This is a genomic window from Thalassospira profundimaris (genome assembly GCF_003326795.1).
In the GTDB taxonomy this organism is placed as follows: domain Bacteria; phylum Pseudomonadota; class Alphaproteobacteria; order Rhodospirillales; family Thalassospiraceae; genus Thalassospira; species Thalassospira profundimaris_C.
Genome location: NZ_JPWI01000009.1, coordinates 57,672 through 173,014 on the forward strand (window position 1 = coordinate 57,672; position 115,343 = coordinate 173,014).

111 protein-coding genes and 1 pseudogene (2 of these 112 cut by a window edge) are annotated in these 115,343 nt (G+C 54.2%); 63 read left to right on the forward strand and 49 right to left on the reverse strand.

What is annotated here, in order from left to right:
- The 5 genes from TH30_RS14090 to TH30_RS14110 all read left to right on the forward strand — a co-directional run.
- Positions 1 to 454, forward strand: the 3' portion of a protein-coding gene (locus TH30_RS14090) for a universal stress protein (RefSeq protein WP_114098743.1). It extends 389 nt beyond the left edge of the window; only the last 454 of its 843 coding nucleotides appear in the window; the start codon falls outside the window, past its left edge; its stop codon occupies positions 452 to 454.
- Positions 455 to 652: 198 nt separating this feature from the next.
- Positions 653 to 2,044: an aspartate aminotransferase family protein gene (locus TH30_RS14095; protein ID WP_114098744.1), complete on the forward strand. Its 1,392-nt coding sequence runs from the start codon at positions 653 to 655 to the stop codon at positions 2,042 to 2,044.
- Positions 2,045 to 2,569: 525 nt separating this feature from the next.
- A complete protein-coding gene (hemA, locus tag TH30_RS14100; protein ID WP_114098745.1) occupies positions 2,570 to 3,787 on the forward strand; it encodes a 5-aminolevulinate synthase in 1,218 nt (405 codons plus the stop codon).
- 238 nt (positions 3,788 to 4,025) lie between these two features.
- Positions 4,026 to 4,565 (forward strand): hypothetical protein, encoded by a 540-nt coding sequence (locus tag TH30_RS14105; RefSeq protein ID WP_114098746.1) that lies wholly within the window; start codon positions 4,026 to 4,028, stop codon positions 4,563 to 4,565.
- 72 nt (positions 4,566 to 4,637) lie between these two features.
- Positions 4,638 to 5,144, forward strand: coding sequence for a GNAT family N-acetyltransferase (locus TH30_RS14110; RefSeq protein WP_114098747.1), 507 nt, complete (start codon positions 4,638 to 4,640; stop codon positions 5,142 to 5,144).
- 51 nt (positions 5,145 to 5,195) lie between these two features.
- Here TH30_RS14110 and TH30_RS14115 read toward each other — a convergent pair whose 3' ends face one another.
- Positions 5,196 to 5,939: an SDR family NAD(P)-dependent oxidoreductase gene (locus TH30_RS14115; RefSeq protein ID WP_114098748.1), complete on the reverse strand. Its 744-nt coding sequence runs from the start codon at positions 5,937 to 5,939 to the stop codon at positions 5,196 to 5,198.
- A gap of 201 nt (positions 5,940 to 6,140) precedes the next feature.
- Between TH30_RS14115 and TH30_RS14120 the strand changes: the two genes are divergently transcribed.
- Positions 6,141 to 6,827: an SOS response-associated peptidase gene (locus TH30_RS14120; protein WP_114098749.1), complete on the forward strand. Its 687-nt coding sequence runs from the start codon at positions 6,141 to 6,143 to the stop codon at positions 6,825 to 6,827.
- Between the two features lie 42 nt (positions 6,828 to 6,869).
- Here TH30_RS14120 and TH30_RS14125 read toward each other — a convergent pair whose 3' ends face one another.
- Positions 6,870 to 7,055 carry a hypothetical protein gene (locus TH30_RS14125; RefSeq protein ID WP_114098750.1) on the reverse strand — a complete coding sequence of 62 codons (186 nt, stop codon included), beginning with the start codon at positions 7,053 to 7,055 and terminating at the stop codon, positions 6,870 to 6,872.
- Between the two features lie 206 nt (positions 7,056 to 7,261).
- On the reverse strand, positions 7,262 to 8,119 hold the full coding sequence (locus TH30_RS14130; RefSeq protein ID WP_114098751.1) for a universal stress protein: 858 nt from the start codon (positions 8,117 to 8,119) through the stop codon (positions 7,262 to 7,264).
- A 326-nt stretch (positions 8,120 to 8,445) separates the two neighbouring features.
- Between TH30_RS14130 and TH30_RS14135 the strand changes: the two genes are divergently transcribed.
- Positions 8,446 to 8,754 (forward strand): ArsR/SmtB family transcription factor, encoded by a 309-nt coding sequence (locus TH30_RS14135; protein ID WP_114098878.1) that lies wholly within the window; start codon positions 8,446 to 8,448, stop codon positions 8,752 to 8,754.
- Between the two features lie 89 nt (positions 8,755 to 8,843).
- Here TH30_RS14135 and pdxH read toward each other — a convergent pair whose 3' ends face one another.
- Positions 8,844 to 9,464 carry a pyridoxamine 5'-phosphate oxidase gene (pdxH, locus tag TH30_RS14140; RefSeq protein WP_114098752.1) on the reverse strand — a complete coding sequence of 207 codons (621 nt, stop codon included), beginning with the start codon at positions 9,462 to 9,464 and terminating at the stop codon, positions 8,844 to 8,846.
- Between the two features lie 149 nt (positions 9,465 to 9,613).
- On the opposite strand from pdxH, the gene TH30_RS14145 reads away from it, so the two are divergent.
- From TH30_RS14145 to TH30_RS14185, 9 genes are all read left to right on the forward strand, one after another.
- Positions 9,614 to 10,090, forward strand: coding sequence for an RT0821/Lpp0805 family surface protein (locus tag TH30_RS14145; protein WP_114098879.1), 477 nt, complete (start codon positions 9,614 to 9,616; stop codon positions 10,088 to 10,090).
- Positions 10,091 to 10,285: 195 nt separating this feature from the next.
- Positions 10,286 to 11,212 carry a DnaJ C-terminal domain-containing protein gene (locus tag TH30_RS14150; RefSeq protein WP_114098753.1) on the forward strand — a complete coding sequence of 309 codons (927 nt, stop codon included), beginning with the start codon at positions 10,286 to 10,288 and terminating at the stop codon, positions 11,210 to 11,212.
- Between the two features lie 98 nt (positions 11,213 to 11,310).
- Positions 11,311 to 11,724 carry a DUF411 domain-containing protein gene (locus TH30_RS14155; RefSeq protein ID WP_114098754.1) on the forward strand — a complete coding sequence of 138 codons (414 nt, stop codon included), beginning with the start codon at positions 11,311 to 11,313 and terminating at the stop codon, positions 11,722 to 11,724.
- Complete coding sequence (locus tag TH30_RS14160; protein ID WP_114098755.1) at positions 11,724 to 11,975, forward strand: hypothetical protein; 252 nt, start codon at positions 11,724 to 11,726, stop codon at positions 11,973 to 11,975. The genes TH30_RS14155 and TH30_RS14160 overlap by 1 nt, the downstream gene beginning before the upstream one ends.
- Positions 11,976 to 12,063: 88 nt before the next feature.
- Positions 12,064 to 13,392, forward strand: a complete 1,329-nt coding sequence (locus tag TH30_RS14165) for a mechanosensitive ion channel family protein (protein WP_114098756.1) — start codon at positions 12,064 to 12,066, stop codon at positions 13,390 to 13,392.
- Between the two features lie 105 nt (positions 13,393 to 13,497).
- The gene (locus tag TH30_RS14170; RefSeq protein ID WP_114098757.1) at positions 13,498 to 14,196 is read left to right on the forward strand and encodes a thermostable hemolysin; all 699 of its coding nucleotides are present in this window, start codon (positions 13,498 to 13,500) and stop codon (positions 14,194 to 14,196) included.
- Positions 14,197 to 14,198: 2 nt separating this feature from the next.
- Complete coding sequence (locus tag TH30_RS14175) at positions 14,199 to 16,235, forward strand: AMP-binding protein (RefSeq protein ID WP_114098758.1); 2,037 nt, start codon at positions 14,199 to 14,201, stop codon at positions 16,233 to 16,235.
- Positions 16,225 to 17,013: an SDR family NAD(P)-dependent oxidoreductase gene (locus TH30_RS14180; protein WP_114098759.1), complete on the forward strand. Its 789-nt coding sequence runs from the start codon at positions 16,225 to 16,227 to the stop codon at positions 17,011 to 17,013. Before TH30_RS14175 ends, TH30_RS14180 begins: the two co-directional genes overlap by 11 nt.
- Positions 17,010 to 17,675, forward strand: a complete 666-nt coding sequence (locus TH30_RS14185) for a tetratricopeptide repeat protein (protein WP_114098760.1) — start codon at positions 17,010 to 17,012, stop codon at positions 17,673 to 17,675. Before TH30_RS14180 ends, TH30_RS14185 begins: the two co-directional genes overlap by 4 nt.
- Positions 17,676 to 17,758: 83 nt before the next feature.
- On the opposite strand, the gene TH30_RS14190 is transcribed toward TH30_RS14185, so the two are convergent.
- Positions 17,759 to 19,117, reverse strand: a complete 1,359-nt coding sequence (locus TH30_RS14190) for a YihY family inner membrane protein (protein ID WP_114098761.1) — start codon at positions 19,115 to 19,117, stop codon at positions 17,759 to 17,761.
- 204 nt (positions 19,118 to 19,321) lie between these two features.
- Between TH30_RS14190 and fabI the strand changes: the two genes are divergently transcribed.
- The 5 genes from fabI (at position 19,322) to TH30_RS14215 (ending at position 23,884) form a co-directional block, all read left to right on the forward strand.
- The gene (fabI, locus tag TH30_RS14195) at positions 19,322 to 20,152 is read left to right on the forward strand and encodes an enoyl-ACP reductase FabI (protein WP_114098762.1); all 831 of its coding nucleotides are present in this window, start codon (positions 19,322 to 19,324) and stop codon (positions 20,150 to 20,152) included.
- 82 nt (positions 20,153 to 20,234) lie between these two features.
- Positions 20,235 to 21,338, forward strand: a complete 1,104-nt coding sequence (gene aroC / locus TH30_RS14200) for a chorismate synthase (RefSeq protein WP_114098763.1) — start codon at positions 20,235 to 20,237, stop codon at positions 21,336 to 21,338.
- Positions 21,339 to 21,374: 36 nt separating this feature from the next.
- Positions 21,375 to 22,571 (forward strand): RodZ family helix-turn-helix domain-containing protein, encoded by a 1,197-nt coding sequence (locus tag TH30_RS14205; RefSeq protein WP_114098764.1) that lies wholly within the window; start codon positions 21,375 to 21,377, stop codon positions 22,569 to 22,571.
- A gap of 197 nt (positions 22,572 to 22,768) precedes the next feature.
- Positions 22,769 to 23,374: a TetR/AcrR family transcriptional regulator gene (locus TH30_RS14210; protein ID WP_114098765.1), complete on the forward strand. Its 606-nt coding sequence runs from the start codon at positions 22,769 to 22,771 to the stop codon at positions 23,372 to 23,374.
- Positions 23,375 to 23,416: 42 nt separating this feature from the next.
- Positions 23,417 to 23,884, forward strand: a complete 468-nt coding sequence (locus tag TH30_RS14215; protein ID WP_114098766.1) for a DUF2269 family protein — start codon at positions 23,417 to 23,419, stop codon at positions 23,882 to 23,884.
- Positions 23,885 to 23,897: 13 nt separating this feature from the next.
- Here TH30_RS14215 and TH30_RS14220 read toward each other — a convergent pair whose 3' ends face one another.
- On the reverse strand, positions 23,898 to 24,875 hold the full coding sequence (locus tag TH30_RS14220) for a DMT family transporter (RefSeq protein ID WP_114098767.1): 978 nt from the start codon (positions 24,873 to 24,875) through the stop codon (positions 23,898 to 23,900).
- A 145-nt stretch (positions 24,876 to 25,020) separates the two neighbouring features.
- On the opposite strand from TH30_RS14220, the gene TH30_RS14225 reads away from it, so the two are divergent.
- Entirely contained in the window at positions 25,021 to 25,896 is an 876-nt protein-coding gene (locus TH30_RS14225; RefSeq protein ID WP_114098768.1) for a LysR family transcriptional regulator, read from the forward strand.
- 111 nt (positions 25,897 to 26,007) lie between these two features.
- Entirely contained in the window at positions 26,008 to 26,436 is a 429-nt protein-coding gene (locus tag TH30_RS14230; protein ID WP_008891292.1) for a GlcG/HbpS family heme-binding protein, read from the forward strand.
- A gap of 32 nt (positions 26,437 to 26,468) precedes the next feature.
- Here TH30_RS14230 and TH30_RS14235 read toward each other — a convergent pair whose 3' ends face one another.
- Together TH30_RS14235 and TH30_RS14240 are read right to left on the reverse strand one after the other, a co-directional pair.
- The gene (locus TH30_RS14235) at positions 26,469 to 27,209 is read right to left on the reverse strand and encodes a TlyA family RNA methyltransferase (RefSeq protein WP_114098769.1); all 741 of its coding nucleotides are present in this window, start codon (positions 27,207 to 27,209) and stop codon (positions 26,469 to 26,471) included.
- A gap of 75 nt (positions 27,210 to 27,284) precedes the next feature.
- A complete protein-coding gene (locus TH30_RS14240) occupies positions 27,285 to 27,962 on the reverse strand; it encodes a GntR family transcriptional regulator (protein WP_114098770.1) in 678 nt (225 codons plus the stop codon).
- A gap of 318 nt (positions 27,963 to 28,280) precedes the next feature.
- Between TH30_RS14240 and dctP the strand changes: the two genes are divergently transcribed.
- From dctP to TH30_RS14275, 7 genes are all read left to right on the forward strand, one after another.
- The gene (gene dctP / locus TH30_RS14245; RefSeq protein ID WP_114098771.1) at positions 28,281 to 29,288 is read left to right on the forward strand and encodes a TRAP transporter substrate-binding protein DctP; all 1,008 of its coding nucleotides are present in this window, start codon (positions 28,281 to 28,283) and stop codon (positions 29,286 to 29,288) included.
- Between the two features lie 103 nt (positions 29,289 to 29,391).
- Positions 29,392 to 30,081, forward strand: coding sequence for a TRAP transporter small permease (locus TH30_RS14250; RefSeq protein WP_114098772.1), 690 nt, complete (start codon positions 29,392 to 29,394; stop codon positions 30,079 to 30,081).
- 12 nt (positions 30,082 to 30,093) lie between these two features.
- Positions 30,094 to 31,410, forward strand: a complete 1,317-nt coding sequence (locus TH30_RS14255) for a TRAP transporter large permease (protein WP_114098773.1) — start codon at positions 30,094 to 30,096, stop codon at positions 31,408 to 31,410.
- Positions 31,410 to 32,726, forward strand: coding sequence for a malonyl-CoA decarboxylase (locus TH30_RS14260; protein ID WP_114098774.1), 1,317 nt, complete (start codon positions 31,410 to 31,412; stop codon positions 32,724 to 32,726). The genes TH30_RS14255 and TH30_RS14260 overlap by 1 nt, the downstream gene beginning before the upstream one ends.
- Before the next feature lie 12 nt (positions 32,727 to 32,738).
- Positions 32,739 to 34,265 (forward strand): malonate--CoA ligase, encoded by a 1,527-nt coding sequence (locus TH30_RS14265; RefSeq protein ID WP_181850296.1) that lies wholly within the window; start codon positions 32,739 to 32,741, stop codon positions 34,263 to 34,265.
- Between the two features lie 254 nt (positions 34,266 to 34,519).
- The gene (locus TH30_RS14270; protein WP_114098776.1) at positions 34,520 to 35,233 is read left to right on the forward strand and encodes a YkgJ family cysteine cluster protein; all 714 of its coding nucleotides are present in this window, start codon (positions 34,520 to 34,522) and stop codon (positions 35,231 to 35,233) included.
- Positions 35,234 to 35,346: 113 nt separating this feature from the next.
- Positions 35,347 to 36,129 carry a glucose 1-dehydrogenase gene (locus TH30_RS14275; RefSeq protein ID WP_114098777.1) on the forward strand — a complete coding sequence of 261 codons (783 nt, stop codon included), beginning with the start codon at positions 35,347 to 35,349 and terminating at the stop codon, positions 36,127 to 36,129.
- 85 nt (positions 36,130 to 36,214) lie between these two features.
- Here the strand turns inward: TH30_RS14275 and dxs are convergent, their stop codons facing one another.
- From dxs to TH30_RS14300, 5 genes are all read right to left on the reverse strand, one after another.
- Positions 36,215 to 38,134: a 1-deoxy-D-xylulose-5-phosphate synthase gene (gene dxs, locus TH30_RS14280; RefSeq protein ID WP_114098778.1), complete on the reverse strand. Its 1,920-nt coding sequence runs from the start codon at positions 38,132 to 38,134 to the stop codon at positions 36,215 to 36,217.
- Between the two features lie 101 nt (positions 38,135 to 38,235).
- Positions 38,236 to 39,204 (reverse strand): alpha/beta hydrolase family protein, encoded by a 969-nt coding sequence (locus TH30_RS14285; RefSeq protein WP_114098779.1) that lies wholly within the window; start codon positions 39,202 to 39,204, stop codon positions 38,236 to 38,238.
- A gap of 23 nt (positions 39,205 to 39,227) precedes the next feature.
- Positions 39,228 to 40,124 carry a polyprenyl synthetase family protein gene (locus TH30_RS14290; RefSeq protein WP_114098780.1) on the reverse strand — a complete coding sequence of 299 codons (897 nt, stop codon included), beginning with the start codon at positions 40,122 to 40,124 and terminating at the stop codon, positions 39,228 to 39,230.
- A 27-nt stretch (positions 40,125 to 40,151) separates the two neighbouring features.
- Positions 40,152 to 40,415 (reverse strand): exodeoxyribonuclease VII small subunit, encoded by a 264-nt coding sequence (locus TH30_RS14295; protein WP_114098781.1) that lies wholly within the window; start codon positions 40,413 to 40,415, stop codon positions 40,152 to 40,154.
- Between the two features lie 112 nt (positions 40,416 to 40,527).
- A complete protein-coding gene (locus tag TH30_RS14300; RefSeq protein ID WP_114098782.1) occupies positions 40,528 to 41,457 on the reverse strand; it encodes a histone deacetylase family protein in 930 nt (309 codons plus the stop codon).
- Positions 41,458 to 42,139: 682 nt separating this feature from the next.
- On the opposite strand from TH30_RS14300, the gene TH30_RS14305 reads away from it, so the two are divergent.
- The gene (locus tag TH30_RS14305; protein ID WP_068518198.1) at positions 42,140 to 42,457 is read left to right on the forward strand and encodes an ArsR/SmtB family transcription factor; all 318 of its coding nucleotides are present in this window, start codon (positions 42,140 to 42,142) and stop codon (positions 42,455 to 42,457) included.
- A 101-nt stretch (positions 42,458 to 42,558) separates the two neighbouring features.
- Here the strand turns inward: TH30_RS14305 and TH30_RS14310 are convergent, their stop codons facing one another.
- From TH30_RS14310 to TH30_RS14325, 4 genes are all read right to left on the reverse strand, one after another.
- Positions 42,559 to 43,413, reverse strand: a complete 855-nt coding sequence (locus TH30_RS14310) for a cell envelope integrity EipB family protein (RefSeq protein ID WP_258548732.1) — start codon at positions 43,411 to 43,413, stop codon at positions 42,559 to 42,561.
- Positions 43,410 to 44,360, reverse strand: coding sequence for an SPOR domain-containing protein (locus TH30_RS14315; protein WP_114098783.1), 951 nt, complete (start codon positions 44,358 to 44,360; stop codon positions 43,410 to 43,412). Before TH30_RS14315 ends, TH30_RS14310 begins: the two co-directional genes overlap by 4 nt.
- Positions 44,361 to 44,516: 156 nt before the next feature.
- On the reverse strand, positions 44,517 to 46,304 hold the full coding sequence (aspS, locus tag TH30_RS14320; protein ID WP_114098881.1) for an aspartate--tRNA ligase: 1,788 nt from the start codon (positions 46,302 to 46,304) through the stop codon (positions 44,517 to 44,519).
- 244 nt (positions 46,305 to 46,548) lie between these two features.
- Positions 46,549 to 47,103 carry a SixA phosphatase family protein gene (locus TH30_RS14325; protein ID WP_258548733.1) on the reverse strand — a complete coding sequence of 185 codons (555 nt, stop codon included), beginning with the start codon at positions 47,101 to 47,103 and terminating at the stop codon, positions 46,549 to 46,551.
- Between the two features lie 178 nt (positions 47,104 to 47,281).
- Here TH30_RS14325 and TH30_RS14330 point away from each other — a divergent pair, with 178 nt between their 5' ends.
- From TH30_RS14330 to TH30_RS14340, 3 genes are all read left to right on the forward strand, one after another.
- Complete coding sequence (locus TH30_RS14330) at positions 47,282 to 49,429, forward strand: RNA degradosome polyphosphate kinase (RefSeq protein ID WP_114098784.1); 2,148 nt, start codon at positions 47,282 to 47,284, stop codon at positions 49,427 to 49,429.
- Positions 49,430 to 49,474: 45 nt separating this feature from the next.
- A complete protein-coding gene (locus tag TH30_RS14335) occupies positions 49,475 to 50,953 on the forward strand; it encodes a Ppx/GppA family phosphatase (RefSeq protein WP_114098785.1) in 1,479 nt (492 codons plus the stop codon).
- A 158-nt stretch (positions 50,954 to 51,111) separates the two neighbouring features.
- Positions 51,112 to 52,389 carry a DUF1835 domain-containing protein gene (locus TH30_RS14340; RefSeq protein WP_114098786.1) on the forward strand — a complete coding sequence of 426 codons (1,278 nt, stop codon included), beginning with the start codon at positions 51,112 to 51,114 and terminating at the stop codon, positions 52,387 to 52,389.
- Between the two features lie 54 nt (positions 52,390 to 52,443).
- On the opposite strand, the gene TH30_RS14345 is transcribed toward TH30_RS14340, so the two are convergent.
- Positions 52,444 to 53,472 (reverse strand): NAD-dependent epimerase/dehydratase family protein, encoded by a 1,029-nt coding sequence (locus tag TH30_RS14345; RefSeq protein WP_114098787.1) that lies wholly within the window; start codon positions 53,470 to 53,472, stop codon positions 52,444 to 52,446.
- A gap of 293 nt (positions 53,473 to 53,765) precedes the next feature.
- Between TH30_RS14345 and TH30_RS14350 the strand changes: the two genes are divergently transcribed.
- The 6 genes from TH30_RS14350 to TH30_RS14375 all read left to right on the forward strand — a co-directional run bounded on the left by TH30_RS14350 (position 53,766) and on the right by TH30_RS14375 (position 58,799).
- Positions 53,766 to 54,647: a glycosyltransferase family 2 protein gene (locus TH30_RS14350; protein WP_114098788.1), complete on the forward strand. Its 882-nt coding sequence runs from the start codon at positions 53,766 to 53,768 to the stop codon at positions 54,645 to 54,647.
- Between the two features lie 55 nt (positions 54,648 to 54,702).
- Positions 54,703 to 55,473 carry a glucose-1-phosphate cytidylyltransferase gene (gene rfbF / locus TH30_RS14355; protein WP_114098789.1) on the forward strand — a complete coding sequence of 257 codons (771 nt, stop codon included), beginning with the start codon at positions 54,703 to 54,705 and terminating at the stop codon, positions 55,471 to 55,473.
- A 99-nt stretch (positions 55,474 to 55,572) separates the two neighbouring features.
- On the forward strand, positions 55,573 to 56,805 hold the full coding sequence (locus tag TH30_RS14360; RefSeq protein ID WP_114098790.1) for a class I SAM-dependent methyltransferase: 1,233 nt from the start codon (positions 55,573 to 55,575) through the stop codon (positions 56,803 to 56,805).
- Complete coding sequence (gene rfbC / locus TH30_RS14365; RefSeq protein ID WP_114098791.1) at positions 56,802 to 57,338, forward strand: dTDP-4-dehydrorhamnose 3,5-epimerase; 537 nt, start codon at positions 56,802 to 56,804, stop codon at positions 57,336 to 57,338. Before TH30_RS14360 ends, rfbC begins: the two co-directional genes overlap by 4 nt.
- Positions 57,335 to 58,228, forward strand: coding sequence for an NAD-dependent epimerase/dehydratase family protein (locus TH30_RS14370; protein WP_114098792.1), 894 nt, complete (start codon positions 57,335 to 57,337; stop codon positions 58,226 to 58,228). Before rfbC ends, TH30_RS14370 begins: the two co-directional genes overlap by 4 nt.
- Positions 58,218 to 58,799 (forward strand): CatB-related O-acetyltransferase, encoded by a 582-nt coding sequence (locus TH30_RS14375; protein ID WP_181850299.1) that lies wholly within the window; start codon positions 58,218 to 58,220, stop codon positions 58,797 to 58,799. Before TH30_RS14370 ends, TH30_RS14375 begins: the two co-directional genes overlap by 11 nt.
- 28 nt (positions 58,800 to 58,827) lie before the next feature.
- Here TH30_RS14375 and TH30_RS14380 read toward each other — a convergent pair whose 3' ends face one another.
- Complete coding sequence (locus tag TH30_RS14380) at positions 58,828 to 59,742, reverse strand: LysR family transcriptional regulator (RefSeq protein WP_114098794.1); 915 nt, start codon at positions 59,740 to 59,742, stop codon at positions 58,828 to 58,830.
- Positions 59,743 to 59,844: 102 nt separating this feature from the next.
- Between TH30_RS14380 and TH30_RS14385 the strand changes: the two genes are divergently transcribed.
- Together TH30_RS14385 and TH30_RS14390 are read left to right on the forward strand one after the other, a co-directional pair.
- Positions 59,845 to 60,708: an SDR family oxidoreductase gene (locus tag TH30_RS14385; RefSeq protein WP_114098795.1), complete on the forward strand. Its 864-nt coding sequence runs from the start codon at positions 59,845 to 59,847 to the stop codon at positions 60,706 to 60,708.
- Complete coding sequence (locus TH30_RS14390) at positions 60,705 to 61,160, forward strand: nuclear transport factor 2 family protein (protein ID WP_114098796.1); 456 nt, start codon at positions 60,705 to 60,707, stop codon at positions 61,158 to 61,160. The genes TH30_RS14385 and TH30_RS14390 overlap by 4 nt, the downstream gene beginning before the upstream one ends.
- A 342-nt stretch (positions 61,161 to 61,502) precedes the next feature.
- Here TH30_RS14390 and TH30_RS14395 read toward each other — a convergent pair whose 3' ends face one another.
- On the reverse strand, positions 61,503 to 61,967 hold the full coding sequence (locus TH30_RS14395) for a nuclear transport factor 2 family protein (protein ID WP_114098883.1): 465 nt from the start codon (positions 61,965 to 61,967) through the stop codon (positions 61,503 to 61,505).
- A gap of 95 nt (positions 61,968 to 62,062) precedes the next feature.
- The gene (locus TH30_RS14400) at positions 62,063 to 62,611 is read right to left on the reverse strand and encodes a carboxymuconolactone decarboxylase family protein (RefSeq protein ID WP_114098797.1); all 549 of its coding nucleotides are present in this window, start codon (positions 62,609 to 62,611) and stop codon (positions 62,063 to 62,065) included.
- Positions 62,612 to 62,789: 178 nt separating this feature from the next.
- Between TH30_RS14400 and TH30_RS14405 the strand changes: the two genes are divergently transcribed.
- Positions 62,790 to 63,368, forward strand: a complete 579-nt coding sequence (locus TH30_RS14405; protein WP_114098798.1) for a TetR/AcrR family transcriptional regulator — start codon at positions 62,790 to 62,792, stop codon at positions 63,366 to 63,368.
- 69 nt (positions 63,369 to 63,437) lie between these two features.
- On the opposite strand, the gene rnd is transcribed toward TH30_RS14405, so the two are convergent.
- The 7 genes from rnd to TH30_RS14440 form a co-directional block, all read right to left on the reverse strand.
- Positions 63,438 to 64,601: a ribonuclease D gene (gene rnd / locus TH30_RS14410; RefSeq protein WP_114098799.1), complete on the reverse strand. Its 1,164-nt coding sequence runs from the start codon at positions 64,599 to 64,601 to the stop codon at positions 63,438 to 63,440.
- A gap of 130 nt (positions 64,602 to 64,731) precedes the next feature.
- Positions 64,732 to 65,811: a succinylglutamate desuccinylase/aspartoacylase family protein gene (locus TH30_RS14415; protein ID WP_114098800.1), complete on the reverse strand. Its 1,080-nt coding sequence runs from the start codon at positions 65,809 to 65,811 to the stop codon at positions 64,732 to 64,734.
- 4 nt (positions 65,812 to 65,815) lie between these two features.
- On the reverse strand, positions 65,816 to 66,721 hold the full coding sequence (gene rimK / locus TH30_RS14420) for a 30S ribosomal protein S6--L-glutamate ligase (protein ID WP_114098801.1): 906 nt from the start codon (positions 66,719 to 66,721) through the stop codon (positions 65,816 to 65,818).
- Between the two features lie 137 nt (positions 66,722 to 66,858).
- Entirely contained in the window at positions 66,859 to 67,359 is a 501-nt protein-coding gene (locus TH30_RS14425) for an ATP-dependent zinc protease family protein (protein WP_114098802.1), read from the reverse strand.
- Positions 67,360 to 67,442: 83 nt separating this feature from the next.
- Positions 67,443 to 68,228, reverse strand: coding sequence for an HdaA/DnaA family protein (locus TH30_RS14430; RefSeq protein WP_309471224.1), 786 nt, complete (start codon positions 68,226 to 68,228; stop codon positions 67,443 to 67,445).
- Positions 68,229 to 68,235: 7 nt separating this feature from the next.
- Positions 68,236 to 69,333, reverse strand: coding sequence for an AI-2E family transporter (locus tag TH30_RS14435; protein ID WP_114098804.1), 1,098 nt, complete (start codon positions 69,331 to 69,333; stop codon positions 68,236 to 68,238).
- Positions 69,334 to 69,431: 98 nt separating this feature from the next.
- On the reverse strand, positions 69,432 to 70,556 hold the full coding sequence (locus TH30_RS14440; protein ID WP_258548734.1) for a DUF2066 domain-containing protein: 1,125 nt from the start codon (positions 70,554 to 70,556) through the stop codon (positions 69,432 to 69,434).
- Positions 70,557 to 70,919: 363 nt separating this feature from the next.
- Between TH30_RS14440 and purM the strand changes: the two genes are divergently transcribed.
- From purM to TH30_RS14460, 4 genes are all read left to right on the forward strand, one after another.
- Positions 70,920 to 71,993 (forward strand): phosphoribosylformylglycinamidine cyclo-ligase, encoded by a 1,074-nt coding sequence (gene purM / locus TH30_RS14445; RefSeq protein WP_114098884.1) that lies wholly within the window; start codon positions 70,920 to 70,922, stop codon positions 71,991 to 71,993.
- Positions 71,981 to 72,655, forward strand: coding sequence for a phosphoribosylglycinamide formyltransferase (gene purN, locus TH30_RS14450; RefSeq protein ID WP_114098806.1), 675 nt, complete (start codon positions 71,981 to 71,983; stop codon positions 72,653 to 72,655). The genes purM and purN overlap by 13 nt, the downstream gene beginning before the upstream one ends.
- A gap of 177 nt (positions 72,656 to 72,832) precedes the next feature.
- Entirely contained in the window at positions 72,833 to 73,216 is a 384-nt protein-coding gene (locus TH30_RS14455; RefSeq protein WP_147252008.1) for a hypothetical protein, read from the forward strand.
- A 107-nt stretch (positions 73,217 to 73,323) separates the two neighbouring features.
- Positions 73,324 to 73,452 carry an aa3-type cytochrome c oxidase subunit IV gene (locus tag TH30_RS14460; RefSeq protein ID WP_220150325.1) on the forward strand — a complete coding sequence of 43 codons (129 nt, stop codon included), beginning with the start codon at positions 73,324 to 73,326 and terminating at the stop codon, positions 73,450 to 73,452.
- Between the two features lie 76 nt (positions 73,453 to 73,528).
- On the opposite strand, the gene TH30_RS14465 is transcribed toward TH30_RS14460, so the two are convergent.
- A complete protein-coding gene (locus TH30_RS14465) occupies positions 73,529 to 74,002 on the reverse strand; it encodes a P-loop nucleotide/nucleoside kinase family protein (RefSeq protein ID WP_258548740.1) in 474 nt (157 codons plus the stop codon).
- Positions 74,003 to 74,421: 419 nt separating this feature from the next.
- Here TH30_RS14465 and TH30_RS22005 point away from each other — a divergent pair, with 419 nt between their 5' ends.
- The gene (locus tag TH30_RS22005) at positions 74,422 to 74,559 is read left to right on the forward strand and encodes an aa3-type cytochrome c oxidase subunit IV (protein WP_147252010.1); all 138 of its coding nucleotides are present in this window, start codon (positions 74,422 to 74,424) and stop codon (positions 74,557 to 74,559) included.
- A gap of 91 nt (positions 74,560 to 74,650) precedes the next feature.
- Here TH30_RS22005 and ndk read toward each other — a convergent pair whose 3' ends face one another.
- Positions 74,651 to 75,073 (reverse strand): nucleoside-diphosphate kinase, encoded by a 423-nt coding sequence (gene ndk, locus TH30_RS14475; RefSeq protein ID WP_068518216.1) that lies wholly within the window; start codon positions 75,071 to 75,073, stop codon positions 74,651 to 74,653.
- Between the two features lie 423 nt (positions 75,074 to 75,496).
- On the opposite strand from ndk, the gene TH30_RS14480 reads away from it, so the two are divergent.
- Entirely contained in the window at positions 75,497 to 77,404 is a 1,908-nt protein-coding gene (locus tag TH30_RS14480; protein WP_114098811.1) for an ABC-F family ATP-binding cassette domain-containing protein, read from the forward strand.
- Positions 77,405 to 77,584: 180 nt separating this feature from the next.
- On the forward strand, positions 77,585 to 78,631 hold the full coding sequence (locus TH30_RS14485; protein WP_114098812.1) for a helix-turn-helix domain-containing protein: 1,047 nt from the start codon (positions 77,585 to 77,587) through the stop codon (positions 78,629 to 78,631).
- A gap of 12 nt (positions 78,632 to 78,643) precedes the next feature.
- On the opposite strand, the gene TH30_RS14490 is transcribed toward TH30_RS14485, so the two are convergent.
- Positions 78,644 to 80,551, reverse strand: a complete 1,908-nt coding sequence (locus tag TH30_RS14490) for an autotransporter family protein (RefSeq protein ID WP_258548735.1) — start codon at positions 80,549 to 80,551, stop codon at positions 78,644 to 78,646.
- Positions 80,552 to 80,776: 225 nt separating this feature from the next.
- Positions 80,777 to 82,738 (reverse strand): diguanylate cyclase domain-containing protein, encoded by a 1,962-nt coding sequence (locus TH30_RS14495; protein ID WP_114098814.1) that lies wholly within the window; start codon positions 82,736 to 82,738, stop codon positions 80,777 to 80,779.
- 311 nt (positions 82,739 to 83,049) lie between these two features.
- Here TH30_RS14495 and TH30_RS14500 point away from each other — a divergent pair, with 311 nt between their 5' ends.
- Positions 83,050 to 83,688: a LysE family translocator gene (locus TH30_RS14500; RefSeq protein WP_114098815.1), complete on the forward strand. Its 639-nt coding sequence runs from the start codon at positions 83,050 to 83,052 to the stop codon at positions 83,686 to 83,688.
- Positions 83,689 to 83,815: 127 nt separating this feature from the next.
- Here the strand turns inward: TH30_RS14500 and TH30_RS14505 are convergent, their stop codons facing one another.
- The 3 genes and pseudogenes from TH30_RS14505 to TH30_RS14515 all read right to left on the reverse strand — a co-directional run.
- On the reverse strand, positions 83,816 to 84,616 hold the full coding sequence (locus TH30_RS14505) for a MetQ/NlpA family ABC transporter substrate-binding protein (protein WP_114098816.1): 801 nt from the start codon (positions 84,614 to 84,616) through the stop codon (positions 83,816 to 83,818).
- A gap of 57 nt (positions 84,617 to 84,673) precedes the next feature.
- Positions 84,674 to 85,333, reverse strand: coding sequence for a methionine ABC transporter permease (locus tag TH30_RS14510; RefSeq protein ID WP_114098817.1), 660 nt, complete (start codon positions 85,331 to 85,333; stop codon positions 84,674 to 84,676).
- A gap of 81 nt (positions 85,334 to 85,414) precedes the next feature.
- Positions 85,415 to 86,143, reverse strand: a pseudogene (locus tag TH30_RS14515) (methionine ABC transporter ATP-binding protein); the annotation flags it as partial.
- A 323-nt stretch (positions 86,144 to 86,466) separates the two neighbouring features.
- Here TH30_RS14515 and TH30_RS22135 point away from each other — a divergent pair.
- Genes TH30_RS22135 through TH30_RS14535 form a run of 3 tightly spaced genes read left to right on the forward strand, consistent with a single transcriptional unit; the run spans position 86,467 to position 90,355 of the window.
- Positions 86,467 to 87,357 (forward strand): hypothetical protein, encoded by an 891-nt coding sequence (locus tag TH30_RS22135; protein WP_181850301.1) that lies wholly within the window; start codon positions 86,467 to 86,469, stop codon positions 87,355 to 87,357.
- A gap of 7 nt (positions 87,358 to 87,364) precedes the next feature.
- Positions 87,365 to 89,695 (forward strand): protein-arginine deiminase family protein, encoded by a 2,331-nt coding sequence (locus TH30_RS14530; protein WP_181850303.1) that lies wholly within the window; start codon positions 87,365 to 87,367, stop codon positions 89,693 to 89,695.
- Between the two features lie 30 nt (positions 89,696 to 89,725).
- Complete coding sequence (locus TH30_RS14535) at positions 89,726 to 90,355, forward strand: hypothetical protein (RefSeq protein ID WP_114098822.1); 630 nt, start codon at positions 89,726 to 89,728, stop codon at positions 90,353 to 90,355.
- A gap of 26 nt (positions 90,356 to 90,381) precedes the next feature.
- Here the strand turns inward: TH30_RS14535 and TH30_RS14540 are convergent, their stop codons facing one another.
- Positions 90,382 to 91,032, reverse strand: a complete 651-nt coding sequence (locus TH30_RS14540; protein ID WP_114098823.1) for a TetR/AcrR family transcriptional regulator — start codon at positions 91,030 to 91,032, stop codon at positions 90,382 to 90,384.
- Between the two features lie 235 nt (positions 91,033 to 91,267).
- Here TH30_RS14540 and TH30_RS14545 point away from each other — a divergent pair, with 235 nt between their 5' ends.
- Both TH30_RS14545 and TH30_RS14550 read left to right on the forward strand, forming a co-directional pair.
- Positions 91,268 to 92,230 carry a homocysteine S-methyltransferase family protein gene (locus TH30_RS14545; protein ID WP_114098824.1) on the forward strand — a complete coding sequence of 321 codons (963 nt, stop codon included), beginning with the start codon at positions 91,268 to 91,270 and terminating at the stop codon, positions 92,228 to 92,230.
- A gap of 40 nt (positions 92,231 to 92,270) precedes the next feature.
- A complete protein-coding gene (locus TH30_RS14550) occupies positions 92,271 to 92,918 on the forward strand; it encodes a GNAT family N-acetyltransferase (protein ID WP_181850305.1) in 648 nt (215 codons plus the stop codon).
- A 33-nt stretch (positions 92,919 to 92,951) separates the two neighbouring features.
- Here the strand turns inward: TH30_RS14550 and TH30_RS14555 are convergent, their stop codons facing one another.
- The gene (locus tag TH30_RS14555) at positions 92,952 to 93,407 is read right to left on the reverse strand and encodes a DNA polymerase III subunit chi (protein ID WP_114098826.1); all 456 of its coding nucleotides are present in this window, start codon (positions 93,405 to 93,407) and stop codon (positions 92,952 to 92,954) included.
- An 82-nt stretch (positions 93,408 to 93,489) separates the two neighbouring features.
- Positions 93,490 to 94,959, reverse strand: coding sequence for a leucyl aminopeptidase (locus TH30_RS14560; RefSeq protein WP_114098885.1), 1,470 nt, complete (start codon positions 94,957 to 94,959; stop codon positions 93,490 to 93,492).
- 242 nt (positions 94,960 to 95,201) lie between these two features.
- On the opposite strand from TH30_RS14560, the gene TH30_RS14565 reads away from it, so the two are divergent.
- The gene (locus TH30_RS14565; protein WP_114098827.1) at positions 95,202 to 96,434 is read left to right on the forward strand and encodes an NnrS family protein; all 1,233 of its coding nucleotides are present in this window, start codon (positions 95,202 to 95,204) and stop codon (positions 96,432 to 96,434) included.
- 12 nt (positions 96,435 to 96,446) lie between these two features.
- Here the strand turns inward: TH30_RS14565 and TH30_RS14570 are convergent, their stop codons facing one another.
- The 3 genes from TH30_RS14570 to amrS form a co-directional block, all read right to left on the reverse strand.
- Positions 96,447 to 96,908, reverse strand: coding sequence for a GNAT family N-acetyltransferase (locus TH30_RS14570; protein WP_147252012.1), 462 nt, complete (start codon positions 96,906 to 96,908; stop codon positions 96,447 to 96,449).
- Between the two features lie 234 nt (positions 96,909 to 97,142).
- The gene (locus TH30_RS14575; RefSeq protein ID WP_114098829.1) at positions 97,143 to 97,541 is read right to left on the reverse strand and encodes a (R)-mandelonitrile lyase; all 399 of its coding nucleotides are present in this window, start codon (positions 97,539 to 97,541) and stop codon (positions 97,143 to 97,145) included.
- Positions 97,542 to 97,562: 21 nt separating this feature from the next.
- Positions 97,563 to 98,660 carry an AmmeMemoRadiSam system radical SAM enzyme gene (amrS, locus tag TH30_RS14580; protein ID WP_114098830.1) on the reverse strand — a complete coding sequence of 366 codons (1,098 nt, stop codon included), beginning with the start codon at positions 98,658 to 98,660 and terminating at the stop codon, positions 97,563 to 97,565.
- Positions 98,661 to 99,283: 623 nt separating this feature from the next.
- Between amrS and amrB the strand changes: the two genes are divergently transcribed.
- The 6 genes from amrB to TH30_RS14615 all read left to right on the forward strand — a co-directional run bounded on the left by amrB (position 99,284) and on the right by TH30_RS14615 (position 105,682).
- Positions 99,284 to 100,753 carry an AmmeMemoRadiSam system protein B gene (gene amrB, locus TH30_RS14590; RefSeq protein WP_114098832.1) on the forward strand — a complete coding sequence of 490 codons (1,470 nt, stop codon included), beginning with the start codon at positions 99,284 to 99,286 and terminating at the stop codon, positions 100,751 to 100,753.
- The gene (locus TH30_RS14595; RefSeq protein WP_114098833.1) at positions 100,746 to 101,135 is read left to right on the forward strand and encodes a DUF2750 domain-containing protein; all 390 of its coding nucleotides are present in this window, start codon (positions 100,746 to 100,748) and stop codon (positions 101,133 to 101,135) included. The genes amrB and TH30_RS14595 overlap by 8 nt, the downstream gene beginning before the upstream one ends.
- A gap of 93 nt (positions 101,136 to 101,228) precedes the next feature.
- Positions 101,229 to 102,044 carry a 3'(2'),5'-bisphosphate nucleotidase CysQ gene (cysQ, locus tag TH30_RS14600; protein ID WP_114098834.1) on the forward strand — a complete coding sequence of 272 codons (816 nt, stop codon included), beginning with the start codon at positions 101,229 to 101,231 and terminating at the stop codon, positions 102,042 to 102,044.
- A 427-nt stretch (positions 102,045 to 102,471) separates the two neighbouring features.
- The gene (locus TH30_RS14605; RefSeq protein WP_114098835.1) at positions 102,472 to 103,467 is read left to right on the forward strand and encodes an L-threonylcarbamoyladenylate synthase; all 996 of its coding nucleotides are present in this window, start codon (positions 102,472 to 102,474) and stop codon (positions 103,465 to 103,467) included.
- 13 nt (positions 103,468 to 103,480) lie between these two features.
- Positions 103,481 to 104,893 carry an FAD-binding oxidoreductase gene (locus TH30_RS14610; protein WP_114098836.1) on the forward strand — a complete coding sequence of 471 codons (1,413 nt, stop codon included), beginning with the start codon at positions 103,481 to 103,483 and terminating at the stop codon, positions 104,891 to 104,893.
- Positions 104,894 to 104,932: 39 nt separating this feature from the next.
- Positions 104,933 to 105,682 carry a DUF4336 domain-containing protein gene (locus tag TH30_RS14615; protein ID WP_114098837.1) on the forward strand — a complete coding sequence of 250 codons (750 nt, stop codon included), beginning with the start codon at positions 104,933 to 104,935 and terminating at the stop codon, positions 105,680 to 105,682.
- Between the two features lie 63 nt (positions 105,683 to 105,745).
- Here the strand turns inward: TH30_RS14615 and TH30_RS14620 are convergent, their stop codons facing one another.
- The 8 genes from TH30_RS14620 to TH30_RS14655 all read right to left on the reverse strand — a co-directional run.
- Positions 105,746 to 106,600, reverse strand: coding sequence for a 5'-nucleotidase, lipoprotein e(P4) family (locus TH30_RS14620; protein ID WP_114098886.1), 855 nt, complete (start codon positions 106,598 to 106,600; stop codon positions 105,746 to 105,748).
- A gap of 177 nt (positions 106,601 to 106,777) precedes the next feature.
- The gene (locus TH30_RS14625; protein ID WP_114098838.1) at positions 106,778 to 107,092 is read right to left on the reverse strand and encodes an acylphosphatase; all 315 of its coding nucleotides are present in this window, start codon (positions 107,090 to 107,092) and stop codon (positions 106,778 to 106,780) included.
- A gap of 30 nt (positions 107,093 to 107,122) precedes the next feature.
- Entirely contained in the window at positions 107,123 to 107,506 is a 384-nt protein-coding gene (locus TH30_RS14630; protein ID WP_220150326.1) for a DUF1244 domain-containing protein, read from the reverse strand.
- Positions 107,499 to 108,233, reverse strand: a complete 735-nt coding sequence (locus tag TH30_RS14635) for an HAD family hydrolase (protein WP_114098839.1) — start codon at positions 108,231 to 108,233, stop codon at positions 107,499 to 107,501. Before TH30_RS14635 ends, TH30_RS14630 begins: the two co-directional genes overlap by 8 nt.
- Before the next feature lie 215 nt (positions 108,234 to 108,448).
- Positions 108,449 to 110,197, reverse strand: coding sequence for an ATP-dependent nuclease (locus tag TH30_RS14640; RefSeq protein ID WP_181850306.1), 1,749 nt, complete (start codon positions 110,195 to 110,197; stop codon positions 108,449 to 108,451).
- A 147-nt stretch (positions 110,198 to 110,344) separates the two neighbouring features.
- Positions 110,345 to 112,345 carry an acetyl-CoA carboxylase biotin carboxylase subunit gene (gene accC / locus TH30_RS14645; protein WP_114098841.1) on the reverse strand — a complete coding sequence of 667 codons (2,001 nt, stop codon included), beginning with the start codon at positions 112,343 to 112,345 and terminating at the stop codon, positions 110,345 to 110,347.
- 27 nt (positions 112,346 to 112,372) lie between these two features.
- The gene (locus TH30_RS14650) at positions 112,373 to 113,905 is read right to left on the reverse strand and encodes an acyl-CoA carboxylase subunit beta (RefSeq protein WP_114098842.1); all 1,533 of its coding nucleotides are present in this window, start codon (positions 113,903 to 113,905) and stop codon (positions 112,373 to 112,375) included.
- 309 nt (positions 113,906 to 114,214) lie between these two features.
- Positions 114,215 to 115,343: the 3' portion of a sensor domain-containing protein gene (locus tag TH30_RS14655; protein ID WP_181850308.1), read on the reverse strand. Its footprint extends 713 nt past the window's final position; only the last 1,129 of its 1,842 coding nucleotides appear in the window; the start codon falls outside the window, past its right edge; it ends in the stop codon at positions 114,215 to 114,217.

The following is a 115,343-nucleotide window of genomic DNA, read 5'->3' on the forward strand; positions in this document are numbered from 1 at the left end:
GCCTGACAAGGTTATCCTCACATCTGGCGCACCGGTGCTTGTCGTTCCCTATGTCGGACGTTTTGACGCCATTGGCGAACGCGTCATGGTCGCATGGAAGCCTTATCGCGAGGCCGTTCGTGCGGTAAATGACGGTATGCCGTTCCTTGAGAATGCCAAATCTGCGCTGGTGCTGTGTGCGGATCCGAACAAGGGTGCGCGCGATACCATGCCGGTGCCGGGCACCAATGTAACCGCACGCCTTGAACGCCATGGCATCAAGGTTCGCCGTGAAACCATGAACGCAACCGGAATCAGCGTTGGGGATCTGCTGCTGTCGCGTGCGGCGGATGAAAGCATCGATCTGATCATTTGTGGTGCCTATGGCCGCCCCCGTCTGCGCGAACTGATGATGGGTGGTGTCACCCAGCATCTGCTGCGCCACATGACGGTTCCCGTTCTGATGTCTCATTGATCCCTTTTGATCAGTCTGCCCAATCGCAAAGCTGTAAAACCGGTCAGGAAACTGGCCGGTTTTATGCTTTTAAAGTCGATTTCCGGATCAAAGATCAGACACGGCACAGGAAAGAGTTGCGCCGCAAAACGGTAGGCTTAAAGTGCAATAAACTGCTTTCGGGTTTCAGGGACCCATATCAAAATACAGAGGTTCGAAATGACCATCGACGCCACCAACGTCAATCCGACCATCCCGGGCAATTCCGATGCCAGCCGCGATGTCGCAAGCTATCTGCATCCCTATACCAATCTGGTCACGCACGAAAAAACCGGCCCGCATATCATCACGGGCGGGAATGGTATCTATGTGACCGATGACAGTGGTCGCAACCTGATCGAAGGCATGGCCGGCCTGTGGTGTGCGTCCCTTGGCTTTAGCGAAAAGCGTCTGGTTGACGCCGCGACCAAGCAGCTCAGCACCCTGCCCTATTACCATACCTTTGCGTCCAAAAGCACAAACCCGGCGATTGATCTGGCAGAGAAGCTGCTTGAACTGGTTCCGGTCCCGATGTCGAAGGTCTTCTTTGCCAATAGTGGCTCGGAAGCAACGGATTCTGCGGTCAAGATGGTTTGGTACTATCACAACGCCATCGGTCAGCCTGAAAAGAAAAAGATCATTTCGCGCAAGAAAGGCTATCACGGTGTCACCGTTGCAGCTGCGTCAATGACCGGTCTTCCGGGCAACCACAAACTGTTTGATCTGCCGATTGATCGTATCCTTCATACCGACACCCCGCATTACTGGCGCGAAGCGCAGCCGGGCGAAGAGGAAGAAGATTTCGCAACCCGCCTTGCCGAACAGCTTGAAGACCTTATTCAGGCCGAAGGCCCCGAAACCGTCGGTGCCTTTATTGCCGAACCGATCATGGGGGCCGGTGGCGTGATTGTTCCGCCACGCACCTATTTCGAGAAAATCCAGGAAGTCCTCAAACGCTATGACATCCTGTTCATTGCCGATGAAGTGATTTGCGGCTTTGGCCGTACCGGACGGATGTTTGCGACCGAGACCTTTAACCTCAAACCGGACATGATCACGGTCGCCAAACAGCTGTCATCGGCTTATCAGCCGATTTCAGCCCTGTTCATCAATGACACGATTTATCAGGCGGTCAAAAAAGGCTCCAACGAGGTTGGCACCTTTGGCCATGGCTTTACCTATTCCGGCCATCCAGTTGCGGCGGCAGTTGCTCTTGAGACTCTTAAAATCTATGAAGAAGACGGCATTATCGAGCATGTCCGCAATGTCATGTCGCCGTTCCAGAAACGCCTGAAAGACCTGAACAAGTTTGATCATGTTGGCGAAACCCGTGGTCGCGGCCTGATCGGGGCGTTTGAACTGGTTGCAGACAAATGCGCAAAAACCCCGTTCGAGCCTTATGGCGCTGCGGGCAAGGCCGTTGCCGAGGCCTGCCTTGAACAGGGCGTGATCCTGCGTGCACTGGGTGACACGGTCGCCTTCTGCCCGCCGCTGATCATTACCGAAGACCAGATCAATGACATGTTTGATAAGGTCGAAGCCGGTCTGACGGCTTGGCATGCAACCCGGTAGGCAATCACTTTTTCCGGTGTGAGTCACACTTGACGCTTACATCCCGTGCAATCAAACCGGTTGCACGGGATTTTCCATTTTATGTCATTTGCAATGAAGATCGCCGAAAAATAGAAAACACGACACCAAGAACCAACAGTCAATTGATTTTTCCTATAACTAAAATCAATATAATTGTGACGGCAAAGGCGTTCAAATCCTTGCCAAATGAAGCCAATAGGCCCAAATTGAAAACTGTATTGAGATGGGGCGAGCCCGCATATCCCGCGATGGCGCGCCTCTTGGGAAAAGATCGACAAACGAGAGACGGAACACCTTCTCTGTTCGAACGGTTCCAAACTAAACTGGAATCGCTTTAATTTTTGACAAGGGTCAATGCCGGATCGGTCGCCATGTCCGATAAGGGAATAATCAAGCCCCGGTCAAAACAGACAGATATGTTCTGATCAGGTTCCTGATCCGGGCGCTGACAGAGCTTTGTGACCAACCAGTCTGGTCACACAGAGACAGGCGAAAGAACCAAAGATGAATTATAACAACTTCTTCAAAGACGCATTGTCCGGCCTGAAAGCAGAGGGCCGCTATCGCGTGTTCGCCAACCTTGAACGTATTGTCGGCAAATTCCCGAAGGCCATGTATCATCCCGGCAACGGCGAAGCCCCGCGTGAAATTACTGTTTGGTGTTCCAATGACTATCTTGGCATGGGACAGCATCCGAAAGTAATTGAAGCGATGCAGAATGCCATTACCGGCCAGGGTGGTGGCGCAGGTGGTACGCGCAATATTTCCGGTTCCAACCATCTGCATGTCGCGCTTGAGCAAGAGCTCGCCGATCTGCATGGCAAGGAAGCCGCCCTTTTGATGACGTCGGGCTATGTCGCAAACTGGACGACGCTTTCGACCCTTGGCGCCAAACTTCCTGATTGTGTGATTATCTCGGACTCGCAGAACCATAATTCCATGATCGAAGGCATGCGTCATTCCAAGGCCGAACGCCGTATCTGGGAACATAATGACGTCGAAAATCTTGAAGCGATCCTTAAGGATATCGGGCCCGAGCGCGCCAAGATTGTCGCATTTGAATCCGTTTATTCGATGGATGGCGATATCGCCCCGATCGGTCAAATCCTTGATCTTTGCGAAAAGTACAATGCGATTTCATATCTGGACGAAGTCCATGCGGTCGGTATGTATGGTCCGCACGGCGGCGGTGTTGCCGAACGTGACGGTGTCATGGACCGCGTTGACATCATTCAGGGTACCCTTGCCAAGGCATTCGGTGTGATTGGTGGCTATATCGCGGCCAAACCGGAAATCGTCGATTTCGTTCGCAGCTTTGGCAACGGCTTCATCTTTACCAGTTCCCACCCGCCAAGCATTGCGGCTGGTGCATTGGCATCCGTCCGTCATCTCAAGAAAAGCAACGAAGAACGCCTTGCCCAGAAGGAACGCGCAGAAACCCTGCGTGAACGCATGCGGGCTGCGGGTCTTCCGGTAATGGATGCGCCAAGCCATATCGTGCCCTTGATGGTTGGCGATGCCGCCATGTGCAAGGAAGCAAGTGACCGGCTTCTGTTCGAACATGATATCTATGTTCAGCCCATCAACTATCCGACGGTGCCGCGTGGCACGGAACGTCTGCGCTTTACCCCCGGCCCGCTTCATGACGACGCGCTGATTGATCACCTGATCGACTCGCTTCTGACCGTTTGGGGACAGCTGGGAATTTCCAAGGCAGCCTGACGCCAAAAGCTAATGACAGATCAAAGGCCGGTGGCATACGCCCCGGCCTTTTTTCGTGATCCGGGTAAATTGCGACACCGTAAGTCAGATCATTGACGTCTGACATTTGCTTTCGCGACGGGGCGCTCTATATTGAGGGTCCGCAAACCGATCACCCGGCCATAACTGGCAAGATCGAACTTGCAATTAAGAACCGTTCGCGTTAACGTCGGACCTGTGATCAATCAGGGACCGCATCATGTATTCGGATAGAACCTTGCTTCCCAAAGAATGTCTGCGACTTTGTGCGCTTGGCACCCTTGCCCTTTCCGACAAACCGATCAGCTATGCTGATCTGGCCAATTCGGTGCGCCATTTCATGTCCCACATCATGGGACCATCGCTTGATATGATGGGAAGCTCCCTTCAGCTTCTGAAACTTGAAGGTCTGGTCAAGGAAGACACATCCAACGGATCCTTTTCCGATGCACAACTGAGCCTGACACCGGCTGGCCATGAGAAATTCATCGAACTGATGCAAGGTAACCTGCGTGACACGTCGGGTGAACTTTCGCGTCTGATCATGGCGCTTAAAATGCGGTTCCTGCATCTGCTTGATGATGACATTCGCGCCGAACAGGTCGAGATCCTCCATGATGTCTGCGAGCTTGATCTGGACCGTGTTCTTGCCCTGCGCGAAGAACATGCCAGCGAAGCCGGAAACTTTGCCGGTTGGCTCGAAATGGAAGTAAAACGTCTCGAACAAAAGCGCGACTGGCTTAAAAGCCTGTTGGCCTGACGCATTTTCCCGTTATAGTCGTGATTGAAGGCCAGCAGGAAGCCGGTCTAACGTCACAGGCAGGGACGGAAAATGTTGATACGTGAAGAAACCGAAGACGACTTCGCGGCAATTAATGCGCTGTTGGCCAGTGCATTTGAAACGGCCCCTCACAGCCAGCAAACCGAACATCTGATTGTGGATGCTCTCAGACAAAGCGGTAAATTGACGCTTTCGCTAATTGCCGAAGAAGACAATGAGCTTGTCGGTTGCATTGCCTTTTCACCTGTCCTGATCAATGGCAAGAAATCCGACTGGTACGGGCTTGGCCCGGTTGCAGTCACCCCGGATCGTCAGGGTATGGGCATCGGATCGGAACTGATCCAAAGTGGCATTCGCCATCTGCGCGCCAATGACGCGCGTGGCTGTGTGGTCCTTGGAGAGCCGAACTACTACAGCCGGTTCGGCTTTGCCACCCTGCCCGATCTGAAACTTGAAGGCGTGCCCGATGAATATTTCATGGCGCGACCACTGGTCGATGAGATCCCCCAAGGGATGGTGGAGTACGACCCGGCATTTGCAATTGCCCCCAAAACATAAGGCAGCCACACCGGGCTGCCTTTCGCATTTGGCCGGATATCGGTGACATCATCAGTAAAGATGCTGCCCGCCAGTCACAAAAATCTCGGTCCCGGTGACATAGCTGCTGTCATCGCCGACCAGATAATGAACCGCTGCTGCCACATCTTCGGGCGTGCCCATGCGGTTCATCGGGATACGTGGCACCAGTGCCTCATATTCCGGGGAAATCATATCGGTCTTGATCTCGCCCGGTGCCACCGCGTTGACGCGCACCCCAAGCTCGGCAAATTCCACAGCCATTTCGCGCGTAAGCCCGGAAAGTGCCGCCTTTGATGTTGAATAGGCAGAGCCGGCAAACGGATGCACATAATGGCCTGCGATCGATGTGATGTTGCAAATCGCCCCTTTGCCGCGATGAAGTGCTGCGGCAAATCCACGCGACAGGGTCAGCGGGGTAAAGAAGTTCAGCTCAAACACATCGCGCCATGCTGCAATATCACCATTCAAACAGCCCAGTCGTTCCTTGTAGGGTGTTTTGGGTGACACGCCGGCATTATTGACCAGTGCATGCAGCGGATCGTCACCAAGCACTTCATTGGCCTGCGCAATAAAAGTTTCGACATCTTCAGGTTTGGAAAGATCGGCACGGATATGAATACCCTGTGCCGGATCACGCGGACAGCTGGGCGGCGGCGCTTCGCGTGAACAACAAATCACCCGCCAGCCACGTTTGGCAAAATATCCAACAGTGACATGGCCGATGCCACGGCTGGCACCAGTCAGAACGACAGTTTTCGGGGCGCTAGTGGTCATTTATCCTGCTCACTTCCAAGCTTGGGCATGCATCCATGCTTTTGATTGCCCTCTTATAGCATTCCGTTGCCAAACCCTTGAAGAAAAAGCCCGAAATCCGTCATTTTTTTGGCTGCATCAATTGCAAACCGAAACCATGCCTGTTTGGCATGTCTGGTGAAAATCGCTATGATCCGGGGACAATGCGAACAAGGGACTCAAATGTGCAGCCGATTTGATCTCAACAGTGATATCCGGGCATTTCAGGCTCAGCTTGCGCTGGATATGGAAAATATCCAGCGCATGGCAATGGACGAGAATAATAACGCACTCTATGAGCAGGACAACGCATCAGACGATCTTGAAACCGCGTTCGACAGCCTGACCGGCACAAGACGACCAACCGACCCGATTGCGGTTATCCTGCCAGATCGCACGATAGCCATTCGGTCATGGGGGTTAAGTGTACCCGGTCTGAAGGCGCCGATGATCAATGCCCGATCTGAAACACTTGCCGAAAAACCGACTTTCCGCCCTCTTCTGGAACGGCGGTGCCTGATTCCGGCAACCAGCTGGTATGAATGGCGCAAGGACGGCTCATCAAAACACAGGAACCGGATCACCCTGCCCGATCATCAGCCGTTTTTGTTTGCCGGGCTGGAAAACGGACATGAGGCCACCATCATCACCTGCGCCCCGTCTGCATCAATTGCGCATATTCATAACCGCATGCCTGCGGTTATTGGCCCCAGCCACCTTGCCCATTGGCTTGATCCGGCGATTGCATTTCGCGACCTGCACCACATGCTGGCCCCGTTGCCAGATCATGTCTTGTCCTGGCACGAAGAAACAGCGCGTCCCGACAATGCCGATCAGGATCAGAACCAGATTGATCTGTTTTCAAAATAGGATGGACTGAATCAGTTCGAGCGATCCGGTCGACGAAAGGTTTTAGTCCAGATCGACATCGTTGGCGGCACAGGGTGTTGCACCGCATCCACGAACAGTGCTGCCATATCCCGTGTTCCCGGCAACGACCGCGCCAAGATCAGGAAGCCCGATTTTGGGGTTATTGAGCTCTTGCGCCAGATCCTCGGACATGGCTGCGAAATCAATGATATCGCGCAATGACAACATGGGAGTTCCCCTGCCAGACGTTTCTTTTCCTCAGTGCGAAACGCCTCGTTTATCGGGGTTCCGTCTTTGTAAGATTTCCGTAACCCTGTCGTGAATTGTTCGCGAGTGCAACAAAAAAAGGCGCATTTTCATGCGCCTTTCCCTGTTTGCCTGTGCAAACCGATAATTTAAATTTGTGATTTCAGGCAGTTATCATCACCAAAACGTCAGTGCATTATCCAAAGGGGCAATGTGCATTTTCCCAGCATATCCTGCGTAACACCGCCAAGAATCATCTCCTTGAAACGCGAATGGCTGTAGGCACCAAGAACAATGGTATCTGCTCCGCATTTTTCCGCCTCGGAAATCAAGGCATTAGCAACGTTCGACGTTTCAGTGTTATCGACAACCACGGCTTCGACTCCGTGCCAGCGGAACTGTTCGGCCAGTGCCTTGCCACAAGCCCGGCCATAGGGCACATCCCCGACGCTGACAATCGTGACTTCCTTGGCACTGCGCAGAAGCGGCATCGCCGAGGTGACGGCACGCGCGGCCTCTACCCCGCCATTCCAGGCAATCATGACCTTCTCGCCAACCGTCGCAGGCGACTTTTCCGGCGCAACAAGGATCGGGCGGCCCGTTTCCATAAGTGCGGCATCAAAGGTCAGGGATGCAGACGCTTCCTTGGGATCGCGTCCGATCACGACAAGATCAAACAGCCGACCTCGACGGGCAACAGTTTCATCCTCGCGACCGCTATCCTTGCGCCATGCACAGGTTGGTTTGGCATCGCTGGACGGCACGTCGGTCGCTTCAACCCCCGAGGCTTTCACAGCGGCCTCAAAGGATGCCTTGCCACTGATTTCGCGCTTTTCGGTTTCGTTTTCGGCCGCACGGATCATTTCTTCGATGATCAGTCCGGACATTCCTTCGCCAACAATCGGAATTGCGTCCTGCGGTTCGGCTGCGACGAACAACGCTTCAAGGTGGGCGTCAAACCGTTTGGCCATCCGAAAAGCCGTTTCCATTACTCTTTCATCAATGGCCGTCCCTGCCACTGGAGCCAGAATTGTTCGTATTGCCATTTCTCACACTCCCGCCAATCCGTTTGATAACCGCGTGGCCCGGAAACCGGGTCGGGTTCATTTCAAGCCAGTGTTAAGTCTGCAATTTTTCAGTGCCATTTTCTTTGTTCAAGATCAAATCCCGGCAAACATCATGAACATTCATTCAAATACCGTACATTTGATCAGATTTAGTGAAGCCTAACACACAAAATGATTGTATCATCTATGGTTGTGATTACGATGGCGGTTTCAATATCAAACCAAAATTTTCGCCCTTCAAAAAACCGCAAATTTATGACAATGGGCGAAGTGAAACATTGAACTTAGAATGGGTCGTCTGCCGAATGGATTATGAAGCACTCCATGAGAATGCCCGCGAAGCAGCGGAATTTCTCAAAACCTTGGGCAATGAGTGGCGCCTGATGATCCTGTGTTCGCTCGGGGATCTGGAAAAGTCTGTCGGCACGCTGGAAAACGAGCTGGGCATCAAACAGTCTGCCCTGTCCCAGCATCTGGCACGGTTGCGCCGCGAAGGACTGGTCAAAACACGCCGTGATGCTCAGACAATCTATTACTCCCTTGCCAATCCCGACATCATGAGGATCATTGCCGTCTTGCAGGAAACCTTCTGCCCGCCGGAAGAAAACGCTTAGAGGCTGTTTCCCCTCTGACAAAAACAAAAACGCACAAAGTCCCCCGACCTTGTGCGTTTTGTTTTTTTCAGCTACCGACCGTTTCGAACTCACGGGAACAATTTATCGATGTTCCACCCGGCGTCATCAGAATCGCGGGTATAGAGTTTTCGGTCATGCAGGCGGAATTTTCCCTCGGACCAGAATTCGATACGATCAGGTACTAAACGGAACCCGCCCCAGTGATCCGGCCTTGGCACTTTGCCAAGACCAAACTTTGCGGTGAACTCGGCAACACGTTTTTCCAGATCAAACCGGCCACTCATCGGGCGGGACTGGATTGAAGCCCATGCGCCAAGCTGACTGCCACGCGGGCGCGTTGCGAAATATTCATCTGACTCAGCGGCGTCGACCTTTGATACCTTGCCTTCGATACGGACGCATTTTTCCAACGTTTTCCAGTGGAAGCAAAGGGCGGCATAGCCATTCTCGCCAAGCTGCTCACCCTTGCGGCTTTCATAGTTGGTATAGAAAACGAAGCCCCGCGGATCAAATTCCTTAAGAAGAACAATCCTGGCCGACGGGCGACCTTGCGCATCGGCAGTCGCCAGTGTCATTGCGTCCGGATAGGCCTTTTCGGCAGCTTTGGCTTCATCAAACCATTTCTGGAACATTTCGTAAGGGGCGTCGTGGGGTTCGTGCCCAAATTTTGGCGTATTTTTTTCGTCCATTGGGAAAAGATTTCCTTTGGCTGATTGAAATTAGTCGCCGTGCGGTTCAACTAATTTGGAACATTGGTGGCAGACACGTCGTTTGCTTCTCATATATATACGCAAAGAATATCGGTTGGGACTGTAAAGACAAGATGGGCAAAACAAACATGAAATTCCGTCATATCGTAATTCCGGTCATCATGACCGCCTTCATCGCTGGCTGCGCCCAGGATCAGGGTCAGAAACAAACCGCTGGCACCTTGCTTGGTGCGGTTGGTGGTGCTGTTGCTGGCGCACAATTTGGTAAAGGCAGCGGCCAGCTCGTTGGCGTAGCGCTTGGCACGCTCGCCGGTGCCTTTATCGGTAGCGAAGTCGGACGTTCGCTGGACAATGCAGACCGTGCAATCATGGCGCAAAGCACCCAGCGCACGCTTGAAGCGACCCCGACAGGTCAGACATCCACCTGGCAGAACCCGGATACCGGTGTTCAGGGTACGGTTACACCGACCCGCACCTATCAGGAACCCAAGACCCAGGAATATTGCCGCGAGTACCAGCAGACCGTCATGATCGGTGGTCAGGAAGAAACCGCCTATGGTACTGCGTGCCGCAAGCCTGATGGCAGTTGGCAGGTCGTTAATTGATCAATAACAGCCAACACAGGCTGTGAAAACTATCAAGGGCGGTGCAATCCATGTGGTTGTCACCGCCTTTTCATTATCGCGACCAGACAAGATGGTCGTTCTCCCACCTTGCTGATCGCAATTAAGGTTCATATTTGACCGATCATGCTCTAATAATGAACCTACGTGCTTTTAGTTTTTACAACCGGTCAGTACATGCAGGATCCCTATAAGATACTTGGTGTTTCCAAGGGTGCCAGTCAGGAAGAAATCAAGAAAGCCTATCGTAAACTGGCGCGTGAACTCCATCCCGACGTAAATCCCGGCGACGCGAAAATCGAGGAACGCTTCAAGAAGGTTTCAAGCGCCTATCACCTGCTTGGTGATGCCGAACGCCGCAAGAAATTCGACAATGGCGAAATCGATGCCGACGGCCGTGAAACCAGCCCCTTTGCGCGTGGTAGCGGACGCGCGGGCGGGTTTGGTGGCGGCAATGGTGATCCCTTTGGATTCTCGGGGGCGAATGCCGAAGACATCTTTGACGAGATTTTCGGCAAGGGGCGTGGCCGGTCCGGTGGTGGCTTTGGCGGTTTTGGCGGTGAACGCAAACCGCAAAAAGTCAAAGGCCCGAATATCTCCTATGAGCTGAGCCTTGATTTCAGCGAGGCGATCCTTGGCGCGACCAAACGTATCAATCTTGCCAGCGGCAAAAGCCTTGAAGTCCGTATCCCGCCCGGAAGCGAAAATGAACAGACCCTTCGCCTGAAGGGGCAGGGCATGGCGGGCATGAATGGCGGCGAAGCCGGAGATGCACTGATCAAGCTTCATGTTCATCCCGACAAGACATTCCGTCGCGAAGGCAATGATATCCATTGCGATCTTGCGATCAGCCTGCCCGAGGCCCTTCTTGGTGGGTCGATCGAAGTACCGATCGTCGATGGCAAGGTGAATATGAAGATCCCGGCCAATGCCAATAGCGGCACCAAATTGCGCCTGCGCGGTAAGGGTGCCCCCTATGATCGCGGCACCAAACGTGGTGACCAGTATGTTCACCTGACGGTCAAGCTTCCTGATGAACGCGATGATGAACTGATCGACTTCATCAAGGAATGGTCTGAAAAACATCCCTACAAAACGCGCTAGGCCACGGCCCTGCCCGTGGCTTGACAGGACTCAAGACTCGGTCGGGCGCAAACACGTATTTTCCCTTTGGAGTATTTCACCGCACAAAGGGAAAAACCATGCGCCCGATTTCATTTGTTCCCATTCTCGCTGGCATTGCCCTTTTGGGGCTGACTGCATTTGTCGGCACTGCACGCCCGACAATTGAACTATCCTATTCTGCCAACTGCAAGAATGTCGACGGCTGGAAAGAAAGCCTTATGGCAGAAGGGTTTGACATTGAACTTTCCCCTGTCAACGAGCTTACTCTTTCCGAGCAACAGGCAATGATGTCGCTTCCCGAACCAATGCGTGACTGCAAGATTGCAAGCGTTGCCGGCTATCACGTGATTGGTGATGTGGCCTCTGGTGATATCGTAACCCTTCTTCGGCGCAAACCGCTTGATGTTGTCGCCCTTGCTCAAGACAAAACAACCCTTGAAACTGTTGCCCTTCACTATGACGGCACAGTCGAACGCCGGAAGGCCCAGTGATGAAATTCGTATCGCCCTTGCGACTGGCCTTTACCGCAATAGGGATTGGAGCCATCGGCCTTCTTTGGGGAAGTGCTGCAATCGTCTGGTTGTTGCTGCCCGGAGGATCTCCGAATTTCCTACCACCTGACAGCCTGTTTCCGGCCCTGATCCTGAGCCTGGTTATTTTCGGCGGATTGGGCTTTGGCGCTGCCATTCTCACTGAAAGCTGGGAAGACGAAGCCCGCCAGAGACGCCACCAGATCAAATAAAGTCAGTCCTATCTGACTTTATGGCACCTGAAAAAACCGGTTCTTGTTCCCATATGGTGTGAAGGGCAAAACAGACCATCAGGGGATAATGGAACAATTTACCAATCCGGATCAGTACGTTCTGTGGGTTGAACAGGCGATAGACTGGCTTTCGGCCAATGTGTTGCTGATCCCGATCCTGATACAAATTCTGGTCTGTGTGGTTGTTGCTATTACCGCGTTCCTGTTGCGCGGCAGACTTGAAACATTGCTGTCGCGTCTGCAAAACTGGAAGCCGCTTTTGCAATATGCCGGGTTCCGTCGCTTTGCCACGGTCCTGCCCGGTTTGGCCTTCCCGCTTCTTCTTGTCATCCTTGTCTGGCTGCTTGATGCCGTCGCTGTTCAGGCGGGGTATCGCCACAATGTCATTCGACTGGTTGCAAGCCTTTTGAATGCATGGATCGTCATTCGGCTGGCAGCAGCCATCGTCAACGACCCGGTATGGTCACGTACGATTGCAACCGTGGCCTGGGGGCTTGCCGCCCTTAATATTGTTGGCTGGCTTGAACCAACCATCGAGATCCTTGACAGCCTTGCCATGCAGGTCGGCGATTTCCGGGTGTCGGTCTATGGCATTCTCAAAGCCGTATTATCACTTGCGGTTTTGTTGTGGGTTGCATCCTTTGCTTCCCGCCTGTTTGAACAACGCATTCAAAAGGTCCACCGCCTGACCCCGTCGGTTCAGGTCCTGATGGCAAAGCTTTTGAAACTTGTCCTGCTGTCGGTTGCAGTTCTGTTTGCGCTATCGACGATTGGCGTTGATCTGACGGCCCTTGCGGTATTTGGTGGCGCGGTTGGCGTTGGTATCGGCCTTGGCTTGCAACGGATCGTCGCCAACCTGATCAGCGGAGTCATTCTGCTTCTGGATCGGTCGATCAAACCCGGTGACGTCATTGCCATCGGCGAGACATTTGGCTGGATCCAGTCTCTAGGGGCACGATATACCGCCGTTCGCACCCGTGACGGCACCGAATTCCTGATCCCGAACGAAGACCTTATTACCACGCAGGTCGAAAACTGGAGCCATTCGGACGTCAAACTGCGCCTGAAAATTCCGGTCGGCATTGCCTATAGCTGTGATCCGCATTTTGCGATCAAGCTTTGCAACGAAGCCGCAGCAAAATGCCAAAGGGTTCTGGAAAATCCCGGCCCAAATACATTGCTGCGCGGATTTGGGGACAACTCTGTTGATCTTGAAATCCGTTTCTGGATTGATGATCCGCAGAACGGGCGCGGCAATATCATCAGCGAAATTCTGCTCAATGTCTGGGATGCCTTCAAGGAACACAATATTGAAATTCCGTTCCCGCAACGCGACCTGCACCTGCGTAGCGGCGATGCGCCCATTCGCGTCGAGATGACCTCGCCAACAAACTAGGCAGCCAAACAGCATCAAACCTTTTTGTGATCTGGATCACATATTCAGGTTGCTGTCAGGTAGGCGCGCCAAACTGCGACCTTAACGCAGTCAAAGGCGCCCGAAATGCTTCTGTTGAATTACAATGAGAATGGAAATCCTGCGGCACGATTAAGCCTGCAGAAGAATGGTTTTCTGGCTCGCGTGCAAATGCGCGCCTGTGCGATCTCCATTCTGACCAGCCTTGCGACCGAACGGGCCGAGGTGGAGGATTTCATCGCCGCGACCTACGCCAACGCCTATGACGCGTCGATCCGGGTGCAATATGACACGCTGATGAGTGTGCGTGATGACAGCGGCAAGATTGTCGCAGCCCTTGGCTTTCGCTCTGCCGGTCACGGACCACTTTTCCTTGAACAATATCTGCCCTGCCCGATTGACAACATCCTTGGCATTTCTCGCCATCAGATTGTCGAAATCGGCAATCTGGCTTCGTCCGGTGGTGGCGGAACGTCGTTCCTGTTCACCGCCCTTTCGGCCTATCTGTATCACAATGCCTATAAGCAGGCAGTCGTCACCGGTACCGACAATATCGAAAAGCGTCTGCGCAAGATGGGTTTGAACCCGGTGCGTCACGCCATGGCCGATCCATCGCGTCTGGCCGAAAAGGACACCGATTGGGGCCGCTATTACGAGCGCTGCCCGCATGTTCTGTCCGGATCGGTCGCATATGGCTACCGACAGCTGCAATCGCTGTATGGCGCTGAATATCTGCATATGCGCCCGCGTCTTTATCCCCACTTCCAGCATAATGGCGAGATTTGATCATGCTGTTTGAACGTATCCGCAATCATCCTGGTCATCGTCCTGCCCTGCGCACAGGCACCGCCGAAATTAACTATGGCGACCTGATCCGTCATGTTGAGGAACGCAGCATCCAGTTGCAGGATGTTGATGTTCTGGGCATCGCACTTGATAACGGCATTGACTGGCTGCTCTGGGATCTTGCGGCCCTGCATACCGGGATCATCTGCATCCCGTTACCACCCTTTTTCACCAAGGATCAGATTGACCACAGCATTGCGACTGGCGGGATCACACACATGGTCACACCGGGCGGGCTTGTTGCAACCGGCTTTGACCGTTCGCCATTGATCCCCGAAGGAACGGCAAAAATCACCTTCACCTCTGGCTCGACAGGCACCCCAAAGGGTGTTTGTCTGTCGGAGACCGCGATGTTCAATGTCGCACATGCCATCCACGCGGTTCTCGGCGATGATTTTGTCGGAACACATGCCTGTGTCCTTCCACTTGCCGTTCTTCTGGAAAATGTCGCCGGGGTCTATGCCGGTCTGATAGCCGGATGCACAATCCATCTGACAGGGCTGCAGGAATTCGGATCGCAATATCATAATCTGTACGATGTCCTGAAACAGGCCCGCGCAAATTCGGTCATTCTGGTCCCGGAAATCTTGCGTGCCCTGATGATGCAGGTCCACGCCAAAGGCCCGCTTCCTGATTTGAAATTCATCGCTGTTGGTGGTGCACGCGTTGCCCCGCGCCTGATCGCCACGGCGCGCCAGCTTGGTCTTCCTGTCTATGAGGGCTATGGCCTGTCGGAATGTGCGTCGGTTCTTTCGATGAATATCCCGGGCAAGGACAAACCTGGCACGGCTGGCACATTGCTTCCCCACGTAAAGGCAGAAATTCGGGATGGCGAAATCTATGTCCACCGCCCGGGTTTCCTTGGCTATATCGGAGCAACAGACCAGTCGGACGGCACCGTTGCCCAGTGGTTTGCCACTGGCGATATCGGCGACATCGATGCGGACGGATTTGTTCACGTTACCGGCCGCAAGAAGAATGTGCTGATAACCTCGCATGGCCGCAACATATCGCCTGAATGGCCGGAGTCCGTTCTGTTGGCGCAACCGGAAATCTATCAGGCAATCGTCTATGGCGATGACCAGCCACATCTGAGCGCCCTGATCGTTCCAAGCAATGCGACCGCCAATATCGCAGCCGCGATTGAGACGACCAACACCGTTCTCCCCGACTATGCGCAGATACGCGATTTCCAGATCGTCCCGCCTTTTAGCGTCGAAAATGGCTGCCTGACCGGCAATGGTCGGCCCAAACGCGACGCAATTTCAGCCCGCTACCTTTCTCCTCAACTTACCCCGGAGCCTTCCATGAACTTTTATGATCGTCTTGTTGCAGAAACCGCAGAAGCACGTGCAAGCCTTTATCATGTCCCGCAGCTGGTGGACGGACTGCAGGGTAATATTTCGCGCTCGACCTATGTTGCCTATCTGACCGAGGCCTATCACCACGTCAAACACACCGTCCCGTTCCTGATGGCGATGGGATCGCGCCTGCCTGAGGACAAACGCTGGTTGCACAAGGCGATCATTGAATATCTTGAAGAAGAAGAAGGCCACGAAGAATGGATTCTCAATGACATCGAGGCCGCTGGCGGCAATCGCGAAAAAGCGCGCAACGCAACGCCGAACCTCGAAACCCAGGTCATGGTTGCCTATAACTATGACTATATCGCGCGCAAAAACCCGGTCGGGTTCTTTGGCATGGTCTTTATGCTTGAAAGCACCTCTACCCAGATCGCAAGTCAGGGTGCTGATGCCGTCATGAACGGCCTTGATCTTCCGAAATCGGCATTCAGCTATCTGTTCTCGCACGGGTCGCTTGATATCGAGCATATGAAATTCTTCGAACAGACCGTCAACAAGATCACCGATCCCGATGATCAGGCAGCGATCATTGAAGTGGCCCAAAACACCTTCCGTCTGTTTGCAAACCTGTTTGCTGCCATTCCGCATGAAGGACAGAGAAAACATGTTGCTTGATGGAAAAAGCGTCTTTCTGACCGGGGCGACGGGCGGCATTGGCAGGCCGCTTGCCGCCCTGCTCAGGGGACGCGGTGCTCATGTCACAACCTATGACCGGGCCCAGCAGGGTAATCTGATGGAAAATATCGATACCACCTGCAAGGTCCTGCGCGAAAACACGCCCGACATTCTGGTCAATCTGGCCGGGATCAACGAGTTCGACCTTGCCGAAAAGCAGGATTACGACGCGCTTCTGACCTTGAACCTGCTGGTGCCGATGCGCTTGTGTCAGGCGGTCTTGCCGACCATGCGCGCACGCCGTTCCGGACAGATCGTCAATATCGGATCGATGGCGGGATTGATCCCCCTGCCGCACATGACCGGTTACGTCGCGGCCAAATCCGGGCTTAAGGGATTTAGCGACGCCCTTCGACGCGAAATGGCAGATTGCGGCGTCAAGGTTTCCCACATTGCACCACGTGCTGTTCACACCGAAATGAATGCTGGCAAACTTGGTTTGCTGAACAAGCGGACCCATACGACCGAAGACCGCCCGCGTGACGTGGCAAACCGTATCATCAACGCCATTGAACGCAGTGAATCCGATGTTCGGATCGGCTGGCCCGAACGCCTGTTTGCGCAACTTAACGCCCTGTGCCCTTCCCTGATCGACAAGGGTCTTCGCAAGAACACGGCCATTGGCGTTGATATCCTCAATTCCGAACAGGAGGATAGCGCCGAGCCACAACCTCTTGCCGCCCCAAACTGTGACACCCAGCGGAGGAACATCGCATGAAGCTCAACCCCCTTATTCTTTTCTGTGCCCTTGCGGTATTGCTGCCCATGATTGGGCATGCAGAAACCACCAACGGTGCGGTGATGGATGGCGTATCACATCTTCAGACCGAATGGGCGCGGATCAAATACGACCTGTCGGACAAGGACCAGCAAGTAGAAGCCCTTCATCAGCTTGAAGCTGATGGCGCAGAACTGCTTGTCCGGTTCCCCGAAAGCCCGGAACTGCAGATCTGGCAGGGAATTTTGCTATCGACCGATGCCGGAATTGATCGCGGTATTTCCGCACTTGGCAAGGTCCGTGATGCCCGCGAGCTGTTTGAAAAGGCGATCAAAACCAATCCCGATGCACTTGACGGTTCAGCCTATACCTCGCTTGGGTCATTATACTATCAGGTCCCGTCATGGCCGCTTGCCTTTGGTAGCAACACCAAGGCCGAGGAATTCCTGAAAAAGGCGCTGGCCGTTAACCCTGACGGCATCGACCCGAACTACTTTTACGGTGACTTCCTGCTGCAGCAGGATCGCAGCAGCGAAGCTCGCACCTATTTCGAAAAGGCCCTGAAGGCACCGGACCGTCCCAGCCGTCCACGGGCGGACGCCGGACGTCGTGCAGAAATCGCCAGGGCCCTGAATGAGATTGCCCGCAAGTCCGCCAAATAGCGGATTGAACCATTCGCAGCAGCACATATGAAAAGGCCGGAACAGCTGTCCCGGCCTTTTTGGTTCATGTCTCGGGTCGCGATCTAGCTGATGATATCGGTCATGTCTTTTTGTTCGACCTGGTTGGCCTTGAGATGATGAGGATCAGCTTCGACCTGTTCGGGTATTTTGTTTTCCGGTCTTGGCGTATCGAGCAATGCTCCTACCTGCACAGCAAGAACAGACTGGCGCTTTTTCTCAAGCTCGACCAGACGTTCGCGCATGACAATCGGCCAGCCACCATCGGTTTGCACCAGCAGCAACCGGTCATAATCAAGAAACAGCCCCATCCGCGTCATCAGTTCCGTCAGGGTAATGCGCGACAGGTCCCCGGAAAGCAACCAGCGATGATCTTCGGACCGATCAATCAGTTTCTCGCGGCGAAGAGCGGCCAGCGCCCAGTTGAGATCACGTCCGCCAAGTTTGAGCTCACGCATCATCTTGCGATAGGTCGGCGGTTTTGCCGCATCATGGAACCGCGCCTGCAGATATTCCAGCACCCGCAGCACGGCAATAATCCGCTCCATATGCCCGGGCACGGCACCGCGTGGGTCGGGAATAAGACCCGCAGCTCGTGCAGCACGCCATTCCGATTGTGCGGCGGCCACCTGAGCGCCGAGCAAGATCACAATCCATGTCAGGTACATCCACAACAGGAAGATCGGAACAATCGCCACCGCACCATAAATGGTCTGATAGGTCGGAAAGTTGGTGACATAGAACCCGAAACCCTTTTTCAGGGCTTCGAACAGCATGGCGGCAACAAAACCGCCAACGAGTCCGTCAATGATTGCAACCGAACGGTTGGGCATTCCGATGAACAACAGCGAAAATGCGGCTGTAGACAACAGGAACGGTGCAATGAATGTCAATTGACCTATCTGCTGGCCAAGCGCCTCGCCCCCAACCAGATGACGCATTGCAAAGATATAGGATGCAAGCGACAGGCTTAACCCCAGCAACATCGGACCGACAGTCAGAAGTGTCCAGAACACGACAAGTCGTGCCAATAACTTGCGCGGACTCGTAACGCGAAAGACATCATTCATCGCCCCTTCTATCGCGCCAAGCAGCATGACAGCAGTCAACCCCAGTACCATGGTACCGATCGCCGTCATCTGTCCGGTATTTTGCAGGAAGTTGCCTAGATAGTCGCTTACCTGCTCCCCGGTTTCGGGCAGAAAGTTGTTCAGAACGACATCCATGATCTGATCTTTGAACTGATCAAATACGGGAAAGGCAGACAAAACTGTCAGGGCCACAGCCAGAAACGGCACCATTGCCAGAAGCGTCGTATAGGAGAGTCCCGCTGCACGCTGGACCGATTTATCGTGAATAAACCGCATAATTGCATAGCGCCAAAATGCCGTTCGGTCCGCGATCATTTTCTGAATTTCGACCATTAAACGCTTATCCCCACGCATTTTCCGGTTATACTGCATGTGATCAACAAGATAGCGCGCCGATACATGATATGACAGGCCAGATTGACCTTGGCCTAGCTTTGTGTAGGATGCGCCGAATGTCTAATGCCTTCTGTGCCGGTCGCGGCTTTATTTGAATGCTTCTACCTGCCAGAAAATGAGATCGTGGGAACGAGAGGAAAAATGAGCCTGTCCACCGAAAACATTTCGGGCCTGATGGCCGGTAAGCGCGGCCTGATTATGGGCGTCGCCAACGATAAATCCATCGCATGGGGTATCGCACGCGCCGCTGCTGCCGCGGGTGCCGAGGTTGCTTTTACTTTCCAGGGCGAGGCACTTGAAAAGCGCGTACGCCCGCTTGCGGAGTCTGTCGGCAGCGATATCGTCTTGCCATGTGACGTCACCGATGCCGCAAGCATCGACGCTGTTTTTGACACGCTCAAGGAAAAATGGGGCAAGCTGGACTTTGTCGTCCATGCCATCGGTTTTTCCGACAAGAACGAACTGCGCGGTCGCTATGTCGACACCTCGCCGGAAAACTTCGCGCTTTCAATGAACATCTCGGTCTATTCTTTCACCGCTGTTGCCCAGCGCGCGGAAAAACTGATGACCGATGGTGGCTCGCTTCTGACCCTGTCCTATTACGGTGCAGAAAAAGTCATGCCGCACTACAACGTCATGGGCGTTGCCAAGGCAGCACTGGAAGCAAGCGTGAAATATCTGGCCAATGACCTTGGCCCGGACCGCATCCGTGTCAACGCAATTTCGGCCGGTCCGATGAAAACCCTTGCCGCTTCAGGTATCGGCGACTTCCGCTATATCCTGAAATGGAACGAATACAACTCGCCGATGCGCCGTAACGTCACGCTTGATGACGTTGGCGGTTCGGGGCTGTACTTCCTGTCGGATCTTTCGACCGGTGTCACGGGTGAAACCCATCATGTCGATTGCGGTTACCATACCGTTGGCATGAAGCAGGCAGACGCACCTGACATCAATGTTCAGAAATCCTGATCTGAACATGATATGATTTTGCGGGCTGCCCTTATGGGCGGCCCGTTTTGTCTCTTTAATATTTGAATTCTGGAATTCGGTTATGGCTGGCAACAGTTTTGGAACGCTCTTTCGCTTCACCACCTTTGGCGAAAGCCACGGCCCGGCAATCGGCTGTGTTGTAGATGGTGTGCCCCCTCTTCTTGAGCTGACCGAGGCCGATATCCAGGAATTCCTCGAGAAACGCAAACCCGGTCAATCGCGCTTTACCACCCAGCGTCGCGAACCTGATCAGGTCAAAATTCTTTCGGGCGTGTTCGAAGGCAAAACCACCGGCACCCCGATTGGGCTTCTGATCGAAAATGTCGATCAGCGATCCAAGGATTATGGCGAGATTAAAAACCAGTTCCGCCCGGGCCATGCCGATTACACCTATTGGGAAAAATACGGCACGCGCGATTATCGCGGCGGCGGCCGTTCATCGGCCCGCGAAACAGCAATGCGTGTTGCGGCCGGTGCCATTGCCCGCAAGGTTCTTGGCGATGACATCAAAATCCGTGGCGCACTGGTCAAGATGGGCACCAAGGAAATCAATCGCGATAACTGGGACTGGAACGAAGTTGATAACAACCCGTTCTTCTGCCCCGATCCCGAAGCCGTTCCGGTATTCGAGGAATATCTCGACGGCCTGCGCAAGGACGGATCATCGGTTGGTGCTGTGATCGAAATTGTCTGTTCGGGCGTTCCGGTTGGTCTTGGCGATCCGGTTTATGACAAGCTTGATGCCGATCTGGCCAAGGCGATGATGACCATCAACGCGGTCAAGGGGGTCGAAATCGGCAACGGCTTTGAAGCCGCCGAACTGACCGGCATCGAGAATGCCGATGAAATGCACTTGGGCAACGACGGCAAACCCGTCTTTGGTTCGAACCATGCCGGTGGCATTCTGGGTGGTATTTCGTCCGGTCAGGATGTTGTCGTTCGCTTTGCGGTCAAACCGACCAGCTCAATCCTGACCCCGCGCAAAAGCATCGATATTTATGGCAAGGAAGTCGACGTTGTCACCAAGGGCCGTCACGACCCGTGCGTTGGCATTCGCGGCGTTCCGGTCGGCGAAGCCATGGCGGCCATTGTGCTTGCCGACCACCTTCTGCGCCATCGCGCGCAATGCGAAGGCTGGAACACCAACAAGCATTTCCCGAGCTGATCCCTTAAGCAGATAATTCCTGTCACAATCGGGTTGATGCCACGTCTTGATGGCATGAACCCGATATTGCTCAAAACCCTGATCTCGCTTGCTGCATCAAACAACAAATCCGCCAAAGGCGGATCGCTTGGCACTGATGCACAATTGCGCAACCGCACGATCCTTTACCCGGACGAGGCGCTTGACCTGCCGGAATGGGGAATTGCCGGAATGCCCGGCATGATCCTGGGAGCGGCCCCGCAAACCTGCCTGTTTGTCAGCGATCTTGAAATGTCTGGCTCAGATAACGCCAGTACAGGTGAAAGTTCCGACACGGATCAGGATACCGAGGCCGAGCCTACCAAAACCTCAGACGGATCAGCCGCCGGGATTGTCTCCTTCAGTCTGACCCTGAAATGCAATCCCGATCCCCAAAGCAATTTGAAGTCCTGCACCATTGTCTGGAAGCTCTCGCTTCCGATTGCCGGATATCGGGATATTCAAACCAGCAGCAGCAGCGAAAGCGTGCGCGCCCCAGTCATCCATACCCGTATGAAAATTCGTGGTATCGAACGCGACGTTGAAATCGGGCTTCTGGAAATGACCGGTCTCGAACAACCGCTTCTGATCGGGCAGGATACGCTGGGCGACAAGTTCCTGATCCGCCCGGATCGCGACAAAAAAGACTTACAAACACCAACGCCTTCCGTTGACCTGAACCCCACAGAATCGTCTGACCCGTCTGAGATGCCTGCGCCGTCAGAGCCGGGCGCCGCGCAGACCAAAACAGACACTATGCCCGAACAAACCAGTTCGCCCGAACAGACCAAGTCTGATGATCTCCCCCATAAAGACGCGGACACGACGGGCACGAAGGACACAACACCGGAAACTCCGCTGGAGTCAGCCTCAAATAACCAGGACATTTCAAACGACGCCGCAATGCCTGCAACACCGAATGCAGATGCGTCAAATCCTTCAAATACAGTGAGCCCTGAGGATCAATCAGCAGACAGCCAAAATCCTGCAGTGCCGGTGCCACCACCACAAAACGAGCAATCCCGAACAGACGCAGCAAACACACCATCAGAAGACGTACAGCCAGAACAGCCCAAAGCGGATGCCGCTGAAACCAATCCGGCAAGCGCACCACAAGCCCCGGCAACCGGGGATGACAGCACCAATACGGCACAGGCACAGACACAAACGCCGGGACCATCGGATGATCCAAAACCGGCAACTGATCCTGCCTGATCCCCTCAGTTCTTCAGATAACCTCCTGAACGTACTGCACCGCTTCTTCCAGAAGCGGTGCTTTTTTAAGTTCTAACAAAGGACAGCCTTGTTTTAGTGGCATATTTTGTCGGTTCGAGATCAGTTTAGCCTTGAAATACCAGATATCATTCGATAATGTTAACTCAGTTAACATAAGAAAATCGAGATGCGAGCTAATGGGGAAATACCATCACGGTGACGTCCGCAATGTTCTTTTGCAAAAAGCCGAAACCATCCTGACCGAAGAAGGCCCGACCGGTCTTTCGCTGCGACGTCTGGCGCGCATGACCGGTGTTTCAGAAGCCGCTCCCTATCGTCATTTTGACGGAAAGGATGGCATTTTGGCGGCAGTGGCCATATCGGCCTTTGAACGTTTTGCCGAACAACTCGAAGCCGTTGCCGCAAATGTTGAACATCACGAAGAGCGCATCATGCATCTTGGCGCGGCCTATGTCGGGTTTGCGGTTGAGAACCCGCAGCATTTCCGCCTGATCTTTGGCCGGGAACGCCCGCCGCTTGATCAATATCCGGAACTGCGCGAAGCCGCCGACAATGCCTTTGATGTTTTGCAGCGCGCTGTCACGTCCGTTGATCGCAAGGCCGAAATGACCCTGACCGAGGCCGCCACGGCCTATAACCGTGCCCTTGCCGCCTGGAGCCGGGCACACGGGATCGCGATGCTGGTGATTGACGGCATGATTGTTCCACCTGCTGATCAGAACCTTGGCAGCTTTGTACTTGGCCTTCTGGCCGAAGATTTAAACGCCCCGACAGGCATGTAACGCGCATTCCCGCCCATTGTCCCCTGCCAACCGGATTCTCCGATGGAATATTTCACCGTTAAATTCATCCACGTGCTTGGTGTCGTGCTTTTTCTGGGCAACATCATTGTCTCTGCCCTTTGGAAAACGCAGGCTGACCGGACACAGAACCCGGTCGTCATCGCCTTTGCCTGTCGGCTGGTGAATATGACCGACCTGTTCTTTACCGCGTTCGGGGCTGCCTTGATTACGATTGGCGGGATCGGATTGTTTCACGCAACAGGCATCGCAATTTCCGATGCCCCGCACCTGACGATTGGCATCGGCCTGTTTGGAATGGCTGCGATGCTCTGGCTGACAGGGTTGCTGCCTCTTCAGATCTACATGTCAAAGATTGCCGCCAAAACCGTTCAGGCCGGGGAAAGCACCATGCCAGCGGCCTATGAAAAAAGCCGCAAGCTTTGGAACATCATTGGCGGGATTGCTGTCTTGCTGCCGCTGGGCACGCTTTACTTCATGATTTTCCGCTAAAACCTGATTGTCCTTACGCGGGTCTGCGACGGGCCCGCGTGGCAATCAGCAAGGCAAATACCACCGCAATATTGCCCAGCATGTGCCAGCCATTCAAAACTTCGCCAAGCACCAATGCACCAAGCAAGGTCGCGACAAACGGCTGGACCAGAAGGACCATCGACCCCGTCGCCTCATCGACCGATTTAAGCCCGACAGACACCATCCCCTGTCCAAGGGCATGAACCAGTATGCCAAGGGCGGCCAGCGCCAACCAGCCCGTCATATCTGTTGGCGCAACCAGATCACCCTTGATCGCGGCAAATACGCCAATGACAATCGCAGTGACAACGGTCGTGCCGCTCATGGTAACAGCGGCACCGATATGCCGCCGCAATCTTCCGATCACGATCAGATAGCCCGCATAGAAAACAGCGGCCAATAGTCCAAAGGCATCCCCGGCCATGCTCCCGGTTCCGGCATCGCTTGCCCGAAACAGGCACCAGGCCCCAAAACCGGCAAATGGCAATCCGAACCAGAACATCCTGCCCGGACGTCGCGCAAGCCCGACAAGTCCAAGCAGACCGATGATAACCGGGGCCAGATTGGCAAGCAGGATCGCATTTCCTGCGGTCGTGAGCTCAATCGCGACATGGCATGCAATCAGGTCTGCAGCAAAAAAGACACCGGCCAGAACCATCCAGCCCGCAATCACGGCTTTCCCGACACTTGTCGGGCTCGCCGGATCGGGGCGTGCCGGTCTGGCCGGTACAAGGAATGCGGTTGCGCATAACAAAGGGGCGGCAAGCGCAACGCGCCAGAACGCAGACGCATCAGCCGAAACACCACTGAATCGCACAAGAATTGGCGACATTCCAAGCAACCCGCCCGCAAACAGCAACAAGCCGAATGCCCAAAGCGGATTGAGATGACTATCACCAGCCTTAATCGCGCCTGCATCCACGCATTTGGTGGCGGAGGGAGTACAAACAGAACTTCCGGCATGGGACATGGCGCTTGCTTTCAGGTGGCATCGCAGTTGGTTGTGCAAATGACCGGTGAAAGATCATCTGATGCGTCTGCGGCTGGACACAGGATGGTTGATTGCGCTATCGAAGTGAAATTGCTTCGGCTTATAGTGCAAATAACGGGCGCTTATGACCCTTCTCAATGTTGACATCGATCTGTTGCGAACTTTCCTGACGGTGCTTGAAACGCAAAGTTTCACCCGCACTGCAGAACGGCTATTGCGCACACAACCGGCCATCAGCCAGCAGATCAGAAAGCTTGAGGAAACCGTCGGCACGCCCCTGATCACCCGGGACCGCAAGGCCATCACACCAACCACCACGGGTCTGGTCGTCAAATCCTATGCCGAGGGGATTATAGGCCTTAATGACCGTATGCTGGCCGATCTTGTCGATGCCGCACCGTCGAGAATTCGCGTCGGTGTGCCAGATGATTACGCCGCAGTCTATCTGCCCCAACTTTTTCGGGTTGCGGCACGGCGGCTTCCCGACACCGAAATCACCTGTCACGCCGATCTTTCACGCAATCTTTCAAAGCGTGTGGCAAATGGCGACCTTGATCTCGCGATTCTGACGGCCGATCCTGATACACCATCCCTGCATGTGGTTTCCGAACCGTTGGTCTGGGTTGCGCATTCTGATTTCGATCTGTCACAGCGCCCCTTGCCGCTGGTGTTGTTTGAAGACGGGTGTGTCATCCGTGATGCGGCAACATCCGCACTTAAGAAGGCGGGCACTCCCCATCGCATCAGCCACAGCAGCGATGCCAATACCATGATCATTACCGTCATTAATGGTGGTCACGCGGTAGGGGCAATGCCGCGTTGTACGGCGGAACATGCGGGATTGCACCAGCTTTCTGATGATGTTCTGCCACCCTTGCCGTCGGTTGATATCAGCCTGATGGTGCGTGATCGTGCCAACCCGGCAGTGCGCGAGCTTGCCCTTGGTGCGATTGCAGCCCTTTCCCCCGATGACGTAGCACCGGACGCAGTTCCAGACTGATTGGCGGGCCCCATTCTTCCACCATGTGAAAAGACGTTTTATGTGATTGATCGGCTTTTGCCCGACCACATAAGATGCGCCAGCTTATATCCAGAACACCGGAGACATCCCATGCTGACCATCAAACGCCTGTCAATCGAAGACGCCTATATCCTGATTGAAGGCGCGCGCAACCGTGCCAATGAAATTGGTGTTCCGATGTGCATTGCCATCACCGATGAATCCGGTGTTCTCATCGCCTTTGAACGCATGGATGGCGGCAAGGTCACCAGTACCACGATTGCCCAGGATAAATCATTCACTGCCTCGGGCGCGCGCAAAGGCACCCACGAATACGCCGCCGCCGCTCAGCCAGGCAAACCGGCCTATGGCATTGATTCCGAAATCGGCGGGCGCCTGTCGATTGTTGCGGGTGGTCTTCCGGTCTTTGTCGATGGCGAATGCGTTGGCGGCATCGGTGTGAGTTCCGGCACGCCCCCGCAGGATCAGGACTGCGCCCAAGCCGGGATTGATTTCTTCATGAAGAAAATCGGCAAGTAATCAAAATTCGCGCGATGGAAATCGGCCTGTGATCAGGCTGATTTCCGCCCACAGATCAAAAACTCGACATTACCTTCGGGCCCGGTGATCGGACTTGTGGTAATGCCCAGAACTTCCCAGCCCGGCAAATTCGACAGCCAGTCGGAAATGGTGTCACACACTTCCTGATGCAGCTCGGGTTCGCGCACGACGCCCTTTTTACCGACGCGCTCCTTGCCGACTTCAAATTGCGGCTTGATCAGTGCAATCAGATGCCCGCCCGGTTTAAGGCGCTCCATGCTGGCCGGAAGAACGGTGCGCAGGCCAATGAAGCTGGCATCACACACGACGATATCGACCAGATCGGGAATCTGTTCTTCAGTGATGTGGCGCGCATTGGTTTTTTCCATGACAACCACCCGGTCGTCATTGCGTAATTTCCAGTCAAGCTGCCCCTGCCCGACATCCACGGCATAGACCTTTGCCGCACCGTTTTGCAGCAAAACATCGGTAAAGCCGCCTGTGGACGCCCCAACATCAATTCCGATAAAGCCGGTCACATCAATGTTGAATTCGGCAAGCCCCTTTTCCAGCTTTAACCCGCCGCGCGAAACCCAAGGATGGGGCTGTCCGCGCAAGGTGATCGCCATATCTTCCTTGCACTGCATGCCCGGTTTATCAAGGCGCTGCTCGCCACTAAAGACGTTGCCCGCCATAATGAAAGCCTGCGCCTTGGACCGGCTTTCCACCAACCCGCGTTCGACAAGCATCTGATCTAAACGTTTCTTTGCCATAAGCGCGTTTTAGCGCACCCATGAAAAAAGGTCACGCCCAATAACGGTAATTTCACTGTGATCGGAACAGATCGCCTAACTCGCCAGCGGTTCAAGATATCCGCGCGGGACAATGGCGAGAAGGTCGTTAAGGGCTTCGCCCTGAACAGCGACATGTTGCTGCATCAGCTTGCCGGCGACATCGGCCTCGCCGTTTGAAATGGCGCTCAGGATTTCGGCATGTTCATTGTTTGATTTTTTAACACGGCCCGGACGATGAAGCTGCAACCGACGATAGGGCGCCAGACGATTGCGGACATTTTTGGTCTGGCGTTCCAGAAAACTGTTCCGGCAACCGGCATAGATTGCTTCGTGGAAACGCACATTGGCCTCATAATAGGCATCTGCATCCGCATGCCCCTGAAGCGCGCTGCACTCTTCAGACAGTGCAATCAGGTTTTCAATATCAGCACGCGGCATCCGGCGGGCGGCGAGACGTGCGCACATGGCCTCAAGCTCGGCCATGACTTCAAACATCTCGATCAGTTCGGCGACTGTGATTGACGCAACAATCGTTCCGCGGCGGGGCATGGTTGCCACAAGACCGGAACCGGCAAGAGTCTGCAGAGCCTCCCGGACCGGTGTACGCGAAACGCCGAACCGTTCGCTCAGCGAACGTTCGTCAAGCTTGTCGCCGGGCTTAAGAATGCCGGTCACAATATCGCGTTCAAGTTTCTGTACCAGATCCGCAGCAAGCTTACCGTTTTGCGCCATAAAACGCCCTCATCCATATTCGGTTACTGGTATACCAGAACACATAAAATGGTACTAATCAAAGCCTTTTCTCTGCTGCTTTGCAGAGTTTCAATATTGCATCGCAAAAGTTACATGCCGATTTCCGCCAGTTTGCAGGCAAATACTCAAGCGCGGGTTTGTGGCACTGCAAAACGCATTTCTGGTATACAAAATTGCATAGACAGAATGCCAGAAATCTGTAACGCTTTCGACTAATGCGAAAACCGCATCAATAATAAGACGCGCAAAAAGCCGTCAAAATGCATCCAGAACGCATGCTTCATCCGGGAGGAAAAGATGAAGATTTTCAAGAAGACCCTTTCGGCGTCTGTCGCCGCCATTACTCTGTCTGTTGCCGCTTTTGGCATGTCCGCATCCGCCAATGCAGAAACGCTGAAACTGTCACATCAGTGGTCGACCAGCGATATCCGCCACAAGGTTGCCGAAATCATTGCCAACGAAGTCAAAGCCGCCAATGTTGATCTGGAAATCCAGATCTTCCCGTCCGGTTCCCTGTTCAAGGCAAAGGAGCAGTGGACTCCGATGACGCGTGGCCAGCTTGACATGATTGTTTATCCGCTGGCCTATGCCGGTGGTCGTGTCCCTGCTGCCAACCTGACCCTGATGCCTGCACTGGTCAAAAACCATGACCACGCAAACCGCATCAACACCTCCCCGTTCATGGACAAGATTGAAGGTCTGCTGAACGAAGATGGTGTTGTTACGGTTGCCAAGGGCTGGCTTGCCGGTGGCTTTGCATCGACCAAGGGCTGCATCCAAAAGCCGGAAGACGTAAAAGGCCTGCAGATTCGTGCAGCTGGTAAATCGTTCGAGCAGATGCTTGAAGGTGCCGGTGCTTCAATCGCTGCGATGCCAAGCTCGGAAATCTATCCGGCGATGCAGACCGGCGTTCTTGACGCCACCAACACCAGCTCGTCGAGCTTCGTTTCCTATCGCATCTATGAGCAGGTCAAATGCTATACCCCGGCAGCAGGCAATGCGCTGTGGTTCATGTATCAACCGGTTCTGATGTCGAAGAAAAGCTATGACAAGCTGAATGATGCTCAGAAAGATGCCCTTGCCGCTGCGGCAAAGAAAGCGGAAGAATATTACACCACCGAAGGCCGCAAGCAGGATTCTGACAGCATCGATGTCTTCAAGAATGCCGGTGTGGAAATCGCAGAACTCACCGATGAGGATTTCGCAGAATGGCAGAAACTTGCCATGGAAACCTCTTACAAGAAGTTCGTCGAAGAGACCCCGAACGGTCAGGAACTTCTTGATATGGCACTTGCTGTAAAGTGATCCATTGATGATGCGCTGGTGGTGCCGAGGCGTTCGGCACCACCCCATTTCCCGAATAATATAAAAATACAGAACAATCAGGTTCCGTCAGAGGAGTACGCGCGTGTCCAACGCCATGTCCCCGCACCCACTTCCAATTGATCTGCCCGATGATTTCGCGCAGACCCCAAGTGCGTCGCATTCCGTTAAATCCGATATGCCGCCCCCGCCTGATGTCGAGCCCATCGACGATCAAAATGTCAATGCCACCAATCGTGCGGCTCCGCCCAAAGGGCCGCTTGATGCATTCATTGCCGTCATTCATACGGCATCGCGCATTTGCGGAATCGCGTCGGCATCCATGTTCGGCATTTCAATGCTGATCATCTGCCAGCTGGTTTTCATGCGCTATGTGCTTAATGAATCGACTGTCTGGCAAACCGAAGCTGTGATTTTCCTGATGATCGGCGCAACCCTGATCGGCCTGCCCTATGTCCAGCTGTTGCGTGGCCATGTGAATGTCGACTTGCTGCCGCTTTATCTCAAACACGGCGCACGCATGACGCTTGCCGTTCTCACCCTTCTATGTGGAATGGCCATCAGCGCCATGTTCGGCTTTTACGGACTTGAGCTTGTGATTGAGGCATTTGAAGGCGGATGGCTGTCTGAAACGATCTGGGCTGTTCCGCTTTGGAAACCATATACCGCCCTGCCAATCGGTTTTGGCCTGCTGTTCTTGCAGTTCCTTGCCGACTTCCTGTCCCTTGTCACTCGCCGGTCGACCCCGTTCGATCTGCGCGATGACGCATTCTAAGGAGGCCGCATTATGGATCCTTTGCTTCTTGCGGCCATTGTTGGCATCGCAACCACCGTTGTCCTTTTTTCCGGCATTCCTGTCGGCATCGGCCTGCTTCTGGTCAGTGTCGGGTTCATCATCATCTTCGATGGCACCGGTTCCCTGCCTTTGCTGCCTGAAATCCTGTTTGGAAAACTTGAAAGCTTTGAAGTTCTTGCCATCCCGATGTTTATCCTGATGGGGGCGGTTGTGGCCTCGTCCCGTGCCGGTGGCGACCTTTATTCCGTTCTTGATCGCTGGTTGACGCGCGTGCCAGGAGGATTGGTTATTTCCAACCTGGGGGCATGTGCGATCTTTTCGGCTCTTTCGGGTTCTTCACCTGCAACCTGTGCTGCCATCGGCAAGATGGGCATTCCTGCAATGCGTGAACGCGGTTTTCCCGACACCGTGGCCGCCGGCTCCATCGCAGCGGGCGGCACCCTTGGCATTCTGATCCCGCCAAGTGTGACCATGATCGTGTATGGTATTTCGACCGAGACCTCGATTGGTCGACTTTTCCTTGCAGGCCTTCTGCCGGGTCTTCTGGTTACAGCCCTTTTCATGACCTGGTCGCTTTATTCGACCTGGCGTCAGGGCAATGCCCAGGCTGCGCTTGGCGTGGTCAAATACAGCTGGAAGGAAAAGTTTGAAATCCTTCCGCGTGTTCTGCCCTTCCTTGTCATCATCGGCGCGGTTCTGTTTGCTCTTTACGGCGGCGTTGCGACCCCGTCGGAAACGGCCGGTGTGGGTGCGCTGTTCTGCCTGATCACCGCAATGATCATTTACAAGATGTGGAAGCCCGGCCAGCTGTGGCACGTCATGCGTGACACCACCAAAGAGTCGGTGATGATTCTTCTGATCATCGGGGCTGCAGGCCTGTTCAGCTATATGCTGTCATCCCTGTTCATCACCCAGTCGATCGCACAATGGATTTCAGCACTTGAAGTAAACCGCTGGGTCCTGATGGGCTTCATCAACCTGTTCCTGCTGATCAGCGGCTTCTTCCTGCCGCCGGTTGCAGTGATCCTGATGAGTGCGCCGATCCTGCTTCCGGTGATTATCAATGCCGGCTTTGACCCCTACTGGTTTGCCGTCATCCTGACCATCAACATGGAAATCGGCCTGATCACCCCGCCGGTCGGTTTGAACCTGTATGTCATCAATGGCATTGCACCAGATATTCGCCTGCAGACGATCCTCAAAGGTGCCATGCCTTATGTGCTGTGCATGGTTGTTGCGATCATCATTCTTTGCTTCTTCCCGCAAATCGCCACCTGGCTTCCAGAAACGGTTATTGGAGGACGCTAATGTCAGGGATTTCTGTCAGAAGCTGGATTTCAAGCATCGCCGACCGTGGTCGGGAATTGCTTGATCTGCCAATTTCCACCCCGCAGGACCCGTTTGCGCAGCTTCGCGCCATGTGCAAGGACCTCGTCTCGCAAAAAGGCGAGGCCCGTGGCACCGCCGTTGCCCGCGAAGTGGTCCGGCTTTGGGAAAATCTGCCAGAGGAGGATCATCTTCGGTTCTTCCAGATGATGCAGAACGACTTTAGTGCAGATCGCGCCAAGGTCACCAAGGCCGCCGATGCCTTTGCCAAGGACCCGTCAGAAACCAATCTGGCGGCCCTGACCCAGGCATCAGAACCTGCACGTCAGGAATTGCTACGCCGGATCAATATGGCGCCGGGTGGAACCCGGGCTATTGTTGACATGCGTGAAATCCTGATCGGGCTTTTAAAAACCAACCGCGATCTCGAACCGCTGAATGCCGATATGCAGCATCTGCTGACCAGCTGGTTTAACCGTGGTTTTCTTGAACTGCGTCACATTGACTGGGATACCTCGGCTGCGATCCTTGAAAAGCTGATCCGCTATGAAGCAGTCCATGAAATTCAGGGCTGGGATGATTTGCGCCGCCGTCTGGCAACAGACCGGAAATGCTTTGCCTTCTTCCATCCCGCCATTCCCGATGATCCGCTGATCTTTGTCGAAGTCGCACTCGTTCATGGGCTGGCCGATAGTGTTCAGGCCCTTCTCGCACCCGAGATTGATGAAAAGGCTCCTGATACAGCCAATACCGCAATCTTCTATTCAATCAGTAACTGTCAGGCCGGGCTTAAGGGCATTTCGTTTGGCAACTTCCTGATCAAACAGGTTGTCGAGGAACTCAAACGCGAGTTCCCGCAACTTAAACAGTTTGCGACCCTGTCGCCCATTCCGGGCTTTATGGGCTGGCTGCGGACCCGCCAGAAAAGCAAGGCCGATGACGCCGGTCTTGCCAGTCAGGTTCTTGAAGGGCTTAGTGATGATCACTGGATTGATGATCCGGAAAAGGTCGAAGCCCTGCGCAAACCGACGATTGCCCTTTGTGCGACATATCTTGCGACTTGCAAACGCGGGAAATCACCGCTTGATCCCACCGCACGTTTCCATCTTGGCAATGGCGCACAGCTTGAACGGCTGAACTGGCTGGGAGACACATCAATCAAGGGACTGCGCCAAGCGGGCGGCATGATGGTCAATTATGCCTACCACCTTGACAGCATTGAGAAAAATCACGAAGCGCTGATGAATGACGGAAAGATCGCAACATCGAAATCCGTCGCACAGCTTGCCGGCATTTAAGTAGGTATGACCATGTCTGATAATCTTTTTCAAACCTTCCTCGACCGTTTCCCGGCAGACAAGTCGCGCACGTTTCTGATCGAACGTGACGGCACGGAACGCAGCTTTGCATGGTTGCTTGATCGAACCGGTCGCTATGCCGCTGTTCTTGCTTCCCACGGGGTGGTCAAGGGTGACCGCGTCGCAGCCCAGGTCGACAAGTCATCTGACGTGATTGCGCTTTATCTTGCCTGCTTGCAGCTTGGTGCCATTCACCTGCCGCTCAATACCGCCTATACCGGTGACGAAATTGCCTATTTCCTTGGCGATGCCGCACCGCGCGTTTTTGTGTGCCGACCTGCCCATATTGATGCTGCCACGGCCCTTGGCGATCAGAACAATGTTGCTGCTGTTCTTTCCCTTGGCTCCAATGGCGATGGCAGCCTCAACGATCAGGCCGCCAGTGCAACACCGATGACCGACATTGTAAGTGCCGACAAGGATGATGTTGCAGCAATCCTTTATACCTCGGGCACGACGGGGCGGTCCAAGGGCGCGATGCTGACCCATAACAATCTGGGTTCAAACGCCAGGACGCTTCATTCGGCGTGGGGTTTCAAACCGGGCGATACGCTTTTGCATGCGCTGCCGCTGTTTCACACCCACGGTCTGTTTGTGGCAATCAACATCATGCTGATGAATGGTGGCAAGGTCATCCTGCTTCCGAAATTCGATGCTGATGACGTTATTGAACGTCTGCCACAATCTACCGTCTTGATGGGCGTTCCGACCTTCTATACCCGCCTGCTGTCTCATCCGCAGTTCAATAAGGATGTTACCGCCAACATCCGGCTGTTTGTGTCGGGGTCCGCACCGCTTCTGGCCGAAACCCATGATGCGTTCTTTGAACGTACCGGTCATAAAATTCTTGAGCGTTACGGCATGACCGAAACCTGCATGAACACGTCGAACCCGCTGGACGGTGAACGTCGTCCTGGTGCGGTTGGCCCGACCCTTCCGGGGATCGAGGCACGGGTTTGTGACAAGGATGGCAATGTTCTGGGCGCTGGCGAAATAGGCGTTCTCGAAGTGCGCGGGCCGAACGTGTTCAAAGGCTACTGGCAGATGCCGGAAAAGACCGCCTCGGAATTCCGCACCGACGGCTTCTTTATCACGGGTGATCTCGCAACCATCGGTGAAGACGGCTATGTCACGATTGTCGGTCGCGACAAGGACCTGATCATTTCGGGTGGTTTCAACGTCTATCCAAAAGAAGTCGAGGAAGTCATCGCCGAATATGACGAGGTCGAGGAAGTTGCCATCTTCGGCCTGCCCCACCCAGATTTCGGCGAAGCCGTTGCCGGTGTCATTGTTGCCGCCAAGGGCGAAACAGCCGACACCGATACCATCATCAAACGCACCCAGGACAAGCTTGCAAAATTCAAGGTTCCCAAGCGCATCTGGGTGATCAAGGAATTGCCGCGCAACACCATGGGCAAAATTCAAAAGGCCGAACTGCGCAAGCAATATGCCGACACCTTTACCTCCCCTGCTGCATGATGTGATGTAGCCAATATCTCCCGCTGTCCTGACAGACAGCACCCAAAGGGTCATAGACCCAACCTTCCGGTCAGAGCCGATCTGGCCGGAATTTTTTTTGTCTGAATGCAGGCCATCGACCCGACGTTTCCCCTTCCGTTCCCCGCTGTTATGTCCTTGTTAGGATTTGGAACGCCAAGATGCTAAATTAGAAAACAAACAACAACCAAGGCGCTGGTAACCTTAATGCGCCCATCAGGAAGACGCTGGGATATATGGCCGAACTTGACGACGCCATTGACAAGATATCGCAAAGTATTGCCAACACAGGTGCGCTCACCTGCGAGGCATCGCGTCGCTATGACGAGATGTTCCAGACCTTCCGGCGCGAACTTGAACATGCCCTTGATGCCCAGCCAACCATGGCCGATGCCGCACGCCTGGCAATGTCCATGGTCGACACGGCCTCTACGGCCATCGCATCAAGTTTCCCAAATCCGCAGCATCACGATTGCTGCGATCAATGCAGCGCTTGCTGCAATCTGTTTGTCAGTGTTCCACCCGGTGTCACAAGCCTGATTGCCGATCACATACGCAAGACATTTGATCACCGCGAACAGACAGACCTTCTTGCCCGTTTAAAAAATGCCGCAGCGATCATCGAACAGTCGAAAACAACGGCCGAGGTTCGCGTGCGCTGCCCGCTTCTGGGCGAAGATAACCGCTGTAGCATCTATGATGTCCGTCCGCTGTCCTGCCGTGCCTTTACCTCATCGGATGCAGGACGCTGTCACAGGATGGTCTTTGGGGATGACAGCGAACGTGCAACAACAATTGATCAGGACCCGGGCCATTACCGCCTGCATATCGAGGCGACCGACGCCCTGCAACAGACAGCCTCGCGGCGAAACCTGAATCCGCGGCAAAAGGGCTTTGTGCATGCGCTGCTTGATCAGCTTGATCCCGCGATCAAGTCGCCATCTGTCTGAGCAATCTGCACTTCCGCGCCACCAGCCATTGCAATCCCTGAAAAACAGGACCATTTTCCGCAAGTCGGCTGTTCTGGCCGATCCTATTTTCCACACTCGAACACGGGGCAAATATGAGCAACGCGTCTGATCAACTGGTCGCTTTTGTCACAGGTGCGGCACAGGGTCTGGGTCTTGGCATTTCAAAACACCTTCTTGATGCCGGTTGGCGGGTAACGCTGTTTGATCGCGATGAAGACGCCGGCAAAGAGGCCTTTGACGCCCTTGCCCCCGAACAGCAGGACCGCGCCCTGTTTATCGCTGGTGACGTCGCAAACGAAAGCGACATCAAACTTGCTGTTCAGCAAACCGTTGACCGGTTCGGGCGCATTGATGGTCTGGTCAATAATGCCGGCATTGCAAATCCGCGTTCGGGTGGTATTGAGCACCTTGAATGGGATCAGTGGCAGCGTGTGATCAATGTCAATCTGGGTGGTGTGTTCCTTGCGACCAAACATGCAACACAACATCTGCGCCACACCAAGGGTGCGATTGTAAACATCGCATCGACCCGCGCGTTTCAATCCGAAGCCAATACAGAATCCTATGCCGCATCCAAGGGTGGTGTCGTTGCCCTGACCCACGCCCTTGCGGTCAGCCTTGCGGGCGACGTTCGCGTCAATGCCATTGCCCCGGGCTGGATCGAAGTCGGCGACTGGCAGAAATCATCCAACCGATCCCGACCCGAACATAGTGAAACCGACAAATCCCAACATCCGGTCGGGCGCGTCGGCACCCCAGAAGACATCGCACAGGCGGTAAGCTTCCTTCTGGAAGCAACGAAATCGGGCTTTATGACGGGGGAAACCATCCGCATTGATGGCGGCATGACGCACAAGATGATTTACGTCGACTAAGGTCCGCCAGTCTCCGAAATGAAAACAGCGCAGATATCGCTATCTGCGCTGTTTGTATTTCAACAGACCCGATGATCAATCCGGTTTAGGCCCGCGCCTTGCTCTCGCTCAGACCAAGCGCACCAAGGGCCGTCTTGACAATAGCTGCGGCATCCAGACCGGCTTTCTGATACTGGATTTCCGGCTTGTCGTGATCAATCAGGCTATCGGGCAATGCCATGGTACGGATTTTAAGACCGTTATCCAAAAGCCCCTGCCCTGCCATGTGCTGAAGGACCATCGCGCCAAAGCCGTTGATCGAGCCTTCTTCGATGGTGATCAGGACTTCATGATTGCGGGCAAGATCGGCGATCAACTGGTGATCAAGCGGCTTGGCAAAGCGTGCATCGGCAACCGTTGCCGGAAGACCGCGCGCAGCCAGATCCTCTGCCGCCAGAAGTGCTTCTGCCAACCGCGTGCCATAGGACAGAATGGCAATCTTTCCACCTTCGCGCAGAATACGGCCCTTGCCGATTTCAAGAACCTGTCCCTCGGTCGGCATTTCAACACCAACACCCTCGCCACGCGGATAGCGGAACGCACTCGGCCGGTCATCAATCGCCCATGCGGTCGTGGTCATGTGAACCAGTTCCGCCTCATCAGCAGCAGCCATCAGAACAAAGTTCGGCAAACAGCCAAGATAGGCAATGTCATAGGCCCCTGCATGGGTTGCACCATCCGCGCCGACCAGACCGGCACGGTCCATTGCAAAACGCACCGGAAGGTTCTGGATGGCAACATCATGAACAACCTGATCATAGCCACGCTGCAGGAAGGTCGAATAAAGCGTGCAAAACGGCTTGTAGCCCTCGCACGCCATACCGGCGGCAAAGGTCACCGCGTGCTGTTCAGCAATACCAACGTCAAAGGCACGATCCGGGAAACGGTCGGCAAAGATATTCACACCGGTGCCCGATGGCATGGCGGCGGTAATTGCCGTGACTTTTTCGTCCTTTTCACCAAGCTTGACCAGCGTTTCGCCATACACCTTGGTGTAGCTTGGCGCATTCGGGGTCGGCTTGGCCTGTTTCCCGGTCACCACATCAAACTTGGCAACGCCATGATATTTGTCTGCGGCACTTTCGGCCGGGCCATAACCCTTGCCCTTTTGCGTGACCGCATGGATCAGGATCGGACCATCAACATCGGCATCACGTACATTTTTAAGTACCGGCAACAGATGATCCATGTTGTGACCATCAATCGGACCGACATAGAAGAATCCCATTTCTTCAAACAGGGTCCCGCCCGTGACCATGCCACGGGTATATTCTTCAAGCTTGCGCGCAGCTTCTTCGATCTGGCGCGGCAGATGCTTTGTCAGGCCCTTCGCAGCGTTGCGCAGCCCCTGATAGCCCTTGCCGGAAATCAGGCGTGACAGATAACCCGACATGGAGCCCACCGGCGGGGCAATCGACATGTCGTTATCGTTCAGGATGACAATCAAACGCTGGTCGGTGGCCGCAGCATTGTTCATGGCTTCATAGGCCATGCCCGCACTCATCGACCCGTCGCCGATCACGGCAATGACATTCTTGCGCTTGTCATCGGAAAGCTGGTTGGCCACCGCCATGCCAAGACCGGCCGAGATCGAGGTGGAGCTGTGGCCCGCCCCGAACGGATCATACTCGGACTCGGATCGCTTGGTGAAACCCGAAAGACCACCGCCCTGGCGTAGCGTGCGAATACGGTCACGACGCCCGGTCAGGATTTTATGCGGATAGCACTGATGGCCGACATCCCAGATCACGCGGTCATACGGCGTATCAAACAGGTAATGGATCGCAACCGTCAGCTCAACCACACCAAGGCCTGCACCAAGATGTCCGCCCGTGACAGATACGGCATCAATCACCTCGGCGCGCAATTCGTCTGCCACCTGTCGCATCTGCGCAGGCTGCAATTTGCGCAGCTCGTCAGGAGTGTTAATCGTATCCAACAGCGGGGTCTTGGAGGTCGTGCTCATACCGATCTCGATTTTCAATTTTTTATATGGCGTAGATTACAACAGGGTGACGTTTCCATGTCCAAGTTGCAAGCTGCGTAAAATAGCGAGGTTCAACTGAATTAGCGACCCTGAATTTCACCTGATTTCACACGTTCGAGAAAGCCGTAAACAACTTGTTCGACAGTGCGGTGAATGGCATCGCGTTCACGACCGAAATCACGGCATAAATAGCCAAAGTTTTCAGCAATATACGGGGTACATTGGGGTAAGAATGAATAGTGCCCGGCCCCTTTGACCCGGACAAACTTTGCCCGACCGCGCAGAAGCTTTCGGAAATGCGCGGCATTGACGTGATCATGCAGGATTTCGTCTCTATCGGCCTCGACAAACAGCATCGGCACGGAAACATCCGACAGGCCATCATCAGTGGCCGCCACACCAAATGCCGGTGTCACTGCAATGATTGCCGCAATCCTCGGATCATATTCCGAAACCACCGGCCCGCCATTGGCGGCATGAAGCTGGTCAATGTGATCATCCGTTGGCGCAAACTGGCAAATCACCCTGTCACTTTCGGCATTGAGCGCACAGTAACTTTGCCAGGCCTTGGCATCAAAATCCCAGCCAGCCAGCTTAAGGACCGTCGCCCCGCCAGCCGAATGGCCCAGCGCGTAAATGCGACCCGGGTCGATGTGATCGGCGATTTCCCCATGATCAAGCAACAGATCAAGCGCCAGACGCATTTCGCGCGGGCGTCGTTCAATGATCGTCAATTGCCTTGCATCGGACGCATCAAGGTAATTATCCCCTTCATGCTGCGGGGCGGCCACGATATAGCCGCGCCGTGCCAGATATTCGGCCAACCAGAACTGGTTAAACCGATGGCCTTCCGATCCATGCGAAAACATCACAATCGGAAACGGCCCGTTACCGGCAAAGGGCACATTGCGCGCCGCACTGGATGCCACCCCCATATGACGCACCGGTTTTTCCGGCATTTCTGCCGGATACCAGATCGCAAGCGGGAACGGGTCCTTGTCAAACAGCCGGTCACGAAAACCGGCTGTATATTTTGGCTGATCAGTCATGGTGGGGCGCGTGACTGTCTGGCTTACCGGCCGCGTTCAACAACGAACCGCGCCACTGCACGCAGCGGTTCGGCTTCATCGTCAAAGCAGCTCAGATGGTTGATCGCCTGGTCACACAGCATCTTTGCCTGATCGCGAGCCTGTTCCAGCCCCAGCAATTTGACAAAGGTCGACTTGTCCTGATCGATATCCTTGCCTGCAGTCTTGCCAAGTTCTTCGGAACTTGCTTCGACATCAAGCAGGTCATCCTTGATCTGGAACGCCAGCCCCATGTCATGGGCATAGGAACGCAATGCCATGCGAATGCTTTTCGGCGCCTTGCCAAGAATGGCACCGGCTTCGCAGGCAAAGGCAAACATGCGACCGGTTTTCAGCAGATGCAGGTGAGTTACCTGTGCCTGATCAAGGGACTGGCCTTCGCCCGCCAGATCGATCATCTGGCCCCCCACCATACCATGCGGCCCCGCCGCACGGGCAAGTGCACGCACAAGATCGGTACAGACACGCGGATCAGGATGGGTGTCTTCGTCTGCCAGAACTTCGAATGCCTGGGTCAGAAGCGCATCACCGGCAAGGATTGCGGTCGCCTCGTCAAACTGCTTGTGGCAGCTTGGCTTGCCGCGCCGCAGATCATCATCATCCATCGCGGGCAGATCATCATGGATCAGCGAATAGCTGTGAACCATCTCGACCGCCGCAGCAACGCGCAAAGCAGAATGGCGTGACACCTTGAACAAAGATGCCGAGCTCAGCACCAGAAACGGGCGCAGGCGTTTGCCCTCGCCCAAGGTGGAATAACGCATCGCCTGAAACAGGCGCTGCTCAATCTGGCCATTGGCACGCGGTAAAATTTTGTCGAGTGTCTCACCAAGATCGGCAGACGCTGCACTCAGTCCGGCAAGCAGGTCGTAACTCACCACGGTCTCCGAAGTTAAGGGGCAATCGCCCTATTCAATTTCAATTGGGGTTGCCGACGGGCGGCCATCCGCATTCAGGGTGATTTTTTCAATGCGCTCTTCGGCCGCACGTAACTTGTCCGCACAATGACGTTTCAGGGCCGCACCACGTTCATATGATGCAATCGCGTCATCCAGTCCAACCTGGCCCTGCTCAAGCTGGCGGACAAGGGTCTCTAGCTGACCCAATGCCTCTTCAAAGCTGAGTTTTGCGATATCATCAGGGATGGCGGAAGATGAAGTAGCCTCGGACATGTAAGCTCCATTTCTTTGAGTGCGCCGGAGTTTACGCGTAAGTCCTGATCAGGGCAACCAGACAGAGTGGAATTTCGTCTTGTCTAAACATTAGGATAACAGTCGCCATCCCTTAGCCCGTCATAAGGGTTCGTACATGCTGCAGCACACTTTCGGCAAGCGACGGCAAATCATATCCGCCCTCAAGAAGCGACACCAGACGCCCCTCGCATTGCGCATCGGCAAGCGCCATTAATTGCCGGGTGATCCAGACGAAATCGTCGGTCTCGAAGCACAGGCCTGCCAGCGGATCGTTCTTGTGGGCGTCAAACCCCGCCGAAACGATCAGAAGTTCCGGCTTGAAAGCTGAAATGCCCGGAATCACGGTTTCATTAAAGGCCGCCTGAAGTTCGGCTGTTCCGGCACCCGCAGGCAATCCGACATTAAGGATATTGTTGGCACAGCCCCGTTCGGTCTCGGCACCGGTGCCGGGATAAAGCGGCCATTGATGGGTCGAACAATAAAACAGATCCGGATCGTTAAAGAACAAATCCTGCGTACCATTGCCGTGATGAACATCAAAATCCATCACTGCGATGCGTTTCAAACCGTAACGCTTGCGCGCGTAATGGGCGGCAATCGCGGCATTGTTAAACAGACAGAATCCCATCGCCCGGTCATATTCGGCATGGTGCCCGGGCGGGCGCGTGGCAACAAAGGCATTATGTTCATGACCATCCACGACCGCGTCAACGGCAACGCATGCCCCGCCGACAGCACGCAGCGCCGCCTTGCCCGATTTTGGCGAAATATAGGTATCGCCATCAAGTGACTTGATGCCGCTTTCCGGAATAGACGCCATCACCTTGTCGACATAGGCCGGATCATGCACAGCCTTGATCAGGTCCATATCGCCCAGCGGGGCTTCTTCACGGTGCAGAAACATGAATTCCTCGGCCTCGAAAACACGCTGAATGACGCGCAATCGGTCCGAGCTTTCCGGGTGGCCCGGGCCGGTATCATGTTCAATGCAATCGTGATGCGTAACGAACAGTGTCGCCATCTCTTTTGGTCGCCTTCCTGATTGGATCAGCAATATGATCGGGTCTTGCAGGATTATGCTGCGCATCTCCTGCTTATATGCGTGATTTTGGTATCATAATCGCGACGCCGGGCGCGCCGCTTTGTTCTAAATCAGCATATCCCCCATGGGCGCTGCAAGTTCTTTGGTTGTTTTTTAAACCAAACCGGGCGACCTCTGACCGTTAAAATTGTAATCACTTTCACAGTTTCGCCTTTTTCTCGATGTTAGATTTGCGTAATCGACGAAGTTCCTGAAAGCGACGCAAAAGACACCTTTAGACGATAAATTGCCCGTAATTCGGCGCATTTTTGCCTTTAAGCCTTGCAAAAGTCAGGGGGTGGATCAAGAAACGCTTATCAGTGAACTTTCTGATATCAACGCGGAAATCCGGTGTATCGCGAGGTATTCCAACCGAGTAACAATCAAATGATGTCCTGTTGAGAATAAACTGCATCTTGACAGAACCGGCATATACTTGAGAATAAGAACGAGCCAAACATTAGTGTTTGGTGGGTTCAAGAGCCACAACCTTTCAGGTTGTATAAGGAATGGAAACTCCGGTCGCATGATCTTCATCTGCTTTGATGGGATCAAATGACAAAAAAAATCGGATTTTCATTGGGACAATGGCCGCTTGCGGCCAGGCTTATAAGGAAGCCAAATGGAACTAAACCATTTAGAACAAAAGGCCCAACAGGCGAGCACCCTGTTAAAGGCCATGAGCAATCAGAGCAGACTGCTTATTCTTTGCCAACTTAACGAAGGCGAAAAGTCCGTTGGCGAACTCGAACGTATCGTCGGGCTAAGCCAGTCCGCCCTGTCGCAGCACCTTGCACGCCTGCGTCGTGACAAACTTGTTAAAACCCGTCGCGAGGCACAGACCATTTTCTACTCGTTGCATGGTGACGAAGCTCTGCGTGTCATCAAGACACTCTATGGGCTTTATTGCGATACCAGCAGCAATGCCGCTGCTGCGTGAAAATGATCAGGGTAATCCCCCACAAAAAAAAGCCTGCCATTTGTGGCAGGCTTTTTTTTGTGGCTTAACACCATATCACACGCAACAGCATGCCCGTCGGGTCATGACCCGCAATCAGGCTGCGGCAGCAACGATACCTTATCAAGCGTTCCCAGCACCTCGAACTCGCCATAGTCGAACCGCATGGCATGGGCGACCCCATTCAGCCCGAAATCCACCGCCATCTCGGTCGAAGGACCATTTTCCGCAGCACCCAGCGGATAGAATGCCAAATTCATGCGATGGAACAGCGTCGTTGCGATCTTGTCAGGATCATCAGCATTATGGTCCGGCTTCTTTTGATCTGAAATGACCACGGCAATCCGGTTGGTCGGTGTTTCACCACTGCCATCAAAGACAAGATCATTGCCAAATTTCTCACCGGCCGCTGCGCGCTCAAGCAACATTGCTGAGTGCTGCGTCGGGAACATCGTATCTGCCGGAAGCTCCTCGGTCACTTCAACCGGGACCTGATAGGTCACCTTGACAGCGTCGCTTTCACGGACGGCCGATCCGACGATTTCATCAACCTTGGTACCATCAAGATAGTCGCTCATCCGGAAACGATAATGCGCGCCTGCAAAGTCTTCCCACTGGGTCATGGAATAGGCTGAATTGATTGCGGTTCCTTCCGCGCCTTGCAGAATCATGATCTGCTGCATTTCAGTGACCCAGCCATCACACATTTTTTCAAAGCGATAACCAAGGACACCCGATGCATCAACCACCGAACTCCCCTGATCAGAACGGGTCATCTTGAAATGATATTCCGCGACATGCGGGATCATTGCACTTTCGACACTGGAAACACTTCCAGCCTGTGCCGCACATCCTGCAAGCCCCAAACACAAGATCAGCGTTCCTGCGAAGGAACGCCGACTTTCTTCAAACTTCGAAAACAAAACCGACAATATCACTCTCCGGTGGCGCCAATCCCGACAATCCAGGGATCTTTAACACCCTTTTTGACAGCAAGAAGGCGTAAATCATTTGCATGTTCTGCCGAAAGCGGACCGACTGCAACCCGCATATAATTGCGACCATTCACAAGCGCAGTCAAAAGCCGGGGCTGATATTCGTTGTAAATCTCAAGGGCCTTCTGCGCACGGGCTTCATTGGCAAAACTTGCCAAGATCACATAATCACCCGGCAGAGGTGCTGCAAGTACATCACCAGCCAATCCCTTGCCATCGACCGCTGCATCAATCCCGGTTGCATTGGCCACAGGCGCATTGTCATCAGTCATAACCGCGGCATCAACCAGGGCAGCTGTCATTGTTTCGGGCTGCGCGGTTTCTGCCGGTTTGGCGTCGGAAACATAACCGGCAATCGCGGCATCGGCTTCGGCCTGCGGATCAAGCACATTGCCTTCATTGCCATAGGACACAACATCACCGGCATCGAACTGCTCGGATGCCGAGGCAACTTCGACCGGCTTTTCATTTGCGGGCGCGCCAAGTTCGGTTTGGGCAATTGTTGCACGCGGCGGAAGATCGGTCTTGATAATCGGCGTTGCATTCATATCAACCGGGCGTGACCAGTTCTCAGCGGGCGCATTGACCGCATAAATCTCGGGTCGGGCGGTACGGATTTCCTGTTTGATTTCCGGCTCGCCCAGTGGGGCGAGTGCTGCGGCTTCTTCGGCAAGAACGATTTCGTCGTCCTTGCAGATATCCTGATCAAACAGCGGACGATGCAGCGCGCAATCCTGTTCGGCAACGATGGACACGGCATGATCTGTCGTGCTTTTTCCTGTGGTGACATAGCTGATCAAATCACCTGCCAGCTTGGCAACGGTAAGCTCAATCGGCCCACCGCACGCACCGAGTGCCAATGGTGCAGCCACAACGAGTATCTTTTTCACAGGCCATCCCCCGAAGGATCAAATTTGTTATCTTCGCGGTACTTTGGCGCATCGGCAGTTAATATTAGGTAACCAGTTGGCACAAAAGAAAACGGCCCGGACAAAACCGGGCCGTTCATCACATGATATATCCGGGCCCGAAGCCCCGAAACATAATCAGTCTTTTTTCGCCTTCGGCGGCAGCTGAACACGCAGATGCAGTTCTTTAAGCTGCTTGTCTTCGACATTCGAAGGCGCGTTCATCATAAGATCCTGTGCCTGCTGATTCAGCGGGAAGGCAATGACTTCGCGAATGTTCGGCTCGTCAGCAAGCAGCATGACGATACGGTCAACACCCGGGGCAGAACCACCGTGCGGCGGTGCGCCGAATTTGAACGCGTTAAGCATGCCGCCAAACTGTTCTTCGACCACGTCCTGACCGTAACCGGCAATCTCGAACGCCTTGTACATGATGTCCGGACGGTGGTTACGAATGGCACCCGACGACAGCTCGATACCGTTACACACGATGTCATACTGCCAGGCCTTGATATCAAGCGGGTTCATGTTTTCAAGCGACTCAAGACCGCCCTGCGGCATCGAGAACGGGTTGTGGCTGAATTCGATCTTGCCGTCGTCATCTTCCTCATACATCGGGAAGTCAACAATCCAGCAGAACTTGAACATACCTTCTTCGCGCAGTTCAAGTTCGTCACAGACCTTGTCACGGACCTTGCCAGCAAACTTGGCCGCAGCCAGGGCCTTGTCACACACGAAGAACACAGCATCGCCGTTCGATACGCCTGCGATTTCCTTGATCTGCGCAATACGATCGGCATCAAGGTTCTTGGCAATCGGGCCTTTTGCTTCGCCGTCTTCGCCATAAACGATATAGCCAAGACCAGCCGCACCCTCGTCACGTGCCCATGAGTTCAGCTTGTCAAAGAAGCTGCGCGGACGTGAAGCGGCACCAGTTGCCTGAATGGCGCGAACGACCGAACCTTTTTCGATGTTCGAGGCAAAGATACCAAAGCTCGAACCACGGAACGGCTCGGTTACATCGGAAATCAGAAGCGGGTTACGCAGATCCGGCTTGTCCGAACCGTATTTCGCCATCGATTCATCGAACGGAATACGCGGGAACGGGAACGGGGTAACATCACGACCACCGCCGAACTCGACAAAGATCTCATAGAGAACCGGCTCGATCGCGGCGAATACGTCTTCCTGGGTGGCAAAGGCCATCTCGAAGTCGAGCTGATAGAATTCACCCGGCGAACGGTCAGCACGTGCATCTTCATCGCGGAAGCACGGTGCAATCTGGAAGTAACGGTCAAAGCCCGAAACCATCAGAAGCTGTTTGAACTGCTGCGGAGCCTGCGGCAGCGCATAGAACTTGCCCGGATGCATACGCGACGGAACCAGGAAGTCACGTGCGCCTTCCGGCGAGCTTGCCGTCAGGATCGGGGTCTGGATTTCAAGGAAGCCCTGTGCAGTCATTTTCTGACGCATGGCCGAAATGACCTTCGAACGCAGAACGATGTTCGAATGAACACTTTCGCGACGCAGATCAAGGTAACGGTGACGCAGGCGGATTTCCTCGCCATATTCAACGTCGCCAAAGACCGGCATCGGCAGAACTTCAGCCGCGGACTGAACTTCGATATTCGATGCATAAACCTCGATCTCGCCGGTCGGCAGATTCGGATTGATGGTTTCCGCAGTACGTTTGACAACCTTGCCATCGACCGTGATCACGCTTTCGGCGCGCGCTTTATCAAGCGTTTCAAACAGCGGGCTGGAAATGTCGATCACGACCTGGGTGATGCCGTAATGGTCGCGCAGGTCAACAAACAGAAGGTTGCCGTGGTCACGCTTACGGTGAATCCAGCCAGACAGACGAACTTCCGCATCTGCGTCAGTCGCGCGCAGCGCATTACAATTATGTGAGCGATAAGGATGCATTGTCATTCCAGGTTGCTTTATATTTTGGGCCGCAAATTTGGCCGCAAAGGTGCATGCCAGACCCGCGCTGTCAAACAAAAAACGCACCACAACAGACCCGTTCCGACAATTTCGAAACGTTTCGCGGTGATGTGTTCACTGCCGTTCATACGCGGCGTCAAAATTTCCGCGGTATAAAACGCTCTCGAAGGCGGCGCGTCAAGTGCCCGTCTTGCATATCACCGTCTTGCAGATCGCCAGTTCGTCACGATCCGACCTTGATTGCCTGCAAATCCTTGACCTTGGTAAAGCCGATCAGGGTGCCGGAGCCAAAGGTGATATCCGTCCAGTTTTCCACATCAAATTTGAAATGCGCCAGCGCGCATGTCGGATATTTGCGCGCCATTGCATCTCGGGCCTCTGCGTCCCCGGCCCCGAACAGTGCCTGCGCAAACATCTCGATACCGGGATTATGGCCGATAAACATCACGGACGTCGCGTCTTCATGGGTGTGATGAAGGCTTTCAAGCAACACGCTTTCACCGGCCATATAAAGATCTTCGCTATAGATCACATCGGCATGGGTGGCAAAATCGCGCCCCAGAAGACCAAGTGTCTGCACCGTACGAGCCGCCGTCGAACACCAGACAAGATCAGGTATCAGGGCCTGCTCACGCAGGAAACGCCCCATAAATGGTGCCGCCTTTTCGCCACGACGGTTGAGTTCACGGTCATGGTCGGCCCGACCGGGGTCGGACCAGCTTGATTTTGCATGCCTGAGCAACAGCAACGTCTTCATGTCTTCGGTCTTTACAGCCATGAATGATGATCAAACGGTGTTCTTCCATGCCATATAGAAGCCTGTAGCGCCATCAGAAAAACTGACACATAAATTTAAGAAAATTGCACGGGCGCAAACAGTTATCCTATACTCCATTTGCAACCGGGAACTGTCGCATAAATTCAAAGACATTCCCTCAATCCGCAGGAGGCATAGCGTGACACACGCCGCTGCAGTTCAATCAAGCGCGATCACCATTGATTCGGAAAGCCGTTTCATAAACCGCGAACTTTCGTGGCTGGCTTTCAACAATCGCGTTCTTGAAGAAGCCCAGAATAGCGGGCACCCGCTGCTTGAACGCTTGCGCTTTCTGTCGATCTCGGCCAGCAACCTTGATGAATTTTACATGGTGCGCGTCGCAGGTCTTGTCGGTCAGTTGCGCGCAGGCATGACCAAGGTCAGTCAGGATGGTATGAGCCCGTCCGAGCAGCTGCGCGCCATTACCTTTGATGCCAACCAGCTGATGCAGGATCAGCAACGCATCTGGCGACAGCTTAGCCGTGAAATGGAACAGCAGGGCATTTCGGTCATTGATCAGTCCGACCTGACCCAGACGGACCGCAAATGGCTTGATGGCTATTTCATGCGCGAAATCTTCCCGACCCTGACACCGCTTGCCATTGATCCGTCACACCCCTTCCCGTTCATTCCCAACCTTGGCTTTGCCATTGTGATGCAGCTGTTTGATCCGGCTGACGGGCACAATATGCGCGGCCTGATCCCGGTCCCGCAAAAGATCGGGCGCTTCCTGCGTCTGCCGGGTCGCAATGAACGCTATCTTCCGGTCGAACAGGCGATCTTGCTGTATCTTGGCAAGCTGTTCCCGGGCTTTGACATGATCGAACATGGCTTCTTCCGTGTCATCCGTGACTCGGATGTCGAGATCGAGGAAGAAGCAGAAGATCTGGTGCGTGTTTTCAAAACCGCCCTGAAACGTCGCCGTCGCGGCAGCATCATCCGCCTTAAGGTCAATGCGGCAATCCCCGAAGACCTTCTGGACTTTGTCATTGATGAACTTGATGTCGCCCTTGAAGAAGTCGTCAAGGTTGACGGCCTTCTGGGGGTCGTCGATGTCAAACAGCTGATCGATTCCGATCTGCATCATGACCTTTTGTTTGCCCCCTATGCGGCGCGTTACCCGGAACGTGTGCGTGACTTTGGCGGTGATTGCTTTGCTGCCATCAGCAAAAAGGACCTTGTGGTTCACCACCCGTTCGAAGATTTCGACGTAGTGGTGCAGTTCCTGCTTCAGGCTGCACGCGACCCGGATGTCGTCACCATCAAGCAGACCCTTTATCGTACCTCGGAAAACAGCCCGATCGTCAAAGCCCTGATTGCGGCTGCCGAGGCCGGTAAATCCGTCACCGCCATGGTCGAACTCAAGGCCCGCTTTGACGAGGAAGCCAACCTGCGCTGGGCGGCCGACCTTGAACGTGCCGGCTGTCAGGTGGTTTATGGCTTCCTTGACTGGAAAACCCATGCCAAGGTGTCGCTGGTTGTCCGCCGCGAAACCCACGGCCTCAAGACCTATGTCCATTTCGGGACCGGGAACTATCACCCGATCACCGCAAAGTTCTATACCGACATTTCATTCTTCTCCTGCGATCCGGCTTTGGGGCGCGATGCGGCAAGCATCTTTAACTTCATGACCGGTTATGCGACCCCGCGTTCCCTTGAAAAGATCGCGATTGCCCCGCATACACTCCGCCCGACACTTTTGACCCATATCGATCAGGAAATCGAAAACTGCAAGGCTGGCAAGCCATGTGGCATCTGGGCCAAGATGAACAGTCTGGTCGATCCGGTGGTGATTGATGCGCTCTATCGGGCAAGCCAGGCCGGTGTGCATGTTGAACTGGTGGTGCGCGGGATTTGCTGTTTGCGTCCGGGTGTGCCGGGGCTTTCGGAAAATATCCGGGTCAAATCAATTGTCGGTCGCTTCCTTGAACATTCGCGTATTGTGGTCTTTGCCAATGGGGCAAAGCTTCCGTCGCGCAAGGCCAAGGCCTTTATCTCGTCTGCGGACTGGATGCCGCGTAATTTGAACCGTCGTGTTGAAACCCTTGTTCCGGTTGAAAATCCGACCTGTCAGCGCCAGATTGTTGAACAGATCATGATTGCCAACCTCAAAGACACGGCACAGGCCTGGTACCTGCAAGCTGACGGTTCCTATGAACGCTGCGAAGCCGGTGAAAAGGCGTTTTCGTCACACCAGTATTTCATGACCAACCCGTCCCTGTCAGGCCGCGGTAGCGCCCTGAATGAAGAGGACCCGAATGTCCCCGTTCTGCAGCTTGATGATTGATCCTTCCAAGATGCAGACACACGACCAACAGGTGCCATCAACAGTATGCTAACTGACCAACGGGCTTCCAACCGCATCGCGATTATTGATGTTGGCTCAAACTCTGTGCGCCTTGTCATTTTCGATGGCATGACACGTGCCCCAGTCCCGATTTTCAACGAGAAAGTCATGTGCGGACTGGGACGCGACCCCGAAGACACCGGCAAGCTCAATCCCGAGGGGGTCGAGCTTGCCGTGGTCGCCATGCAGCGGTTTGCAACGCTTTTGCGTGCCATGAAGGTCGCTCGTGTAGATGTTCTTGCCACCGCTGCTGTGCGCGCGGCAAGTGATGGCAAACTGTTTTGTGATCGCATTGCCAGGGAAACCGGACTGACGGTCAAGGTAATTGACGGCCTTGAAGAAGCGCGGCTTTCTGCCCTTGGCATTATTTCCGGTGACCCGGTTGCAAGTGGCATTATGGGCGATATTGGTGGTGGGTCGCTTGAACTCGTCCTGCTTGATCGGGGCGAGATTAAAAAGCGCGTCAGCCTTCCCCTCGGGGCCATGCGTCTTCATGCCGTATTCGGTTCGAACCGTGCGCGCCTGACCGCCGAAATCACCCGTTATCTTGACAGTGTCGACTGGCTCTCCGAAGCAAGCGGGCAGCAGCTTTTTGCGGTTGGCGGATCATGGCGTTCGATTGCCAAACTGTTCATCGCCCAGGAAAACTATCCGATTTCTGTGGTGCATAACCTAGCAATGCCGCGATCCGAAATGGATGAACTGACCCACATTATTTCGCAGCAAAGCCGTATCTCGCTTGAAAAGATTGGCGGTGTCTCCAAACGCCGTGTCGACAGCCTGCCCCATGCCGCCCTTGTCATGAACATGCTGTTGGCGCGCATGTGCCCGAACGAGGTCGTCTTTTCCGGCCATGGCCTGCGTGAAGGCTGGATGTATGAAGTCCTGCCAGAAGACTTGCGTCAGCGCGACCCGCTTCTTGATGCCTGCCTCAGCTTCGCCGAAGACGGTGAACGCTTCCATCAGCATGGCGAGGAAGTCGCACGCTGGTGTGCGCCCATCTTCTCCGAACTGCCTGACAATATCGAACGCTTGCGCCTTGCAGCCTGTATCATTGGCGATGTCGGCTGGAACGAACATCCTGATTATCGCGCAATACAGAGCTATAACCGCATTCTGCGTCACCCCTATCTTGATCTGAACCATCATGACCGGGTGTTTCTCGCCTACACAATCGGGTCGCGCTATACCGGCAATTTCAAGGGTGATGAAGCCAGCGACCGGATCCTTGATGATGATGCCCGTCTGACCGGCCGCCTGTTTGGTCATGTCATTCGACTTGGGCATACGCTTTCGGGCGGGGTTGAGGGCATTTTGCAACAAACCCGGCTTCTGCTTGAAGGTGACAAGCTAATCCTTGAGTTCGATGAAAAGGTCTCGACACTCTATGGCGAGGTTGTTGAACAACGGCTTTCAAAGCTTGCCAAACTGATGAACCGCGAAAGCGAAGTCCGTCTGAAATAATTCAGGAACGGTTTGCTTTCGCATACAAAACCGCTATCTTGGGGTTGCCTTTCGGCACCCCGTCCGCGGAAAGGGCTGCGCCCACTCTAGAACGCATATGAAACAAACGGTTTCCTTGCCTGTCAGGCGGACACAGGCCCCATCATCAGGGGAATCGTATGTCCGCGTCACGTACATACAAATCCGACAAAACCTCTTCTGCACCATCACGTCTTGTCTTTGACGGGCGCTTGAGCCTTGAACAGCAACGCAAACGTGCCAAGGAACTTTTGCGTGCCCTGCACGCTTCTGATCCCGATGCAATCGAACGCTTTGCGCAAAACGGCCAAACGATCCCGGATACAGAAATTTCAGAGACCAAGCTCGCCGATGCTCAGATGGTGATCGCGCGCGAGAACGGCTTTGCCAGTTGGCCAAAACTCAAACATCACATTGACCGTATCACCGAACACACCCGCCAGATCGCAACCGGCATGCAGCCGATGCTTGACACCGGGAACACCCTTCATCTGCGATGTGGTTCGGATATCCGCAACGGACTTCAGATTGCCGGTTTCCAGGGAGACTTTCTGGAATTTGCCGACCCGTTCTGTCAGGGGCCGGTGCCAAACCTGCCGCTTGATGAATTTGTATCGGTCAGGGCCGATTTCATTGCCAGTAGCTATCAGATTACCCCCAAAGATGCTCTTGCACGATGCCAACGGGAATATGGCGCTTTAACAACCCTTGGCGATTACGAACATGTTGTTCTCTGGTTCGAACATGACAGTTACGATCAGCTGATTTTGGCATTTCTGATGGATTTCATCGCCGCCACCCGACCGAACACACTCCTTGAACTGATATCGGTTGGACAGGTCCCCGGCGTTGAACGCTTCATCGGTCTGGGGCAGCTCTCCCCGGAACTTCTGATCTGGTGCTGGGAGAACCATCGGCTACCTGTGTCCGAAGCCATGCTGCGTGCCGGACAGTCGGCTTGGCAGGCCGTTCGATCATCCAGCCCTGACGCCCTGCAATCCGTCATTGAAAAAGGCGACACATCCTTGCCCCATATGATTGCGGCATTGAAACGCCATCACGCCGAACGCCCCGATCCGCAAACCGGGCTTGGCCTGACCCAGAAACTGATCCTTCAAATCATTGCCAACCATGGGCAGCTGACAGTCGGGAAGGTCTTTGGTCATCTGATGCGAAGTTACGACCCGCTTCCCTATCTTGGCGACCTGATGTTCTGGACCGAAATTCAGACAATGATGAAATCCACGACGCCACTTTTCACCCTGTCAGGCGACAACAATCAGGATTGGCCAACCCGCACCATCTCGCTGACGCCGGAAGGTATCGAAACCCTGTCGGGAAAACGCAACTTCCTGAAAAGCTTCACCGGCACACGGTGGGTCGGCGGGATCGCGATCCGCCCGAAGCAGTTTGACTGACGCGATCCAGCCAAGGCAAGTTTACTTTGTCTTGCCAGATTGTGATTCTGGCGGTCAGGCGTTCCAGAAAAGATCGGCGTTCACGTTCTTATTTTCAACCAGATACTTCAACTGCTCCAGACGAATGTGTTTTCTGCCGAACAGGTCTTCAGCCCTCGCCTTCTCTGCCCTTAGGCGGTTGGCAACTTGGATCGCACCTTTTTCTGCATTCCACTTGAACCCAATATTGGGCAATACACTGTGGAGTTTATCAAATGACACGCGGTAGCTGCGAGCATCCGCCTGCGCATCATCAGAATAGGTCAAATCGCAACCCGGGATGACTTTTTGAACTGTCCTTGCAATATCGATCACTTGGTAGTTCTGCTCGTTCGTACCCACGTTAAAGGCTTCACCACTGACCAGCTTGGCCGGAGCAGTCATCACCGCCTCGAAACTCGCGCTCATATCTTCGACATGCAGAAGTGGACGCCACGCCGAACCATCGGACAGAAGCTTCACCTCACCGGTAACGATAGCACGTGCGGTAAGGTTGTTGAGAACCACGTCAATACGAATGCGCGGAGAGTCACCATAACAGGTCGCATTACGCATAAAGACCGGCTCGAAATTCTCGTCCTTCATGGTTAGCAACGCGTTTTCGCAGTCGATTTTGCTTTTGGCATACGGCGTCAGAGGAAGCGTCGGCGAAGTTTCATCCACCGGCTTTGAAACGTCTGCAGCACCATACAGCGAACAAGATGAAGCAAACACGAAACGCTTGATACCGTGTTTCTTTGACATCTCTGCCAGCTTCATTGTTGCCTTGAAATTGATCGCGTCTGTAAGTTCTGGCGCAAAGTCCCCCAGCGGATCATTGCTCAGCGCCGCCAGATGAATAACCGCGTCAACACCCTCTACATCTTTTTCCTCGATGTTTCGCATATCCACAGTTCTAACCTCGTCGACGGACGGTGGCGCCCAAAGGTCCAGACCGTTGAAATATCCCGTATCGAGGCCAATAACTGAATGTCCACGAGACTTCAGGAACGCGGACATAACACTTCCGACGTACCCCTGATAACCGGTCAATAATACTCTCATGAATGGTCTTTCTGTTGATATGCTTGGGAAGGTGTCCGTTTTACCGCACAACGACACAATTTAGCAAAGCGAACAAACTTTCTTTCTCTTCGAGCATTTTCTAGTTCTTCGTAGAAATGCTTTCAACAGCAAATACCGCAACCAACGGTGAAGCGTCACAGGAATCAGATAGTTTTCCTGCTCTCAAAAGCCCCGGACATAATTCATCTTGGCAAGAATCTGTCGTTGGACATTAAGTCAGGATTGAGTATGTTCAGCCGCACATAAAAATCGACACTTTGCAGGGAACCTAAATGACGGCGAGAACAACAGTTATTACAATCACCCACAACGGGGGGCTCGTCATTGGCGGGCTGTTGGAATCGCTACCTGCAGACCTTCCTCTGATTGTCATTGATAACGCTTCCGAGGATGATACTCTTGATATCGTTACCAAACTGCGCCCCGATGCGAAAATCATTCGCAACCGTGTTGGGCTTGGTTATGGAACGGCGGCAAGTCAGGGACTTGACATTGTCGAGACGGAATTCGCCCTGCTCGCCAACCCTGACTCTTTGATTTCAGCCAATGCCATCGACGCATTGGTCGGCGCAGCGGATCAGTATCCCGAGGCCGCGATGTTTGGCCCGCTCCACAAGGATGGAAACGGCGAGATCGAACCCAGCCACGATGTCGAACTCTGGAAACGCCGCGAGTTTGGCAGACTTGCCTATGATTGCGTCCCTGAAGGTCCAATCTGTGTCGAGTTTCTCTCTGGTGCGGTCAATCTGGTGCGTATGGATATCATGCGCCAAGTCGGTTTTTATGATCCCGAGATCTTTCTGTATTATGACGACGATGACATGTGCGCACGCATGCTGCGCGCTGGTCACAGTATGATACTGGTTGCCGACTCAGTCGTTATGCACCTCAATGGTGGATCTGTAAGACCTAACCGGGCCTATTACTGGGAAAAATTCTGGCACCTTGCGTGGTCACGAATTTACTTTGAACGCAAATACAAGGGTCGCTTAGCTGCAGCCTGTCTTGGCATTCGACATTCCTTGCGATTTGGCTGGAAAGCCGTTCTGTACGGAGTATCCCTGCAGCGCAAGAAGGGCTGGCGCGATCTCGCAAGATGTGCCGGATCGCTTGCAGCGATCATGGGTTTTAGGGCGGCAAAACGTCCGCACTGAAGTGACAGTCTGTAGAAACTGACACATTAATCTGGACAAATGGGTAACTATTCTGATGAAGGCAGTAATTCTCGCGGGCGGTTATGGCAGCCGATTGAGTGAAGAGACATCGGTGAAGCCAAAGCCGATGGTCGAAATTGGTGGTAAACCGATCCTTTGGCACCTGATGAAAATCTATTCGGCTCATGGCGTGAATGAATTTGTCATCTGCCTTGGCTACAAGGGATATGTGATCAAGGAATATTTTGCCAATTACTTCCTCCATCATGCTGATGTTACCATCGACATGTCGTCAAACCAGCTTGAATATCACAATGCCAATGCCGAACCCTGGAAGATCACTCTGGTAGATACTGGCTTAAACAGCATGACAGGCGGACGCATCAAACGCGTTTCAGACCATCTTGATGACCACGAGCCGTTCTGCCTGACCTATGGAGACGGGCTTGGCAACGTGGACATTACAGCCAGCATTGACTTCCACAAAAAGCAGGGGCGAAAGGCAACCATGACGGTTGTTTCCCCCCCCGGCAGATTTGGTGCAACTGTGCTCGACGGAGACCGTGTTTCCGCTTTCCAGGAAAAGCCACTTGGCGATGGTGCGCGTATCAATGCCGGGTTCTTTGTCTGCGAAAAGTCTGTTCTGGCCGAAATCAACGATGATCAAACCGTATGGGAAGCAGAACCACTGCGTAACTTGACAGATCAGGATCAACTTTCTGCATGGCGACACGACGGTTTCTGGCAGCCGATGGATACCCTCAGAGAAAAGCATATGCTTGAAAATCTCTGGTCAGAAGGCAAAGCTCCTTGGAAAGTCTGGTGACCGGCTGCAAACTGCAATAGACATCGACATTGATAACCTGAAGTGCACCAATATTTCCGAGGCACGGCGTGCTTCGACAGTTTTGATGATGGACACGAAATGACAACGCCAACTTGCCGTGCTTGCGGCACCGATCTTGAACATACTCTTGTTGATCTGGGTCTCAGCCCGCTTGCGAACTCCTATGTTCCACTTGATCACAAGACCGATACCGACCCGGCTTACCCGCTGCACGCGCGTGTCTGCAGCAAATGCTTCCTCGTTCAGGTCGACGACGTTGTCCCGCCATCCGATATCTTTAGTCACTACGCCTATTTCTCAAGCTATTCGAGCAGTTGGGTCGAGCATGCTCGCAAATATTGCGAGAGCGCCACGGAACGACTTGGCCTGAACGAAAACTCATTCGTTGTCGAGGTAGCGTCCAACGATGGTTATCTGTTGCAGCATTTCGTTGCCAACGGCGTGCCGGTTCTTGGCGTAGAACCGGCAGTCAATGTCGCAGCCGAAGCCGAGAAGAAAGGCGTCCGTAGTCTGGTCGCCTTCTTTGGCAAGGAAACGGCTGAGAAAGTTGTTGCTGAACACGGGCATGCCAGTTTAACAGCAGCAAACAACGTTCTGGCACACGTACCCGATATCAACGATTTTGTGTCTGGCTTTGCGACCATCCTCAAGGATGACGGCGTATCGACCTTTGAGTTTCCCCATCTGTTGAACCTGTTGGAGGAAACGCAGTTCGACACAATCTATCATGAACATTTTTCTTACCTGTCATTGTACGCGGTTGAAAAATGCTTTGCGGCAAACGGGCTTAAGGTCTTTGACGTCGAAGAACTGCCAACCCACGGCGGCAGCCTGCGCGTCTGGGCTCAGAAGATGATCGGGACGCGTCCGGAAAGCGATCGTCTGATTGCGTTGCGCTCCAAAGAAGCAGACGCGGGCATTTCAACACTTGCCTGCTACGAAGGTTTTGAAACCAAAGTTCAGAAAATCCGCGACGACCTGCTTGCCTTCCTCAAAAAAGCGAAGGCAGAAAACAAGACGGTCGCCGGTTACGGCGCAGCAGCAAAGGGTAATACCCTTTTGAATTACTGTGGAATTGGGACTGACCTGATTGACTTTGTTGTCGACGCAAATCCGCACAAGCAACAGACGCTTCTGCCCGGAAGCCGCATTCCGGTCCACGCCCCCGACACCCTCAAAGAACGCAAACCTGATTACGTGCTTATTCTGCCATGGAATTTACAGAACGAGATCATGAATGATGTCGCATACGTAAAGCAGTGGGATGGAAAGTTTGTGGTCGCGGTACCTGAAGTTGCAGTCGTGGGATGAAACTAACAAAGACAGATATTGCGGGTGTCGATCTGATCGAGCTTGAAAGGCACGAAGACGACCGCGGTTTTTTTGCACGATCCTTTTGTGTCGAAGAACTGGGTCAACATGGTCATGATTTTACAATCCATCAGGCCAATCTGTCCTTCAATCATCATGTCGGCACATTGCGTGGAATGCATTACCAACAAGAACCCGTTGGAGATCCCAAGATCGTGCGATGCATTGCCGGACGCATATTTGACGTCGTTATTGATCTGCGCGCGGGCTCTCCCACTTACTGCCAATGGACCTCAGCCGAACTTTCATCCCGCAATCGTAAATCATTGATCATTCCGGCCGGTTGTGCTCACGGGTTCCTGACACTCGAGGACAACTCAGAAGTCATGTACCTGATGGGTGCGCCATTCAAAGCAGATCTCGCCGGCGGCGTTCGATGGGATGATCCCGCATTTGCAATTGAATGGCCAATGGCACCGACCATCATCAATGATCGAGATGCAAACTATCCCGACTATGAGCGACTGAAATGAAAGTCCTTGTAACTGGCGCCAATGGCCTGATCGGTTCACATGTTTACGCATCACTGCGTGCGTCGGGACATGATGTTCTGAGCTGCGGGCGTTCCGGTTCGCAGTCATGCACCCATCTGGTGGGTGATCTGCTAGATGTCGAATTTCGATCCCGCATCATTCATGACGAGAAACCTGACGGCTTGATCCATCTGGCATGGCAAACCAGACATGGGCATTTCTGGAATGCACCGGATAATCCCGACTGGATGGCTGCATCCATCGATTTGCTAAGCCGGTTTCTGGATCACGGTGGCAAGCGCGCAGTTCTTGCCGGAAGTTGTGCCGAATATGACTGGACGACCACAAAGCCGGGCCAGAAGACACGCGAAACTGATGCGTGCAACCCAGCAACACTTTACGGTCAGGAAAAGCTCAAACTGGCTGATCACTGCCTGCGTTTGAACGATCAGGGTGCTTCAATCGCATGGGGTCGATTGTTCCTGCTCTGCGGGCCGGGCGAATATCCTGCCCGCTTCGTCCCTGCTGTTACCAGTGCATTACTTGCCAACGATGTTGCAAAGATGAGTTCCGGCACGCAAGTTCGGGACTTCATGCATGTCGAGGATGCAGGTTCGGCCTTCTCGAAGATATTCGATAGTCAATTCACCGGTATTGTCAACGTAGCCAGTGGCGAAGGACACTCACTTCTGTCTGTTGCAAACATGCTGCAAAACGTGATCGGACAGGGACAGATATCTGCGGGTAGCCTGCCTGACCGGCCAGATGATCCTCCCTACCTGGTTGCTGATACATCTGTTCTTGCAGAAACAATCGGCTTCAAGCCGAAATTTGACCTCGCGTCAGCTTTGGAAAGCTGTGTCGAATGGTGGCGAAATCATGAAACTTAAAGATCGCTTGCGCAAACTGCTGGGCATTAAACCCAAGAGGAAACAGCTACCTTCCTATGTAACCATCGGAAAGCACTCCTATGGTTTGAACAAGAATATGATCGCAGGAGTTTCTTCTGACGCATCCCTGACAGTAGGTAGTTACTGTTCGATTGGGCCTGATGTTCTTTTTCTGTGCAAGGTAGATCACCCTCTTGATCACCCAAGCACTTATCCCTTCAAGACCCGCCTGTGGGACACTGAAAATGGTAACCAGGACGCAATTACCAAAGGTCCGATAAGTCTGGAACATGATGTCTGGATCGGCGCGCGTGCAATCATTTTGTCGGGTGTAAAAATCGGAACAGGTGCAGTGGTCGCCGCCGGAGCAGTTGTAACAAAAGACGTCCCCCCATACGCAATTGTCGGGGGAAATCCCGCCAGGATCATTCGAAAGCGGTTCGACGATGAGGTAATCGAACAGCTTCTTGAAACATGCTGGTGGGAGCTTTCTGATGCAAAGCTCAAGGAACTGTCACCATTGCTGTACGGTACACCCAAGGAATTTATAGAAGCAGTTCGCCGCCAATGAGCGAGCTCGCAATAACGGTGATGTTCCGTTAAACCAATCCGCGTGCAATCCTGAAAATCTCGCTGCGGAGCCATTTATGTGCAGCATTCGCCGCATTCCGGACATGCCAGTATTGAGCAAATCCATATCCGGGAAACGCCAGCGGAAACTCGCAGGTCGCAAAGCCCCCCATCATGTTTTCCGACAGCCGTGACGGTAATGTCGCGATGATCTTGGTCCCGCGGATCAGGTTTGGAATACTGGCAAAGGTTGAAACTTGTAGTGCCGTGCGGCGAGATCGGCCAGCTGCACGAAGCATATCATCAATCGCCGACACATCATTCGCCCCGATAATCACGCGCGCATGATCTGCTGCGCAATAACGATCCAACGTATCGGGTGGCCCATCGTGAAAAGCCGGATCATAAAAGCAACGCATCCGTTCGCGAAACAGGGCCTGCATCGCGATATCAGCATGTTTGCCCGCTGACTGAATACTTATGGCATGGTCAATTTTGCCGTTGCGGAGCAAGCTGACAAAATGGTCCTCGCCACTAATCGACAGAATCTTGAGCCGGATATCCGCCTTGCACGCCTGTAAACGTTGCATCAAGGCCGGCAGGACCACCGCGACTTCATAGTCATTGGCACCAAGAGTAAAGCGCGCAAAGTGATCCGGATTATCGGGATCAAATGTTACCACGCGGGTCAGATCCCGCATGCCTTGCAGCAGCACGCGAATTTGCGGCGCAATTTCATCAGCATGTGCGGTTGGCGAGATCGACCGTCCCGATCTTACAAACAACGGATCACCTACGATCTGGCGCAACCGGTCAAGCCCGTGACTGACGGTTGGCTGACCGACACCAAGGCGATTGGCCGCAGCTGTTACCGACCCTTCGTCATAGATGGTCAGGAACAGACGCAGCAAACGATAATCAAGATCCAATTCATCGATATTCATGCATATTAATTATCATATTCATCGAATTGATCATATAACTTATTGCCGTCAAACTCCATGTTATTCACAGGCGCCGCCTGCCCCTTATCCGGAGAATTTGACATGAAAACACTGATTACCGGCGCAACCGGCCAACTCGGAAGCCTCGTTGTAAAACATCTTCTGGATCACCTTCCCGCCAATCAGATCGCCGTAAGCGTTCGGACACCTGCAAAGGCCGATCAGCTTGCCACCCAGGGCATTGATGTGCGCCATGGCGATTTTGACGACCTTGCTTTGATGACGACCGCGTTCAAGGGCATTGATACCGTCCTGATCATTTCGGCAGAGGCCGATAACGCCACGCGCATTGCACAGCATCGCACCGCTGTTGATGCAGCCAAGGCTGCCGGGGTTAGACATCTGGTCTATACCAGCATTGTCAATCCGCGTGCGGATGCCGATTTCACCTATTCGGCCATCCATCTTGATACCGAGAATTACATCAAGGCAAGCGGCCTGGACTATACCCTGCTGCGCAACAGCTTCTATGCCGACCTGCTGCTGGCCGGTGTGCCGCATGCTCTTGAAACCGGCGCTTATGGCGCACCGGCTGGGGATGCCAAAATCACCTATATCCCGCGCAATGATCTGGCCGAAGCAGCAGCAACCGTACTTGCCAATCCGGCCGCACATATCAACAAAATCTATGATCTGACCGGCGGCAAGGCCGTCACCCATACCGAGATCGCAGGTTACATCGCCAAGGCCACCGGCAAGGATATTCAGTTTGCCGACCTGCCCGCTGATGTCCATGTCGGCATCCTCAATGGCATCGGGCTGCCGGGCCATCTGGTCGAAGCCCTTGCCGGTCTTTATGTTGGCGCCAAGAAAGGTGACTACGAAACCGTCAGTAAAGATTTCGAAAAACTTGTCGGACGCAAACCGCAATCTGTTGAGGACTTTATTGCCGGAGCGCTCAAATGATCGGATCAAAATCCATTCTGCGGTCAGCGTTACTCATGGCCTTGCTCACTATCACGCACCCGCTTCACGCAGGCGAGATAGAGGATCGCAATACCGCCAATACCGTCGCATTCTATGAGATGGTCTTTAACCAGCATAATGTCGATGGCGCGATTACCAAGTTTATGGGCGATGAATATATTCAGCATAACCCCTTTGCGCCTGACGGCATTGAAGGGTTCCGCTCAGCCATCACAGGCTGGTTGAAGGCCGATCCTTCGATCCATGCCGACATCGTCCGGACAATTGCCCAGGATGATCTGGTCACACTTCATGTTCGCTCCACGTCCGCACAGGGCGAAAGTGCAGTGATAGATATCTTCCGGCTTGATGCAGATGGCAAGATTGTCGAGCATTGGGATGTTTCCCAGCCTGTTCCTGACCAACAGGCTCACGACAACACCATGTTCTAGACCACTGGCACCGCAACAAACAAACAGCCGCCCGACATTCCGGGCGGCTGTTTGTCTAGATAAGAAAACGGGGCCCAAACGGGCTCCGGCAAGTTTACAGGGAGACATCCTGGAACTGACATTACGGAGCAAACGCCAGCAGGGAAGAAACGAAAAGCACGGCGGTCGATGTGATCGAAAAGACGACATATTTGACAATCATGTTCAGGTTCCTTTGCGGGGAGGCAGGCAAGTCGGCACCGGGGACGCACCACCTTGCCTGCCGGGTAGAACTTGCTTCCGCCGAACTTTCCTATCCGTTTAAGGAACCGGAACATGGCGGGGTAATCGGTTTGGGTTGTTTCAAAGTCCGAGTTCGGACAATTCCGGATGATCATCGGGACGGCGGCCAAGCGGCCAGTGGAACAGCCGTTCCTGTTCAGTAATCGGCTTGTCATTGATCGAGGCAACGCGATGGCGCATCAGGCCGTGTTCATCAAATTCCCAGTTTTCATTGCCATAGGCACGAAACCAGTTACCGCTGTCATCGCGATATTCATAGGCAAAACGCACCGCAATTCGATTTTCCCGGAATGCCCAAAGTTCCTTGATCAGACGATATTCCCGCTCCTTCTCCCACTTGCGGGTCAGGAAGGCGACGATGTTTTCACGTCCTTCAAAGATCTCGGCACGGTTACGCCAACGGCTGTCCTCGGTATAGGCCAGTGCAACTTTACTCGGGTCTTGCCCGTTCCAGCCGTCTTCGGCCAAGCGAACCTTTTGCGTAGCGGTTTCAAGATCAAAGGGCGGAAGTGGTGGACGTGACATGGTTTTCATCCTTGGACTGTCATCAGGAAAAAGACCCCGGTCGACGCGGGCAGATATGCGGAGGGGGGACCGTCGACCGGGGGCGCACCGGAATGTTACGCAGCCGCAGCGCGCACTACCGGGAAGTCAATCGGGGTGCCAAATGCCTCGTTGAGGTAATTGGTGAGGGTGTTCAGCGCGACATGCGCAACAATTTCGACAAGCTCGGCTTCGCTGTAACCAGCTGACTTGACGGCATTGACGTCTTCCTCGCTGACCTGCCCGCGCTGGTGAACCAGTGCAACCGCGAAACGCACGGCAGCATTGGCCTTCTGATCGCTCGACTTGCCATTACGGTTGGCTGCGATTTCGGCATCATCAAGCTTGGCAAGGTTTTTACCAAGATAGCTATGCGCTGACAGGCAATAGTCACAACCATTGATCTGGGCAACAGCAAGCGCGATGCGTTCGCGGGTCTGGGCGTCAAGTGCGCCCTTTGCCAGGGCACCATTCAAACCAAGATAGCCTTCAAGGGCAGCCGGGCTGTTTGCGGTCAGACGGAAAAGGTTCGGCACGACACCGAGCTGTTTGTTGACGGCCTCAAGAAGCGGCTGGGCAGCTGCAGGTGCGGCGTCAATCGACGCAGGAAGTGTAATTCTGGTCATAGGGTTTTCTCCTCAATAGCGAAATGTTCGTGTTCAAGTATCAATATGAATACAGACAGGTCTGTCTACTTGTCAAATATATTTTTAAAACGATCATTCTGAAATTTTGAATCTATTGCTTTTCTGCGACTTTCAGGGCAAAAGAATACAGACCGGTCTGACTATTGGAGATATAAAAGTGCGATCAAAACGCGACGATCTTGTCGATACTGCCTTGCGCCTGTTCTACACACAGGGCTTCAACGCCACTGGAATTGACAAAATTCTGGCCGAGTCCGGCGTCGCCAAAATGACCATGTACAAGCACTTCAAATCCAAGGATGAATTGATCCTTGCCGCGCTGCAACGCCGGGATGAACAGTTTCGTGAATGGCTTGCCGGCGAGATGACAAAGGCATCTGATCAGCCGCGCGAACAGCTCCTTGCGATGTTTGATGCCCTGGAACAATGGTTCCGGGGACGTGCCTTTAAGGGACTCGGCTTTGCGGGCTGTGCCTTTATCAATGCATCGGGCGAGTTTTCACAATCCGATCATCCCGCCCACCGCCTTGCAGCTGAACACAAACAATCGGTTCTCGACTACATCGCCGGCCTTTGCGCGGATGCAGGTGCCAAGGATCCGGTCACACTTGCCGAACAACTCGCCCTACTCAAGGAAGGCGCAATTGTGACCGCTCAGGTACGCGGCCTTCCTGATGCCGCCCAAACGGCAAAATCGATTGCCAAGGGATTGCTTGACGCGGCCCTGCCCGCTTAGGACCCACCCCACAAAACAAAACGGGGCCCGTTACGGCCCCGTTTTTGTATATCCGGTCGTCAGATTTACCTAGTCGTTCAGGTCAACAAGAACAACTTCGCCATTCTGAAGTTTCAGACCAAGCTGCCCGTGTTTAAGGCGCAAGGCATACTGACCAAAAAGATCACGACGCCAGCCATGCATGGCCGGAACATCGGCATTATCATCAGCCGCAATGTTCTGAAGATCATCGCCAGATGCCACCAGACGCTGGGCAACACCCTTTTCCTCGGCGCAAAGCTTTAGCAGCACCTTAAGCAGTTCTACCGTCGGGCCAATCCCGGCCGGAAGTTCGATGCGCTGCTTGGGCTTCGGCCACAGGTCCTGCGGACTGTCCAGGGCTGCCTTGATGGCCTCGATGATCGCCTGACCGGGTTTGGAGCTTCCGAAATTACGGCCAACACCCCGGGTCTTGTCGAGATCTTCTTCACTCATCGGCTGACGCGCGGCGATATCAAGAAGCGTGTCATCGCGCAGAATGCGATTCCGTGGAAGGTTCTTGCGCTGGGCCTCGGTTTCACGCCATTCGCCAAGCGCACGAGCAACTGCCAGAAACTTCGGGCTGTTGGACCGTGTCTTGAGACGCAACCATGCTTCCGCCGGATCAATCGAATAGATCGACGGATCGGTCAGACGTTCCATTTCCTCATTGAGCCATACGGCACGGCCATTGGCCTCAAGACGATCATGGAAGTCTTCAAAGATCACCCGCAGATGGGTGACATCCGAAAGCGCGTAGCTGATCTGTTTCGATGAAAGCGGACGGCGCGACCAGTCGGTAAAGCGCATCGATTTATCAATGCTTTTGCGCGCCACCTTGTTGACCAGCGTTTCATATCCAACCTGATCACCATAGCCCAGCACCATGGCAGCCACCTGGGTGTCAAACACCGGATGGGGCACCTTGCCAGACAGATGAACAAAGATTTCGATATCCTGACGGGCGGCGTGAAACACCTTGATCACGCTTTCATCCTGCATCAGGTCAAACAGCGGAGTCAGGTCAATGCCCTCGGCAAGCGGATCGACCGCAGCACCGTTGTCGGAATGTTCAGGGCTTGCAAGCTGCACAAGACACAGTTGCGGCCAATAGGTCGAATCCCGCATGAATTCGGTATCGACAGTGACATATTCGAACTTGCGCAAGCTTTCACACAGTGTGCGCAGTTCTTCTGTAGTTGTAATAGGTTCCATGAGGATTGCTATAGCATTGCCCGGATCAATTCGCCAGTAGCTTCGATGCAGGTCTGGTCATCAATATATTCAGACAACAGCAGATACCCAGACATCGCCGCAGCCCACTCAAGTCCCTCGGATAATCTCGTCAGATAATCTCGTCTTCATCCAGCAACGGATCAGATTGCAGATGGGTTTCGATGGCATCCATGCGTTCCTGCACTTCGGATGGTCGCTTGATCGAGGCCACATGAAACAGCGCGTCCCCCTGATTGACAATCGGAAGGTTGGTACGCCCGATAATAAGGCCATCCTCACGCGCAAAGACTTCTTCATCGGTTTGCCCGAACGGGTCGGCCACGGCGGCCACCACGTCGCCTGCATGGACAAACTCGCCGGCAATCTTGAATGTCCGCAAGATGCCGCCGACAGGCGCGCGCAGCCAGTGACTGTTCGATGACTTGAACGACTTCACGCGCGGTTCGCGTATGGTCCGTTGCGATATCATGCCCAGTTTGCGCATCACGCGCAAAACACCCGACACCCCTGCCCGGATCGACATTTCATCAAAGCGAAGCCCCTCGCCTGCTTCATAAAGCAGGATCGGCACCCCCAGCTCGCGTGCGGCCTGACGAAGCGATCCTTCGCGCAGCGGGCTGGTCAGAATGATCGGCGCGCCAAAGGCCTCGGCATATTCCATGATGTCAGGATCGTCTTCATTGACCCTGATCTGGGGCAAGTTAACGCGGTTAACAGCCGCGGAATGAAGATCAATTCCGAAGTCCGACCTTTCAACAATTTCATGGAGGAAAAGATGGGCAAGCTGGGCGGCCAGCGATCCACGCGCATGCCCCGGAAAACTGCGGTTAAGGTCGCGGCGGTCAGGCAAATAGCGCGTATGGTTCAAAAAACCGAAGGCATTGACCAGCGGCACCGCAAGCAAGGTTCCGCGCATCCCGCGCAGTCCTGCTGATTTCAGAACGCGGCGGATGACTTCCACGCCGACAATCTCGTCACCATGCACCGCCCCGCTGACAAACAGAACAGGACCGGGGCGTTTCCCGTGAACGACATTGACCGTCAGATTGACCGGCGTGTGATTGGAAAGAAGCGAGATCGGAATATCGACAATCTTGCGTGTCCCCGGAGCAACCTTTTTCCCGCCAATTTCAAAATCAGGGGTCTTGGGAGTTTTGTTTTTTCCCTTGGCCGTTCCGGTTTCGCTCATGCCGTCATCCTTTGCCTTTGGTCCGGACCTTGCCCGGACGGTAATCTTTCTCAAGGAATTCGATAATCATGCTGGCAATATCCTTGCCGGTAGCACCTTCGATCCCCTCAAGGCCCGGTGACGAGTTGACTTCCATCACGACAGGCCCGTGGTTCGAACGCAAAATATCGACACCACAGACATTTAGCCCCATTGCCTTGGCGGCTTCAACTGCTGTTGATCGCTCCTGCGGAGTAATACGGACAGAGCGCGCCGAACCACCGCGATGGATGTTCGACCGGAAATCGCCCTCGGCCCCCTTGCGTTCCATGCTGGCAACGACCTTGCCACCAATCACAAAGCAACGGATGTCAGTATTGCCTGCTTCCTTGATGAACTCCTGGACCATGATGTCCACGCTGGCACCACGGAAAGCCTCGATAACCGATTTCGCCGACTTTTCGGTTTCGCCAAGAACCACACCGATCCCTTGCGTTCCTTCAAGCAGCTTGATCACCACCGGCGCACCACCAACAATCGACAGAACCTCGTCGGTTTTCTTCGGATCGTGTGCAAAGGCCGTCACCGGCAGACCAACACCACGGCGCGCAAGGATCTGCAGCGACCGCAGCTTGTCGCGCGAACGGCCAATCGCAACCGATTCATTGAGCGGATAAACACCCATCATCTCGAACTGGCGAAGAACAGCCAGACCGAAGGACGTAACCGAAACGCCAATGCGTGGAATGACAGCTTCGTACCCCAGAAGCTTTTTGCCGCCATAATAGATTTCGGGTTTCATCGACGTGATATTCATCGAAACACGCAAGGTGCTGATGATGTCGATCTCATGCCCACGCGCCTCGGCAGCCTCGACCAACCGTTTGTGGGAGTAAAGATTCGGATTCCGCGCAAGCATCGCGATTTTCATACAATGAACTCCCGTGGTCGGCATCAAAAGGCGCGCGAACGATCCAGACGTCGTTTGCGGGGCTTTGAAATACTGTCAGAAAGAAAAAACGATCCTGCCGGGAATTTGTTCCGTCACACGATCGTTCTTCTGCGCATCTAACTCTGTTCGGGCTTCCCTGCAAGATAAGATTTCGATGGCAGCACCAAAAATCTTCCTGCCTTCATCGCCGTGCGCCCCAAAAGCATGGGAAACCCCATGATTGAGCGGTTGGCAAGCGACACTTCAACTTTCAATTTGTGATGCCCGACGACGATATGGGTCGACACAATGAACCGTTCTTCGGCATTTCCGTTCGACGAACGAATCTCGCGAAGTTCGACCAGCGGGGCACAACACTGGATGCGCCCGTGACCATCACCGCGATAATGGGGCAAGACGAACTGAACATAATCGCGTCCGTCCAGGGTAATCTGTTTGGGATTAAGCGCGTGCAGCGACGACGTCCTTGCCCCTGTATCGACCTTGGCCTTGATCTGCGGAACATTAAGGTCGGGGAGTCCGATCCATTCCCGCCAGCCCAGAATATGTCCATCAGCAATCAGGGCTTCGGTCTGGGATTTCAATGACGGTTTTGCTTTAACGCGTTGCGGGCTCACATGCACAGTCCGGTAATTGATAATGCCTTGAATATAGACTGCAAATGGCTGAATGGCATACGGATTTAACGCATCCGGACGATTTAGTCCGCGCGATTACCCTGCCCTGTGGCCATCTGGATATCTTCCATCACGCTGCGCACCAGCGGCAAGGTTACGGCACGCTTTTCAGCAAGCGCACGGCGATCAATTGCCGCCACCAGATCGGTCAGTGCCACAAAGGACCGTTCGATCCGGGGCAGGATATAGCTGATGGTTTGCGGGCCTGCCTGAATTTGCCGATCCGCAAAAAGCTTAAGCAGCAATCCGACCATAAGGTCATCATCGGGCGGCGATATCTCGCAGACCAGTGCCGCCCCAAGACGCGATTTCAAATCGGGCAAGGTCACTTTCCAGCGCGCAGGCGGCAAGGTTGCCGTCAAAAGCAAATGCCCGCCCCGTTCCTTGAGCATATTGTAAAGATGAAAACAGACCGTCTCGTCGAGACCGCCATCGGCATCCTCGATGACAAGCCCCTGCGCATCACCAAGAAGCGCGTCGGGATCAACACCGCCAAGATCGCCTGCAGCAACGCTAAGGGCTGCGGACCGAGCCCGCCACACTTCGGCCAGATGGCTTTTGCCACATCCCTTGGGCCCATAAAGACACAATGCCGGCACCGGCCAGTTCGGCCACTGGTCAATCCAGGCCACCGCTTCGCGGTTACATTGGGCAACCATGAAATCATCACGTCCAAGAGCCGGGCGCAATTCAAGAGCCAGTGGCAATTGTTGCGGGGCGACTTCGGGCGTGATTGCCGCGCGGTCATCCTGCACATCCGCCACCGGATTGTCTGTTTCATTGGCCGGATTGTTTGTTGCCCGGGTCACGATGGTCTCAATTCTCGCCGTCTGTAACCGCATCACCGCGTGGATGATCCGGTCCGTGGTCATATAGATGACTACTGAGATACTGCCTTAAACCGTAACGCACAAGTACGCCGATCACCGCCGCAACCGGAACCGCCAGCATCACCCCAAGCAAACCGAACACCGCACCACCGGCAAGCAAGGCAAACATCACCCAGACCGCATGAAGACCGACTTTGTCGCCAACCAGTTTGGGGGTCAGGAAGTTGCCTTCCAAAATCTGTCCGATCCCGAACACCAGCGCGACAAGACCAAGATCAACACCAAATCCGAACTGGGCAATCGCAACCCCCATCCCGACCGCAAAGCCTGCGATCATGCCAAAATACGGCACAAAGGATACCAAGCCGGTCATAAGCCCGATCACAAAGCCGAATTCAAGTCCGGCAAGCGTCAGGCCCAATCCGTAAAACAGGCCAAGCAAGACGCAAACGGTTGCCTGCCCGCGCACGAACCCGGCAAGGGTTTCATCGATCTCGCTGGCACATTGGCGGATATCCTCGGCCGAACGACGCGGCAGATAGCTATCGATCTTGGCAACAATCTTGTCCCAGTCGCGCAACAGATAGAACGACACAACCGGGGTAATAAACAGCAAACTCAGGAAGTTCAGAAGCGCCAGACCACCGGAAAGCACATTGGTCAGAACATTGCCAACCCACTTGAGCGCATTGGCACTTTGGCCCTTAACAGCATCGGAAACACTTTGCAGGGTCTCGGGCGCAACGCGGTCAAGGATATGCTGCAAATACGGTGCAACATTGGTGCGCAACGCATCGACATAGCCCGGCAACCGTTCAAGGAACCCGGCAAGCTGGCTTCCGATCATTGGGACGATCAAAAGCAGCACCAGAATAAAGACAAGGAAGAACAACACCGTAATGATGCTTGTCGCGATGGTTCGGCTAGCACCGCGCGCTTCAAGCTTGTCTGCCAGCGGATCAAGGAAATAGGCAATCGCCATCCCGGCAACAAACGGCAACAGGATGCCCGAAAACAGCCAGACCAGAAAGAAGAAGGCGACAGTGAATAAAAGCCAGAAACGTGCCTTTTGCCGTAACGTCATGTCTGGGTACCCCTTTTTGCCAGACGCCCGAAACCTGTGGCGAAAACTCAGGGGGCGTTAACCGCACCCCTGTTAGGCTTTATGGCGCGCCGCTTGGCTTATCCGCCAATCGACAGGCCCTGCAAACGGTCCGAACCGGTCGGCTGGATGAACCAGAGCTCGCCCATGCGACTCAGATTAAGGTTCTGCTGGTTAAGGGCCGTCTGCAGCTGACTGGTCGAACCGACGAAATCCAGCGACAGCTGAACTTCGCGGCGTGACATCGCCACCACGCGCGAATTGCGCACAACCGGAAGACCGATCAGCTTGTCCTCGATCTTGGCCCAGTCCTGCAAACCGGTAATCGGGATAAACACCATCAGGCTGCCACCCGTACTGTAATTGATCAGGTTCGCACGCTTCCAGCCATCGGCAAGCTGGTCCTGTACCGACTTCGCGGCACGCACCAGCGTCTCGTTCAGCGTTTCACCAGGAAGCGTATTTTCCTGAACACCAAACACCTGCGGGCCGCTGTTGGGATCATAGCGGGTCACGGTCACATTGACACTTTCCCCGCCGGTCGGTCCGGCAACATCTGCACTTGCCACCACGGCGACCCCCGCCCCATAGCGATTTGCTAGTGTCGTAAGGCGTTCCATCGACCCATTTTCCGCCTGTTCGGCTGAAATGGTGCCAATATCGGTCAGATCACCAATCGGTGCCTTGACCGGAACAAGTCCCGATGTCGCGATATTGCGTGACCAGACATCGCGCCAAGGATTGGGATCATCCCACAGGCTGACATAGCCCGATGTGCGATAGACCGGGACGATCATCACCGGTTTTGATTGCAGCTCGGCAAAGGAGATATCGCGGAACCGCAAGAAACGGCGCAATTCATCATCCTTGAAGCGCACGGTCATGTCCGCGATATATCGTACCGACGACGTTTTTTCGTTCGACAGGCCGAAATCGCGCACCATATTGGTAATTTCCGAGGTCGCAGGAATCTGCAATCCGGCGCGATCTTCGGGCAGCGTCAGGCGCGCAACCACTTCTTCAAATGCTTTGCGCTGTCCGATTTCCAGTGCCTTTTCGCGCGCAGCTGCGGCGGTTTCCGCACTTTCATCGACATGAACGCCCGTTACGGTGAAAATGTCCTGTGCGAAAGCCGGAAATGCCATCAGCGCAGAAACGGTAACGGCGCCAGCCAACATCTTGATGTTTTTCAATGAAGTAAGCACGTATGCCTCGTTGCCCTAATCGTGTCTTGTCGAATTCTTGTGCAATGCTCTTTGTGGCATGTTGCACGCATTCTGCAAAGAAAACTCTGTCATGCGCAGGTGATCATTGCATATTGTCCGCGTTTGAGTATTTTCGGCCCAGCGGAAATTATCAAGCCCGCGTTTTTTATCAGTAGGACTGACGAATATTCCTGCATCTGATTAAAGGCGTCAGTAAGGCGGATTGGTCAAACAGCAGCATATCCGCTGCGACCCGGCCCGCAAATGCCCGGTGAACGTCGATTGGAAGTCGGTACGTATTGATGAAAAACGCGGGTTATGCCGCCCTTTTTTCATGCATGCTTGATGCCAAGGATCACCAAAATGACCGCCTCCAAAGGCCTTACCTATAAGGACTCCGGTGTCGATATCGATGCCGGTAACGCCCTTGTCGATCGAATCAAACCGTTGGCCAAGGCCACCTCGCGCTCCGGTGTTTCCGGCGGGCTTGGCGGTTTCGGTGCACTTTTTGACCTGAAGGCTGCCGGTTACAACGACCCGGTTCTGGTTTCCTGCACCGACGGTGTCGGCACCAAGCTCAAGGTCGCCTTCCTTGCCGACAAGCACGACACCGTCGGTATCGACCTTGTCGCCATGAGCGTCAATGACCTTGTCGTTCAGGGCGCTGAACCGCTTCTTTTCCTTGATTACTTCGCAACCGGCAAACTGTCGGTCGATAATGCCGCCGACGTGGTTGCGGGCATCGCCGAGGGCTGCAAACAGGCTGGCTGTGCACTGATCGGTGGTGAAACCGCTGAAATGCCGGGCATGTATTCGGATGGCGAATATGATCTGGCCGGTTTTGCCGTGGGTGCCGCCGAACGTGGTGAACTTCTTGATGGCAGCAACGTTGCCGAAGGTGACGTGATCCTTGGTCTGGCATCGAGTGGCGTTCACTCGAACGGTTATTCGCTGGTCCGCAAGGTTGTCGACAAGGCGGGCCTTGGTTACAGCGACGAAGCCCCGTTTGCACCGGGCAAAACCGTTGGCGAAGCCCTTCTTGAACCGACCAAAATTTACGTCAAAAGTTGTCTGGCAGCCCACAAGGCCGGTCTGGTCAAGGCCCTTGCCCACATCACCGGTGGCGGCCTGACGGAAAACGTTCCGCGCGTTCTGCCAGAAAACATGACGGCTGTCTTTGATGCCAGCACTTGGGAATTCCTTCCGATCTTCAAATGGCTCGCCAAAGAAGGCGGCATTCCCGCCGTCGAGATGGCACGCACCTTTAACTGCGGCATTGGCATGTGCGTTGTGGTTCCGGCTGACAAGGCAGACGAGGCCGAAGCCATCCTGCGTGAACATGGCGAAACCGTCAGCCAGATCGGTGTGATCGGCCCGCGTGCCGGTGACGGCCCGCAGGTCGTTATCAAGAACATGGGCCCCGCATGGGAAAAGTAAGCAAGCTTAAACTCGCCGTTCTGATTTCAGGCGGCGGGTCCAATTTGCAGGCCATCATTGATGCCTGCAATGCAGCTGACTACCCTGCCGAAATCGTTCTGGTTTTCTCAAACCAGCTTGACGCAGGCGGGCTTGAACGCGGCCGCAAGGCAGGCATCCGCGCCGAAGCCATCCCGCACAAGGGCTATCCCGGCGGGCGCGAAGCCTATGACGCGGCGGTCAGCACCCTGATCGAGGAAAGCGGTGCGGATCTCGTGGTGCTTGCCGGATATCTGCGACTGGTCAGTGAAAGCTTTGTCACCCGCTGGAAAGACAGGCTGATCAATATTCACCCGTCGCTTCTGCCAAGCTTCAAGGGCCTGCATGTTCATCAGGCTGCCCTTGATGCCGGGGTCAAATTTGCCGGATGCACCGTGCATTATGTTGTCCCCGAAGTCGATAGCGGCCCGATCATCGCCCAGGCAGTCGTCCCTGTTCTTCCCGGCGATGATGCGGGCAAACTCGCCCAGCGCATCCTGCGTCAGGAGCACCGCATTTATCCGCAAGTGATCCGCTGGATCGCCGAGGGCCGGGTATCGGTCGATGCCAAGGGCATCGTGACGGTTGCCGACGCCCCGCAGGCCGATTTTGCTGAAATCAACCCAGCACTCGAGCCCGGATGAAAGAACCTTTGGCGCTGGCTGCGCAGGTTTCTGAACGCATAAAAGGCGGGACATACCATATGTCCCGCCTTTTTCTTGGCCTGCTGCCAGATCCGCAAACCGGGGTCATAATCTTTGCGCATTCTGATGCTGTTATGGGATCAACGAATACCACCACCGCCACGGAAAACCGATACCATGATGCGCAAGCTCTCCGGACTGATCATCCCCTTCGCCCTTTTGGCCATGCTCACCAGTCCTGCGATGGCCGATTCCGATCCAGATCTGGACTCCTACAAGGCCGATATGCAAACGGGTGAAAAATCCTGGCGGGCACAAAAATGCGCTGTCTATCAGGAAACCCGGGATGAAATGCTTGATGAAATTCCGCGCGGCGCACTCAGCCCCGAATTTGCCAAGGCCGAGGAAGACTATATCGAAAATGGCTGTGCCGGGCGAGCCTATGCCTGCCCGAAATCCAAGACAGAGCTCGACTACGCCAACGAGATGTCACTTGCGATGATGAGCCACGGGCTCACCGGTACCTTCCTGCCTTATGGTTGTCGCAACGATGGTCAATGAGCGAGTGTGACCTTGGTCAAAGGGATGATATTTATGGTTAATCTTGGACTTGCCTCACCTCAACCCAGCAGATATAAATTTGAAAAATTCAAACCTAGGAGGCAATCTTGCAGGGTAACGACTACGAACTTACCGACACCCATGTCGCGATTTATGACGGTTTCACCAGCTTCGTGAAATGGTCGACCATTTCGGTTATCGCCATTCTGGTCCTGATGGCCATTTTCCTGCTGTGATCTGCCTTTGGCATTGATCTGATTGCATCAAGCCGGAATTTAAAAAGCTGCCATTCTCTGGCAGCTTTTTTTGTTTTCAGATCGTATCTGTCACATAAGTGACGACATCAAAGCCCTCGTGAATGGCTGGTGGTTGAAAAGCCGCACAAATCTGGTGGAACTGGGTGTCACTGGCCGCAAACTGATGCGTTCCCGTCCGGTTGCGTGCGCGCAGGCGCTGCTTGCAGACATCTTCATCCAGATCAAGAAAATGCAACTTGTGACCGGCTCCGGCATCTTCGTATATCTGCCGCATCCAGCCGCGCAAGGTCACGGTATTGGCCGGAAAATCAAGCACCACGGAAATCCCCGACATCAGCAACATGCTGACATGCGGGCCCATGACGGTGCGAAGTTTCCCTGAAACACGGATATAATCGGCAACAGAGGTCATCTGATCGCCAAACAAGACCGAAAGCCATTCATCCTCGGCAATCAGAACTGTTCGGGGTTTTCGCGCCAGTTCTGCGGCAAGCGTGGATTTTCCGGCGGCGATCTTTCCGCATAACATATGCAGCACGGGGGCCGCTTGGGCTGGTTCGGCTGGTTGACGTCGATCTTGATGCGATGGCGCAGGCTGCATTTAAATCTCCCTTGTTCAAAAATACCGGGAGACAGCCACAAAAAACCCGCCTCGCCGGCGGGTGGGTTTCATTTGGTCAAAACGTCGCTACCCCGCCATCCTGTGAATGGCGGTAAAAATTCGTGCAGATGCATTGGTTACAACATTTTCCATACCGGCATCATTGCATGGAGACCCTGCCTTGTCCACAACGTTGCGGCGCACAAAACGATCCGAGAACAAAAGATATTCACCCACAGGTTAAATATCGCTAAGATTTGTCTGTTGTCTTGATTGATAGCCGGGGTACCCCCGAAATCCGAAACAATCGGACCCAGAAATTGGGCCCAGAAATTGGGGAGGAAACAATGCAAGGAAGCGACTACGACGTCGAACTGGTCAAGGTCCATGAAACGGGCTGGCACAACTGGACCAAGTTCGTTCTCTGGAGCATTATCTCCATTGCTGTTTTGCTGCTTTTGATGGCGGCTTTCCTGATAGATTGATCTCTCATTCCAGAACGCAGGCACAAAAAAACGCCCCGCAATCTGCGGGGCGTTTTCTTTACCGGATGAACCGGAATTCTGTATTCCAAGCTTAGCCGACGATCTCGGTCTGAGCGAAGAAGTAAGCAATTTCGATTGCAGCGTTTTCGAGCGAGTCCGAACCATGGACCGAGTTCGCTTCGATGGATTCTGCAAACTGCTTACGGATGGTGCCCTCTTCGGCGTTTGCCGGGTTGGTTGCACCCATAACTTCGCGGTAGGTCGCGACAGCGTTTTCGCCTTCCAGAACCTGGACGACGACCGGGCCGGAGACCATGAAGTCTACGAGCTCACCGAAGAACGAACGTTCTTTGTGAACTGCATAGAAACCTTCAGCCTGAGCGCGGGTCAGTGCGACGCGCTTCTGTGCGACAATGCGCAGGCCAGCTTCTTCGATGACGGCATTGATTTTGCCAGTCAGGTTGCGGCGCGTTGCGTCCGGCTTGATGATCGAAAGAGTGCGTTCGACAGCCATTGGTTTCACCTAGCTTTTTAAAATTTCGTTACCCCCCAAGAGGGCTTCCAAAAGGGCCTGCGGAACATAAAGGAGCCATAGATTAGGACTCCCTTATCATCCACAGACCCAAAGGTTGGCGCTATATAAACGGGCTTGAAGCGCAACGCAACAGATAGTTCTGCCCGCGCAATACAGACCTGCAGTAGCTGCATTGACCTCAAAACCATCACGAAAATGCGCAAAAACGCATAAAACTGCGATTCTTCCGATGGTTACAACCCTGCTGTTTCCAGTGATTTTCCACAGGTTACAGTTTCAAGAAACCTTGCTTCAAACGGCACTCTGCCCTATTGAAAGCACAGAAATCCTTGCGATTCCCCCGACCGCTGGCGGGAATGCTCGGGAAAACCGGATTACACGATCAAGAGAACGACCGATAAAATGCTGCAAATTACCGATCTCACCTATCGTATTGGTGGCCGCGTCATTCTTGACCAGGTTTCCCTGACCATTCCCGATGGCCATAAAGTCGGCCTGATTGGCCGCAATGGTGCTGGCAAATCCACCCTGCTCAAGCTGATCTCGGGCGAACTGGCAACCGATGGTGGCGACATTGTCCTGTCAAAGCGTGCCCGCATGGGCGTGGTTTCACAGGAAGCTCCTGCTGGCAGCCGATCCCTTCTTGATACTGTTCTTGCCGCGGATACCGAACGCGCAAGCCTGCTTGACGAGGCCGAAACAGCCACCGATCCCCATCGCATTGCTGAAATCCACACCCGCCTTGCCGATATTGATGCCCACACCGCCGAAGCGCGCGCCGCATCGATCCTTTCGGGCCTTGGCTTTGACGCCGAGGCACAGCAACGCGCCTGCGATGATTTCTCGGGTGGCTGGCGCATGCGTGTGGCGCTTGCCGCAACCCTGTTCCTGCGTCCTGATCTGCTGCTGCTTGACGAGCCGACCAACCACCTTGATCTTGAAGCCACCATCTGGCTTGAAAACTATCTGATCAACTATCCCGGCACGATCATCCTGATCAGTCACGATCGCGATCTTTTGAACCGCGCGGTCAAAACCATTGCCCATCTGCATGATGGCACGGTGACGCTTTATGGCGGCAATTACGACAAATTCGCCAAGACGCGCCGCGAACAGATGGAACTGGCCTCCAAGCATTACGAAAAACAGATCGCCCAGCAAAAGCATCTGCAATCCTTCATCGACCGCTTCCGTGCCAAGGCCAGCAAGGCCAAACAGGCGCAAAGCCGTGTCAAAATGCTTGAAAAAATGGGCCCGGCCATTCCGGTGGTCGAGGATCGCGGTATTTCCTTTGACTTCCCGAGCCCCAAGGAACTGCCGCCGCCCCTGATCAATATCCATAATGGTGAAGTCGGCTATGAGCCGGGCAAACCGGTTCTGCGCAATATCAGCCTGCGCATTGATATGGATGACCGCATCGCCCTTCTTGGCGCCAATGGCAATGGTAAATCAACACTGGCCAAACTGCTGTCGGACCGGCTCGAGCTGACCGACGGCGAAAAGACATCCTCGAACAAATTGCGCATCGGGTATTTCGCCCAGCACCAGACAGACGAGCTCCGCGGCGATGAAACGCCTTATCAGCATATGGCATCCCTGATGCCCGATGTGATCGAAAGCAAGGTCCGCGCCCAGCTCGGCCGCTTTGCCTTCGAAGGCGCGAAGGGCGACACCAAGGTCAAGGACCTTTCGGGTGGTGAAAAGGCGCGTCTGCTGTTTGCCCTGATGACGCTTGATGCCCCGCATATGCTGATCCTTGACGAACCAACCAACCATCTTGATATCGACAGCCGCGATGCGCTTAACCACGCGCTCAATGCCTATGAAGGTGCGGTCATCATCATCAGCCACGATCCCTACCTGATCGAGGCCTGTGCGGATCGTCTGGTTCTGGTAGCGGACGGCACGGTCACATCGTTTGACGGCGACGTTGCCGAATACCGCCAGTATCTTCTCGATCGTGCGCGCATGGAACGCCGTGCCAACAAGAACGGCGGCGAAGACGGAAACGGCAATGGCAAACCCGCCAAACGCGACCGCAAGGCAGAACGCCAACAGGCCGCCGAAAAGCGTAAAGTAGCCGCCCCCATAAAGCGCGAAGTCGAAAAGCTTGAAAAGCAGATGGAAAAGCTTTCCGAACGCAAAGCCGGCATCGAAGAAAAAATGGCCGACCCGACCCTTTACGAAGACGCCAACGCGCAAAAACTGGCCGACATCCAAAAGGAACTCGGCCAGATCGAAAACGAGCTTGCCATGGTCGAACAGAAATGGCTCGACAAGCAGGAAGAGTATGAGGCGATGGTGGCCTGAAAAAGGCAGAACCACTAGGATATTGGGCCCACACCACCCTTAGAAAGCTTCTAATGGCGCTTGTTTAAAGCGATGTGACGAAATATAAATTAGCTGCAATCATCAACCTTCGGTTAATTTAAAAACGGGTGAGGGACATCGTTTTGGCCCACCTGCTTGCCTTACCCGCAATGTGAAAGAATGTTCAGATTGTCCGAAACGGCACAGGTTCCGATATCGCATTTTGACACGGCCAGTATCGAGCCAGATCATCGCTTTGATGCCTGGCAAGAAAATATCGGCGTCTTTTTCGATCTTGCCATGCCCGATGGCGGGAAGCAGTCAACGAATGTTCATGCAAAAATCGATGTCTGCAATCTCGGCGACGCCGTTTTTGGTGTAACCAGATCACAAGCCCAGCGATTCACGCGCAATACCCGCCGGGTGATACAGGATGATATGGATCACATTCTGGTTCAGCTTTTCCTCAAGGGCAGCGGTGTTACCAAAGACAACGAGCATATCGTTGCAGGCGACATGCTGATCATTGATCTTGATCAGCCCCATGACATGACCAACAGCGATTTTGAAAACCTGACCCTTGTCCTCCCACGGGACAAGCGACCGGAAATATCCGATCGCTTGTCGGCTTTGCATGGCAGGAGGCTATCATCGGAAAATCCGCTGATCAGCTTTATTGGAAGCGGTCTTTTAAATCTGTGGCAAAGCATTCCCGGCATGACAATCAGTCAGGCGGACAGCGCGATGCAGGGTACCCTTGATCTGATGCAGGGATGCCTGCTGCGCAAGGGGCTTTTCCCCGATGAATATGATTTGCCGACTTCTGTGGCTTTAACCCGGATCATCTATCGCTATATCGAAAACAACCTGTCCGAAAACATCACCCCGGCATTGCTCGCCCAGACCTTTCGAATGTCACGGTCACAGATTTACCGCATCTTCGCCCCCCATGGCGGTGTCGCGACTTATTTGTGGGACCGCCGTTTGCAGCGCAGCCTGCATTTGCTGTCACAGCCCCGCTTCAGCCACAAGAATATTGGCACCATCGCCTTTGAATGCGGATTTAACAGTGAATCCCATTTCAGCCGGGCCTTCCGCGCCAAATTCAACGCCGCACCAAGTCAGGTCCGCGCCGAAGCCCTCGATGCTTACATACGCAACCGGGACACTTCCCCGTCATCCCCCAGTTATGCCGCAGGGTTGCCGCACTGGGTGCGGCAACTTTAACGCCCCCTGCTCCTAGAACCGGTATTCCAGCCCAAGATACCCGCTGATGGACCGTTCCTCGTTTGTGGCAGCGCCCATTTCCATATCGGCGACAAAGGTCATGCGCCGGTCAATGTCATAGCGCATGTTGCCCCCGACATACCCCCCACGCGATGACGTATCCCCTGTTCCCTGATAGCGTGTCATCGGTCCGTTCCTCAGGCCGACATCAACGCTGTCGCGCCCGAAATAGCTGTATTTCATCCCGCCACGCAATTCGATTTCGCCAAGCCCGTCGGCAATATCCTGCCGGGCGGCCAGTTGCAGACGACCATTGATCACATCCACCCCGTGCCCCTTGACGGTCAGGTTCGATGATGTCGTGCCGGTTTCACTATATTCCCCGTAATAGCCATAGGTGTAATTCACCTCCGCGGACGGACGCAGCTCTATGCCCCCGGCAAGATCAATCGACCGGATCAGCGCCAGAGAGGGGCTGATATAGACACTGTTGTAATCCGATTGGGCTGTTTCCTCGCCCTTCAGGTTATCGACCACAAGACGTTCATCCTGATGGTGCTGGTATCCGACAACCACCGCCCCGTCGAGGGCCCATTTCCCGAAAACATATTCCCCGTATCCGCCGATGAACACACCGTTGCTGTCACTTTCAACCGATGCCTCGTCGGTTTTCATGCCCGCAACCGATGCTCCGCCAAACAGGCCGATGCTGTGATCATCAATCGGCTTTTCATATCCGGCAATTACCCCGCCAACCCGGCTTGAATAGGCCAAAGCCGCCCCGTCATCGCCACGTTGAAGGTAACTGCCAAAAACCTGCCCCCATGCAAACGGCATTTCTTCGACAAACAGCATGCCGGGCTCCAGCTCATCGGCGGCGACCACAATCAGGTCCGGCTTGTTCGACCGTGCCAGTTGCTGGCTGACAGCCTGATGAATACCCACTGTGGTTGACCCCAATGCCGCCCGGTTGGCCGCAAGGCCCGTGGGATCAACAATCGCCACTGTCGAACCGCTTTGCACAGCCAGTCCGTCGCCCCCCGACGATGGATTGATTGTTCCGGCATTGGTAAAGGTCAATGTTGAAGACCGGCCGCCCCCCGACGCATCGATATTGATCACGCTGGTTGCACCCCCCGGATCAATGGTCCCGACAATCGTCGCGCCTGCATTGATATTAATGATGCCACCGGTGCTTGTGAAACGAATCGCTTCTGTCGCACTCCCGGTCGCCATAATCGTTCCGCTGACCGTGACTGTCGTATTCGCACCCGTACTGATAATGCCCCGGGCACTGGCCGCCGACACATTGACGATCCCGGTATCAGTAACAGTAATTTTATTGTTGCTACCTGATAGGGCAATGCCGGAACCACCGGTCGAGGTAATTGAGCCACTATTGATACCAGTACCGTTTGAGATGTCGAGAGACATCCCGATACCGCTTGACGAAATTGTCCCAGTGTTGGTAAGCGTGATGTTGGTTCCGCTGGTGGCCCGGAGGCCGAAGGCATTTGCGCCAGTTGTTGTAATCGACCCGTTATTGATCACCGTACTGCCGGTTCCTTGCGCAACCATCCCGGACCCAAACGCGGCGGTTGTTGAAATACTTCCGTTATTTGTAAACCGGGCATTGGTTGACGTCGCACCACCATTGATTGCCGGGTTTGTTGATGAAATCGTGCCATTGTTCGTCACCGTCACGCCATCGCCCGCAACACTGATCGACGTCCCCGCTGCAACATTAAGAACCCCGCCCGCTTCGATCAATCCGGTTTGCCCGGCCGTCAGCGATTTGGCCGTTGTGTCGGTAACACCGCTGGAAATCGTGAAATCCGCCGCCTGAATTGCTGTTCCCGACAACAAGGCCACACCAAACGTCGCAAGACCTAATCCCCGACGCAGCCCCCAAAAACCCATCGCCATTTTCCCCCTAACGACAGACATTCAATGTCAGAAGAATACACATGTCCCCATCAACAGTTTTGACTGAGCATCCCAAAACTCTGTCACCAGTGTTCCAGCCTGCTGATTTTGATAATCATGGTATCCGGCATTTCGAACTTCTGATCTGCTCCGGTTAAGGGTACAAAAAAACGCCCAGTCATGGTTACAAGACCGGGCGTTTGGGGTTGGCTTTTTGTGTTACTTCAGGGCACTGGCCAGATCACCACTCTTGGATTTTCTGATCCGCTTGTTCTGGTACATTTTTTCATCTGCCAGTCCCAGCAGCGCGACCGTTTCCTTGCAATCTGTCGGGAAAATCGCGATCCCGACACTTGCACCAACGGTAATGCTCAGCGCATCAATCTCGATCGGGCGCTGGATGGATGCTGCAATTTTCTGAGCGACCCATTCGGCTTCTTCGCGCCCGTTCACGTCATCGGCAATCACCGCGAACTCATCCCCGCCAAGACGTGCGACCGTATCGCCCTGACGGATTGTATTCTTGATCCGCTCGCCAACCTTGCGCAGGACCTGATCGCCGATTTCATGGCCATAACGATCATTGACCGGCTTGAAGCCATCAAGATCGATATAGAGAAGCCCGACCGAATGCCCTTCATTCTCGGAATGACCGCACGAGACTTCAAGACGGTCCTCGAACAAAAGCCGGTTCGGAAGCCCGGTCAGCGCGTCATGATTGGCCTGACGCCACAATTCCTGGGCATTTTCCATATGGCGCGAGATATCAAGTCCCATCTCGACAAAATTGACATCCGATGTTGTGGGATCGGTAATCGCGCTGACCACCACATTTGAATAGAAGAAATCCCCGCCCTTGCGACGGTTGCGCACTTCGCCTTCCCAGATGCCATTGGCGCGCGCCGACATCAGGATATCGTCAAGCGCTTCGGCATTTTCGCGCTGGGCACGCAGGAAGGAAAGCGGTTTGCCGACCGCCTCGTTGGGCAAATAACCCGTCATTGCCGTAAAGCCCGGATTGACCTTAAGGATGATGCCATTCTCATCGGCGACGACCACACTGTTCTTTGAGGCCCGCAGCACCTGTTCGGACAGGCGGGCATCGAAACTGGCAATAATCTGGTTCTGGCGAGTCCAGGCATAGGCGGCACTGCCCACCGCAATCAGCAAAAGAAAGGCTGCTGAAACGATGATCAGTGTGTCGCGCTCGGGCGAAAGAAGCTGGTTTAACGTATCGGTGGGCAGCCGGGCACCGACATAAAGGTTCAAACGGCTGCTTTTTTCGTCGTCACTGCCAAAAATAACCGCCAGCGAACGCAGGGAATTGCGTGCCAGAAACAGGTCGGAAACATCAAGACGCTGTACCGAATAAAATCCGCTATCAACCCGGAAACTTTGCAGGCCAAGCTGCATGTTCTCCCACGCCTTCGGATAACGGTCGCCGATGCTTGATGGTTTGCCGGTCAGTTCCTCCGACCAGTTTTCCCCCTCCTCGCCGCCAAGCATCCAGCCACCATCGTCATCAAGGACAAAGGGCTCTGCCCCGTCAAGGCGCAAGGCATCGACGACCTCGTTAAAGATCGGAGCCGCACGCAGGTTCAGAACCATGACACCGTGGCGCTCGCCAAATTTGTCAAACACCGGTGCAGACAACCGGACCACAGGCTTGATCGGTTTTTCGATCTGTCCGAATTCCTCGTTCAGATCAACGCCCGAAATATAGATCGTCCCGCGCGGTGCGTTTCTTGCCATCCGGAAATAGGAGCGGTTGCTTTTATCCTGAAGCTCACGCACCGGCACGGAAAACGGGATGCCGCTGCCATAATTGACGCGCACAACTTCAATACCGTCATTATCAAGCAGGCGGATCTGGTCATAGAGACCGCGGCGCAGGGAAAAAACCGCAAACTCGTCCGCAAGTTCCGTCAGGTTTGATGTGCCCGCAACAACCGCGTCAATCTGCTTGCTTTCAGACAGGATCAAAAGATCGGAAATAACAATTTCAATACGTTCCCGCAGGACCGAGATCGACTTTTCAAGGGCATAGCGCTGGTCATCGGCAATGGCCTTTTCCCGGACAGAGCTTCCCTCCCATGCCAGAAATCCGACAATGCTCAGAAAGACGACGGACAACGGTGCGAAACACACCATAAATGACTTCACATGGCCCAGTTTGATCATCGCCTTCCTGCTTCTGTCAGTCGCACATTGCGCAAGCCGCCAAATCCTGCCCACACCCAAGGCACCCTATTCTCAAGTATGACACCTGCAAATAATACCCGAAGAACAGACTTTCGCACACAAATTGTCCCGCCCCGTGAAATGTTCTTTTGGTTCAACATCTAATATAAGCAACCCTACATTACAATGGCTCCAGATTATTCCCGCCAGAAGGATCACCATGCGACCGACATTCCTGACATGATCCTGTCAGGAGCGCCCTGCTAGCTTCCGGGTGACAAACTTTTACGAACCCCGATGCAAGGCGTGCCATGACCTATGTTGAAAATCTCTGGCTATTTTTCGTTCTGCTTTCGGGCATCATTATCGTGCCCGGAATGGATATGTTTTTTGTCATCGCCAATGCCCTGACCGGCGGGCGGCGTGCCGGTCTTTCGGCAACGGTCGGTATCATGCTTGGCGGGGTGTATCACACCCTGCTTGGCGCAATCGGCATCAGCGCCCTTCTGGCCATTGCCCCCTGGCTCTTGAATGTGATGCTGTTTGCCGGGGCGGCCTATATGGTCTGGATCGGGGTTACCCTGATCCGAAGTGCGATCACCGTCGGGGCGATCCGGGCGGCAAAACCATCATCACTGTGGATCGCCTTTCGTCAGGGCATGATCACCTGCATGCTCAACCCCAAGGCCTATCTGTTTATCTTTGCGGTCTATCCGCAATTCATCCGCCCGCAATATGGCCCGCTTTGGTCACAGGCGCTGGTGATGGGGATCATGACGGCTGCGGTTCAGCTTGCCGTCTATGGCGCGCTTGCCCTTGCTGCCGGAACCAGCCGCAATCTGATCACGGGCAACCCGGTCGCCACCATCTTTATCGGGCGGGCGGCAGGATTACTGTTTATCGGGGTTGCCCTTCTGACCGCATGGCACGGCATGGTCACACTTGATTGATGACTCTACGTTGAGGGTTGAGGGTTGAGGCCAAACTCGATCCCCGACAATCAGGAACCCGAAATGAAAATCGCCCGCGGACCGGAAGGCACGCGGGCGATTAACTTAAATTGAATAATCAGGCTGATTATTCAGAAATTTTAAAGACCGGAAGAACCGAACCTTCGTATTTGGTTTCGATGAACTCGCGGATTTTGTCATCGTGATAGGCCTCAACCAGCGTCTTGACCCAGGCCGCATCCTTGTCCTGGGTGCGAGTGACGATCACGTTGGCATAGGGGCTGTCATTGCCTTCAATCGCAATTGAATCCTTGATCGGGTTCAGACCGGCTTCAAGCGCATAGTTGGTGTTGATTGCCGAGGCATCAAGATCGGCCAGCGAACGCGGCAGCTGTGCAGCATCAAGCTCTACAAAGCTGATGTTTTTCGGGTTTTCGATGATATCAAGCGGGCTGACAACCAGACCGGCTGCCGGATCGACCTTGATCAGGCCCTGTGCCTGCAGCACCAGAAGCGCACGACCACCATTGGTCGGGTCGTTCGGAATGCCGATTTCCGCACCGTCTTTAAGCTCGTCGAGGCTTTTGATCTTGTCGGAATAGATGCCCATCGGGGTCAGGATGTTGTAACCGACAACTGCCAGATCATAACCGCGATCCTTGATCTGGTTATCAAGATACGGCTTGTGCTGGAAGCTGTTGGCCTGCAGATCGCCATCATCCAGCGCCTGGTTCGGAATGACATAATCCGAGAAGCTGACGATTTCGATATCAAGACCCTTGGTCGCCGCAACCTTGACGACCTCTTCCATGACTTCTTCATGCGCACCCGGGGTAACGCCGATTTTGATTTTTTCGTTGGCAAGTGCCTGACCGGTCAGGGCCGATGCCAGAACGGCCGCAGCCGTCAGTTTAAGCAGAAACCGCATTGTAAAACTCCTTGTTTTAGCTGGTTCTTTGCGGGAATTTCAAAATATGAGGATTGCTCATATATTACGTTTATCAGCCTTGCGCGCCATCCAGTCGCCCGAGCTTTGAACAGCCTGCACCACAACAATCAGGGTGATCACAACGGCCGCCATCACGTCGGGGCGGAACCGCTGATAGCCATAGCGAATGCCAAGATCACCCAGCCCACCAGCACCAACCGCACCGACCATGGCCGAATAGCCGATCAGTGTCACCGCGGTCAGGGTCAGGCCATGAATGATGCCGGGCAATGCCTCGGGCAGCAGAACCTTGGTCACGACCTGAACCGGGCGCGCGCCCATGGCTTGGGCGGCTTCGATCAGGCCGCTATCGACTTCACGAATGGCCCCTTCGATGATGCGCGCAATGAACGGGATCGCCGCCACGGTCAGCGGCACAATCGCCGCAGACGTACCAATTGACGTTCCGACAATCAGGCGGGTGAACGGAATGATCGCCACGGCCAGAATGATAAAGGGAACCGAACGGGTCGCATTGACAATCGGGCCAAAGATACGTTGGAACCAAAGCGCTTCAAACAGTTCGCCACGTCCGGATGTGGCCAGAAGCACACCAAGCGGAAGCCCCATCGAGGTGCCCAGCGTCAAGGCAGCAGCAACCATGTAAAGGGTTTCCCCGGTCGCCTGAAGCAAGATCGGTGCGAGTGTCGAAAACATGAATTAATCCTCCTGCCCGTTAGATTGGTCGCTGGACTGGTTACTGGACTGGCCGGCGCGGAATTCGACGAATTCATCGGCCAGAAGCGATTTGGTGGTGTCGTGAACCGGATTGGCGAAAATGCCGTCAACCAGCCCTTCTTCGACAATCACACCGCCATCCATGACCGCAACACGATCACACAGCGCCTTGACCACCGCCATTTCATGGGTGATCACCACCATGGTCAGACCAAGACGTTTATTGATGTCTTTAAGCAGATTAAGGATCTGGCGGGTGGTTTCCGGATCAAGGGCCGAGGTCACCTCGTCACACAAAAGAACCTTGGGGCTCGATGACAGGGCGCGCGCAATACCGACACGCTGTTTCTGACCACCGGACAATTCCGCCGGATAGCGATCCCGCTTTTCTTCCAGTCCGACCAGCGGCAAAAGCGGATTTACCGCCTCGGCGATTTCGGCCTTGCTGGCACCGGCCAGTTCAAGCGGAAGCGCGATATTGTCATAGACCGTGCGCGACGACAGCAGATTGAAATGCTGAAACACCATGCCAAGCTGGCGACGGAACAACGGAAGATCACGCTTGGAAAGCTTGGTGACGTCCGTGCCATCCACAACCACGGAGCCCGAGGTCGGCGTTTCAAGCAGATTGATACAACGGATCAGGGTAGATTTACCGGCACCGGAACGGCCAATGACACCAACAATCTCGCCTGCTGCAATATCAAGATCAATACCGCGCAGCGCTGTATGTTCTTCACTGCCACGCCGGGCAGCATAAGTCTTCTGGACGTTCGAGAGCCTGATCATGGACCCCAACCTTTCCGTAGATACAAAAAAACCGCCGCGGCTTAACCGAGGCGGTCGTACATACGGAGCATATACGCCCTCTCGCTTTAGCCGCATTTTTATCGCGCCCGCAAGCTGAGGAGCAAATCGGCGCGTTCGATTGCTCTTGTGTACCTGACTGGACGCCGTTCATCAATGGCAATGATCATGCATTTTACGCATAGCTTTCATGAAGTTGAAATATACAACACAAATATTTTGTTCAAAAGCCCCCACCAGTCGGCATTCACAAACCCGCTGCTGTCCCGTCTAGGGATGGTCAATATCAAAGCGGGATTGGACAGATGGCCTATGCCGACCGGATCAATGACCTTGCCAGAACACTGGCCCAGTACCCGACCGTCGTGACGGTCACGGGCAACAAGGTGGATGTCCGTACCAAGACACAGCTTTCCACCCTGTCATCGGAAACGGCGTCGCTTGAAAAGCTAGCCGCCGAAGGTGATGTGGCGATTGCCAGTGGCAAATGCCCGGATGCCGCAAATCTTGCATCCAGGCTGTCCTCCGGTGCCGGTCAGATATCGGCGACCCTGTCGGCCTTTCGCGCGCAGGACGCCGAACGCCTGAAATCCATGAGCATCTTTAGCAAACAGAAATTCGATGCCAGTGCCGCAACACGCTATCAGGCCGAGAAACGCTTTGCTGATGAAATTGCAAAACTTCTGACCCAAGAGTCTCAGGCGGTTGGTTCCCTGCAAGGTGGCAGCGGCGTCAAACCCGATCCCAAGCCACAACCTCAGCCTCAGCCCCAACCAACACCGGTCCCGACACCAGTTCCGACCCCAACGCCAACTCCGACGCCAGCACCGGCCCCCTCGCCCGTGCCGTCCTTGCAGGATGTCGTCGCATCTCTGCCCGGATACTTGCAGATCACCATTCCCGACGCGGTCGCGGGCTACGACGCCGACAGTCTGGCGAACGCGAGCAAAGCCGCCGGGGATGCCGCGATCAAGCTTGGCGCGAAAACCCCCGACGGGATCACTGATTATGCGACGGCGCAATTCACAGGTGGCCCGGACGTCTTCAGCCAGCCTTGGGCCAGCGCGATCCTGAAAGATACCGGTCTTGGCACCATTGATGACCGGATTGCGGTTTTAAACAACGCACTTCAGGCACGGCAACTGATTGCCGATGCGTTGCACGAAACCCCATCCCACGAACCTAGCAGCCGCTGAGGACGCCATGGCAAATTACACCGTCCAGCTGACCGCCCCCGCCGGAGTTTACCCGTTTAACACGGTACGTGTTTCACTTACCTGCGTGGGCCAGCCACAACAAATCCAGAATGTCGTCCTTACGCCGAATGTCGCGGTTTCGCGTGTATTCAACATCCCAAACGGCACATGGGACCTTGAGATTTCCGGTGCCGGTTTCGTGCCTGTCAACGAACAGAACATTGTTGTGAATGGCGATGCCGTCAATGCGAAGAATCTCGATGTTGTCTGGTATACGCTTCATACTGATCGCAATCGCGATGGCAATCTGGATGATGCCGGTCTCCTTAATCAGGTAACACCGGGGGCAATCACCTATGGCACCGCCGGTGTGGGCGCGATCATTCCGGTCAACTGCAATCGTGACGGCAACAATACCGCTGCCGGATACACGGATAATCAGGATCAGCGGGTCAATGGTAACAATGACCTTGTCACCGGCACATCCCGCCTTGAAATCCGGCGAAATGCCCTTGGCCCGAATGCAGGTGCCCCGGCTATTCCGGTGGGCTGGAGCTTGCTGTTAAGCGTGATCGGAACCCTTGGCGAAAACCCTGCCCAACAGCATTTGCGGATTTTCGACGGGATCCTGAATAACAGCGCCGAAATCATTGGCCCCGAAACGACCCACAGCGTCCCGATCACCACCGTCACTGTCGGTGCGTCCAAACTCTATGCAGTTGAAGCCGTCCGGTTTGCGGGCACAGGATTTACATCCGGGCAAATCCGCATCGCCCTGAACGTGATCCAGCAGGAAGTCACAGGGAATGGCAATCCCACCTATCTCTTTGCAGACCGGGTTGTCGTTGCGCGCTGGATCGGCAATCATCATCGTCAAACTGTTTCGCAGATTTATGTTGTCGATGCCAATAATGCCAACTTTCAAGCGGCCCTTGGCGTTCCCGTTGCCAACGAAAACCCGCCCTACGCCCTGACATTGGCCACACCGGGCACGTCCGCACTCACACACGTTCCCTATCTGAACGGCAATGCCTGGCAGAATTTCATTGCTGCGGGAAGAATCGCGAGGCCCGGCATCAGCAGGGATCGCTGGATGCGCGATACCATTGTCTCAGGTCACAGTGTCTGGCCAGGAAACGGAGCAGGTGTTCAAAGCAAGGACACCTTCATGAAAGCTCATCGCTGGCGGTCATTACAGAACTGGATTTACCAAACGCTGATCAGCCAGAATGTAGGGCTGTATTACCCTGCTGCCGGGAGTGCTGATGGCATTAATGACGGCAATTCCGGGGGTAATATTGCCGTTACGCCCCCGGTGCAGAAAACGGTGAACGGAGCGACAGCCTATTACCGATATGGACGGATCTATTTCGGCAACAATGTCCAGAGCACCGTGGATCAAAGCAGCAGAGACTTCTTTGATGCGCAGAACATGCAGCCGCCAATCACACTGAACACTGACTGGTTGGCGGTTGGTCATGTGGACGAGATGATGACATTCGTTCCGGACGACAACCCGGCCAATGCCTTCAAGAAATGGAAACTGCTGATCGCAAGCCCGGCAACGGCCTATGGCATTCTGCGCAATAACCGCAATGCACATGGCAACGCGCCACTTATTGCGCGCCCGCCACATTCGCCGGGCAATGCGACCCCAAACTTTGCAGGGCTTAGCATCGGCAACGCCATAGATGCGACCGGCACAATCACCGACTTCCTGGGCAACGGGCAGGCCCCAACAAGCTGGCAGGATATCAATACCGGGAACTTACAAAACTACACATACAAACAACTCAGAGACTGGAATATCTATGGTATTGAAAATCTGATCAATCAGAACATCCGTCGATTAAAGGCAGCGTTCGATCTGACGGACAATGATATCATCAAGGTGCCCGTAATCTTCATTCCCGTGCATCAGATCAATGGTAACTTCACAATTTCTGACAAGATCAGCTTCTGGACAATTGGTGCAGATAACGGCTTCAATATTTATCCGGGTCGAGAATGCGGTTTCCGCAGTGGCGCCATGACCGGGGATATGGTCAATATGTTCGTCGGGAACGACAAACTCATGATTCCCAAGCCTTTTGGTCCCTGGATTGTCGACAACACAATGCCCAATAACGGTCATGATCTGTTTGAGGACGATATCAGACAGAAGATCGCGGCAATTCAGAACGGTCCGGAATGCGTCTTTATTGATGACTGGGACGACTACCATGTCGCGCATGGCGAGATTCACTGCGGCACAAATGAACTTCGCGCCCCCTATGACGGCCAGACGGCCTTTGGCAATGCGCGCTATGCAAACTGGTGGACGGCGGTCGATGCCTGATATCATCGCACATGAAAAGGGAGTTTCCCGATGAGTGCACAAAGTGACTATCAACAGGCCCTCAAAGATATTTCCAGTCTTGCCAGCTCGATGGAAGACCGCATTTCAAATCGCCCCGCCCCTTACACGGTTGATCAGATTTTCCGTCGATATAGTGGCACGATTGCGGCCCCGATGATTGACGATCTCAAGGCCGGGGTCTGGAAAAAATGGGAAAACTGGCAGCTTGGCGGGGCGATATCCTATCTGGGAAGTTATGGCACGTCGGCCGCTGTCGCGCCGTTGCGCGAGATCGAACAAAACTATCCGGTTAACGATATTCAGAAACAGGCAAAGGAACTTGCCGATTTGTTGGCGACACTTGATGTTGCAGTATCGGAGGCCAAGCAAATCCCGCAGGTTCAGGACGCGATCAAAAGCGGTGATGCCGATCAGATGGCGCGGAGCATGCTGTTGGGACTTGCACAAATTGATCCCGACTGGCCTGTGCGTGCATCGGAGATCCAGACAAAGCTGTTTGACCTGGCATCCGACAGTTTCCCGGCAATCAATGAAATGGCTGCGGGAAAATTGACCGAGCAAGACGTAACAAAGGCACTGGTGGAAATCCTGTTTGCCGAATTCCTTCCGGGCCCTGGCACCACACAACCCAAACCTTAGCGGCAAGGGTCCCATGAATGCACATTCTATCGCTGGGTAAAAAGCAGCTTTAAAAAACTGCGCAGCAGCATGACCTGATCGGCGAGTTTGCGGGGCTCGTTGAGTGCCTTTGACATGACAATCCCGCCTTCGAGCACGGTTGAAATCATGTCGGCGACCTGTTCGAGGTCGACCGGCTCGGTCGTCTGGTACTGGTCTGCGATATCGTCAAGGATCGCGCGGAAACGGGTGCGCCAGGCCAGAACGGCGTGACGGTTGAGATCACGGACTTCCTTGTCAAACAGCCGTTCCTGATAGCAATAGACCGCAACGATGCAGCCCGGATGACCGTTGGGCAGATCTTCGAGCACCTCGGCCAGCATTTTAAGCGCTGCCAGCAATTGATGCAGCGGATCGTCGACCAGTTCGCGGGCGCGATCAAACACCTGATCGAGGATTTCGTCATCCTGTTCAATATAGCGTTGCAAAAGTGCGCGGGCGAGTTCGTTCTTATCGGAGAAATGATAGAAAAACCCGCTTTTTGTCAGTCCGGCTTCGGCAATGATTTCCTCGATCGAGGTCGCACCGAAGCCCTTTTCCAGAACTGCCTGTGATGCGATTTCCAGAATGCGTTCGCGCGTGCGTTCGCCCTTGCGTTTCGGGCCACCGAACGTGTCGGTGATTGTCAGTTTTTCCATCTCAACCCCCGCTTACCCTACCGCCGGTACAGTTTTTCGTCGTCAAAGGCCGCCATGGCCGCGCCGAAAAACACCGGATAAATCATAAGCATCTGTTTTGAATATATTTTTGAAAATCTGAAAAACCTGACCGTGTGCCTACTAGAAGCAAAACTCAATCAGGGCGAGATTTCCGATCCGCGATTACATACCCCCGCGGTAGAAATTTTGAAACCCAAAACTGAAATTTGGACCCATGAGCACAGGCAATCTGCACCTTCCGCCGCACGGAAAGGCAAAATTCATCACCGATGGCGGTCTTGAGACCACCCTGATCTTTCATGACGGGATCGACCTGCCGCATTTTGCATCCTTTGACCTTCTGAAAACGGATGCGGGCTGCGCGCGTATCACCGCCTATTACGAACGTTATCTTGATCTGGCCAAGCAGGCCCAAGCCGGATTTATCCTTGAAAGCCCGACATGGCGCGCCAATCGCGACTGGGGGGCCAGGATCGGCTATGACGAGGATGACCTGGCCGATATCAACCGCAAGGCCATTGGCCTGATGGCGGAGCTTCGCGATCGTTATCATTCTGATGCAACACCGTGCCTGATCAGTGGCAATATCGGACCGCGTGGCGATGGGTATGTGCCATCGGACCGGATGACGATCAATCAGGCGCGCGCCTATCACGCCCCGCAGATTGTGACTTTTGCCAAGGCGGGGGTCGACATGGTGTCGGTCGTGACCATCAACTATCCCGAGGAAGCCATCGGCATCGCCCTTGCGTGCCGGGATGTTGATATTCCTTGCGTCATTTCGTTCACTGTTGAAACCGATGGCAACCTGCCCAGCGGCGAGACGATCCGTGATGCGATTGCCATGGTTGATACCGAAACCGGGACCTATCCGGCCTATTACATGATCAACTGTGCCCACCCGGATCATTTCCGCGACCGATTGCACGAAAACGGCGACTGGAAAACGCGCATTTGTGGTCTGCGGGCCAATGCATCGCGCCAAAGCCACGCCGAACTTGATGCCAGCACGCATCTTGATGATGGCGATCCGGAAGAACTGGGCCAGCTTTATCACGATCTGGCTGATCTGCTGCCAAATCTGGCGGTGATTGGCGGCTGTTGCGGCACAGACCATCGCCATGTTGCGGCTATGACCAAACATGCCCTGCCGCGCCTTTTGGCCACGGGCGCATAAGAACCAAACACGAAAACCCAAAAAGAACAGGATACGAGCAATGATTGCAGAACCCGTACTGGAACGGGCGGCACATAAGGGTGCCGCCCGTCCGCGCCACCCGCACCCGGTCACGAGCTTTGTCAGAGCGACAAAATCGGATGCCGATGCGATGGCCCAGCTGATCAATATCGCCGGTGAAGGTTTGCCGGTCTATTTGTGGCAAGACATGGCAGAAGGCAGCGAGACGGTCTTTGATGTCGGTCGCAGACGCGCACAACGTGAAGAAGGCGGTTTTTCATATCGCAACACCACCCTTGCGGTCCATCATGGTGAAACCGTTGCGGCACTTGTCGATTATGCCCAACCTGATCAGCCAGAGCCCTTTGACCCGGCCGATATCCCGGCGATATTCGTACCGATCCTTGAACTTGAAAATCTTGCACCGGGCAGCTGGTACATCAATGTCCTTGCCGTCTTTCCGGCCCACCGCGATCAGGGGATTGGATCGGCATTGCTTGCACGGGCCGAGGCCAATGCACGACATGCCGGTAAAAAGACCGTCAGCCTGATTGCATCGGATGGCAATCCCGACGCAATTCGCCTTTACCAACGCCAAGGCTTTGTGGCCTGTGCCCAACGCCCGATGGTCAAGGAGGGTTGGGAAAATCGTGGTCAGAACTGGGTGTTATTGATCAAGGAAATCTGAAAAGAACCGTGAAACAACAAAGGCCGGAAGCGATCAGCTTTCGGCCTTTTTCTCCCACGCGCCTTGCGGGGATTGCTGCCAGTAGGACAGCTTGTGACCGGCGTCTTTCCAGTCTTTCCAGCGCGTGCGGGCCTCGGCCACCGCATCATGGTCACGATCATCAAACAGCATGATGACGCGTTCGTACTCCGCGACCTTGTCGCTCATCGCACGGTCGGTCAGAAACAGGAACTGGGCATTGTTGGGATTTTCATCCTCGGATGTCAGCCAGACGGGCTGCATTTCCGGATCACCATCAGCGGCAGAACCATGGGGCAACCAGCTTGCCGGATCATAGGTCCAGAGAAGCGTGTTGATCGCATCGATGCGCTGATCATTACCGGTCATCACCACAGCACGTTTTTCCCGCTCCAGCGTTTTGGAGAGCAGGGTGGGAAGTGCGCGTTCCAGCGGCAAGCTGGTGAGATGATAGAACCAGATGTCAGCCATACAGCGTTTCTAGCCCGAACATGAAAACGGGGCAAGGTGATCCACACCCTGCCCCGCAAATTACGACCGATGAAAACCGAAATCAGTTTTCGTAGTTATCGGCAACAAAGCGATCAAGCAGACGCACGCCAAAGCCCGTACCGCCTTTTGGCACGACTTCCTTATCCGCGGTCGACCATGCCATGGCCGCGATATCAAGATGCGCCCAGGGGCGATCCTTGGTGATAAAGCGTTTGAGGAACTGGGCCGCGGTGATCGAACCGGCCGGACGACCGCCAACGTTTTTCATATCGGCAATGTCGGATTTAAGCTGCTTGTCATAGGCAGGCGACAGCGGCAAGCGCCAGACACCTTCATCAACCGCAAGACCGGCTGTTGAAATCTGGGCAGCCAGATCGTCATTATTGGAAAACAGGCCGGCATTTTCATGACCAAGGGCAATGATGACCGCACCGGTCAGGGTCGCCAGATCAACGATCAGACGCGGATCGTATTTTTCCTGCACATAGGTCAGGGCATCACACAGAACCAAGCGGCCTTCGGCGTCGGTATTGATGACTTCAATCGTCTGGCCCGACATCGAGGTCACAACGTCACCCGGACGCTGTGCGGTCGAGGACGGCATGTTTTCAACAAGACCAAGAACCGCAACCACGTTGCATTTCGCCTTGCGGCCCGCCAGTGCCTTCATCAGACCGGAAACAACACCGGCACCGCCCATGTCCCATTTCATGTCTTCCATGCCAGCCGCCGGTTTGATCGAAATACCACCGGTGTCAAAGGTCACGCCCTTGCCAACGAAGGCAATCGGGGCGTCTTTTTTCTTGCCGCCATTCCAGCGCATGACAACCATGGCCGGTTTCTTGGCCGAGCCCATGGCAACGCCCAGAAGCGCGCCCATGCCGAGCTTCTTCATTTCCTTTTCATCAAGGACGTCAATCTCGACACCGAGCTTTTCAAGCGCCATGACTTCCTTGGTGAAGGTTTCCGGATACAGAACGTTGGCCGGTTCGGAGACAAGATCACGGGTGAAGAACACGCCTTCGACGACCTTTTTGGCGGTATCGAACTGTTTCTTGGCTTCCTTGTGATCGCGGGTCGCGACATCAAGGGATTTCAGAACCGGCTTGTCTTCCTTGGTTTCGGTGGTGCGGTATTTATCAAAACGATAGTCGCGCAGCATCGCACCGGTTGCGAAATCACAGGCGAGGTTTTCCATATCAAACAGGACAGAGACCTCTTTCTCGCCGGTTGACAGCGCGCGTACGGTCACAGAACCGCCAAGCTTCTGGGCAGCGATCACGTCAAATTCGGCTTCCTTGCCAATCCCGAAAATGATCACGCGCGACAGATCAACATTGGCCGGCGCCAGAACCTGAAGGCTTTGTCCTGCCTTGCCCTTGAAGGTCGAGGATTTGATCGCCCTGGTGATCGATCCACCGGTTGCTTCGTCCAGTGCGACGGCACTTGGCATCAGATCGGCACCCTCGGTCGCAAAGGCAATAACGGCACCGCTGGACGGAATGGCGAGATCGGAAAACGTGATCTTCATGGTGAACAGGACTCCTGTCATGTTTCGGGGCGCACAGCTTGAACACTGTGTCTGAACAATACTGCCCCTAATCTAGCGCGATAAATGCGCTTGAAAAGGCTTATCATCGAAAAAGCTCCGGGATTTCACTTAACAGCAATGTGTTAGCGTTGCGAATTGGCTTCGATCCAAATTGCCCAATATCAAGTCCGGATGGTCAAAACCCGCTATGATGGCCCATTCCCCTATGCAGGAGCCCCGTCATGTGCGCCAAGCCGGCACCGATTACCATTACCGAGCCGCCAAAATCTCCCCATCCATTCTGGAGTGGTGCATTCCGCCCGCTTTTCCTGCTTGCCGGTCTTTTGGCGATTGTGGCTGTGGTCTGGTGGGTTGCGGGATTTGCCCACGGAATTGTCGTGCCAAGCCTTGGAACGCCGTCATACTGGCATGCCCATGAAATGATATTCGGTTTTGGCGGGGCGGCGATTGGCGGGTTTCTGTTAACGGCAATTGCCAACTGGACCGGACGACCGGCCATTTCCGGGCCGATGTTAATGGGCCTTACATCAACGTGGCTTCTGGGGCGGATTTCAGTCGGTTTTGCCGACAGCCTGCCACCGGTTCTGGTGATCCTTGGCGATCTTGCCTATTTCGCCTTTCTGATTGCGCTGGGCGCACGCGAACTGATTGCGGCGCGCAATTTCAAGAATATGCGGGTTCTGGCCGTGATTGGCGTCATCGCGCTGTTTGACGGGCTGTTTATTGCATCCTGCCTGGATGTCATCGCCCTTGATCCGGCCATTCTTTATCAAACCGCGATCCTGACGATCATTTTGCTGATCAGCCTCATTGGCGGGCGGGTGATCCCGGCCTTTACGCGCAACTGGATGCAGCGCGAACAGATCAATGCGCCGATGCCCGCCATGTTTGGCCGGTTTGACATGGCCTGTATGGCCAGCATTGTTGTCGCCATCCTGAGTACGATTACCGCACCTGACACGCCATTGTCTGGCAGTGTGCTTCTGGTTGCGGCCGTGCTGCATGCCGTGCGCCTGATCCGCTGGCGCGGGATTTACAGCTGGCGCGAGCCGATTGTTGCCATGCTTCATCTTGGCTATTTCTGGGTGCCGGTGGGGCTTGCTCTTCTGGGGGCGTCACATATCTGGCCCGATACGATTGGCAGTCGCGATGCGCTGCATGCGCTGACCGGCGGGGCGATGGCCTGTATGATCATTGCGATTTCCGGGCGGGCGGCCCTTGGCCATACCGGGCGCGAATTGCGCGCAAGCGGGATGCTTAATGCCGCCTTTGGCCTGATCTGGCTTTCAACCGCCTTTCGGATCATCGCCGGGCAAAGCAATGAACACTATGTCACGATCCTTGCGATTGCGACCCTGATGTGGCTGGGCGGCTGGCTGGCATTTCTGATTGGCTATGGCCCGGTTCTGTTGGGCCCGTCGCAGAAGAAAACACGCGGCATTCCGGTGCGCTAGGTCCTTCGTGATCTAGAAATCAAACAGCGAAAGCGACGGGTTGGATTTGATATATTCGACATCGTCGTTTTCGACATCTCCGGTGCTGTGCCAGCCATGCATTTCATAAAAGCCATGGGCACGGTTTTTCGGATCCGCCCCGGTGGTAAGCGAGATGTCATCACATCCTTGGGCAAACAGCCAGTCTTCTGCGGTGCGCAGCAATGCCGCACCGACACCGCGCCCTTCGAAATCGGGATCAACAAACAGCGCCCAAAGGGTGGCTTCACTCGGGATGGCGATGGCAAAGCCCGCCGCCGATCCGTCCAGATCGGCAAGCCAGATGCCGTAACCATCGGCAAGCCATTTGCCAAAGGCCGCCTTGGTGATGCCGCGTTCGGCCAGTTCGGAGGCGGAAAGGTGGTTTTCACGCACGCGGCTTCGGATGGCAAAAATTGCCCCGACATCGCCCAAACGGGCTTTGCGAATTTTCATCCCGGCCACTGCGTGTGCTTTCTTTCCTACCGCGTCAAACTGTGCGGCAATTTAGCGATATGACGCGAGAGTGCCAGCGAAATCGTAAGGTGTTAAGTAATGCCTCCACCGCCGTCATCCCCGCGAAGGCGGGGATCCAGTCGGGCACCACCATGACCTCAGAGCGATGGATTCCGGGTCTGCGCTTTGCTCCGCCCGGAATGACGGCGTGGGCCGAATTGTCAGACCAGCGGTTTATTTACCGAGATAATCCGCATCCGTCACGGGCTCCAACCAATCGACTGGCGAGCCATTGAGTTTTTCCTGAATGGCGATATGGGTCATGGCCGTTTCGGGACCGGCCCCGTGCCAGTGCTTTTCACCCGGCTCGAACCAGACGATATCGCCCGGACGGATTTCCTCGACCGGGCCGCCTTCGCGCTGAGCACGGCCTACCCCGGCGGTGACAATAATCGTCTGGCCCAGCGGATGGGTGTGCCATGTGGTGCGTGCGCCCGGTTCAAACGTCACATTGGCTGCGGCAACCCGTGCCGGGTCGGCGGCACTGATGATTGGTTCGATCCGCACCCGTCCGGTGAAATATTCCGGTGACCCGGTGGTTGAGGCTTGCGATCCGGCGCGTTTGATATCCATGACGTCCCTGCCTTCCTGTAATTATGTTTTTGAAATCAGTTTCACCGGCTGGCGCTTTGGCCCCCATGTTCCGGGGTTTGCCTGAAACACCCCACTGCAATGGGTGCCGCAATTCTTGCAGGCCCCATGGGCATCAAGGTTCCAGTCCGATAGCTGATACCAGTCCCGCCCGATCAGGATACCGCCACAGCCATGGCAATAGGTACTTGATCCCGCCTTGTCATGAACATTGCCGACATAGGCATATCGAATGCCGTTCTTCGTGGCGATGTCCCGCGCCCGCATCAGGGTCGCGGGCGGTGTTGGCGGGGTATCCATCATTTTCCAGTCCGGGTGAAAGGCACTGAAATGCATCGGCACATCCGGACCAAGTTCGGACTGCACCCAGCCGGTCATTTCATCAAATTCCCCGTCCCCGTCATTCTCGCCGGGAATGACCAGATTGGTCAGTTCAAACCACACCCCGGTTTCGTGTTTGAGGTATCTAAGCGTTTCAAGCACATCCTCAAGATGGGCCGAACAAAGCTGATGATAAAACCGGTCGGTGAAGCCTTTTAAATCCACATTGGCCGCATCCATATGGCGGAAAAATTCCTCGCGTGCCGCCTCCCCGATATAACCCGCCGTAACCGCCACCGTGCGCAATCCCAACTCACGACAGGCCTGTGCCACATCCACCGCATATTCAAGGAAAATCACAGGATCGTTATAGGTAAAGGCCACCGACGAACAGCCATGCGCCTTGGCGGTCTGGGCGATCATTTCCGGGGTCGCCAGCGATGAAAGCTTGTCCATCTGGCGCGCCTTGGAAATCTCGTAATTCTGGCAGAACTTGCAGGTCAGATTACAGCCCGCTGTGCCAAATGACAGGACCGGCGTTCCGGGCAGGAAATGATTGAGCGGCTTTTTCTCGATCGGATCAATGCAAAAGCCCGATGACCGCCCCCAAGTGGTCAGAACCATCTGATCGCCTTCGCGAGCCCGGACAAAACAAAGCCCCCGCTGCCCGTCATTGAGCCTGCAAAAGCGCGGGCAGACATCGCACTGAATGCGGCCATCGTCGAGATGGTGCCAATAGCGGGCGGGGACCGTATCGACCTGCGGGGTGGTCATATTCATGGCGCGGGCTTTCTTTTGGCAAAGCTTCCTCTTTGAAAATCTAGTCCTGATCGCTATCTTTTTCAAAAGGTCGCTGAGAAATCTCCTGCTGCAATGAGCATCTAACTTTAGGACAACGCATTGGATATTTTAGAACACTTCCTTTCCCGTGACCCTCACAAAGTTTGGCTAGCCAGCTGTGAAATTAGAAAGTTACGCGATAGAGATAAGCTTCTCGAAATTTCCGAGCACTTGAAAAAAATTAGAAAGGAGACAAAAAACATCTTTAAGAACAGTGGCCCTGGCTTGTTGTCTAATGATTACCACCTGAACTTTGCATTGAAGAAACTGAGCTTCATTAGAGAGACTGAGGCTTGCCAATGCGAACTTTACCCAAGCAACATGTTTTTCAATCCGAACAAAGAAGCGGAGGAAGGATTCGTTGTCATAACTGATAAAGTGGAAGACGCCCAAAACTGGTCCGCCGACTATAGATGCGAATGCACAATTTGTGGGAATAAATTCAGCGTCCAACAGGGAGTATATCACTATACTTGGTACCATTGGACCAATTTGAGTCCAAGCATTCCAAACCCCTCTGAAACATCGCTTCAAAGGGCTTTCAGGTACATCAGAGGAAAGCTATGACCATCATCCGCCCCCCTGCCGTTGCCGGAACCTTTTATCCTGCTGATGCTGATATCCTGCGCAGCGAGATTGACGGGCTGATTGATGCCGCGCTGCATGCTGATGCCACGCAAAACAAAGCGACCCCCAAGGCGATAATTGTTCCTCATGCCGGTTTGATGTTTTCAGGAAACCTTGCCGCCCTTGGCTTTGCCACGGTGCGCGCCCTTAAGGGGCAGATAAAGCGTATCCTGATCATTGGCCCGGCGCACCGCATGGCGTTTCAGGGCATCGCACTGGCCAAGGCCGATGGTTTTGCAACCCCGCTTGGTACGATGCGCTGCGATCTTCCTGCTCTGCAAACGTCGCTGTCTTTGCCACAGGTTCAGATGCTTGACGACGCGCACAAGCTTGAGCACGGGCTTGAGATCGAATTGCCATTTATTCAGCGCCTGTTTGGCGAAACGGCCGATATCGGCATCGTGCCGCTTCTGGTCAGCCGATGCAGCCCGCGTCAGGTCAGTGAGGTCATTGAAAAGCTGTGGGGCGGTCCGGAAACCCTGATTGTCATTTCATCAGACCTGTCGCACTTCCATGATTATGACACCGCCAAACGCATGGATGCCAATACCCGCAAAATGATCGAGAATTTCGATGCGGAAAGTATCGGAAGCGATGACGCCTGTGGCGCGCTTCCGGTGGCGGGCATGTTGCTTTGCGCGCGGAACCGCAATATGCGGATCGAAACATTGGGCATGCGTAATTCCGGTGATGTCACCGGCGACAAGTCGCGTGTGGTTGGCTATGGCGCATGGGCGCTTTATCAAAGTGACGAGTTGCCCGATACGAGACCGAACGCCACAGAAGACAATTTCGCCAAGGCGACCGAGGATTTGATCAAGGCTCATGGCCCCGCCATGCTTGATCTGTGCCGCAAATCAATCCTGCACGGGCTTGATACCGGTGCGCCATTGCATGTCTCCACCAGCGAAGTCCCACCGGCCCTTGCCGCACCGGGGGCCTGCTTTGTGACGCTTAAAAAATCCGGGCAATTGCGCGGCTGCATCGGATCAATCATTGCGCACGCCGATCTTGCCACCGATCTTTGTGAGAACGCCTTCAAGGCCGCATTCCGCGATCCGCGATTTGCCGGGCTTTCACGTGATGAAATCAGTGATGATCTTGAACTGTCGATCTCGGTCCTGTCGCCGCCCCATCCGTTCCCGTTTGAAGACGAGGCTGATCTGATTGCCAGGCTGACGCCGTTTGAAGACGGCATCATCCTGTCGGATGGCAACCGGCGGGGCTTGTTCCTGCCACAGGTTTGGGATCAGTTGCCCGATCCCAAGGATTTTGTAGCCCACCTGAAACGCAAGGCCGGATTGCCGATGGATTACTGGTCGGGCAGCCTGCAAGCCCAGCGGTTCATCACCCGTGGCATTTCCGCCCGCGACATAACGCCAACCGGTTTCTGGCGCGATGTCTGACGTCGCTTCAGAACATCCGAACGACAACCGGTATCGGGAATTTCTGCAAGAAGTCGGGAAATGGGAAGGTCTTTGGGGGCTTTTTCATCATGGCTGGTTGCTGCATACCCATGAGGGTCAGACATTCTGCCCGCTTTTCGCCACCCGCGATGCCGCGCAACGCTGGGGGGCAAGCATTCGGACCAACCATGTTGCCGGTGCGATCACACTGGTTGATGTGATTGAGCATCTGATACCTGACTGGCAGTCCCAAAACATCATGGCGGGCATTTGCCCGACACCGGCACTGGGGCCGGTTTTGATCCGGCCCGATAAATTGAGTGCCTATTTGCTTGGCGCGCTTAAGGCCGCGATGACGGTTCAGTTCGGCAGGAAATCCTGAAACCGGAATTATTTGCATGTGCAGGCTGGACCTTGGGTCGAAAATTCCCTATCCCCATCAATCAACATATTCACGCAAACGCACGAGACCGCAATGACCATTGCCCTGCCAGCCAAAGCCGACGCCCTTGAAAACGGCCTGATCGAAATTGCCCGCAAGGCCGGTGCGGCCATGATGGAAATCTACAAGACCGATTTCGAAGTCCGCTCCAAGGATGATGCAAGCCCGGTGACCGAAGCCGACGAAGCCGCCGAGGCCGTGATCCTTCCGGGTCTGCGCGCGCTGACCCCGGATGTCAAAATCGTGTCCGAGGAATCAGCGGCCAAGGGTGATGTGCCAGATGTGAATGGTGAAACGGAATTTTTCTGGCTGGTTGATCCGCTGGACGGCACCAAGGAATTCATCAAGCGCAATGGCGAATTCACCGTCAACATTGCCCTGATTGCCAAGGGTCAGCCGGTTCTGGGCGTGGTCTATGCCCCGGCCATTGAAAAGCTTTATTACGGCGGCCCGGATGGCGCGAAACTGATCGAGGACGATGTTAACCCGACCATCACCAACATCACCGTGCGCGATATGCCAGAAGACGGCGTTGTTGTTGTCGGGTCGCGTTCGCATGGCGATCCCGAAGCCATGAAGGCCTTTCTTGGTGATCTTCCGGTCAAGGAACTGCGCCCGGCGGGCAGTTCGCTTAAGCTTTGCCTTGTCGCCGCAGGCGAAGCCGATCTTTACCCGCGTCTGGGTCCGACCATGGAATGGGATATCGGGGCTGGTCATGCCGTTCTGGCAGCCGCAGGCGGCGTTGTCGAAAATATGGACGGATCGCGATTCCTTTATGGAAAAGACGATTTTCGCAATCCGTTCTTCATCGCGCGCAGCCCGTCCGTACCGGTGAAATACCAAGCCTGATTTACCGCTACGCAAAGACCTGGACGAATTCATCAGCATCATCAGCGGCTTGTCCCTTGTGCATTGCACATATGGCAGGCCGCTTTTGTTTTGGCGCAGAAAAAACACCTTAAAAAACCGCAGTTTCATTGACTTTTCGCGTGTTTTGAAATATACAGAATGTATCGCCACACTGAGTGTAGGTGACGTAAATAGCCGCCGGAATAACGGCGACGCGGTCCAGTTTCACCACCGCGGGGCGAAATCGGGCTAGAGCGTAAATTGGAGCCGCCATTTTATGGCGGCTCTGCGCTGTTCGGGCCCAAGTTCCTTCCAGATATGTCATTCTTTTTTGGCTGCCATCACGTAACCGTGCGGCGTTCTTCCTTGTCATGGGCGCGCATCGTCGCTAGGTATCTGAGTAGCTTGTCTTTTCACGGATACTTGCATGTCACCCGCACTGACCATTCGACCCTATTCCGAAGGTGCCCTTAGCCAGGCCGCAGCAAAACTGCGCGCCGGTGAACTTGTGGCCTTTCCGACCGAGACGGTCTATGGACTGGGTGCGGATGCCACCAATGCCGATGCGGTTGCCGGTATCTATGCCGCCAAGCAGCGTCCAAGCTTCAACCCGCTGATCAGCCATTTTCCCGACCGCGACGCGGCGGCAAAGCATGCGGTCTTTGATGCCCGTGCCGACAAACTGGCCGGGGCATTCTGGCCCGGTGCGCTGACACTGGTTCTGCCCCGTCAAAAAGACAGTAATGTCTGCGAACTGGTCACCGCAGGTCTTCCAAGCATTGCCGTACGTGTTCCGGCCCATCCGATGGCGCGTGAGTTGTTGCGCGCGGTCGGTCGCCCGATTGCCGCCCCCTCTGCCAACCGTTCCGGGCGCATCAGCCCGACCACAGCAGGCCATGTTGCCCATTCCCTTGGCGATGCGATCAGCATGATCCTTGATGGCGGCCCCTGTGGTGTCGGGCTTGAAAGTACGGTCATTGACCTGACCACGGATCGGGTGGTGATGTTGCGTCCCGGCGGGATTACCATGGAACAGGTTGCAGAGGTTCTTGGCTGTGAGGTCATCATGGCCGAAACCGATGATACCGCACCCAAAAGCCCCGGCATGCTGACCAGCCATTATGCGCCGGGTCTGCCGGTGCGCCTTGATGCAAAAACCGCCGACAGTGCCAAATATGGCAATGAAATCCTTCTGGCATTTGGCGATTGCAACACCAGGGGATTTGACGCTGTTCTTTGGTTATCCAGAACCGGCGATGACCGTGAAGCGGCTGCCAATCTGTTTGCCAAACTTCATGAAGCCGACCAGAAACGTTTTGACGGCATTGCGATTGCGCCAATCCCCGATAGCGGACTTGGACTTGCGATCAATGACCGCATGAAACGTGCCGCAGCCCCGCGCGCGCCACATCCTTCGCCCTGACACGGATATCGCCATGCCCTTTTTGCCAGACGGCGCGATCAATGATCTCAAAGACCTGCTTGGCCCCAAGGGCTGGAGCACCGATCTTGACGTTCTGGCACCGCATAATGCCGAGGCCCGTGGCAAGTTCAAAGGTCAGGCGGAAATTGTCCTGTTTCCGGCCAGTACCGAAGAAGTCGCAAAGGCGGTTGCGATCTGTGCCGCCCATGACATTGCCATTGTTCCGCAAGGCGGCAATACCGGACGATGCGGCGGGGCAGTTGCCGGTTCCAAACAGGTTCTTTTGAACCTGAAGCGCATGAACGCGATCATTGAAATTGACGAGCGCGATTTTACCGCGACCGTCGAAGCCGGTGCGATCCTGCAAACCATTCAGGAAGCCTGTGCGAGACATGACCTTCTTTTCCCGTTATCACTCGGGGCCGAGGGCAGCTGTCAGATCGGTGGCAATCTTGCGACCAATGCCGGCGGCTTGAATGTCATTCGTTATGGCAATGCGCGGGATTTGTGCCTTGGCCTTGAGGTCGTCCTGCCCGATGGCAGCATCTGGAACGGGCTTTCCAAACTGCGCAAGGACAATAGCGGGTATGATCTTCGCGATCTGTTTATCGGCGCCGAAGGCACATTAGGTATCATCACCAAGGCGACGCTTAAACTGTTTGCCCGTCCCCAGCATGTCGCCACCGCATGGCTTGCTGTGCCATCGCCGGAATGCGCGATTGATCTGCTGGCCCTTGCCCGCCGCCATACCGGGGACGCGATTGCCGCGTTCGAACTGATCAGCGGCTTTGCCCATGATATGTCGGTGACTTACCTTAAGGGGCTGACACGTCCGCTTGCCACCAAGACAGACTGGCATGTTCTGATCGAGCTGACCTCGTCACGCCCTGATGATGATTTGCAAGCACTTCTGGTCGACCTTTTAAGCAATGCGGTCGAGATCGGTCTGGCATCTGATGCCACCATTGCGCAATCGGAAAAACAGCGCGCCAATCTGTGGGCAATCCGCGAAGGCATCCCCGAGGCCCAGGGGTTCGAAGGCGGCTCGATCAAGCATGACGTGTCCGTGCCGGTATCGCGCGTGCCCGATCTTCTGGATCGTGGGATAGCTGCGGCCAAGGCCCTGATCCCCGGTATTCGCCCCTGCCCGTTTGGTCATGTCGGCGATGGCAATATCCATTTCAATTTCAGCCAGCCGGTCAGCATGGAGAAATCAAAATATCTAGCCCGCTGGGAAAGCCTCAATAGAGTCATCCATGACATTGTCACTGATCTTGGCGGATCGATCAGTGCCGAACATGGCATCGGGCAGCTCAAGCGTGACGAGCTTGCTCACTATGCCAGCGACGAAAAAATGAAGCTGTTGCGCGCGATCAAGACAGCGATTGATCCCGATGCCAGGTTTAATCCCGGTAAAGTTGTTTAACCTTTACACAAACACCCCACCATACCGGAGACACGCCCCATGTTCTCTGTCGATACCTATGCCCCGCTCGATACGCCCAAACCGGTTGCTGATAATATCTGGATCATTGATGGTCCGGTGATCGGGTTTCAGAATTTCGGGTTTTCCATGCCCTTTCCCATGCGAATGACCATCGTGCGCCTGTCGGGAAACAGGCTGTTTGTGCATTCCCCGATCCGTCTTACCAATCAGTTGAAGGCGGCAGTCGATCAACTGGGCACAGTAACCTGGCTGATTGCATCAAACACCATTCACTATGCCGGTGTGCCTGACTGGCAAAAGGCCTATCCGGATGCACTGGCATTTTGTGCGCCCGGCGTGATCAAGCGTGCCAAATCGGTTGGCATATCAGTACGCTTTGACGGTGAACTGGCTGACAGTGCCGAGCCCGACTGGGCCGATGACATCAAACAGGTACTGGTTCGGGGCGGCTATCTGAACGAAGCAGTCTTTTTCCACAGTGCTTCCGAAACCCTGATCCTGACCGATCTGATCGAGAATTTCGAACCGCAAAAAGTCAAAAGCCCGTTCTGGCGGTTCATGCTGCGTCTATTCGGAACCATGGATCCGGATGGATCCGCCCCGCGTGACATGCGGGCAACCTTTATCGGCCATCGTGGTCATGTGCGCAAATGCGTTGAAACCATGATCGGCTGGAACCCGAAGCGCGTCATTCTTGCCCATGGGCGCTGGTACGACACCAATGCAGTTGCAGAGCTTAACCGTGCCTTCCGCTGGGTCCTGAAATAAATCGAATGCAAAAAGGGCGCCCCGCGGGACGCCCTTTTCAGTTTCATGGTCAAAGTCGCAGACTTATTCGCCCGGACCGGCCCATGGATCCATGGCATTGAGCTTGTCCTGACGACGGACCTCAGACGACTTTTTCCAGTCGCCACCAAATGCAGCTTCTTCCCACGAGCCGTAGCTCGGGTTTGGCAGCATGAACCAGCGCTCGCCCCAATAGGTCGCGTATTTGTCCATGACTTCAAGGCGTTCTGCGATCGAACCATCAATCTCGTCGGTGAAGTCGCCGAAATTGTCACCAAATTGCATGATCACACGGTAGTCATCCGCAACCGCCTTGCGACGCGGTGTTTTGTTCGAGCCCCAAGCTTCGACTTCACCACGCAACATGACGTGTTTTTCATCAGCATAGGGGAAACCGTATTTTTTCAGGTTTTCGATGGTCGGTGTTTCTTCCGGTGCCTTGCGGTTTGACACATAGAAGACTTCCACACCCTTGGCCGCAGCAGCCTTGGTGAATTCAAGTGCGCCCGGGGTCGGGGTCGACACCATGTCATGAACGAATTTCGCCCAGGTTTTGGAGCTGTAATGCGTGCTCTCGGTTACAACCCATGCCTGATATTTCGAGTTGTCCAGAACCGTCTCATCAACGTCCAGAATAACTGCCGGCGGCTTGGACATATAGTTGCCGTCCTGCTCAAGTGCTGCGGTCCAGCTGTGATCGCCAATGGCCGCATCCAGCAGACGGGTCGCACCGGCATAGACCGAAATGGCGGTCGTTTTATATTCGACCGAGGTCTGAAGCCAAAGGGTGCCGTTCAAACCGTCATTCTGTGCAGGTTCCTGCGCCTGTGCACCAAAAGCACAAAGGGCGCTGGTCGCCACAATGGCGGCCACACCAAATGATTTTGCGATAAAGGTCATTTTATATTCTCCCTGTTGATTTCCCGACCCGATGGATGCTGACCATGCAGACAGGATTTCAACAGCATGCCACTGCACTGCGACAAATAAAAAGCCTTTTTCCAGTTCTTGCCGGAAAAAGGCTTTTGCCAGCGGTTTGAAAATAACGCCAAACCGGTGATTATATTTGGAATTCACTCAGGCCGTGGGACGCTTTTCAAATATGTCAAAGCCGTCTTCCAGTGCGGGTTCTTCGTGAATTTTGTCGACGCGCGCATGAGGAGGCCCGTCGTAACAGGCCGTAATCATCGATTGCACCACATCGACCGGACCGCAAAACACCGCCTCTACCGTGCCATCGGTGCGATTGCGCACCCAGCCGGTAAGATCGCGCTTGCGGGCTTCCTCGACGGTCCATGCGCGATACCATACACCCTGTACCCTGCCCTCGATCCGGGCATGAACAGATATGTTGCCAGATCCGGTCTGTGGATCGGGGCGTGTGTCGGTCATGAAAACCTCCCTCGCCTTGGCGTTTCCGGGTTACTTGGCACCCGGAATTTTTGCATGCAGATGGGCAGTATCAACGAATTTCTGTTTCTGCTCTTCCGATGCCGGGGCCTGATGGTTGTCCTTCCATGCGTCATAGGTCATGCCATAGACAACTTCGCGCGCCCCGTCATAATCCATCGCTACGCCACGGTCGCGCGCAGCAGCCAGATACCATTTGGCAAGGCAGTTACGGCAGAAACCGGCAAGGTTCATCAGGTCAATATTCTGAACATCCTTGCGGTCCTGAAGATGCAGGACAAGACCGCGAAAGGCCGCAGCTTCGAGTTCCAGCTTGGTTTGCGGATCAAGGTCGGCGGCCGGACCATTGGCCAGAACGGCCTCGGTTGACATTTCAGAACCGGCGCAATCAGACATGCTCCATACTCCCAGCAGTGCGGTGTTGTTCAAGTTGTTCAATCATGGCCGGAACGTCGGCGATGCTTTCTGCGGTCACGACATTCTGGTTTTCAATCTCGGTCTGGTCGACCATTTCATGAACCCAGGTGATTTCATAGGGAATGTGGATCGCAGCCCCGCCACACGCAAGGACCGGCAGGATATCGGATTTCATCGAATTGCCGATCATGATTGCGTCTTCGGGCTCGACACCATAGCGCCCAAAGATGTTGCGATAGGTCAGCGGATCCTTTTCCGAGACAATCTCGATCCCGTCAAACAGGTCTTCGAACCCGGAACGGTCGATTTTAAGCTGCTGTGCGATCAGATCACCCTTGGTGATCAGAACGACCTTGTAGCGTGGATTTTCCGCATAACGGCGCAGAACTTCGACCGCACCATCAATGATACGGGTCGGGGCGCGCAGCATGGATTTGCCGATCTCGGCCAGTTTGTGAATATCTTCTGCACTGATCTTGCGATCAGAAAGCTCGATCGCGGTTTCAATCATCGACAGGGTAAAGCCGGTTATCCCGTAGCCATAGATCGACAGGTTTGCCAGTTCGGCCTGATACAGGCGGTCATCGACCTGTTCGGGGGCAACATAATGGCCCAGCATTTCACGCAACTGAATGTGCGCTTCGCGGAAAAGTGGCTCGTTGTGCCACAGGGTATCATCCCCATCAAAAGCAATCAGTTTATACATTCTTTCGCCTCGTTTCTTGTTATTGGATGGCCGTGTTCATCGGGAATTACAGCCTCGATTTGCGACCATATGGCAGTGCAAACCCGCAGTAAAGCCCCGTTATCTGTATTTAATATTCGCAAATGCACAGTGAAAGGGGTTGAAACTACGGCGGCGTGATCAGATTAACAGAAAAGGCGCCAGCAAATTAATCGCCAGCGCCTATCACCCGTTTTTCAGGAAATAAGGCCTTTGACCCTAGCCCAATATTCTTCGTCAACGTTAACCTCTATCCACTCTTGGCTTGCTTCATCCAAATCACTAACTTCTTTCAGCATGTCACGTGAGAACTGGACAACTGGCTGATCGCCTCCTTTGTCTAGTAGCTTGCCAAACTTAAATGCCGAGAATGGCTTTCCTTCATTAGCATCATACGAATAACCGTGAGCGGACTCAAAATCCACGATATGAACATACCTGCGAGCCAAACCTTCTTTTTGACTGTTACTTGCAACAATGTTTTCCCAGATTTTAGCATTTAATGTCCAAGCTGAATTTGCCTTCGGCTCACCATCACCCTTTCTCGAGATTTGTCCGTGTTTATATTGGTAGCGCAAGTCTGCATCGTGAATTACCGTGTGTTTAATTCCGAAATGGGTAAGTACATTTTGAAAGAAAGGAATATTGTTTTTTGTGCCAGTGTTTAGCACAAATACTTCTCGATGTTCTTCGCTATCCTCTAGTAAGCTCCGAAGAACAATAGCTTCTGTATCACCTTCTACTAGGATCACATTGTCAGCAAAAAACACTTCGCAAATATGCGGATCAAAGTTCATCAACATGTGCATAAAGTCTTTAGCGTCCTTATCAGGTGCGAATAGTTGCTCCCCTGCCTGATAGTACTCTGTGATCTCATCATTTTTTGTAATACGGACGAGCGACGTATGCTTCTTCGACAAGTCAATAAGTTGAGGGCTATGAGAAGCGCATAGCAATTGAAACGGCGAATTTGTAACAATGCTATAAAGCTTCTCCCTCATCAAACGCATCTTAGATGGATGCAAATAGACCTCTGGTTCCTCAAACAATATAAGGAATCCCTTACGGTCACCCCCATTGGCAAAGCCCTCAATTAATTCTCTGTTTTTTACAATACCGATGAAGTTAAATATTGCCTGACGAACAACTCCATCGCCTTGACTAGATAGAGGTTGCTGTTCTTCAGCTAAGCGCTCATTGACTACTGTTACATCAAAGCTCTTGCTAAGCAGTGTTTCAAGACGTCCGTCTCCCGCGTTTGCCGAGCTGATTTTCAATGCGTGATCTGGAAATATCTTTTGAAAATACTCGTTCGCAAGCGTGTTCACTTTTGCTGTTTCATCCATCACAGAAACAGCCTCTTCGAGTTCGCGAAAAGCAGCATCCGCACGATCTAGAATTTCACCGCATTCGTCTTTCAGTTTCTGCGCGATGTGCTTTTTAAGAATATCCCCAACGATCTTTTTCAGGTCATCTTCTGTAGCTACGGGAGGGATATAAACTGGTGTAGGCGCATAATGAGATACCAGTGTATCAAAGCCGCCAAAGCCACCTTTGACGAATGCATCAGCTCTCGGATCGTAGGTGTACTTGACACCTTGGCCACCCACTTCAGACCACACCTTCCTGATACGTACAAATCCGTCTGGAGAAATCCACTTTTCTAAATTTCCATCGGCTAGTTTTTGTCTATCTTCACCATCTTTCACACTGAAAATGAGCTCAATCTCGATATCCAGCGCATCTCCATGCATGAAGTTATAGAAATCGGATCGTTGTGGTTTTGATTTCGCATTACAGAAAAACTCGTACGCTTTGAGAATACTTGTTTTCCCTGCATTGTTCCTTCCAAAGACAAAGATTGCATCCCCATCAAGGAAAGATACGTACACTCCGTTCGATGCAATCGAACGGAATCCAGCTACATGCATACCTGCTACTTTCACGACACACTCCAATTCATCTAAATTGTGTCGGCAACTTAACATGACAGATAGCTAATTGATCCTACTCGTCCGAGCAGTTACAAAAATGGCGCCAACATTCATATTGCTGGCGCCATGACAAGCATCACCCTTGAGGGATCAGGTGGCTTATTCGTCTTTTTCGAACTCGATGATGATGGCATCGACCGAGAGGTTTGCACCCTGCTCGGCATGGATCTTTTTGACCACGCCCTTGCTTTCGGCCTTCAGCACGTTTTCCATCTTCATGGCTTCGAGGATACAAAGCTCCTGTCCTGGCTGAACCGTCTGGCCTTCGGTCACGGATACCTTGACCAAAAGCCCCGGCATCGGCGATTGCAGGAAGTTAGACATGTCTGGCGGCGCCTTGAACGGCATCAGTTTCTGGAGCTCTGCCACGCGGGGCAGAAGGACCTTGAAGCTGCGCTGAACACCGTTTGACGACAGGCGGAAGCCAATACCTTCGATATCGATCTGAACGCAGACCAATCCACCATCGATTTCACCGACAAACATCGGATCACCGATTTTCCAGTCCGACACCACGCCATAGCTGCGATCACCGATGGCCACAATGTAATCGCCGTTAACACCATCAAACTCGATATCAAACGGGGTGTGCTCATCGCCGCTGACCGCAACCCAGCTTTCGGAAACCTTGATCGGGTGGTCGCTGACCTGCCCGGTGATACCGGAATTGCGTTCGGCATAACGCTGATTAAGGTAGGCGGCGACAACAATCAGGGTCGAAGGATCTTCATCGGGAAGATCATCAGACGAGAAACCGTCGGGATATTCTTCGGCAATGAAGTTGGTGGTGATATTGCCATCCTGGAACCGTTTATTGGCCATGACAGCGGCCAGGAACGGGATGTTGTGGGAAATCCCACGGATGTAATAGGCATCAAGGGCGCTACGCATTTCGGCAATCGCCTGATCACGGGTTTCCCCATAGGTGATCAGTTTTGCGACCATCGGATCGTAATACATCGAAATCTCGCCGCCTTCATAGACGCCGGTATCAACGCGCACCGTCGCACTTTCTGCGGGCGGTTGATATTTCACCAGACGCCCGGTAGATGGCAGGAATTCGCGGAACGGGTCTTCGGCATAGACGCGGGTTTCCATCGCCCAGCCGGTCATGGTTACGTCATCCTGTTTAAGGGTCAGTTCCTGCCCGTCGGCGATCCTGATCATCCATTCGACAAGGTCCTGCCCGGTGACAAGTTCGGTCACCGGATGTTCGACCTGAAGACGGGTGTTCATTTCAAGGAAGTAGAAATTCTTGTCCTTGTCGACGATGAATTCCACGGTCCCGGCCGAGCAGTAATCCACCGCACGTGCCAGTGCCACGGCCTGTTCGCCCATGGCCTTGCGGGTTGCCGGATCGATAAAGGGTGACGGGGCTTCTTCAACGACCTTTTGGTGGCGGCGCTGAATGGAACATTCACGCTCGCCGAGATAGATCGCATTGCCGTGCTTGTCGGCCAGCACCTGAATTTCGATATGGCGCGGTTCTTCGACGAATTTTTCGACAAAGACACGGTCATCACCAAACGAGCTTGCAGCTTCCGACGTTGCACGTTCGAAGCCTTCGCGGCATTCGGCGTCATTGCGCGCGATACGCATGCCCTTGCCACCACCGCCCGCGGATGCTTTCAGCATCACCGGATAGCCGATTTCGTTGGCGATCTTGATGGCCTCGTCGGTATCCTTGATCACCCCCATATAGCCCGGAACCGTGGAAACCCCGGCATCTGCGGCAATTTTCTTGGACGTAATCTTGTCACCCATGGCGGCAATCGCACCATTCGGCGGGCCGATAAAGGCGATATTGGCGGCATCAAGGGCCTTGGCGAAGGCCTGATTTTCCGACAGGAAACCATAGCCCGGATGAACGGCCTCGGCACCGGTTGCCTTACAGGCTTCGATGATCTTGTCGATGATCAGATAGGACTGGTTGGTCGGGGCCGGACCGATATGGACGGCCTCGTCAGCCATCTGCACATGCAGGGCAGCTTTATCCGCATCGGAATAAACCGCGACGGTTTTGATGCCCATCTTGCGGGCTGATTTGATCACACGGCAGGCAATTTCACCGCGGTTGGCAATCAGGATTTTCGAAAACATGGATGTCTCCCAATATGTCTTGGCGGATTACAACGGAATGTTGCCGTGTTTCTTTTCCGGGTTCTTGATGTCTTTGTTGCGCAGCATGCCAAGCGCCTTACAAATGCGGCGGCGTGTGCCGTGCGGCATAATGACATCATCGATAAAGCCCTTGCGGCCCGCGACAAACGGGTTGGCGAATTTTTCGCGATATTCCTCGGTGCGGGCTTCGATCTTGGCCGGATCATTCATGTCAGACCGGAAGATAATTTCCACAGCCCCCTTTGGCCCCATCACCGCAATTTCCGCGGTCGGCCAGGCATAGTTGACATCACCGCGCAGATGTTTGGACGCCATAACGTCATAGGCGCCGCCATAGGCCTTGCGCGTGATCACGGTGACTTTTGGCACCGTTGCCTCGGCATAGGCATAAAGAAGCTTGGCACCATGTTTGATGATCCCGCCATATTCCTGTGCGGTGCCCGGCATGAAGCCCGGCACATCAACAAGGGTGACAATCGGAATGTTATAGGCATCGCAGAACCGTACAAAACGCGCGGCCTTTTTGGAACTGTCGATATCAAGGCAACCGGCCAGAACCATCGGCTGGTTGGCGACAACACCGACGGTACGGCCATCCATACGCGCCATGCCAATGATGATGTTTTTGGCGTAGTCAGGCTGAATTTCAAAGAAATCGCCCTCATCGACGATCTTTGCAATCAGCTCCTTCATGTCATAGGGCATGTTGGGGTTTTCAGGCACCAGCGTATCAAGCGAGAAATCATCACGCGTGATCGGGTCTTCGCACAGATGGGCGGGCGGGTCTTCCTTGTTACACAGCGGCAGGAAGTCCATGAAACGACGGGTCTGCAGCAACAGATCAACGTCATTGTCAAAGGCCAGATCGGCAACGCCCGAAACCGATGTATGCGTTGACGCACCACCAAGCTGTTCGTGGGTGACTTCCTCGTGGGTCACGGTCTTGACCACATCGGGCCCCGTCACGAACATATAGGAGCTGTCCTTGACCATGAAGATGAAGTCGGTCATGGCCGGGCTGTAAACAGCACCACCGGCACAAGGCCCCATGATCAGGGAAATCTGCGGAATAACGCCCGATGCCTCGACATTGCGCTGGAACACATCGGCATAACCGGCAAGACTTTCGACACCTTCCTGAATACGGGCACCGCCCGAATCATTCAGGCCGATAACCGGAGCACCGACCTTCATCGCCTGATCCATGATCTTTCCGATCTTGCGCGCGTGCGCCCCGGAAAGTGCGCCGCCAAACACGGTGAAGTCCTGCGAAAACACAAAAACAAGCCGACCATTGATCGTACCGTGACCGGTGACAACACCATCGCCCGGGATGCGGTTTTCGGTCATGCCGAAATCCACACAATCATGTTCGACAAACATATCCCATTCTTCGAAGGAACCCTCATCAAGCAACACATCAAGACGTTCACGTGCAGTGAGCTTGCCTTTGGCGTGCTGATTATCAATGCGTCGCTGGCCACCACCCATGGCGGCTTCGGCGCGTTTCGCTTCGAGCTTGGCGATGATTTCTTGCATCTTGCGTTTTCCTTGCTGTGAACGGGCGTTTTGCACATTTCGCCCAATGTGCGCGTCCTGAGAATGAAATAGCATTATTCGGTACTGGAATGCCAATTATTTTTGACAGTTTGGTCTCATGCCAAAATCGACCGCAAAGGCCTGATTTCCCTAGCGTCATTGTGATATGTGAGAAGAAGCTGGACTAAAGTCTAGAGGTGGGCGCAAGCAAGCTTCATCAGAAACCGCGATTTACCCGTTCAGCAGCGCCAAAAGCAACCGCCCCCTCATCAACAATCCGGGGCAGCACAACTTCATCAACCCCGATCACTATGCTTCGCGCTTTGCCGCCATCTCATGAATGAGTGATGACAAACTGTCGCCGCACAAGAGCTTATCACATTCTTCGCAGCTTTCCGCGACGCCCGTCTTGTGGAAGCAATATTTATTCCGCCCGCATTCCTTGGCACGATAAAGCGCCCGATCAGCATCGTTGTAAATCAGCTCCGGATTGCTTTCGCCATCATGACAGGTTGTTATGCCGATGCTTGCACCAACCCGGATTGTCTGGCCGTCAATGATATGGGGCTTTGAAATTTCCTCGATGATCCGGCTGGCCGGTATTGCGGCATCGGTCACTTTTTCAATCAGCGGCAGGATAATCGCAAATTCATCCCCGCCAAGCCGGGCGACAACATCTGCGCCACGCGAATGGGTCTTGATGATTTCGCCAACCCTGATCAGAAGCTTGTCGCCCATCGGATGACCGTATGTGTCATTAACAGCCTTGAAGTAATCAAGATCGAGCAACATCAAAACCACGTTCTTTTTATAACGGCGGTTTAGCTGCACAATCTGCGAAAGCATTGTATTGAACTGATAGCGGTTGGCCAGACCGGTCAACTGATCGGTTTGGGCAAGACGTCTGATTTCTTCCTCAACCGCTTTGGACGGTGTGATATCGGTATGCGTGCCCGACATACGAAGCGGTTTGCCCGCATCATCCCATTCCACAACCTTACCACGGTCAAGAACCCAGACCCAGTGTCCGTCCTTGTGGCGCATCCGGCATTCACATTCGTAATACTCGTCCTGTCTGGCAAAAACCCGTTCAAGCCGCGTATTGGACTGTTCAAGATCGTCCGGATGACAATAGGTAATCCATGTTTCGATGCTGGTATTGCCCAGCTCTTCAAGACGATAGCCAATGATATCGGCCCATCTTTCGTTAAAACGAACATCCCCGATCTGGACGTGCCATTCCCAGGTCCCGACATTGGTCCCCCAAATGATTTCATCAAGGCGCTGACGTTCGCTTGACAGGGCATGGTTCACATCAACCAGCTGTTGCTCATAGTTTTTGCGATCTGTCACATCGAAATTGGTTGAATGGATAAACTGGCGCTCGTCAAGTTCGATCAGGCCGGCATGGATCTGGATGTCACGCAAGGATCCGTTG

Bases quoted from the DNA above. Each gene is read 5' to 3' on its own strand.
- TH30_RS14095 (WP_114098744.1), top strand. From the start codon at position 653: ATGACCATCGACGCCACCAACGTCAATCCGACCATCCCGGGCAATTCC.
- hemA (WP_114098745.1), top strand. From the start codon at position 2,570: ATGAATTATAACAACTTCTTCAAAGACGCATTGTCCGGCCTGAAAGCA.
- TH30_RS14105 (WP_114098746.1), top strand. From the start codon at position 4,026: ATGTATTCGGATAGAACCTTGCTTCCCAAAGAATGTCTGCGACTTTGT.
- TH30_RS14110 (WP_114098747.1), top strand. From the start codon at position 4,638: ATGTTGATACGTGAAGAAACCGAAGACGACTTCGCGGCAATTAATGCG.
- TH30_RS14115 (WP_114098748.1), bottom strand. From the start codon at position 5,939: ATGACCACTAGCGCCCCGAAAACTGTCGTTCTGACTGGTGCCAGCCGT.
- TH30_RS14120 (WP_114098749.1), top strand. From the start codon at position 6,141: ATGTGCAGCCGATTTGATCTCAACAGTGATATCCGGGCATTTCAGGCT.
- TH30_RS14125 (WP_114098750.1), bottom strand. From the start codon at position 7,055: ATGTTGTCATTGCGCGATATCATTGATTTCGCAGCCATGTCCGAGGAT.
- TH30_RS14130 (WP_114098751.1), bottom strand. From the start codon at position 8,119: ATGGCAATACGAACAATTCTGGCTCCAGTGGCAGGGACGGCCATTGAT.
- TH30_RS14135 (WP_114098878.1), top strand. From the start codon at position 8,446: ATGGATTATGAAGCACTCCATGAGAATGCCCGCGAAGCAGCGGAATTT.
- pdxH (WP_114098752.1), bottom strand. From the start codon at position 9,464: ATGGACGAAAAAAATACGCCAAAATTTGGGCACGAACCCCACGACGCC.
- TH30_RS14145 (WP_114098879.1), top strand. From the start codon at position 9,614: ATGAAATTCCGTCATATCGTAATTCCGGTCATCATGACCGCCTTCATC.
- TH30_RS14150 (WP_114098753.1), top strand. From the start codon at position 10,286: ATGCAGGATCCCTATAAGATACTTGGTGTTTCCAAGGGTGCCAGTCAG.
- TH30_RS14155 (WP_114098754.1), top strand. From the start codon at position 11,311: ATGCGCCCGATTTCATTTGTTCCCATTCTCGCTGGCATTGCCCTTTTG.
- TH30_RS14160 (WP_114098755.1), top strand. From the start codon at position 11,724: ATGAAATTCGTATCGCCCTTGCGACTGGCCTTTACCGCAATAGGGATT.
- TH30_RS14165 (WP_114098756.1), top strand. From the start codon at position 12,064: ATGGAACAATTTACCAATCCGGATCAGTACGTTCTGTGGGTTGAACAG.
- TH30_RS14170 (WP_114098757.1), top strand. From the start codon at position 13,498: ATGCTTCTGTTGAATTACAATGAGAATGGAAATCCTGCGGCACGATTA.
- TH30_RS14175 (WP_114098758.1), top strand. From the start codon at position 14,199: ATGCTGTTTGAACGTATCCGCAATCATCCTGGTCATCGTCCTGCCCTG.
- TH30_RS14180 (WP_114098759.1), top strand. From the start codon at position 16,225: ATGTTGCTTGATGGAAAAAGCGTCTTTCTGACCGGGGCGACGGGCGGC.
- TH30_RS14185 (WP_114098760.1), top strand. From the start codon at position 17,010: ATGAAGCTCAACCCCCTTATTCTTTTCTGTGCCCTTGCGGTATTGCTG.
- TH30_RS14190 (WP_114098761.1), bottom strand. From the start codon at position 19,117: ATGGTCGAAATTCAGAAAATGATCGCGGACCGAACGGCATTTTGGCGC.
- fabI (WP_114098762.1), top strand. From the start codon at position 19,322: ATGAGCCTGTCCACCGAAAACATTTCGGGCCTGATGGCCGGTAAGCGC.
- aroC (WP_114098763.1), top strand. From the start codon at position 20,235: ATGGCTGGCAACAGTTTTGGAACGCTCTTTCGCTTCACCACCTTTGGC.
- TH30_RS14205 (WP_114098764.1), top strand. From the start codon at position 21,375: ATGCCACGTCTTGATGGCATGAACCCGATATTGCTCAAAACCCTGATC.
- TH30_RS14210 (WP_114098765.1), top strand. From the start codon at position 22,769: ATGGGGAAATACCATCACGGTGACGTCCGCAATGTTCTTTTGCAAAAA.
- TH30_RS14215 (WP_114098766.1), top strand. From the start codon at position 23,417: ATGGAATATTTCACCGTTAAATTCATCCACGTGCTTGGTGTCGTGCTT.
- TH30_RS14220 (WP_114098767.1), bottom strand. From the start codon at position 24,875: ATGTCCCATGCCGGAAGTTCTGTTTGTACTCCCTCCGCCACCAAATGC.
- TH30_RS14225 (WP_114098768.1), top strand. From the start codon at position 25,021: ATGACCCTTCTCAATGTTGACATCGATCTGTTGCGAACTTTCCTGACG.
- TH30_RS14230 (WP_008891292.1), top strand. From the start codon at position 26,008: ATGCTGACCATCAAACGCCTGTCAATCGAAGACGCCTATATCCTGATT.
- TH30_RS14235 (WP_114098769.1), bottom strand. From the start codon at position 27,209: ATGGCAAAGAAACGTTTAGATCAGATGCTTGTCGAACGCGGGTTGGTG.
- TH30_RS14240 (WP_114098770.1), bottom strand. From the start codon at position 27,962: ATGGCGCAAAACGGTAAGCTTGCTGCGGATCTGGTACAGAAACTTGAA.
- dctP (WP_114098771.1), top strand. From the start codon at position 28,281: ATGAAGATTTTCAAGAAGACCCTTTCGGCGTCTGTCGCCGCCATTACT.
- TH30_RS14255 (WP_114098773.1), top strand. From the start codon at position 30,094: ATGGATCCTTTGCTTCTTGCGGCCATTGTTGGCATCGCAACCACCGTT.
- TH30_RS14260 (WP_114098774.1), top strand. From the start codon at position 31,410: ATGTCAGGGATTTCTGTCAGAAGCTGGATTTCAAGCATCGCCGACCGT.
- TH30_RS14265 (WP_181850296.1), top strand. From the start codon at position 32,739: ATGTCTGATAATCTTTTTCAAACCTTCCTCGACCGTTTCCCGGCAGAC.
- TH30_RS14270 (WP_114098776.1), top strand. From the start codon at position 34,520: ATGGCCGAACTTGACGACGCCATTGACAAGATATCGCAAAGTATTGCC.
- TH30_RS14275 (WP_114098777.1), top strand. From the start codon at position 35,347: ATGAGCAACGCGTCTGATCAACTGGTCGCTTTTGTCACAGGTGCGGCA.
- dxs (WP_114098778.1), bottom strand. From the start codon at position 38,134: ATGAGCACGACCTCCAAGACCCCGCTGTTGGATACGATTAACACTCCT.
- TH30_RS14285 (WP_114098779.1), bottom strand. From the start codon at position 39,204: ATGACTGATCAGCCAAAATATACAGCCGGTTTTCGTGACCGGCTGTTT.
- TH30_RS14295 (WP_114098781.1), bottom strand. From the start codon at position 40,415: ATGTCCGAGGCTACTTCATCTTCCGCCATCCCTGATGATATCGCAAAA.
- TH30_RS14300 (WP_114098782.1), bottom strand. From the start codon at position 41,457: ATGGCGACACTGTTCGTTACGCATCACGATTGCATTGAACATGATACC.
- TH30_RS14305 (WP_068518198.1), top strand. From the start codon at position 42,140: ATGGAACTAAACCATTTAGAACAAAAGGCCCAACAGGCGAGCACCCTG.
- aspS (WP_114098881.1), bottom strand. From the start codon at position 46,304: ATGCATCCTTATCGCTCACATAATTGTAATGCGCTGCGCGCGACTGAC.
- TH30_RS14325 (WP_258548733.1), bottom strand. From the start codon at position 47,103: ATGGCTGTAAAGACCGAAGACATGAAGACGTTGCTGTTGCTCAGGCAT.
- TH30_RS14335 (WP_114098785.1), top strand. From the start codon at position 49,475: ATGCTAACTGACCAACGGGCTTCCAACCGCATCGCGATTATTGATGTT.
- TH30_RS14340 (WP_114098786.1), top strand. From the start codon at position 51,112: ATGTCCGCGTCACGTACATACAAATCCGACAAAACCTCTTCTGCACCA.
- TH30_RS14345 (WP_114098787.1), bottom strand. From the start codon at position 53,472: ATGAGAGTATTATTGACCGGTTATCAGGGGTACGTCGGAAGTGTTATG.
- TH30_RS14350 (WP_114098788.1), top strand. From the start codon at position 53,766: ATGACGGCGAGAACAACAGTTATTACAATCACCCACAACGGGGGGCTC.
- rfbF (WP_114098789.1), top strand. From the start codon at position 54,703: ATGAAGGCAGTAATTCTCGCGGGCGGTTATGGCAGCCGATTGAGTGAA.
- TH30_RS14360 (WP_114098790.1), top strand. From the start codon at position 55,573: ATGACAACGCCAACTTGCCGTGCTTGCGGCACCGATCTTGAACATACT.
- rfbC (WP_114098791.1), top strand. From the start codon at position 56,802: ATGAAACTAACAAAGACAGATATTGCGGGTGTCGATCTGATCGAGCTT.
- TH30_RS14370 (WP_114098792.1), top strand. From the start codon at position 57,335: ATGAAAGTCCTTGTAACTGGCGCCAATGGCCTGATCGGTTCACATGTT.
- TH30_RS14375 (WP_181850299.1), top strand. From the start codon at position 58,218: ATGAAACTTAAAGATCGCTTGCGCAAACTGCTGGGCATTAAACCCAAG.
- TH30_RS14380 (WP_114098794.1), bottom strand. From the start codon at position 59,742: ATGAATATCGATGAATTGGATCTTGATTATCGTTTGCTGCGTCTGTTC.
- TH30_RS14385 (WP_114098795.1), top strand. From the start codon at position 59,845: ATGAAAACACTGATTACCGGCGCAACCGGCCAACTCGGAAGCCTCGTT.
- TH30_RS14390 (WP_114098796.1), top strand. From the start codon at position 60,705: ATGATCGGATCAAAATCCATTCTGCGGTCAGCGTTACTCATGGCCTTG.
- TH30_RS14395 (WP_114098883.1), bottom strand. From the start codon at position 61,967: ATGTCACGTCCACCACTTCCGCCCTTTGATCTTGAAACCGCTACGCAA.
- TH30_RS14400 (WP_114098797.1), bottom strand. From the start codon at position 62,611: ATGACCAGAATTACACTTCCTGCGTCGATTGACGCCGCACCTGCAGCT.
- rnd (WP_114098799.1), bottom strand. From the start codon at position 64,601: ATGGAACCTATTACAACTACAGAAGAACTGCGCACACTGTGTGAAAGC.
- TH30_RS14415 (WP_114098800.1), bottom strand. From the start codon at position 65,811: ATGAGCGAAACCGGAACGGCCAAGGGAAAAAACAAAACTCCCAAGACC.
- rimK (WP_114098801.1), bottom strand. From the start codon at position 66,721: ATGAAAATCGCGATGCTTGCGCGGAATCCGAATCTTTACTCCCACAAA.
- TH30_RS14435 (WP_114098804.1), bottom strand. From the start codon at position 69,333: ATGACGTTACGGCAAAAGGCACGTTTCTGGCTTTTATTCACTGTCGCC.
- purM (WP_114098884.1), top strand. From the start codon at position 70,920: ATGACCGCCTCCAAAGGCCTTACCTATAAGGACTCCGGTGTCGATATC.
- purN (WP_114098806.1), top strand. From the start codon at position 71,981: ATGGGAAAAGTAAGCAAGCTTAAACTCGCCGTTCTGATTTCAGGCGGC.
- TH30_RS14455 (WP_147252008.1), top strand. From the start codon at position 72,833: ATGATGCGCAAGCTCTCCGGACTGATCATCCCCTTCGCCCTTTTGGCC.
- TH30_RS14465 (WP_258548740.1), bottom strand. From the start codon at position 74,002: ATGTTATGCGGAAAGATCGCCGCCGGAAAATCCACGCTTGCCGCAGAA.
- TH30_RS22005 (WP_147252010.1), top strand. From the start codon at position 74,422: ATGCAAGGAAGCGACTACGACGTCGAACTGGTCAAGGTCCATGAAACG.
- ndk (WP_068518216.1), bottom strand. From the start codon at position 75,073: ATGGCTGTCGAACGCACTCTTTCGATCATCAAGCCGGACGCAACGCGC.
- TH30_RS14480 (WP_114098811.1), top strand. From the start codon at position 75,497: ATGCTGCAAATTACCGATCTCACCTATCGTATTGGTGGCCGCGTCATT.
- TH30_RS14485 (WP_114098812.1), top strand. From the start codon at position 77,585: ATGTTCAGATTGTCCGAAACGGCACAGGTTCCGATATCGCATTTTGAC.
- TH30_RS14490 (WP_258548735.1), bottom strand. From the start codon at position 80,551: ATGGGTTTTTGGGGGCTGCGTCGGGGATTAGGTCTTGCGACGTTTGGT.
- TH30_RS14495 (WP_114098814.1), bottom strand. From the start codon at position 82,738: ATGATCAAACTGGGCCATGTGAAGTCATTTATGGTGTGTTTCGCACCG.
- TH30_RS14500 (WP_114098815.1), top strand. From the start codon at position 83,050: ATGACCTATGTTGAAAATCTCTGGCTATTTTTCGTTCTGCTTTCGGGC.
- TH30_RS14505 (WP_114098816.1), bottom strand. From the start codon at position 84,616: ATGCGGTTTCTGCTTAAACTGACGGCTGCGGCCGTTCTGGCATCGGCC.
- TH30_RS14510 (WP_114098817.1), bottom strand. From the start codon at position 85,333: ATGTTTTCGACACTCGCACCGATCTTGCTTCAGGCGACCGGGGAAACC.
- TH30_RS22135 (WP_181850301.1), top strand. From the start codon at position 86,467: ATGGCCTATGCCGACCGGATCAATGACCTTGCCAGAACACTGGCCCAG.
- TH30_RS14530 (WP_181850303.1), top strand. From the start codon at position 87,365: ATGGCAAATTACACCGTCCAGCTGACCGCCCCCGCCGGAGTTTACCCG.
- TH30_RS14535 (WP_114098822.1), top strand. From the start codon at position 89,726: ATGAGTGCACAAAGTGACTATCAACAGGCCCTCAAAGATATTTCCAGT.
- TH30_RS14540 (WP_114098823.1), bottom strand. From the start codon at position 91,032: ATGGAAAAACTGACAATCACCGACACGTTCGGTGGCCCGAAACGCAAG.
- TH30_RS14545 (WP_114098824.1), top strand. From the start codon at position 91,268: ATGAGCACAGGCAATCTGCACCTTCCGCCGCACGGAAAGGCAAAATTC.
- TH30_RS14550 (WP_181850305.1), top strand. From the start codon at position 92,271: ATGATTGCAGAACCCGTACTGGAACGGGCGGCACATAAGGGTGCCGCC.
- TH30_RS14555 (WP_114098826.1), bottom strand. From the start codon at position 93,407: ATGGCTGACATCTGGTTCTATCATCTCACCAGCTTGCCGCTGGAACGC.
- TH30_RS14560 (WP_114098885.1), bottom strand. From the start codon at position 94,959: ATGAAGATCACGTTTTCCGATCTCGCCATTCCGTCCAGCGGTGCCGTT.
- TH30_RS14565 (WP_114098827.1), top strand. From the start codon at position 95,202: ATGTGCGCCAAGCCGGCACCGATTACCATTACCGAGCCGCCAAAATCT.
- TH30_RS14570 (WP_147252012.1), bottom strand. From the start codon at position 96,908: ATGAAAATTCGCAAAGCCCGTTTGGGCGATGTCGGGGCAATTTTTGCC.
- TH30_RS14575 (WP_114098829.1), bottom strand. From the start codon at position 97,541: ATGGATATCAAACGCGCCGGATCGCAAGCCTCAACCACCGGGTCACCG.
- amrS (WP_114098830.1), bottom strand. From the start codon at position 98,660: ATGAATATGACCACCCCGCAGGTCGATACGGTCCCCGCCCGCTATTGG.
- amrB (WP_114098832.1), top strand. From the start codon at position 99,284: ATGACCATCATCCGCCCCCCTGCCGTTGCCGGAACCTTTTATCCTGCT.
- TH30_RS14595 (WP_114098833.1), top strand. From the start codon at position 100,746: ATGTCTGACGTCGCTTCAGAACATCCGAACGACAACCGGTATCGGGAA.
- cysQ (WP_114098834.1), top strand. From the start codon at position 101,229: ATGACCATTGCCCTGCCAGCCAAAGCCGACGCCCTTGAAAACGGCCTG.
- TH30_RS14605 (WP_114098835.1), top strand. From the start codon at position 102,472: ATGTCACCCGCACTGACCATTCGACCCTATTCCGAAGGTGCCCTTAGC.
- TH30_RS14610 (WP_114098836.1), top strand. From the start codon at position 103,481: ATGCCCTTTTTGCCAGACGGCGCGATCAATGATCTCAAAGACCTGCTT.
- TH30_RS14615 (WP_114098837.1), top strand. From the start codon at position 104,933: ATGTTCTCTGTCGATACCTATGCCCCGCTCGATACGCCCAAACCGGTT.
- TH30_RS14620 (WP_114098886.1), bottom strand. From the start codon at position 106,600: ATGACCTTTATCGCAAAATCATTTGGTGTGGCCGCCATTGTGGCGACC.
- TH30_RS14625 (WP_114098838.1), bottom strand. From the start codon at position 107,092: ATGACCGACACACGCCCCGATCCACAGACCGGATCTGGCAACATATCT.
- TH30_RS14630 (WP_220150326.1), bottom strand. From the start codon at position 107,506: ATGTCTGATTGCGCCGGTTCTGAAATGTCAACCGAGGCCGTTCTGGCC.
- TH30_RS14635 (WP_114098839.1), bottom strand. From the start codon at position 108,233: ATGTATAAACTGATTGCTTTTGATGGGGATGATACCCTGTGGCACAAC.
- accC (WP_114098841.1), bottom strand. From the start codon at position 112,345: ATGTTTTCGAAAATCCTGATTGCCAACCGCGGTGAAATTGCCTGCCGT.
- TH30_RS14650 (WP_114098842.1), bottom strand. From the start codon at position 113,905: ATGCAAGAAATCATCGCCAAGCTCGAAGCGAAACGCGCCGAAGCCGCC.